The organism is Variovorax sp. OK605 (assembly GCF_900115445.1).
In the GTDB taxonomy this organism is placed as follows: Bacteria; Pseudomonadota; Gammaproteobacteria; order Burkholderiales; family Burkholderiaceae_C; genus Variovorax.
The window spans coordinates 1-108,934 of sequence record NZ_FOWL01000016.1; the positions used below are offsets into that span (position 1 = coordinate 1).

At 68.8% G+C, this 108,934-nt stretch carries 113 protein-coding genes and 2 pseudogenes (1 of these 115 cut by a window edge); 62 read left to right on the forward strand and 53 right to left on the reverse strand.

The features are described 5' to 3' along the window. From BM013_RS41980 to BM013_RS30960, 6 genes and pseudogenes are all read left to right on the forward strand, one after another. Positions 1-127, forward strand: a pseudogene (locus BM013_RS41980) (3-oxoadipate CoA-transferase); the annotation flags it as partial. A 30-nt stretch (positions 128-157) separates the two neighbouring features. Further along, on the forward strand, positions 158-1,363 hold the full coding sequence (pcaF, locus tag BM013_RS30940) for a 3-oxoadipyl-CoA thiolase (RefSeq protein WP_093132281.1): 1,206 nt from the start codon (positions 158-160) through the stop codon (positions 1,361-1,363). Between the two features lie 10 nt (positions 1,364-1,373). Beyond that, positions 1,374-2,423: a Bug family tripartite tricarboxylate transporter substrate binding protein gene (locus BM013_RS30945; RefSeq protein WP_093132282.1), complete on the forward strand. Its 1,050-nt coding sequence runs from the start codon at positions 1,374-1,376 to the stop codon at positions 2,421-2,423. A 114-nt stretch (positions 2,424-2,537) separates the two neighbouring features. Further along, the gene (locus tag BM013_RS30950) at positions 2,538-3,539 is read left to right on the forward strand and encodes a Bug family tripartite tricarboxylate transporter substrate binding protein (RefSeq protein ID WP_093132284.1); all 1,002 of its coding nucleotides are present in this window, start codon (positions 2,538-2,540) and stop codon (positions 3,537-3,539) included. Positions 3,540-3,585: 46 nt separating this feature from the next. Beyond that, positions 3,586-4,317: a hypothetical protein gene (locus BM013_RS30955; RefSeq protein ID WP_093132285.1), complete on the forward strand. Its 732-nt coding sequence runs from the start codon at positions 3,586-3,588 to the stop codon at positions 4,315-4,317. A gap of 78 nt (positions 4,318-4,395) precedes the next feature. Beyond that, on the forward strand, positions 4,396-4,758 hold the full coding sequence (locus BM013_RS30960) for an immunity protein Imm33 domain-containing protein (protein WP_093132287.1): 363 nt from the start codon (positions 4,396-4,398) through the stop codon (positions 4,756-4,758). 5 nt (positions 4,759-4,763) lie between these two features. Here BM013_RS30960 and BM013_RS30965 read toward each other — a convergent pair whose 3' ends face one another. The 3 genes from BM013_RS30965 to BM013_RS30975 form a co-directional block, all read right to left on the reverse strand. Beyond that, positions 4,764-5,189, reverse strand: coding sequence for a ribbon-helix-helix domain-containing protein (locus BM013_RS30965; protein ID WP_093132289.1), 426 nt, complete (start codon positions 5,187-5,189; stop codon positions 4,764-4,766). Between the two features lie 73 nt (positions 5,190-5,262). Further along, a complete protein-coding gene (locus BM013_RS30970; RefSeq protein WP_093132291.1) occupies positions 5,263-5,841 on the reverse strand; it encodes a DJ-1/PfpI family protein in 579 nt (192 codons plus the stop codon). A gap of 116 nt (positions 5,842-5,957) precedes the next feature. Next, positions 5,958-6,416 (reverse strand): hypothetical protein, encoded by a 459-nt coding sequence (locus BM013_RS30975; RefSeq protein ID WP_143098420.1) that lies wholly within the window; start codon positions 6,414-6,416, stop codon positions 5,958-5,960. Between the two features lie 258 nt (positions 6,417-6,674). On the opposite strand from BM013_RS30975, the gene BM013_RS30980 reads away from it, so the two are divergent. After that, entirely contained in the window at positions 6,675-7,091 is a 417-nt protein-coding gene (locus BM013_RS30980) for a hypothetical protein (RefSeq protein WP_093132295.1), read from the forward strand. A 72-nt stretch (positions 7,092-7,163) separates the two neighbouring features. Here the strand turns inward: BM013_RS30980 and BM013_RS30985 are convergent, their stop codons facing one another. Further along, entirely contained in the window at positions 7,164-7,691 is a 528-nt protein-coding gene (locus BM013_RS30985) for a DinB family protein (RefSeq protein ID WP_093132297.1), read from the reverse strand. A gap of 124 nt (positions 7,692-7,815) precedes the next feature. Between BM013_RS30985 and BM013_RS30990 the strand changes: the two genes are divergently transcribed. Next, complete coding sequence (locus BM013_RS30990; RefSeq protein ID WP_093132298.1) at positions 7,816-8,430, forward strand: TetR/AcrR family transcriptional regulator; 615 nt, start codon at positions 7,816-7,818, stop codon at positions 8,428-8,430. Positions 8,431-8,437: 7 nt separating this feature from the next. Beyond that, positions 8,438-8,883: pseudogene (locus BM013_RS30995) on the forward strand (hypothetical protein). Between the two features lie 57 nt (positions 8,884-8,940). Here BM013_RS30995 and BM013_RS31000 read toward each other — a convergent pair. The 11 genes from BM013_RS31000 to rtcR form a co-directional block, all read right to left on the reverse strand. Beyond that, positions 8,941-9,171, reverse strand: a complete 231-nt coding sequence (locus BM013_RS31000; protein ID WP_093132300.1) for a hypothetical protein — start codon at positions 9,169-9,171, stop codon at positions 8,941-8,943. A gap of 147 nt (positions 9,172-9,318) precedes the next feature. Beyond that, entirely contained in the window at positions 9,319-9,588 is a 270-nt protein-coding gene (locus tag BM013_RS31005) for a hypothetical protein (RefSeq protein WP_093132302.1), read from the reverse strand. Positions 9,589-9,815: 227 nt separating this feature from the next. Continuing rightward, positions 9,816-10,034, reverse strand: a complete 219-nt coding sequence (locus tag BM013_RS31010) for a hypothetical protein (RefSeq protein WP_093132304.1) — start codon at positions 10,032-10,034, stop codon at positions 9,816-9,818. A 155-nt stretch (positions 10,035-10,189) separates the two neighbouring features. Continuing rightward, on the reverse strand, positions 10,190-11,122 hold the full coding sequence (locus BM013_RS31015; protein ID WP_093132306.1) for a bifunctional Delta(1)-pyrroline-2-carboxylate/Delta(1)-piperideine-2-carboxylate reductase: 933 nt from the start codon (positions 11,120-11,122) through the stop codon (positions 10,190-10,192). Between the two features lie 23 nt (positions 11,123-11,145). Beyond that, entirely contained in the window at positions 11,146-12,015 is an 870-nt protein-coding gene (locus BM013_RS31020; protein WP_093132308.1) for an alpha/beta hydrolase, read from the reverse strand. After that, positions 12,012-12,614 (reverse strand): 3'-5' exonuclease family protein, encoded by a 603-nt coding sequence (locus BM013_RS31025; RefSeq protein ID WP_093132592.1) that lies wholly within the window; start codon positions 12,612-12,614, stop codon positions 12,012-12,014. The genes BM013_RS31020 and BM013_RS31025 overlap by 4 nt, the downstream gene beginning before the upstream one ends. 77 nt (positions 12,615-12,691) lie before the next feature. Continuing rightward, positions 12,692-13,996, reverse strand: coding sequence for an SMI1/KNR4 family protein (locus BM013_RS31030; protein WP_093132310.1), 1,305 nt, complete (start codon positions 13,994-13,996; stop codon positions 12,692-12,694). A 24-nt stretch (positions 13,997-14,020) separates the two neighbouring features. Next, entirely contained in the window at positions 14,021-14,350 is a 330-nt protein-coding gene (locus tag BM013_RS31035) for a low molecular weight protein tyrosine phosphatase family protein (protein WP_093132313.1), read from the reverse strand. 3 nt (positions 14,351-14,353) lie between these two features. After that, the gene (locus tag BM013_RS31040) at positions 14,354-14,893 is read right to left on the reverse strand and encodes a 2'-5' RNA ligase family protein (RefSeq protein ID WP_093132315.1); all 540 of its coding nucleotides are present in this window, start codon (positions 14,891-14,893) and stop codon (positions 14,354-14,356) included. A 33-nt stretch (positions 14,894-14,926) separates the two neighbouring features. Beyond that, positions 14,927-15,556, reverse strand: a complete 630-nt coding sequence (locus BM013_RS31045; RefSeq protein WP_143098421.1) for a hypothetical protein — start codon at positions 15,554-15,556, stop codon at positions 14,927-14,929. Positions 15,557-15,606: 50 nt separating this feature from the next. Then, positions 15,607-17,214, reverse strand: coding sequence for an RNA repair transcriptional activator RtcR (rtcR, locus tag BM013_RS31050; RefSeq protein WP_093132319.1), 1,608 nt, complete (start codon positions 17,212-17,214; stop codon positions 15,607-15,609). Positions 17,215-17,428: 214 nt separating this feature from the next. On the opposite strand from rtcR, the gene BM013_RS31055 reads away from it, so the two are divergent. The 8 genes from BM013_RS31055 (at position 17,429) to rtcA (ending at position 27,162) form a co-directional block, all read left to right on the forward strand. Next, positions 17,429-18,982 carry a vWA domain-containing protein gene (locus tag BM013_RS31055; RefSeq protein ID WP_093132321.1) on the forward strand — a complete coding sequence of 518 codons (1,554 nt, stop codon included), beginning with the start codon at positions 17,429-17,431 and terminating at the stop codon, positions 18,980-18,982. 590 nt (positions 18,983-19,572) lie between these two features. Next, positions 19,573-20,796, forward strand: a complete 1,224-nt coding sequence (locus BM013_RS31060; protein WP_093132323.1) for an RtcB family protein — start codon at positions 19,573-19,575, stop codon at positions 20,794-20,796. 5 nt (positions 20,797-20,801) lie between these two features. After that, positions 20,802-21,281 carry a hypothetical protein gene (locus BM013_RS31065; protein WP_093132325.1) on the forward strand — a complete coding sequence of 160 codons (480 nt, stop codon included), beginning with the start codon at positions 20,802-20,804 and terminating at the stop codon, positions 21,279-21,281. Between the two features lie 48 nt (positions 21,282-21,329). Then, a complete protein-coding gene (locus tag BM013_RS31070) occupies positions 21,330-21,980 on the forward strand; it encodes a zinc-ribbon domain containing protein (protein ID WP_093132327.1) in 651 nt (216 codons plus the stop codon). 2 nt (positions 21,981-21,982) lie between these two features. After that, positions 21,983-22,942, forward strand: a complete 960-nt coding sequence (locus BM013_RS31075; protein ID WP_256221792.1) for a ribonuclease Z — start codon at positions 21,983-21,985, stop codon at positions 22,940-22,942. Between the two features lie 62 nt (positions 22,943-23,004). After that, positions 23,005-23,853: a nucleotidyltransferase domain-containing protein gene (locus BM013_RS31080; RefSeq protein WP_093132331.1), complete on the forward strand. Its 849-nt coding sequence runs from the start codon at positions 23,005-23,007 to the stop codon at positions 23,851-23,853. A gap of 118 nt (positions 23,854-23,971) precedes the next feature. Continuing rightward, positions 23,972-26,071, forward strand: a complete 2,100-nt coding sequence (locus BM013_RS31085) for a TerD family protein (protein WP_218153705.1) — start codon at positions 23,972-23,974, stop codon at positions 26,069-26,071. A 29-nt stretch (positions 26,072-26,100) separates the two neighbouring features. Then, positions 26,101-27,162 (forward strand): RNA 3'-terminal phosphate cyclase, encoded by a 1,062-nt coding sequence (gene rtcA / locus BM013_RS31090; RefSeq protein ID WP_093132335.1) that lies wholly within the window; start codon positions 26,101-26,103, stop codon positions 27,160-27,162. A 40-nt stretch (positions 27,163-27,202) separates the two neighbouring features. Here rtcA and BM013_RS31095 read toward each other — a convergent pair whose 3' ends face one another. Continuing rightward, positions 27,203-27,652: a MarR family winged helix-turn-helix transcriptional regulator gene (locus BM013_RS31095; protein WP_093132337.1), complete on the reverse strand. Its 450-nt coding sequence runs from the start codon at positions 27,650-27,652 to the stop codon at positions 27,203-27,205. Between the two features lie 74 nt (positions 27,653-27,726). On the opposite strand from BM013_RS31095, the gene BM013_RS31100 reads away from it, so the two are divergent. From BM013_RS31100 to BM013_RS31125, 6 genes are all read left to right on the forward strand, one after another. Further along, positions 27,727-28,722, forward strand: coding sequence for a Bug family tripartite tricarboxylate transporter substrate binding protein (locus BM013_RS31100; protein ID WP_093132339.1), 996 nt, complete (start codon positions 27,727-27,729; stop codon positions 28,720-28,722). An 8-nt stretch (positions 28,723-28,730) separates the two neighbouring features. Further along, complete coding sequence (locus tag BM013_RS31105) at positions 28,731-29,702, forward strand: amidohydrolase family protein (RefSeq protein ID WP_093132594.1); 972 nt, start codon at positions 28,731-28,733, stop codon at positions 29,700-29,702. A 1-nt stretch (position 29,703) separates the two neighbouring features. Next, positions 29,704-30,915: a 3-hydroxybenzoate 6-monooxygenase gene (locus tag BM013_RS31110; RefSeq protein ID WP_093132341.1), complete on the forward strand. Its 1,212-nt coding sequence runs from the start codon at positions 29,704-29,706 to the stop codon at positions 30,913-30,915. A 2-nt stretch (positions 30,916-30,917) separates the two neighbouring features. Continuing rightward, the gene (locus BM013_RS31115; RefSeq protein WP_093132595.1) at positions 30,918-32,330 is read left to right on the forward strand and encodes an MFS transporter; all 1,413 of its coding nucleotides are present in this window, start codon (positions 30,918-30,920) and stop codon (positions 32,328-32,330) included. Then, positions 32,327-32,746 carry a DoxX family protein gene (locus BM013_RS31120; RefSeq protein WP_256221793.1) on the forward strand — a complete coding sequence of 140 codons (420 nt, stop codon included), beginning with the start codon at positions 32,327-32,329 and terminating at the stop codon, positions 32,744-32,746. Before BM013_RS31115 ends, BM013_RS31120 begins: the two co-directional genes overlap by 4 nt. A gap of 128 nt (positions 32,747-32,874) precedes the next feature. Continuing rightward, positions 32,875-33,936, forward strand: a complete 1,062-nt coding sequence (locus tag BM013_RS31125) for a maleylacetate reductase (RefSeq protein WP_093132343.1) — start codon at positions 32,875-32,877, stop codon at positions 33,934-33,936. A 52-nt stretch (positions 33,937-33,988) separates the two neighbouring features. Here BM013_RS31125 and BM013_RS31130 read toward each other — a convergent pair whose 3' ends face one another. The 3 genes from BM013_RS31130 to BM013_RS31140 all read right to left on the reverse strand — a co-directional run bounded on the left by BM013_RS31130 (position 33,989) and on the right by BM013_RS31140 (position 36,796). Next, positions 33,989-34,351, reverse strand: coding sequence for an alpha/beta hydrolase (locus BM013_RS31130; RefSeq protein ID WP_093132345.1), 363 nt, complete (start codon positions 34,349-34,351; stop codon positions 33,989-33,991). A 247-nt stretch (positions 34,352-34,598) separates the two neighbouring features. After that, positions 34,599-34,985, reverse strand: a complete 387-nt coding sequence (locus tag BM013_RS31135; RefSeq protein WP_093132347.1) for a helicase SNF2 — start codon at positions 34,983-34,985, stop codon at positions 34,599-34,601. Between the two features lie 113 nt (positions 34,986-35,098). After that, positions 35,099-36,796 (reverse strand): adenylate/guanylate cyclase domain-containing protein, encoded by a 1,698-nt coding sequence (locus BM013_RS31140; protein ID WP_093132349.1) that lies wholly within the window; start codon positions 36,794-36,796, stop codon positions 35,099-35,101. Positions 36,797-36,884: 88 nt separating this feature from the next. Between BM013_RS31140 and BM013_RS31145 the strand changes: the two genes are divergently transcribed. Beyond that, entirely contained in the window at positions 36,885-37,613 is a 729-nt protein-coding gene (locus BM013_RS31145; RefSeq protein ID WP_093132351.1) for a Crp/Fnr family transcriptional regulator, read from the forward strand. A 40-nt stretch (positions 37,614-37,653) separates the two neighbouring features. Here the strand turns inward: BM013_RS31145 and BM013_RS31150 are convergent, their stop codons facing one another. The 4 genes from BM013_RS31150 to BM013_RS31165 all read right to left on the reverse strand — a co-directional run bounded on the left by BM013_RS31150 (position 37,654) and on the right by BM013_RS31165 (position 44,518). Beyond that, positions 37,654-38,835, reverse strand: coding sequence for a hypothetical protein (locus BM013_RS31150; protein ID WP_143098422.1), 1,182 nt, complete (start codon positions 38,833-38,835; stop codon positions 37,654-37,656). Positions 38,836-38,900: 65 nt separating this feature from the next. Continuing rightward, positions 38,901-42,617: a metallophosphoesterase gene (locus tag BM013_RS31155; RefSeq protein ID WP_093132355.1), complete on the reverse strand. Its 3,717-nt coding sequence runs from the start codon at positions 42,615-42,617 to the stop codon at positions 38,901-38,903. Between the two features lie 371 nt (positions 42,618-42,988). Next, positions 42,989-43,462, reverse strand: coding sequence for a DoxX family protein (locus BM013_RS31160; protein WP_093132357.1), 474 nt, complete (start codon positions 43,460-43,462; stop codon positions 42,989-42,991). Positions 43,463-43,588: 126 nt separating this feature from the next. Continuing rightward, the gene (locus tag BM013_RS31165; protein WP_093132359.1) at positions 43,589-44,518 is read right to left on the reverse strand and encodes a LysR family transcriptional regulator; all 930 of its coding nucleotides are present in this window, start codon (positions 44,516-44,518) and stop codon (positions 43,589-43,591) included. A gap of 182 nt (positions 44,519-44,700) precedes the next feature. Here BM013_RS31165 and BM013_RS31170 point away from each other — a divergent pair, with 182 nt between their 5' ends. The 3 genes from BM013_RS31170 (at position 44,701) to BM013_RS31180 (ending at position 47,070) form a co-directional block, all read left to right on the forward strand. After that, positions 44,701-45,552 carry an intradiol ring-cleavage dioxygenase gene (locus BM013_RS31170; protein ID WP_093132361.1) on the forward strand — a complete coding sequence of 284 codons (852 nt, stop codon included), beginning with the start codon at positions 44,701-44,703 and terminating at the stop codon, positions 45,550-45,552. A 33-nt stretch (positions 45,553-45,585) separates the two neighbouring features. Then, positions 45,586-46,191 (forward strand): nuclear transport factor 2 family protein, encoded by a 606-nt coding sequence (locus BM013_RS31175; RefSeq protein ID WP_093132363.1) that lies wholly within the window; start codon positions 45,586-45,588, stop codon positions 46,189-46,191. A gap of 120 nt (positions 46,192-46,311) precedes the next feature. Next, the gene (locus BM013_RS31180; protein WP_093132365.1) at positions 46,312-47,070 is read left to right on the forward strand and encodes a sulfite exporter TauE/SafE family protein; all 759 of its coding nucleotides are present in this window, start codon (positions 46,312-46,314) and stop codon (positions 47,068-47,070) included. Between the two features lie 15 nt (positions 47,071-47,085). On the opposite strand, the gene BM013_RS31185 is transcribed toward BM013_RS31180, so the two are convergent. The 5 genes from BM013_RS31185 to BM013_RS31205 all read right to left on the reverse strand — a co-directional run bounded on the left by BM013_RS31185 (position 47,086) and on the right by BM013_RS31205 (position 50,509). Next, on the reverse strand, positions 47,086-47,445 hold the full coding sequence (locus tag BM013_RS31185) for a DUF1428 domain-containing protein (protein ID WP_093132367.1): 360 nt from the start codon (positions 47,443-47,445) through the stop codon (positions 47,086-47,088). Positions 47,446-47,512: 67 nt separating this feature from the next. After that, positions 47,513-49,009 carry a DHA2 family efflux MFS transporter permease subunit gene (locus tag BM013_RS31190; RefSeq protein WP_256221794.1) on the reverse strand — a complete coding sequence of 499 codons (1,497 nt, stop codon included), beginning with the start codon at positions 49,007-49,009 and terminating at the stop codon, positions 47,513-47,515. A 38-nt stretch (positions 49,010-49,047) separates the two neighbouring features. After that, entirely contained in the window at positions 49,048-49,467 is a 420-nt protein-coding gene (locus BM013_RS31195; RefSeq protein WP_093132369.1) for a VOC family protein, read from the reverse strand. A 17-nt stretch (positions 49,468-49,484) separates the two neighbouring features. After that, on the reverse strand, positions 49,485-50,012 hold the full coding sequence (locus BM013_RS31200) for an SRPBCC family protein (RefSeq protein ID WP_093132371.1): 528 nt from the start codon (positions 50,010-50,012) through the stop codon (positions 49,485-49,487). A 59-nt stretch (positions 50,013-50,071) separates the two neighbouring features. Next, a complete protein-coding gene (locus BM013_RS31205; protein WP_093132373.1) occupies positions 50,072-50,509 on the reverse strand; it encodes a VOC family protein in 438 nt (145 codons plus the stop codon). Between the two features lie 131 nt (positions 50,510-50,640). On the opposite strand from BM013_RS31205, the gene BM013_RS31210 reads away from it, so the two are divergent. Beyond that, positions 50,641-51,297: a TetR/AcrR family transcriptional regulator gene (locus tag BM013_RS31210; RefSeq protein WP_093132375.1), complete on the forward strand. Its 657-nt coding sequence runs from the start codon at positions 50,641-50,643 to the stop codon at positions 51,295-51,297. Positions 51,298-51,318: 21 nt separating this feature from the next. Here BM013_RS31210 and BM013_RS31215 read toward each other — a convergent pair whose 3' ends face one another. The 10 genes from BM013_RS31215 to BM013_RS31260 are packed head-to-tail and all read right to left on the reverse strand — an operon-like array spanning position 51,319 to position 63,606. Then, complete coding sequence (locus BM013_RS31215; RefSeq protein WP_093132377.1) at positions 51,319-51,786, reverse strand: MarR family winged helix-turn-helix transcriptional regulator; 468 nt, start codon at positions 51,784-51,786, stop codon at positions 51,319-51,321. 36 nt (positions 51,787-51,822) lie between these two features. Then, the gene (locus BM013_RS31220) at positions 51,823-53,568 is read right to left on the reverse strand and encodes an acyl-CoA dehydrogenase family protein (RefSeq protein ID WP_093132379.1); all 1,746 of its coding nucleotides are present in this window, start codon (positions 53,566-53,568) and stop codon (positions 51,823-51,825) included. Between the two features lie 24 nt (positions 53,569-53,592). Further along, entirely contained in the window at positions 53,593-55,326 is a 1,734-nt protein-coding gene (locus BM013_RS31225) for a tannase/feruloyl esterase family alpha/beta hydrolase (protein WP_093132381.1), read from the reverse strand. A 38-nt stretch (positions 55,327-55,364) separates the two neighbouring features. Then, positions 55,365-56,099 carry an ABC transporter ATP-binding protein gene (locus BM013_RS31230; RefSeq protein ID WP_093132383.1) on the reverse strand — a complete coding sequence of 245 codons (735 nt, stop codon included), beginning with the start codon at positions 56,097-56,099 and terminating at the stop codon, positions 55,365-55,367. A gap of 1 nt (position 56,100) precedes the next feature. Next, complete coding sequence (locus BM013_RS31235; protein ID WP_093132385.1) at positions 56,101-57,909, reverse strand: branched-chain amino acid ABC transporter ATP-binding protein/permease; 1,809 nt, start codon at positions 57,907-57,909, stop codon at positions 56,101-56,103. A gap of 1 nt (position 57,910) precedes the next feature. Then, on the reverse strand, positions 57,911-58,951 hold the full coding sequence (locus BM013_RS31240; protein ID WP_093132387.1) for a branched-chain amino acid ABC transporter permease: 1,041 nt from the start codon (positions 58,949-58,951) through the stop codon (positions 57,911-57,913). A 31-nt stretch (positions 58,952-58,982) separates the two neighbouring features. Further along, positions 58,983-60,119 carry an ABC transporter substrate-binding protein gene (locus BM013_RS31245; RefSeq protein ID WP_093132389.1) on the reverse strand — a complete coding sequence of 379 codons (1,137 nt, stop codon included), beginning with the start codon at positions 60,117-60,119 and terminating at the stop codon, positions 58,983-58,985. A 55-nt stretch (positions 60,120-60,174) separates the two neighbouring features. After that, positions 60,175-60,939: an SDR family NAD(P)-dependent oxidoreductase gene (locus BM013_RS31250; protein WP_093132391.1), complete on the reverse strand. Its 765-nt coding sequence runs from the start codon at positions 60,937-60,939 to the stop codon at positions 60,175-60,177. A gap of 25 nt (positions 60,940-60,964) precedes the next feature. Then, complete coding sequence (locus BM013_RS31255) at positions 60,965-62,836, reverse strand: feruloyl-CoA synthase (RefSeq protein ID WP_093132393.1); 1,872 nt, start codon at positions 62,834-62,836, stop codon at positions 60,965-60,967. Beyond that, complete coding sequence (locus BM013_RS31260) at positions 62,833-63,606, reverse strand: crotonase/enoyl-CoA hydratase family protein (protein ID WP_093132395.1); 774 nt, start codon at positions 63,604-63,606, stop codon at positions 62,833-62,835. Before BM013_RS31260 ends, BM013_RS31255 begins: the two co-directional genes overlap by 4 nt. Positions 63,607-63,711: 105 nt before the next feature. Here BM013_RS31260 and BM013_RS31265 point away from each other — a divergent pair, with 105 nt between their 5' ends. Beyond that, positions 63,712-64,608: an amidohydrolase family protein gene (locus BM013_RS31265; protein ID WP_093132397.1), complete on the forward strand. Its 897-nt coding sequence runs from the start codon at positions 63,712-63,714 to the stop codon at positions 64,606-64,608. Positions 64,609-64,617: 9 nt separating this feature from the next. On the opposite strand, the gene BM013_RS31270 is transcribed toward BM013_RS31265, so the two are convergent. Beyond that, the gene (locus tag BM013_RS31270; RefSeq protein ID WP_093132599.1) at positions 64,618-65,514 is read right to left on the reverse strand and encodes a MurR/RpiR family transcriptional regulator; all 897 of its coding nucleotides are present in this window, start codon (positions 65,512-65,514) and stop codon (positions 64,618-64,620) included. 124 nt (positions 65,515-65,638) lie between these two features. Here BM013_RS31270 and BM013_RS31275 point away from each other — a divergent pair, with 124 nt between their 5' ends. Next, on the forward strand, positions 65,639-66,634 hold the full coding sequence (locus tag BM013_RS31275; protein ID WP_093132399.1) for a Bug family tripartite tricarboxylate transporter substrate binding protein: 996 nt from the start codon (positions 65,639-65,641) through the stop codon (positions 66,632-66,634). Positions 66,635-66,638: 4 nt separating this feature from the next. After that, positions 66,639-67,598 (forward strand): M14 family metallopeptidase, encoded by a 960-nt coding sequence (locus tag BM013_RS31280; RefSeq protein ID WP_093132401.1) that lies wholly within the window; start codon positions 66,639-66,641, stop codon positions 67,596-67,598. A gap of 81 nt (positions 67,599-67,679) precedes the next feature. Here BM013_RS31280 and kefC read toward each other — a convergent pair whose 3' ends face one another. Continuing rightward, the gene (gene kefC, locus BM013_RS31285) at positions 67,680-69,530 is read right to left on the reverse strand and encodes a glutathione-regulated potassium-efflux system protein KefC (protein ID WP_093132403.1); all 1,851 of its coding nucleotides are present in this window, start codon (positions 69,528-69,530) and stop codon (positions 67,680-67,682) included. A gap of 2 nt (positions 69,531-69,532) precedes the next feature. Then, on the reverse strand, positions 69,533-70,267 hold the full coding sequence (locus BM013_RS31290; protein WP_093132405.1) for a glutathione-regulated potassium-efflux system oxidoreductase KefF: 735 nt from the start codon (positions 70,265-70,267) through the stop codon (positions 69,533-69,535). Positions 70,268-70,358: 91 nt separating this feature from the next. Between BM013_RS31290 and BM013_RS31295 the strand changes: the two genes are divergently transcribed. Both BM013_RS31295 and BM013_RS31300 read left to right on the forward strand, forming a co-directional pair. Further along, a complete protein-coding gene (locus BM013_RS31295; protein ID WP_093132407.1) occupies positions 70,359-70,979 on the forward strand; it encodes a ParA family protein in 621 nt (206 codons plus the stop codon). 102 nt (positions 70,980-71,081) lie between these two features. Next, positions 71,082-71,552, forward strand: a complete 471-nt coding sequence (locus BM013_RS31300) for a MaoC family dehydratase (protein WP_093132409.1) — start codon at positions 71,082-71,084, stop codon at positions 71,550-71,552. A 30-nt stretch (positions 71,553-71,582) separates the two neighbouring features. Here BM013_RS31300 and BM013_RS31305 read toward each other — a convergent pair whose 3' ends face one another. The 3 genes from BM013_RS31305 to BM013_RS31315 all read right to left on the reverse strand — a co-directional run bounded on the left by BM013_RS31305 (position 71,583) and on the right by BM013_RS31315 (position 73,274). After that, positions 71,583-71,876, reverse strand: a complete 294-nt coding sequence (locus tag BM013_RS31305) for a DUF4148 domain-containing protein (protein WP_093132411.1) — start codon at positions 71,874-71,876, stop codon at positions 71,583-71,585. 139 nt (positions 71,877-72,015) lie between these two features. Then, positions 72,016-72,477 carry a tRNA (uridine(34)/cytosine(34)/5-carboxymethylaminomethyluridine(34)-2'-O)-methyltransferase TrmL gene (gene trmL / locus BM013_RS31310; protein ID WP_093132413.1) on the reverse strand — a complete coding sequence of 154 codons (462 nt, stop codon included), beginning with the start codon at positions 72,475-72,477 and terminating at the stop codon, positions 72,016-72,018. A gap of 62 nt (positions 72,478-72,539) precedes the next feature. Beyond that, complete coding sequence (locus BM013_RS31315; protein WP_093132415.1) at positions 72,540-73,274, reverse strand: ComF family protein; 735 nt, start codon at positions 73,272-73,274, stop codon at positions 72,540-72,542. A 22-nt stretch (positions 73,275-73,296) separates the two neighbouring features. On the opposite strand from BM013_RS31315, the gene BM013_RS31320 reads away from it, so the two are divergent. The 8 genes from BM013_RS31320 (at position 73,297) to BM013_RS31350 (ending at position 79,822) form a co-directional block, all read left to right on the forward strand. Beyond that, positions 73,297-74,238 carry a class I SAM-dependent methyltransferase gene (locus tag BM013_RS31320; RefSeq protein ID WP_093132417.1) on the forward strand — a complete coding sequence of 314 codons (942 nt, stop codon included), beginning with the start codon at positions 73,297-73,299 and terminating at the stop codon, positions 74,236-74,238. A 225-nt stretch (positions 74,239-74,463) separates the two neighbouring features. Further along, a complete protein-coding gene (locus BM013_RS31325; RefSeq protein ID WP_093132600.1) occupies positions 74,464-74,940 on the forward strand; it encodes a DUF2244 domain-containing protein in 477 nt (158 codons plus the stop codon). 60 nt (positions 74,941-75,000) lie between these two features. Beyond that, positions 75,001-76,179 (forward strand): cytochrome c oxidase subunit II, encoded by a 1,179-nt coding sequence (coxB, locus tag BM013_RS31330; protein WP_093132602.1) that lies wholly within the window; start codon positions 75,001-75,003, stop codon positions 76,177-76,179. Positions 76,180-76,222: 43 nt separating this feature from the next. Then, entirely contained in the window at positions 76,223-77,863 is a 1,641-nt protein-coding gene (gene ctaD, locus BM013_RS31335) for a cytochrome c oxidase subunit I (RefSeq protein ID WP_093132419.1), read from the forward strand. Between the two features lie 28 nt (positions 77,864-77,891). Further along, positions 77,892-78,005, forward strand: coding sequence for a cytochrome oxidase small assembly protein (locus BM013_RS41665; RefSeq protein ID WP_019656111.1), 114 nt, complete (start codon positions 77,892-77,894; stop codon positions 78,003-78,005). Between the two features lie 33 nt (positions 78,006-78,038). Beyond that, on the forward strand, positions 78,039-78,665 hold the full coding sequence (locus tag BM013_RS31340; protein WP_093132421.1) for a cytochrome c oxidase assembly protein: 627 nt from the start codon (positions 78,039-78,041) through the stop codon (positions 78,663-78,665). Further along, positions 78,662-78,874: a DUF2970 domain-containing protein gene (locus tag BM013_RS31345; RefSeq protein ID WP_093132423.1), complete on the forward strand. Its 213-nt coding sequence runs from the start codon at positions 78,662-78,664 to the stop codon at positions 78,872-78,874. Before BM013_RS31340 ends, BM013_RS31345 begins: the two co-directional genes overlap by 4 nt. A gap of 66 nt (positions 78,875-78,940) precedes the next feature. Beyond that, positions 78,941-79,822 carry a cytochrome c oxidase subunit 3 gene (locus tag BM013_RS31350; RefSeq protein ID WP_093132425.1) on the forward strand — a complete coding sequence of 294 codons (882 nt, stop codon included), beginning with the start codon at positions 78,941-78,943 and terminating at the stop codon, positions 79,820-79,822. A gap of 74 nt (positions 79,823-79,896) precedes the next feature. On the opposite strand, the gene BM013_RS31355 is transcribed toward BM013_RS31350, so the two are convergent. Next, positions 79,897-80,127: a twin transmembrane helix small protein gene (locus BM013_RS31355; protein ID WP_093057631.1), complete on the reverse strand. Its 231-nt coding sequence runs from the start codon at positions 80,125-80,127 to the stop codon at positions 79,897-79,899. A gap of 27 nt (positions 80,128-80,154) precedes the next feature. On the opposite strand from BM013_RS31355, the gene BM013_RS31360 reads away from it, so the two are divergent. The 6 genes from BM013_RS31360 to BM013_RS31385 are packed head-to-tail and all read left to right on the forward strand — an operon-like array spanning position 80,155 to position 85,314. Next, positions 80,155-81,036, forward strand: a complete 882-nt coding sequence (locus BM013_RS31360; RefSeq protein WP_093132427.1) for an SURF1 family protein — start codon at positions 80,155-80,157, stop codon at positions 81,034-81,036. Next, on the forward strand, positions 81,023-81,703 hold the full coding sequence (locus tag BM013_RS31365) for an SCO family protein (RefSeq protein WP_093132429.1): 681 nt from the start codon (positions 81,023-81,025) through the stop codon (positions 81,701-81,703). Before BM013_RS31360 ends, BM013_RS31365 begins: the two co-directional genes overlap by 14 nt. Before the next feature lie 10 nt (positions 81,704-81,713). Further along, positions 81,714-82,931, forward strand: coding sequence for a COX15/CtaA family protein (locus tag BM013_RS31370; RefSeq protein ID WP_093132431.1), 1,218 nt, complete (start codon positions 81,714-81,716; stop codon positions 82,929-82,931). Beyond that, complete coding sequence (gene cyoE / locus BM013_RS31375; protein WP_093132433.1) at positions 82,928-83,833, forward strand: heme o synthase; 906 nt, start codon at positions 82,928-82,930, stop codon at positions 83,831-83,833. The genes BM013_RS31370 and cyoE overlap by 4 nt, the downstream gene beginning before the upstream one ends. 10 nt (positions 83,834-83,843) lie before the next feature. Further along, positions 83,844-84,464, forward strand: a complete 621-nt coding sequence (locus tag BM013_RS31380; RefSeq protein ID WP_093132434.1) for an SCO family protein — start codon at positions 83,844-83,846, stop codon at positions 84,462-84,464. Between the two features lie 13 nt (positions 84,465-84,477). After that, on the forward strand, positions 84,478-85,314 hold the full coding sequence (locus BM013_RS31385; RefSeq protein WP_093132436.1) for a DNA alkylation repair protein: 837 nt from the start codon (positions 84,478-84,480) through the stop codon (positions 85,312-85,314). A 45-nt stretch (positions 85,315-85,359) separates the two neighbouring features. Here the strand turns inward: BM013_RS31385 and rpoH are convergent, their stop codons facing one another. Both rpoH and BM013_RS31395 read right to left on the reverse strand, forming a co-directional pair. Continuing rightward, the gene (gene rpoH, locus BM013_RS31390) at positions 85,360-86,301 is read right to left on the reverse strand and encodes an RNA polymerase sigma factor RpoH (RefSeq protein WP_093132438.1); all 942 of its coding nucleotides are present in this window, start codon (positions 86,299-86,301) and stop codon (positions 85,360-85,362) included. Between the two features lie 98 nt (positions 86,302-86,399). Next, complete coding sequence (locus tag BM013_RS31395) at positions 86,400-86,864, reverse strand: Mpo1 family 2-hydroxy fatty acid dioxygenase (RefSeq protein WP_093132440.1); 465 nt, start codon at positions 86,862-86,864, stop codon at positions 86,400-86,402. Positions 86,865-87,061: 197 nt separating this feature from the next. Between BM013_RS31395 and BM013_RS31400 the strand changes: the two genes are divergently transcribed. From BM013_RS31400 to BM013_RS31410, 3 genes are all read left to right on the forward strand, one after another. Beyond that, the gene (locus tag BM013_RS31400) at positions 87,062-87,778 is read left to right on the forward strand and encodes a LuxR C-terminal-related transcriptional regulator (RefSeq protein WP_093132442.1); all 717 of its coding nucleotides are present in this window, start codon (positions 87,062-87,064) and stop codon (positions 87,776-87,778) included. Positions 87,779-87,785: 7 nt separating this feature from the next. Then, positions 87,786-89,579 carry an ATP-binding response regulator gene (locus BM013_RS31405; protein WP_093132444.1) on the forward strand — a complete coding sequence of 598 codons (1,794 nt, stop codon included), beginning with the start codon at positions 87,786-87,788 and terminating at the stop codon, positions 89,577-89,579. A 200-nt stretch (positions 89,580-89,779) separates the two neighbouring features. After that, a complete protein-coding gene (locus tag BM013_RS31410) occupies positions 89,780-90,781 on the forward strand; it encodes a hypothetical protein (RefSeq protein WP_093132446.1) in 1,002 nt (333 codons plus the stop codon). Positions 90,782-90,936: 155 nt separating this feature from the next. Here the strand turns inward: BM013_RS31410 and ftsY are convergent, their stop codons facing one another. After that, positions 90,937-92,289, reverse strand: a complete 1,353-nt coding sequence (gene ftsY, locus BM013_RS31415) for a signal recognition particle-docking protein FtsY (RefSeq protein WP_177225624.1) — start codon at positions 92,287-92,289, stop codon at positions 90,937-90,939. Between the two features lie 29 nt (positions 92,290-92,318). On the opposite strand from ftsY, the gene BM013_RS31420 reads away from it, so the two are divergent. Both BM013_RS31420 and BM013_RS31425 read left to right on the forward strand, forming a co-directional pair. Then, entirely contained in the window at positions 92,319-93,767 is a 1,449-nt protein-coding gene (locus tag BM013_RS31420; protein WP_093132448.1) for a M16 family metallopeptidase, read from the forward strand. Positions 93,768-93,781: 14 nt separating this feature from the next. Continuing rightward, positions 93,782-95,173, forward strand: coding sequence for a M16 family metallopeptidase (locus tag BM013_RS31425; RefSeq protein WP_093132450.1), 1,392 nt, complete (start codon positions 93,782-93,784; stop codon positions 95,171-95,173). 10 nt (positions 95,174-95,183) lie between these two features. Here BM013_RS31425 and BM013_RS31430 read toward each other — a convergent pair whose 3' ends face one another. After that, a complete protein-coding gene (locus BM013_RS31430) occupies positions 95,184-96,095 on the reverse strand; it encodes a LysR family transcriptional regulator ArgP (protein ID WP_093132452.1) in 912 nt (303 codons plus the stop codon). 75 nt (positions 96,096-96,170) lie between these two features. Here BM013_RS31430 and BM013_RS31435 point away from each other — a divergent pair, with 75 nt between their 5' ends. Genes BM013_RS31435 through pcp form a run of 7 tightly spaced genes read left to right on the forward strand, consistent with a single transcriptional unit; the run spans position 96,171 to position 101,275 of the window. Beyond that, positions 96,171-96,833 (forward strand): LysE/ArgO family amino acid transporter, encoded by a 663-nt coding sequence (locus tag BM013_RS31435; protein ID WP_371271160.1) that lies wholly within the window; start codon positions 96,171-96,173, stop codon positions 96,831-96,833. Between the two features lie 34 nt (positions 96,834-96,867). Further along, entirely contained in the window at positions 96,868-97,554 is a 687-nt protein-coding gene (locus BM013_RS31440; RefSeq protein ID WP_093132454.1) for an RsmD family RNA methyltransferase, read from the forward strand. A gap of 43 nt (positions 97,555-97,597) precedes the next feature. Further along, positions 97,598-98,101: a pantetheine-phosphate adenylyltransferase gene (gene coaD, locus BM013_RS31445; protein WP_093132456.1), complete on the forward strand. Its 504-nt coding sequence runs from the start codon at positions 97,598-97,600 to the stop codon at positions 98,099-98,101. A 6-nt stretch (positions 98,102-98,107) separates the two neighbouring features. After that, a complete protein-coding gene (gene pxpB / locus BM013_RS31450; protein WP_093132457.1) occupies positions 98,108-98,770 on the forward strand; it encodes a 5-oxoprolinase subunit PxpB in 663 nt (220 codons plus the stop codon). Further along, positions 98,767-99,765 (forward strand): 5-oxoprolinase subunit C family protein, encoded by a 999-nt coding sequence (locus BM013_RS31455; RefSeq protein WP_093132459.1) that lies wholly within the window; start codon positions 98,767-98,769, stop codon positions 99,763-99,765. The genes pxpB and BM013_RS31455 overlap by 4 nt, the downstream gene beginning before the upstream one ends. A gap of 36 nt (positions 99,766-99,801) precedes the next feature. Then, on the forward strand, positions 99,802-100,542 hold the full coding sequence (gene pxpA, locus BM013_RS31460) for a 5-oxoprolinase subunit PxpA (RefSeq protein WP_093132461.1): 741 nt from the start codon (positions 99,802-99,804) through the stop codon (positions 100,540-100,542). A gap of 16 nt (positions 100,543-100,558) precedes the next feature. Further along, positions 100,559-101,275: a pyroglutamyl-peptidase I gene (gene pcp / locus BM013_RS31465; protein ID WP_093132463.1), complete on the forward strand. Its 717-nt coding sequence runs from the start codon at positions 100,559-100,561 to the stop codon at positions 101,273-101,275. A 49-nt stretch (positions 101,276-101,324) separates the two neighbouring features. Here the strand turns inward: pcp and BM013_RS31470 are convergent, their stop codons facing one another. Beyond that, the gene (locus BM013_RS31470) at positions 101,325-103,025 is read right to left on the reverse strand and encodes a methyl-accepting chemotaxis protein (RefSeq protein WP_093132465.1); all 1,701 of its coding nucleotides are present in this window, start codon (positions 103,023-103,025) and stop codon (positions 101,325-101,327) included. A gap of 318 nt (positions 103,026-103,343) precedes the next feature. Between BM013_RS31470 and BM013_RS31475 the strand changes: the two genes are divergently transcribed. Next, a complete protein-coding gene (locus BM013_RS31475) occupies positions 103,344-104,246 on the forward strand; it encodes a LysR family transcriptional regulator (RefSeq protein ID WP_143072588.1) in 903 nt (300 codons plus the stop codon). A 50-nt stretch (positions 104,247-104,296) separates the two neighbouring features. Here BM013_RS31475 and BM013_RS31480 read toward each other — a convergent pair whose 3' ends face one another. Then, positions 104,297-105,007 (reverse strand): alpha/beta fold hydrolase, encoded by a 711-nt coding sequence (locus tag BM013_RS31480; protein WP_093132469.1) that lies wholly within the window; start codon positions 105,005-105,007, stop codon positions 104,297-104,299. A gap of 160 nt (positions 105,008-105,167) precedes the next feature. Here BM013_RS31480 and BM013_RS31485 point away from each other — a divergent pair, with 160 nt between their 5' ends. Beyond that, the gene (locus tag BM013_RS31485) at positions 105,168-105,809 is read left to right on the forward strand and encodes a Yip1 family protein (RefSeq protein WP_093132471.1); all 642 of its coding nucleotides are present in this window, start codon (positions 105,168-105,170) and stop codon (positions 105,807-105,809) included. Between the two features lie 31 nt (positions 105,810-105,840). Next, on the forward strand, positions 105,841-106,539 hold the full coding sequence (locus BM013_RS31490) for a histidine phosphatase family protein (protein ID WP_093132473.1): 699 nt from the start codon (positions 105,841-105,843) through the stop codon (positions 106,537-106,539). A 31-nt stretch (positions 106,540-106,570) separates the two neighbouring features. On the opposite strand, the gene BM013_RS31495 is transcribed toward BM013_RS31490, so the two are convergent. Further along, on the reverse strand, positions 106,571-108,166 hold the full coding sequence (locus BM013_RS31495) for an N-acyl-D-amino-acid deacylase family protein (RefSeq protein WP_093132475.1): 1,596 nt from the start codon (positions 108,164-108,166) through the stop codon (positions 106,571-106,573). Between the two features lie 148 nt (positions 108,167-108,314). Next, positions 108,315-108,934, reverse strand: partial view of a tetratricopeptide repeat protein gene (locus BM013_RS31500; protein WP_093132477.1) — the 3' portion only. The gene runs 769 nt beyond the window's last position; the window shows 620 of its 1,389 coding nt (coding positions 770-1,389); its start codon lies off the right edge, out of view; the stop codon is at positions 108,315-108,317.

Below are 108,934 nucleotides of genomic sequence, written 5' to 3' on the forward strand. Positions count from 1 at the left end.
GCGCGTGTACTCCGACCTGGCCACGCTCGAGTGCACGCCGCAGGGCCTGAAGCTCGTCGATCTGGTCGACGGCCTGAGCCGCGAAGAGCTCGAGACGCTGGTCGGTCTTCCGATCGCCGCCGCCTGATTCCGTTCAAGACTCCAAGAGACACACACCATGACCAACCAAGCCTTCATCTGCGACGCCGTTCGCACCCCCTTCGGCCGCTACGGCGGCTCGCTCAGCAGCGTGCGCACCGACGACCTGGGCGCCGTGCCCCTGCGCGCGCTGATGGAACGCAACAAGAACGTCGACTGGCAGGCCGTGAGCGACGTGCTCTACGGCTGCGCCAACCAGGCCGGCGAAGACAACCGCAACGTGGCGCGCATGTCGGCGCTGCTGGCCGGCCTGCCGCTCGAACTGGGCGGCGGCACCATCAACCGCCTGTGCGGCTCGGGCCTGGACGCCGTGGGCACCGCGGCGCGCGCCATTCGCGCCGGTGAAGCCGGCCTCATGATCGCCGGCGGCGTGGAAAGCATGAGCCGCGCGCCCTTCGTCATGCCCAAGGCCGAGAGCGCCTTCAGCCGCAACAACGCGGTGTACGACACCACCATCGGCTGGCGCTTCGTCAACAAGCTCATGAAGGCGCAGTACGGCGTCGACTCCATGCCCGAGACGGCAGAAAACGTGGCCACCGACTACAAGATCGAGCGCGAGGCGCAGGACCTGATGGCGCTGAACTCGCAGCTGCGCGCCGTGGCCTCGCAGAAGTCGGGCTTCTTCGACGCCGAGATCGTTCCCGTGAGCGTGCCGCAGAAGAAGGGCGACGCCATCATCGTCAACAAGGACGAGCATCCGCGCGAGACCAGCATGGAGTCGCTGGCCAAGCTCAAGGGCGTGGTGCGCCCCGACGGCACCGTCACCGCCGGCAATGCCAGCGGCGTGAACGACGGCGCGTGCGCGCTGCTGCTGGCCGACGAAGCCAGCGCCGCCAAGTACGGCCTCACGCCGCGCGCCCGCGTGGTCGGCATGGCCACCGCCGGCGTCGCGCCGCGCGTGATGGGCATCGGCCCCGCACCGGCCACGCAGAAGGTGCTGGCGCTCACCGGCCTCACCATCGACCAGATGGACGTCATCGAGCTCAACGAAGCCTTCGCCGCGCAAGGCCTCGCCGTGCTGCGCCTGCTGGGCCTGAAGGACGACGACGCGCGCGTGAACATCAACGGCGGCGCCATTGCGCTGGGCCACCCGCTGGGCGCCAGCGGTGCGCGCCTGGCCACCACCGCCGTGAACCAGCTGCACAAGGGCGGCGGGCGCTATGCGCTGTGCACCATGTGCATCGGCGTGGGCCAGGGCATTGCCGTGATCCTGGAACGCGTCTGACACACAGCGCATGACGTTCCCCTCGCGCCGAGTCGTTGCTCCTTCAACCACCCGGCGCGAGATGCTGCTGGGCCTGCTGTCCGCAGCAGCTGCCCTGCCAGCCCTTGCCCAGGGTCAACAGGGTCAGCAGCAGCCATCCATGGCGTCGCCTCACGACGCCACCAAACCCATCCGCATCGTCGTTCCCTTCGCCCCCGGCGGCGGCAACGACGTCTTCGCGCGCCAGATGGCCAAGGGCCTGGGCGAGTTGCGCAAGCAGGGCGTGATCGTCGACAACAAGCCCGGTGCCGGCGGCAACCTGGGCACCGGCGAAGTGGTGCGCAGCCCCGCCGACGGCAGCACCTTGCTGCTGGGCCACACCGGCACCGTGTCGATCAACCCCGCGCTCTACAAGGGCCTGAAGTTCGACCCCCGCAAGGACCTGGCGCCCGTCGCCATGTTCGCCTCGTCGGCCCTGGTGCTGGTGGTGCCCGCCAACTCGAAGATCCGCACCATCGCCGACCTCGTGAACGAGGCCAAGGCGCGCCCCGGCGCCATCGACTACGCATCGAGCGGCAGCGGCACCGGCGGCCACCTGAGCGGCGAGTTCTTCGCCGAGCGCACCGGCACCAGGCTCACCCATATCCCCTACAAGGGCACCAACCCCGCGTTGACCGACCTCGCGGGCGGGCAGGTGCACATGATGTTCAGCGTGATCCCGCCCGCACTCGCCCTGGTGAAGGGCGGCCGGCTGCGCGCCATTGCCGTCACCAGCGCCAGGCGCCTGCCGTCGCTGCCCGACGTGCCCACCGTGATGGAGTCGGGCTTGCCCGCGCTCGCGGATTTCGAGAGCACGCTGACCTACGGCATCCTCGCGCCGCGCGGCACACCCGCCGCGTTCGTGAACGAACTCGCGGCGCAGATGCTGAAGGTGGCGGGGGAGAAGGAATTCCAGTCGCGGCTGGATGTGGAAGGCGCCGTGCCGTTGCTGGGCGGGCCGGCCGAATACGCCGCGCTCATGTCGCGGGAGAGCGCGAAATGGGCGGCGATCGTGAAGAGTTCTGGCGCGGTGGTGGAGTAGCCGCGACAGCCGCCAAAAAAATAGCCACGGAGGTGGCAAAGAGGTGCCAAAGCGCACATCGGGCGGACCCAGAGAGTTTTAAAACCAAGAGAACCGAAAGAAGAGGATCAGAGGATGAACAAGACAAACGCAACCCGCCGCGGCGTCGGCCTGGCCGCGCTCGCGCTCACTGCTGCCGCGCTGGTGCCCGCCACCGCATCGGCACAGCAACAAGCATTCCCCACCAAGCCCGTGCGCATCATCACGCCGTTCCCGGTGGGCGGCGGCCCCGACGGCGTGGCGCGCCTGGTGGCCGACAAGCTCTCGCGTGCATGGGGCCAGCCGGTGGTGGTCGAGAACCGCCCGGGCGGCAACGGTTTCATCGCCATCGACGCGTTCAAGCGCGGCGCCAAGGACGGCCACGACATCATCGTGCTCGACAACGTGCACCTGGCCGCTTACCCCGCGCTCTTCAAGAAGCTGCCCTACGACAGCGCCAAGGACTTCGACACCCTGCTGCCGCTGTTCAAGACCTACTTCTTCTTCACCGTCGCCACCAACAGCAAGTACAAGACCGTGGGCGACCTCGTCGCCGATGCCAAGGCCAACCCCGGCAAGCTCGACTACGGCTCGTGGTCGGTCGGCAACCCGGTGCACCTGGGCTCCGAACTCTTCGAGTCGGCCACCGGCACGCAGATGGAACACATCATCTACAAGGAAACCACGCAGCTCTACACCTCGGTGGCGACCGGCGAACTGGCCTTTGCCCTGGGCAGCAGCGCCACCGCCGGCCCGCTGCAGCGCGCGAACAAGCTGCGCTTCCTGGCCGTGGCCGCGCCGCAGCGCAACGCCGCGTTCCCCGACGTGCCGACCGTCGCCGAATCGGGCGGTCCCAAGGGCTTCGAGGTGATCGGCTGGAACGCCATTGCCGTGCCCAAGGGCCTGCCTGCTTCGGTCACCGAGAAGATCAAGCGCGACATCGAGAAGGGCCTGGCCGAGCCCGACGTGCTGGAGAAGTTCAAGAGCTTCGGCTATGAGCCCTTCCCCACCACGCGCCCGCAGTTCGACCAGTTCGTGGCGAGCGAGACGACGCGGTTCACGGACGTGATCCGCAAGGCGAACGTGTCGCTGGATTGATGGCTTTGCACCCCGGCCCGTACCTGCGCCGCCGGGTGTTCTTCGAATGAACCTGAACGCACTGGCCCGCAAGGCCGCGAAGGGCCCGGCACCTTCTGCCTACGGCGGCTCGATGGAGGTCGAGGACATGGTCCGCTTCACGCGGGTCCATGGCGCCGCGGGCGCCGATGAAATCGAGCGTCTCTGCGCGCAGCACGGCTGGCTGAGCAACGGCTTGCTGGCGGACGGCACGCGCGTCGTGCCGTTCGCGCGGTGGGCGCAGGCCTGCGTTGCCTTCGGGCGCGGCGGTGTCGCCGGGCTGCGCCCCCTGTTGGCCGACCCCGAGCTGGCGAGCTTTGCCATCGCCGTCCTGGACGATGTGAAGACGTTCGAGAGCGTCCAGGCGCTGCTCGGTTTCTGCGCTGCTGCCAACTGGCAATCGAGCGACGCGACGCATGCCGAATGGCAGGCGCTGTCGGCGTTGAACCTGATGCTGAGTCTCGACGACGGGGTGAAGGTCGACCAGGCCGTGATGGACGAGTTGCTGCGTGTCGTCGTCAAGGCGTACGAGGCGGCGCCTCGGCCTTTCCTGAAGAGTCTCTGCCTCTGGACCGTCCGCGGCGCCCCTACGGTGCAGGCGCTTGCATGGCTGCAGCAGCTCGAAGTGGCCGAGGCCGATGTCGAAGGCGCGCGAGCGACTGCAGCCAAGTCCGTCAAGCGCCGGCTGTCGCCGAACTACAAGGCGCCGGACGCCAAGGCCAGGCGGCAGATCCAGCGCGCGCGGGCGGCGGACGTCTAGCGCGGCTTGCCAATCGCGCACGCACAAGGCAGATTCGGCACCCGGGAGGGTGCCCTTTTTCCTGGGCACGCGTGCGCCATGTGGCCATTCACCAAGAAGAACATCCAAGAGAACAAGGCGCCGTGGGAGGACAAGTTCGCCGCGCTCGCTCCGCTGGTGCTCGCCTCTGACCAGGTCATGGGCCCGCAGCGCCTGCCGGTGTGCTTCGCCTACCGCGTGAAGCCGAACAACCCGTACGACTCGGGCTGGATCTTCTCCAGCGGCAAGGAGAGCCAGCAGCATCTCGACGACAACCCGCCGAAGATCTGCCCGCTGAACTCGTACCTGAAGATGGACCCGACGCTGGGCGAGATCACCGAGCGTGCCGTCGGGTCGGCGTGGGAGCGCGACGGCGCCGGCGCACCCTGGACGGAAGTGCGCGGCTTCAAGCCGCCCCGCTGAAGCACTCAGGCGTGCCGGCGTGCAGCCACGTGCAGCGTGCGCACGTGGGCCGGCAGTGTGGCGGGCTGCTGCGCAGAGGCTGCGCCCCAGCCCTGCGGCAGCTCATGCAGCACGGCCTTCGCATCGAGCGAGCGGATCGCCACCGAGGTGTCGGCCGGAATGCGCCCCTGCGCCACCATCGCCTCGTAGCGCAAGGCGCACACGCGCAGGAACGATGCGAAGTTGCCGACCTCGCCGCGCGCGGCCACCAGCTCGTCGTAGAGCCGCTCGATCAGCTGCACCACGACCATGCCGTCGCGCTGCGCGATTTCCTCGAGCACCTGCCAGAACAGGTTCTCGAGCCGGATGCTGGTGACGACGCCGTGCAGCCGCACCGAGCGCGTGCGCGCGTCGTAGCTCTGCGGGTCGGCACTGATGAAGACTTCGCACATGGGCCGTCTCCTTTCGGGCGGGGGTGGGGTTGGGGTGATGGGCGACGCACGCACTGTAGCGCCGCCCGTGGCGTCAGTGTTCGATGCGCGTGCCCAGCACCGCCAGGAACTGCGCGAGCCACGCCGGGTGCGCGGGCCACGCGGGCGCGGTGACGAGGTTGCGGTCGGTCACGGCCTGGTCCACCGGAATGCCCATGTACTCGGCGCCCGCGAGTTCCACCTCGACCTGGCAGGCCGGGTACGCCGACACCTTGCGGCCCTTCAGCAGCCCCGTGGCCGCGAGCAGCTGCGCGCCATGGCAGACCGACGCCACCGGCTTGTCGGTGGCCAGGAAGTGCTTCGCGATCTCGACCACGCGGGCGTGCATGCGCAGGTACTCGGGCGCGCGTCCGCCGGGAATGACGAGCGCGTCGTAGGCCTCGGGGCGCACGTCGGCGAAGCTGGCGTTCAGCGTGAAGCGGTGGCCGGGCTTCTCGCTGTACGTTTGCGCGCCCTCGAAGTCGTGGATGGCCGTGTTCACCCAGTCGCCGGCTTTCTTGTCCGGCGCCACCGCGTGCACCGTGTGGCCCACGGCCAGCAGCGTCTGGAAGGGCACCATGGTTTCGTAGTCTTCGGCGTAGTCGCCGCAGAGCATGAGGATCTTGCGAGCCATTTCTTGTCTCCTTCGAATGAGGTTGGAATGCGGTGCACGCAGGTGCGTGCGGCCGTCGCCGGATTATTCGAAGGAGCAGGGCGCAGCGGGTAGCAGCCGGCTGCTACCCGCGGGCGTCAGACGAGCGTGGCGCTCACGCCGCGCGCAACCAGCGGTGCGATGCCGGCATGGAAGAACGCGAGGCTGTCCTCCGGCCCGTTCACCGCCCGCCCGCGCACCTTCGCCATCACGCACACGCCGACCTGGGCGTCGCCCTGGCCGATGACGAGGACGAAGGGGTTGTCTTCATCGCCGCGCAGGTAGCGCCCGCCGAACTCGCGGCGCGCCACTTCGAAGACATAGGCCGACGCGAGGAAATGAAGATCGTCCGGCAAGGGCGCCTGCTGCCTGAAGAAGTCGTCGAGCACATCGTCGACCAGGGGCAGCGATGCTTCGGTGTAGTCCAGCTTGTGGCCGTCGATGGGCGCGCCGGGCTGCGAGAACGCGTGGACGAAGTCGTTGGCCTGCGAGGCCATGCCGTCTTCGAGCGTGGCCGGCATGGCGGGTTTCTTCTTCAAGAAATCGAACATTCCCATGGTCTTCATTTCCTTCCTGGTCGGGTCGAGTGACAGCCGTGAGCAACGTGTGCAACGCGAGCAGACGGCACGTTCGGCAAAAGGTTAGCGCACAAGGCAACGGCCGCTAGCAGAAATCCGCCCGTGCTGCAGTGCGGGCGCGAGAGCCGTTGCGCATCTCGGGGCCGTCACGGATCTGCCTTTTGCGAGCACTAGCCTTGGTCAGGGTTTTCCCGTATCCCCGGGCCGCCCCATTCAAACAACTCGCAAAGAAACATCATGAAGACCACCCAACTCGCCCTCGCTGCCGCATTCGCCGTGCTCGCCATGGCCTCCGCCAACGCCCAGCAACGCACGCGCGAAGCTGTCGAAGCCGAAGCCATCGCCGCCGCCCACGCGCCGAACCAGAACGTCACGCGCGGCTCGCGCGGTGCCGATCCGTTCACGTCGACGGCCGACGCCGAAGCCATGTACAAGCAGGCCGTCGATACGGCCCACGCACCGAACCAGAACGTGACCCGCGGCTCGCGCGGCGCCGATCCGTTCACGTCGCAACGCGACCCCGCACAGGTCTACCAGGAAGCCATGGCCACGGCCGCCGCGCCCGACCAGAACGTGACCGGCGGCTCGCGCGTGAACAGCAAGGTCATCTCGACCATGCAGAACCCGGTGCTGCAATCCGCACAAGGCAAGTAAGCCTTCAAAGCCGTACAAGGCAAGCAAGCCTGCGAATCCACATAAGGCAAGCAAGCCTGCAGGCTGCCGCGGTCACCGGACCTTGAGGGGGCCGGTGCGCTGGCGGCGCAGGGGCTCGGCCTGGTGCAGGTAGCCGGTGAAAGTGTCCGGCGGCGACGCGCCCGTGAGGCGCGTCAGGATGCGGCCGACTTCGCCGCGGTGATAGCCCGCATGGGTCACCACGTGTCCCAGCATCTCCTCGCGCGACATGCGCCCGGCGGCCCCGTCGGTGAAGCTGAACTCCAGCGTCTGCGCGAGCTCGGCCGGCTCGAGGCCCGTGACGTAGTCCAGATACCAGCCGTCCGTTTGCCTGACCGCCCGCGCCAGTTCTTCCAGCGGCGGTGGCTCCATAGTGCCCGTGGCGGTGCAGCCGTGCGGCACCTGCTGGAGGTTCGCAACGAAGATGCGATCGACGATGCAGGCGTGGTCGAAGACGAGCGCCGCGGTGCGGTATTCGGCCGGAGAACCTGCTTCGCGCAGGGCGGCAAGACCGGCCAGCAGGCCTTCGTCGGCCCAGGCCTTGTAGCGGTACAGCGAAGCCAGAAGCGCCTGTGCACTCATCACAATCTCCTCTTGAACGTTGGAATGCACACTGCGCGTTTCATCGGAAGGCCGCGAGCGTGCGGTCTCATTCTTGAGTGGAGCCTCGAACTTGGGTACTCGCATTCCCCCACAGCGGCGCAGCATGCGCAAGGCGCCGCGCCAGGAGCGTTCGCGCGCCACGGTGGACGTGATCGTCGAGGCCGCAACTCGCGTTCTGGCGCGCCGCGGATGGGCGCGGTTCACCACCAACGAGATCGCCGCGGTCGCCGGGGTCAGCGTCGGCTCGCTGTACCAGTACTTTCCGGACAAGCTGGCCATCGCGGAGGCGATCCGGCAGCGGCACCTCGACGAAGTGCTCGCGGCGTTGTCCGCCGCCGATGACGAGAGCGGAGCCCTGCCGCTCGGCGAACGGGTCGGGCGTTTCGTCGATGGCGTGATTGCCGCGCATTCGATCGACCAGGCGCTGCACCGCGTGCTGGTCGACGAGGTGCCGCTCGCGGCGCGCTCGGCCTGTCCGGAGTTCGAGGCGGAGTATCAGCGGCGCTACCGTGTGCTGGTGGCCACGAGTACAGGCGGGAGCGCAGCGAGCAACGGCGCCGACAGCGCCGACACCGCGGCCCGCGTGCTCTCTGCCGCGGTCGAGGGCGCAGTCCATGCCGCCGCACGTCGCGGCGACCTGGCCACGCCGGCCCTGAGAACCGAACTCGTCAGGCTGGTGCTCGCCTACTTGCGCGACCGGCAGCAGGCGCGCGAATAATCTCCGCATGGCCCAGAACATCTACGACACGCCCGCGTTCTTCGCGGGCTACCAGCAGCTGCCGCGTTCCGTGCACGGCCTGGACGGCGCGCCCGAATGGCCCGCGCTGCAAGCGCTGGTGCCGCCGCTGCAAGCGCTGCGCGTGGTCGACCTGGGCTGGTTCTGCCGTTGGGCGCGCGGTCGGTGCTCGAGCTGGTAGACGCGCAAGGGCGCAAGTCCTGGCCGCTCGACAGTTACCAGAGGGAAGGCCCGCGCGTCACGAACTGGCTGGCCGAAGCTGTCGTCAAGCAGCACCGCACCATGGGAACCTTGTTGAACACGCTGCCGAACGCGGGCTTTCGCATCGCGCACGTTCAGGAGTGGGGGCCGAGCGACGAGCAGGTCGCCGCGATGGCGTCGCTGGCCGAGGAGCGCGAACGGCCGATGATGTTGCTGGTGGCCGCCAGCCGCTGACTCGACCGCGACCGAAGGCTGGCGCGGTTGCCGGCCTTTGACAGCCGGCGCCAGCGCTCAGGCGTAGGCCTTGGACGCGCGCAGTTGCAGCATGGCCAGCATGCGCGCCTCTTCCGCGTCGCGCAGGCTCTTGGCGGCGCGGCTGGCGGAGTACGACACGTACAGCGTGTCGATCGCCTTGCCCCAGCATTGGGCCGTCTGGTAGATGCTGTCGGCACTGCCCGGCTGCGCCGGCACGGTGTACCCCGCCTTGCGCAGGATGTTGGCTTTGTGTTCGGTGTTGAGCATTTGGCTGGCCTCCGTCGATGGTGCGGCTCCACGATAGCTGTGGCGCGCAAGGCACGCTATTGGCCACAAGACGTATCTCCTTGTAGGCCAATCGCTTTCAGTCTTGCTGCCGAACCTCGGTGAGAGCTCTTGGGAGCCGCGGCAGGTTCAGGCGCAGGCGTGCGCCGAAAGGCGCTGCAGCATGGCGGTCTGGCGCACCGCCTCGGCGTCGCGCAGGCTCTTGGCGGCGCGGGCGGCCACGTAGGCGACGTACAGGGTCTCGATGGCCTTGGCCCAGTCGTGGGCCTTCTGCGAGATGCCCTCGGGCTTCACGGGCAGGCCCGCCACCGCGTGGGTCGACAGGTCGTCGTCCGGACGGGGCGGCACGTCGAAGCCCACCTTGCTGAGGATGTTGGCTTTCTGAAGGATGGTGAGCATGGGGCTGTCCTCTCTGTATCTCTGTGTTTGTCGCTGCGGTCGTCGCACCGGCAGCTTAGATTGCACCGGTGCACGGCGCCATTCGCCGGATGACGTACGCGCCTATTCAAGTTCCGTGCCGCGGAACGCCCGCGGCTCAACCTGTAGATCGGGTTTCAAGCCGTTTCCGGCATTGGGGCTTACCCTGCATCGGCGCCGAATGGCCGACAGGGCGAAGAGCGGGGGCATCAGGCGCAGGCGCTCAGGCCGGGGTGCTGCCGCACCGTCGAGGCCTGCTGTGCCTCGTCGGCTTCCCGCAGGCTCCGGGCGGCGCGCGCGGCCACGTAGTCGCCGTAGAGGGCGTCGATCACCTCGCCCATGTCCTGCGCGCCCAGGCTTGCAAGGCCCGTGGGCACGTCGTACCCGGCCTTGCGAAGGATGTCGGCTTTGTGGACGGTGCTGAGCATGCGGTGTGCCTCCGGTTGGACGAAAAGCACGATAGCGGCGGCCCGCGGGCCGTGCCATCCGTTGCATGACGTATCAGTGTGTAGGCGAAAACCGATGCTGGCGACGATCAAGGACGACCAGGGACGGCCAGCCACCGCGAGATAGTTCTTAAGTGCTAGATCGTGCTTTGCCAGACGAGGGTCGCCGCCGTCAGGTCTTCGAGCGCGCTGCCCACGGCCTTGAAGACGGTGCGCTCGTGCTCGTTCGCCCGGCCTTCGCTCTTGCCGCGGCACAGCGTCGCCAGCGTGCCCTGCACCTCGTCGGCGCGCAAGGTGCCGGCCGCCATGGCGTCGAGCAGGTCGCCCGATTTCTGCAGCGCCTCGTCGGTGTCGACGAAGGTGCGCGCGCCCGCGAAGCACCGCACGTCGGCCTCGCGCATGGCCGGCGTGAAGCTGCCGATCAGGTCGAGGTGCGAGCCCGGCGCCAGCCATTCGCCGCGCACCAGCGGCGCGGTGGCCAGCGTGGCGCAGCTCACGATGTCGGCCTGCCGCACGGCGGCTTCCAGGTCGGTGGCGGCGTGCGCGTTCCAGCCCTCGGCGCGCCACTGCGCGGCCAGTGCCTCGGCGCCTTCGAGCCGGTGGTTCCACACCCGGACTTCGTCGATGGCCCGCACGCTTGCATGTGCGGCCGGCAGCATGCGCGCGATGCGGCCGGTGCCCAGCACCAGCAGGCGGCGCGCGTCGGTGCGCGCCAGGAACGACGCGCCCAGCGCCGACGCCGCGGCCGTGCGGCGCGCGGTGATCTCGTTGCCGTCCATCATCGCGAGCGGCACGCCGGTGCGGGCGTCGTACAGCACGTAGGTCGCGTGCAGGCCGCGCAGGCCGCGCGCGCTGTTGCCGGGGAAGATGTTGATGGTCTTGATGCCCAGGAAGCCCGCGTCGCTCCAGGCCGGCATGATGAGCACGGTGCCCTTGTCGATGCCCTGGTCGATACCGTGCACATGCCGCGGCGGCACCTGCGCCCCGGCCGCGAAGGCCGCGCGCAATGCGGGCACCAGCCGGTCGAAGGCGAGCGGTGCGCGGGTGGCGGCTTCGTCGAAATGCTTCATGGTTGTCGTCGGCGTCGCGGTGGTCATTGCTGCAGCGGATGCTGCGCGGCCTCGAAGAATTCGGTCAGCGCCTTGCGGTAGGCGGTGCCGAAGCGCAGCGCCGTCATCGGCTCGAGGTGGCCGGCGCCCGGCACCTCGACCAGCCGCTTGGGCTCGCGCGCGTCGGCCAGCAGGCGCCGCGAATGCGCGAACGGAATCACCTGGTCGGCCGTGCCGTGAATGAACAGCAGCGGAATCGGCGACACGGCGGCCACGTACTTCGACGCCGCGTACTCGTCGCTCACCAGCAGGCCGGCGCCCCTGAGCTTGTCGTTGGCGATCGACGAGTACGAGTAGAAGGTCGACTCGATGGCCGCGGCCTTCACGCCCGCCCGGTTGCCCGCGCCCACCACCGCGATCGCGTTGGTGCCGCCCAGGCTCTGGCCGAAGACGAACAGCCGCTCGGGGTCGATGTCGCTGCGCGCGCGCACGTAGTTCAGCGCGGCGTTGGAGTCCTCGAACACGCCCTTGGGCTCCGGCTTGCCTTCCGACTGGCCGTAGCCGCGGTAGTCGAACACCAGCACGTTGTAGCCCTGCTTGGGCAGCCAGGCCACGAAGCGCCAGTGCGCGCTCATGTTCTGCGCGTTGCCGTGGAAGTGCACCACCGTGCCCTTGGCCTCTTTCGGGCTGCTGCGGTTTTCCGCGGGCAGGAACCAGCCGGACAGGCGCGTGCCGTCGGCGCTGGCGAACTGCACGCTCTCGTAGCGCAGGCCCAGCACGTCGGGCGTTTCGTAGCGCACGCTGTCGGGGTAATAGAACATCGACTGCACGCACCCCGCCAGCAGCAGCGGCAGCGTGCACAGCGCGAGCCTGGCGAGCTTTGCGGCCCAGCGGCCGACGGGGTGGGGGGTCATCGGGGCGTGCCGGGTGGGGTGGTGCGGGCTGGCGTTGTACCGGGTGCGCCTGCGCGGTTCTCGGCGAGCATGTTGCAGAAGAGTGCGCCTTGCTCGATGGCGTCGTCCAGCGCCACGTGCGTGTGCGGCAGCTTGTCGAACCAGCGGCGCGGCATTGCGCGCTTGGTGCTGTCGCGGTAGTCGAGCCTGAGCATCGCCATGGCGAAGGACTTCACGTCGAGCGCCGAGTGGCTGAACGGGCTCTCGCCCGCGAAGCGCATCAGGTACCAGTAGACGAACAGGAAGTCGAAGCCCGCCGGGTAGGCCACGAACACCGGCCGCGCGGGCAGGCCTTTGAGCCAGCCCACGTAGTTCTTCATGGCGTGCGCCGGGTCCTGCAGGTCGGTGCGGCAGGCGACCCAGGCTTCGGGCTGGGTCTTCCACCATGCGGCCGTCCTGGGGTCGGGCTCGGCGCCGGGCAGGGTGTGCAGGTTGGCGCTGAAGGTCGAGAGGAGTTGCTTGTCGGCCGTGTAGGCGGCCGAGCCGAAGCTGAGCATCGAATGCGGGCCGGGGATGGGGCCGTCGGATTCGACGTCGGTGCTGATGTAGATTTCTGACATGGGTGGATGGATCTCCTTGCTGGCCGCAGCCGTGCCGCATGCCGCCTTGTTTTGTGTGTCTTGTTTGTCTTGTTTGTTCAGCCAGGGGCTGTCGAGGCCCAGCGCTTCCACCACGGCTGCTTCGCCGGTGCGCTTGCCGCTGGCGCGCCGGTATCGGGCGGACGTCGCGGCAGGAATGCCTTGCAGGCCTTGGCGCGGTCCCTCAGGCGTTCGATGGTGGCCGCGGCCGCCCATTGCGACGGCTCGCTTTCGAGTTGGTCGAGCGCCCATTGCAGCTCGGCCTCCGCGGCACTCGGCAGGGGCTCGGCCGCCAACGCACCCTGCACGGCGCACAGCAGTTGCTGCGGGCTGCCCTTGTCGAACCAGAACGCGCAGGCCGCGATGTACGAAAAAAGCGCGGCCTTCATGCCGGCATCGTCAGGCGCGGGTTTCTGTTGTGTCGATGACAGGTGCCTGGCCAGCTCGTGCTTGATGTCAAGCATGCCGTCCACCATTTCGTGGCATTCAACCGGCAACTCGAAGTGCTGTTCCAGCAGTTGGGCCCACAGCGTTTCATCGAGCCGGTCCTGCAGCGCGAACTGCTTGCCGAAGCCGATGGCCGCCGCGTAGGCCTCGAGGTTGGGGTACAGGGCCTGCGCGCAGAAGATGGCGAAGGCCGCGGCCTTCGGGTTCGAGAGCCTCGACAGCCTGGGCGAGAAAACCTCGGACAACCGGCTGCGTGCCTGCGACTCTTCGACCTGCTGCGTGCACTGCCCGACCCATTGCAGGTACCAGTCGTTGAAGCCCATGCGGGTTCCGTCTTCGTTCAGGAACGGCAGGATGCCTTTGCTGTCCGCCCGCAGATCGCGCCAGACGGTGCCTGCCAGCGGGCCGGTCACGACCAGCCAATTGCGCAGGGCACAGCCTTCATGGCTGATGGGGATGGCGCCGTCGGTGATGCAGGTGGCGTAGTAGTGGGCCTCGAGCTTCTTGTCCCACTCCTCGTTCATTCGATCTTCTTCTTCGACGGGCGTTGCTTCCGTGGGGTTCGGTTGCTGGGCCCAGAAGTCGTCGGGGAGGTTCCATGCGTCGCGCAAGGGGAACGGTTTCGACAGGTCTCCGACGAGCGAATAACCGTCTTCCCACGGGCCGACATCGCGCATGTGGTCCTGCATGCCGAGCGGAAACACGCCATACGCCGGCCCGGCGCCTCCGTTGCCGAGTTCGGTGATGAAGCTGCGGTAGTCGTCAGGAAACCTGCACCCGTGTTTCGCCTCCATCCGCGCGACCTCTTCCTCCGGAACGGGCGGGTTCAGGTCGTACCCATGCGACCTGGCGGCGAAGCAGGCGCAGTCCAGGTCGAGCCGCTTGAGCGTTCGAAGGCGGGACAGCATGTCGGTCATGGCGGATTCGTTTCTTTCTGCAAATCACTCGATGCCGAGAATCGACGGAACCGAGCGCTGCAGCTCCTCGACCAGTTGCGCGTCCATGTATTTGTACTCATCCGGAATGTCGAGCACATGGATCGGCTTGTGCGCCAGCATGCGCGTGAACTCCGCCACCAGCCGCGACTTGTGCTTCTCTTCCATCACGAGGATCACGTCGGCCCATTCGATGTCGTCGATGGAGACCTTGTGCCGCGCGTTCGGGCTGGTGCCGGCGGAGCGCGCCGAGACCATGGGGTGACGGCGCCAGAGCTGCTCCGCGGTGGGGCTGCGCCATTGGTTGCGGCTGCAGATGAAGAGAACGTTGCGCATGGATCAGGGGGTTGCAGGAGCAGGAGCAGGAGGCAGGCGGAAGACGTGCATGTCTTGCCAGCGGCCGGACGAGTTTTCGAGCAAGGTGACTTCGGTGCAGCGCGCGTGCACGGGGCCTGATGCGGCCAGGCGCGCCTGCAATTCGGCGGCCGCTTCCTCCGCATGCCGCGCATCGCCGTGCGCCACGCTGAGGTGCGGAATGACGCCCTCGTGTTCGCCGCCGTAGGGCAAGAAGCCGGGGAAGGCCCCCACCAGCGCCAGCGTCATCGCGATGAACGGCGCGGCCGGTTCCGGCGCAAGGTACGCGGTCTCGGGAAAGCGGCCGACCCGGGCCAGCGAGAACGCAAACGAAGGTGTTCTTGCGAGCGCTTGCTGTGCGCGCGCCAGCACGTCGGGCGTGACCCGTGCGGGGTCCATGAAAGGCACCAGCACCGTGATGTGCGCCGGCACGCCCAGTGCCACCGTGGCGTCGTAGCGGCGGCGCAGGTCTGCGGCCAGCGGCTCGGCGGCGGGCACTTTCACGACGAATGCGCAGATGGCCATCGGGGCGGAGGATAGCGCGGCAAGCCGTGGTGGCTACGGCGCGCGGATCGCCTTCACGTCTTTCGCGGCGATCCAGCCGCGCACCGCGCGGCCTTTCCCGTTCACGAAGTCGACTTCGAGCAGGTCTGCGCTTTCCGACACGACGCCCAGCACATCGCCGCGAACGACGTAGGCGCGCCCCGCGTCGGCGGGCGACTTGCGCAGCAGCGTCTTGTCGGCGGCCACGTGGACCAGGCGGCTCCATGTGCCCTTCTGCGTGAGGTCGAGGTCCAGGCCCTTGTCGATCAAGGGCGGCAGCACGTTGCCGCAGCCCGGCAATTGCTGTCCGCCCGGCAGGATGAGGCTCACGCTGGTGCTGCCGGGACCGGCGGACAACCGCCCCTCGATGGCGGGCGCCGAACCGTCGCCGACCGTGCGGACCACGGCCACGCTCCGGGAGCTGAGCCGCCCCGTGATCTGGAAGGTGCAACTGCCTTGCTGCGCGAAGCTGCCGTTCACGGCGCCGCCGCCGTCGAGCGCCAGCATCAGGCCTTCGTACAGGCCCGGTCGCAGCTCGCCTGCCTTCGTCGTACTTGCCGGTGCACCTGCCTGCGCGCCTGTGGCGAACACCAGCGCCGCGCCTGCAAACCACAAGGCGCCTGTCATTCCACGCATGTTCTTCATCGGTTCACTCCTCCCTGCCATCTCTTTGTGTTGTCCGGTCGCCGAATCTATCAGCGGCCGATGTCGTTCCATTCGAGTCCGTGCTTGCCCAGGTACTTGCGCAGCCGGTCCGCATCGTTCACCACGCTGCGCTGCGCGCGCGAGGCCTGGAACAGCTGGCGGCCCGCGTCCGAGAGGCTGCGCGATGGCCGGCACACGCGCACCACCGCCTCGAGCTGCAGCCGGTCGAACAGGTCGAGCGCCGCGGCGCGCTCCTCGCCGAGCAGTGCGTCCAGGTCGATGTCACCAGCCGCAGCGGCGGGCACCGCCCCCGCATGCTTCCACAGCCAGCGCAGCCGCGCAATCTCCGCCTCCACCAGCGCCACCGGAATGCGCCCGCCGTCGGCCAAGGTGGCCAGCCGCGTCACGCTGGCCGACAGGTCGCGGAAGTTGCCGCTCCACGGCGCCTCCACGCTCTGCGCGAACCGCAGGTAGGCCGCGCGCGCCTCGGCGTTGAAGCGCACCACGCGGTGGTTCTCCGCCGCGTGGATGGCCAGCAGGTGGTCGACGTTGGGCTCGATGTCCTCGGGCCGCTGCGCGAGGCCGGGCAGGTCGTAGGTCCAGAGGTTGATGCGCGCGAACAGGTCTTCGCGAAAGCGCCCCTGCGCCACGTCGCTGCGCAGGTCGCGGTTGGTGCCGGCAATCAGCTGGAAGTCGCTCTCCACCTCCTTGTCGGCGCCCACGGGGAAGAAGCGTTTCTCCTCGATCGCCTTCAGCAGCATCGCCTGCTCGTCGAGCCCGAGCTCGCCGATCTCGTCGAGGAAGAGGGCGCCCTGGTGCGCCGTGCGCAGCAGGCCCGCGCGGTCGGCCGCGGCGCCGGTGAAGGCGCCCTTCCTGTGGCCGAAGAGCGTGGAGGCGGCGCCGTCGCCGCGCAGCGTGGCGCAGTTCACCTCCACGAACGGCCCCGTCATCTGGTGGCGCGCCTGCTTCAGCTCGAACATGCGCCGCGCCAGGAACGACTTGCCCGCGCCCGTCGGCCCCACCAGCAGGATGGGCGCGCGCGAGCGCACGGCCACGCGCTCGATCTCGTCGATGAGCGCATTGAAGCGCGCGTTGCGCGTGGCGATGCCGCTCTTCAGGAACGCGACCGCGTCGCGCTGCTCCGCGTCGAAGCGCCGCGCGATCACGTCGTAGCGCGACAGGTCGAGGTCGATCAGCGTGTACTTGCCGGCCTCGCCCTCGCGCTGTTTCTTGGGCGGCGAGGTCTGCGCCAGCACGCCGGGCACCACGCGCGATTCCGACAGCAGGAACATGCAGATCTGCGCCACGTGCGTGCCGGTGGTGATGTGCGTCCAGTACTGCTCGCGCTCGGTGTCGAAGGTGTAGGCACGGGCCCAGTCGTACAGCCGCGTGTAGACCTCGCCGAAGTCCCACGGGTCGGCGAGGTCGAGCGGCACGAGGTTGACCGTGGTCTCGGGCGACACCGCGGTGATGTCGGCCTTCACTACCTCGGCCAGCGCCTTGTGGCGCAGCGTGTAGAGCAGCTCCATGCGCGAGACGACCATGTCTTCGTGCTGCGCGAGCGAGACCGTGGGGCGCCACTTGTTCCAGCGGCCCGCGCCCTGGCCGGCGTCGAGCTGCGTGCCGAGGAAGCCGATGACGACGATGGATTTCTTCATTGATTGGATAAAAGACTATCCAAAATTATAAGAAATGAAGATAAATTTTCCAAGTGACAGCGGCGCGTCGTATCGTTATTCAAGAAAACATCAATCAAATCAATGGCTTGAGAGATATTCGCCTAGACCTGGCCCGCGCTGGCACACCCGTTGCAATAAGGATCACAACTCAAGAAAACAATCGAACAAAAAGAACCGAACAAGGAGAAGTCACATGGCCAACCTTCAACTCTTCCAGACGCTGCGCGGTGCCCTGCAACCCGTGGCCGACATGCGCAACGAAGCCGGCGGTGCCGCCTATGCGCTGTCGCCCAAGCACCAGCTGGCGCAGCTCGCGGCCACCGGTTGCCTGAACAACACCTTCTACGCACAGGCCAAGGACCAGCTCGACGCCGTGCTGGCCCTGGCCCGCGAAGTCGATCCGCTGTTCGTGGCCAAGACGGCCGTGTACGCCCGCCGCGCCGGCCACATGAAGGACATGCCGGCGCTGCTGGCGGCCACGCTGGCGGTGCGCGACGTGTCGCTGCTCGCCAAGGTGTTCCCCCGCGTGGTGGACAACGGCAAGATGCTGCGCAACTTCGTGCAGATGCTGCGTTCCGGCGCGGTGGGCCGCAAGTCGCTCGGTACGCGTCCGAAGAAGCTGGTGCAGCAATGGCTGCTCGAAGCGACCGAGGCGCAGCTGCTGAACGCCGCCGTGGGCAACACGCCGTCGCTGGCCGACCTGGTGAAGATGGTTCACCCCAAGCCCGCCGAAGCCTGGCGCGCCGCGTGGTTCGCATGGCTGATCGATCGTCCGTATGCGCTGGAGGCACTGCCTCCGGTGACGCAGGCCTTCGAGCGCTTCAAGCGCGACCGCACGCAGGAGGTGCCCGACGTGCCGTTCCAGATGCTGACCGCGCTGGAACTCGATACCCAGGCCTGGGCGCGGATCGCGCAGCGCGGTTCGTGGCAGATGGTGCGTCAGAACCTGAACACCTTTGCGCGTCACGGCGTGTTCGCACTGCCGGGCCTCGCCGAAGCGGTGGCCGCCAAGCTGCGCGATCCGCAGGCGGTGGCCAAGGCGCGTGTGCTGCCGTACCAGCTGATGGCGGCCTTCACCGCAACCGGCACCGACGTGCCGCACGTGGTGAAGGACGCGCTGCAGGACGCGATGGAACTCGCGCTGGCCAACGTGCCGCAGTTCGAGGGCCGCGTGGTGGTGTGCCCCGACGTGTCGGGCTCGATGAGCTCGCCCGTCACCGGCCACCGCGGCTCGGCGACCACCGCGGTGCGCTGCATCGACGTGGCCGCGCTGGTGGCTGCCGCCGTGCTGCGCCGCAACGCGGATGCGCGTGTGCTGCCCTTCGAGACGAAGGTGGTGCCGCTGCAACTGAATCCGCGTGATTCGGTGATGACCAACGCGGCCAAGCTGGCGGCGGTGGGCGGTGGCGGTACTTCGTGCAGCGCGCCGCTGGCGCTCCTGAACAAGGAGAAGGCGCAGGCCGAGCTGGTGGTGCTGGTGTCGGACAACGAGTCGTGGGCCGACCGTGCCCGTGGCCGCGGTACCGCGACCATGCAGGAATGGGCGGCGTTCAAGAAGCGCAACCCGACGGCACGGCTGGTGTGCATCGACATCCAGCCGTATGCGACCACCCAGGCGCAGGAGCAGGGCGATGTGCTGAACATCGGCGGCTTCAGCGACGAAGTGTTCAAGCTGCTGGCGGTGTATGCCGCGGGTGGCCTGGGCGCCGACCACTGGGTGGGTGTGATCGAAGAGACTGCCATTTGAAAGAGAAGCGAGAGGGCGCCGTGGACTTTGGCCCGCGGTGCCCGATCCGAAAGATTTGAACGTCGTCGTTCGGCGAATGCAGATGTGACTACATCACCCATCCGAAGTCACATCGACCGTTTGTCGCCGAACGGGGATGAAGGTTGAATGTGCGAATGCAGGCAGGACTACATGGATGACCGGGGGTTCGAGTCCCCAGCCTCTGCGGCGCGGTCGATGTCTTGCCACTTTTGTCGCACTGTTTTTTGTGCAGCGAATGCTGACGGAACTACAGACTCTTAATCTCGTGGTCGCGGGTTCGAATCCCGCCGGTCTAAAGACCGTAGCTCAGTGGTAGAGCACGACGTTTCGTCGATTTTTGTCGCTGCTTTTTTGTTTCGAGGTGAATGCAGGCAGGTCTACAGGTTAGAGCGTCATGGTCTTGGCCATGAAGGTCCCGGGTCCGAACCCCGGTCTGTTTCGGCAGATAGCTCAGTCAACGACCTGTCGTTACTCGTCATCTCATTTTTGTTTGGGGCACGCATCATGGTCGCCGTACCGGTGCGGGTTCGTCGTGAAGAATAGTCAGACACACGGAGAGAGAAAAGAAAATGGAACAGAACTACAAACTGCACGAAGTAGCCAACGGCGTCCCCGTGAAGATGTGGACCAACGGCGTGCCCGTGGAAGACGAAGCGCAGAAGCAGCTGGAAAACGCCGCGCGCCTGCCCATCGTGTTCAAGCACATCGCGGCCATGCCCGACGTGCACTACGGCATCGGTGCGACCGTGGGCTCGGTGATTCCGACCTTCAAGGCCATCATCCCCGCCGCCGTCGGCGTGGACATCGGCTGCGGAATGATGGCCTGCAAGACCACGCTGAACGCGCGCGACCTGCCCGACAACCTGGGCCCGCTGCGCTCGGCGATCGAGAAGGCCGTGCCGCACGGAAGCAATCCCAAGCGCATGGGCCGCGACAAGGGCTCGTGGGAAACGCCGCCCGACGAAACCGATGCGGCCTGGGCCACGCTGGTGGATGAGTTCGACCTGATCTGCGAGGACTACCCGCGCATCAAGAACACGAACAACCACAAGCACCTGGGAACGCTGGGTACCGGCAACCACTTCATCGAGGTGTGCCTGGACGAAGCGGGCGCCGTGTGGTTCATGCTGCACTCGGGTTCGCGCGGCGTGGGCAACGCCATCGGCACGCACTTCATCGAACTCGCGAAGAAGGACGCCGAGCTGCACCAGCGCAACCTGCCCGACCAGGACCTGGCGTACTTCGAGGAAGGCGCCAAGTACTTCGGTGACTACGTGCGTGCGGTGGGCTGGGCCCAGAAGTTCGCGCGTGCGAACCGCGAAGTGATGATGCAGCGCGTGGTCGCGGCCGTGCGCAAGGTGATCACCAAGCCTTTCGAGGCGCACGTGGAAGCGGTGAACTGCCACCACAACTACGTGAGCCGCGAGACGCACTTCGGCGAAGACGTGTTCGTGACGCGCAAGGGCGCGGTGAGCGCGAAGGCCGGCGAGCTGGGGATCATTCCCGGCAGCATGGGCGCGAAGAGCTTCATCGTGCGCGGAAAGGGCAACCCCGAGAGCTTCATGAGCTGCAGCCACGGCGCCGGTCGAAAGATGAGCCGTACCAAGGCGAAGAAGCTCTTCACCGTGGCCGACCAGATCGCCGCGACCGAGGGCGTGGAATGCCGAAAGGACGCCGACGTGATCGACGAGATTCCGATGGCCTACAAGGACATCGACGCGGTGATGGAGGCGCAGAAGGACCTGGTGGAGGTGGTTTACACGCTCAAGCAGGTTGTTTGCGTGAAGGGATAGGCGTCATGGATCGGGAACTGCTTCTGGCGGACCTCAACGGCTACTTGCGTGCCTATGCGGAGTGGAACATGCCGGCGTCGGATCTGACGCACACGTTCTCCCTCTGCAAGCGGGAAGACATCGACGCGCTGGATGAAAAATCGATCCGGCGCTTCTATGCCGACATCGCCGAAGTCCCTGCCATTGCCGTGAATCCTGATTGGAAGACGGTGGTGGTCGAGACGGCGCGGCGTTGGATGACGGAGGGCTGGACCTCGGCGCAGCTTGCCGGAAAGTGTGTCGGAACCGGTGACGGGCGGCACGCGTTCGAAGAGACGTTGGTGAAAGCCATCCAATCCATCGTTGCGCCCGCCGAGGTCGTCACTGCTGCCTACGGATGCCAAGCGGACAAGAAATACGCCTGGTATGCCGCGGCCTGGGACGACCTTTGGTTGGGCAATGCGCGTGGTGAGAAATATCTTCTTCATTTCAGCGTGACCGATTGAGCCGACTGCTCGGCGATTTCGAAGTCGCGCGAGTCATAGGTACTGATCATGAAAAGCAACAAGCAACGACGTGCCGAGATCAAGGCGCATCGCCTCGAACGCGCTGCGGCGCTGGAGGTCCGACTGCGCACGCGCGATGTGCGAAGGGAGATCGTCTGGGAGTCCGTGCCGGGCCTGGAGCTGGTCGACAAGGCCAGGCTCGAACACTGCAACACCCTGTATGGCGAGGTGCCCCATTTCTATATCGACCGTCTCTTCACCTGCAATTGCGGCGCTGAGGAAGTGTGGACGGCCAAGCAGCAGAAGTGGTGGTGCGAGGTCGCTCAAGGCTCGATCTACAGTCGGGCTGTTCGATGCTATGCGTGCCGGAAGGCGCAGCGCGAATCGCGCGCGGCGGCTTCGATGTACCCGGGCGCCAACCTGCTGCGCGAAGAGGTGACGCGGCTGCGCGCCCTCGCTACGGCCAAGCCCAATGCGGCGGCCCAGGCCGAAGTGGAAGCTGCCTTGCAGAGCAAGTGGCGAAGCCTGCGCGTGGTGGCTATCGAGGTGATGGGATGCTGGGGTGGTCCTGAACAAATTGCGCAACTGGAGGCCTTTGTGGCGGCCCGGCCACGCGGGCAGAACTACAGGGTCTGGGAGCGAGAGGCGGCGGATGCCGCAGCCAAGGCGCTGCGCCATCTGGCGGAGGCGAAACAATGATGATGAAACTGACTTTCTTGGGCACCTCGTCCGGTACCCCCACGCGCCACCGCAACGTCTCCGGACTGGCGGTGCAAACGGTGCTGGGTCCCGACTGGTTCCTGTTCGACTGCGGCGAAGGCACGCAGCACCGTGTGCTGCAAACGCCGCTGTCGCTGAACGACCTGGCCGCCGTCTGCATCACGCATGTGCATGGCGACCATTGCTACGGCCTGCCGGGCCTGCTCGCGAGCGCGGGCATGGGCAAGCGCACGAAGCCGCTGAAGCTCATCGCGCCGTTGCCCGTGTGGGAGTGGTTCGAGGCCACGCGCCGCTTGACCGACCTGCACCTGCCCTACGAGGTCACGCATGTGGATGTGGATGTGGACGACCGGGCGCTGGTGTACGAAGCGCCCGGCGTTCGCATCGAGCGCCATGTGCTGCGGCACCGCGTGCCGAGCCACGCCTACCGTGTGCAGGTCGAAACGCAGCGCACGCGGCTGAAGGCCGGTGCGCTCAAGGCCATCGGCCTGCCGCCCGGTCCCGCATGGGGTGCGCTGCAGAGCGGCGAGGACGTGACCTTCAACGGCACGGTGCTGCGCAGTGCCGACTTTGCGGAAACGCAGGTCGACACCGCAGCAGCCGTGCTGGGCGGCGACAACGCCGAACCCGCGCTGCTGCGCGACGCCTGCCAGGGCGCACAGCTGCTGGTGCACGAGGCGACGTACACGCAAGCCGTGCTCGACAAGGTCGGCCCCGGCCCGATGCACAGCTCTGCGCGCCTGCTGGCCGAGTTCGCGCAAGCCGTCGAGGTACCGAACCTGGTGCTCACGCATTTCAGCGCGCGCCACCAGAACGAGGAAGGCATGGCGGAGTTGATGGCCGAGACGCAGGCGCACTACCGCGGCCATGCGTTCCTGGCCGACGACCTGGATGTCTATGAACTCGGCAGCGACGGCAAGGTGACCGTCACCCGAGCCTGAACCAGAGCCTGAGCGAAGAAGACGAGAAAAGAAGACGAGAAAAGAAGACGAGAGAAGAACCGATGAGCACCGAAGAATTCCTGCGCTCCGCCCACCCGATCGAGCCCGCCATGCGCGCGCAGATCATGGACGGCCTGCGCGACATCGAAGCGAAGCACGACGTCACCGTGCTGTTCGCCTGCGAATCCGGCAGCCGCGGCTGGGGCTTTGCCTCGCCCGACAGCGACTACGACGTGCGCTTCATCTACGTGAACCGCCTGCCGTGGTACCTCACGGTGCAGCCGCGCCGCGACGTGATCGAGCTGCCGATCAGCGGCGACCTCGACATCAACGGCTGGGACCTGCGCAAGGCGCTGGGCCTGATGCGCGAGTCGAACCCGACGCTGCTCGAGTGGCTGCGCTCGCCCATCGTGTACCGCAACGACGCGGTGGCAATGCCGCGCTTTCGCGCGCTGTCGGAGGCGGTGTTCTCCAACGCGCGCGCCTGGCATCACTACACCTCGATGGCGAAGAAGAACTTTCGCGAGCACCTGCAGGCCGACGAGGTGCGCTACAAGAAATACCTCTACGTGCTGCGCCCGCTGCTGGCCGCGCGCTGGATCCGTGCGCAGCCCGGCGTGCCGCCGATGCGCTTTGCCGAACTGGCGCAGCGCACGCTCGATGCCGTGCGCGACGCTGCGCTCATCGAGGAAATCAACGCGCTGCTCGAAGTGAAGATGCGCGCCGGCGAAGCCGCGACCAGCCCGCGCTGGCCCGGCATCCACGCGTTCATCGAGTCCGAGCTGGCGGCCAACGCGGCCGAGCCGGTGACGCCGCTGCCCTCGTCCGACGGCGCGGGGCTCGATGCTTTCCTGTGCGAGACGGTGCTGCGCTTCGACCACGGCGCGCGCGCCGCGACGGAGGCCGTATGATGTTCGTGAGCGGCTATGTGGGTCCTTCCTTCTCTCATATCTGGAAACTAGGGTCTGCGCTTTCCGCTCTTTTTTTCATGCGCCGTGCGTTCGCACCGGCGCATTCGCAGGGCACGCAATGAACGGCCACGCAATGAACAGCCAGATCTACCTGCGCCGACGTTCGCGTGTGCTGGCCCAGCCCGGCCACGCTGTGCTGCCGCCCGCCTACCTGGCCACGCTCTACAAGGAACTGGAGCCGCTCGGCTTCACGCTGTCGCCGGCGCTCGACGCCTGCCTGGCCACCTGGGACGCGAAGCCTTTCGAGGTGTTCTACAAGGCGCTGCTGAAGGACGTGCGCGAGATGAAGGGCGTGCACCCCGCGTGGCGCCCGCTCTACCCTGACTTTCCCGAGCAGGTGGTGCAGACGAGCGCGGCCGAGCTGTTCCTCAACGCGGTGCGCCATTGCGCGAGCTTTGGAACCTGGCGGCCCGACGAAGCGGCCTCGCGCCGCGCCGACCTGGGCGACGCCGCGCGCCGCGCGCACCTGCGCACGATCGACGTGGGCACGCAGGAAGACTTCGAGCAGATCTTCACGCAGCTGGCGGGTGCGCGCAGTTCGCTGTCGCAGCAGGACAAGGACGACCTCGACTGGTTTGTGCGCCAGTACGGCAGCAAGGTGTACGACTGGATGCCGGCGCAGATCGTGTCGAAGGAAAACCTTGCGACGCTCGGCGGTGCACTGCTGCGGGCGGAAGAGCCGGGCGTGTTGCCTTTTCTCGAAGCGCGTCTTCAGACTGCCACCGATGTGCTGCGGCTGGCCGTGGCGTGGAGCAAGGGCGACGTGTCGCTCGCGGAGCCGACGAAGTTCGCGCGCATGAAGCGCCCGCTGCGCCGCTGGCTCATCGCGTTGATGGACCGCAGCGCCAGCGTGGCCGAAGACATGGCGCGTCGGCCCGAGGTGTTCAAGCGCCTGGGCGAAGTGCTGCACCCCGGCGAGCACGCCAAGCGCTTTCCGGCCGCGGCGGCCGCGTTCGACGGCGTGCGCAACGGCGTGCGGCCGCAGGGCTTCAACCACCACATCGAGCGGCAGCTGGAAACGCGTGCCATCGACGAGGCACTTGCGTTGCTGCCCACGCGGCCCGGCGACTTCGCGCGCCGCCTCGATCATGTGCTGCGCATCGCGTCCCAGCCGGGCGCCGTGCTCGCGCGCTTCGGCGAGGTGGCGCACCAGGCTTCGACGGCGGTGCTGCTGCAGGCGATGGTGCACTTCCGCCGCCGTGGCGCGCATGCGCTGCGCAGCTTCTTCCCCAAGGGAGAAACCGCCAGCGTCTTCGCCATCGAGGACACGCGCGAGCCGCTGCCCGAAGGCGTGGCGGAGCGGGCGGCGGCGCTGTGCGAGGCGGCGTTGCTGCAGCGCTTCGCGGCGCTGCCGCCGCTGGGCCGTTGCCATGTCGATGCGGCGCTGCGCAACTACCTCGTGCCGTTCTCGCAGCGCTCGGCCTCGAAGGCGCTGCGCACGCTGGTGCGGGGCAGCCGCCTGCCGATGCCGGACGCGAACATCGTGCGCCTCTTTCTCTGGTGGAAGAACGGCCGCGCCCGCACCGACATCGACCTGTCGGCCGCGCTCTTCACCGCGCGGTACAAGTACATCGACGTGCTGGCGTACTACAACCTGAAGAGCTACGGCGGCGTGCACAGCGGCGACATCGTCGATGCGCCGCGGGGCGCGGCCGAGTTCATCGACCTCGACGTGGCGCTGTTGCGCGAGAAGGGCGTGCGCTACGTGGTGAGCTCGATCAACAGCTTCACCTCGCAGGCCTTCTGCGACCTGCCGGAGTGCTTTGCGGGGTGGATGTCGCGCACGGCCGCGGGCTCGGGCGAGATCTTCGAGCCCTCGACGGTTGTCGACCGCGTCGACGTGGCCGCTGACACCACCATCTGCCTGCCGGCGATCTTCGACCTGGAGGCGCGCGAGGTGATCTGGGCCGACATTGCTTTGAAGAAGTCGCCGCTGTGGAACAACGTGCAGAGCAACCTCGCGGGCGTGTCGCTGATGCTGCGTTCGCTGGTGGAGCTGGCCAAGCCGGACCTGCACACGCTGTTCACGCTGCATGCGCGGGCGCGGGGCACGTTGGTGGAGGAAGCTGGGGGGCCCGGGGAGGGCGACACGGTGTTCGGCGTGCACCAGGGAATCACGCCTTTCGATATGGACCGGATACGCGCCGACTTCATGTAGCCGGCGCATGGGATGAAGAAAAGAAAAAGATGACGACGAAGACAGAACAAAAAACGATCGAGCTCGACGGCTCGCAAGGCGAGGGCGGTGGGCAGATCCTGCGCACCAGCCTGGCGCTGTCGGTGGTCACGGGCCAGCCGATGGCCATCGAGAAGATCCGCGCGGGCCGCGCCAAGCCGGGCCTGATGCGCCAGCACCTGGCGTGCGTGAACGCCGCCGCGCAAATCAGCGGCGCGCAGGTCGACGGCGCCGAGCTCGGCTCGCAGTCGCTGCATTTCGCGCCCGGCCCGGTGCGCGCGGGGGACTACCGTTTCGCGATTGCCAGCGCGGGCAGCTGCATGCTGGTGTTGCAGACCGTGCTGCCGCCGTTGCTGCTGGCCGGCGGCACGAGCCAGGTGCACCTGAGCGGCGGCACGCACAACCCGATGGCGCCGCCTTTCCATTTCCTGGAGCGCGCCTTTGCGCCGCTCGTGCGCCGCCTGGGCGCGGACCTGCAGCTCACGCTGCGCCGCTGCGGTTTCTACCCGGCCGGCGGTGGCGAGGTCGAGGCGACCATCGTGCCCGCGGCCGGCGCGCTGCAGCCCTTCGACCTGATGGCGCGCGGCGGGCAGCAGCCGGGCTTTGCCGAATGCCTGGCGCCCGGCCTGCCGCGCCATGTGTCGACGCGCGAGCTCGACACGCTAGGCGGTGCGATGGGCTGGTCCGGCGAGCAGTTGCGCCACGGTGGCGCGCGCCAGAACGAGGGCCCCGGCAACGCGCTGCTGGCCACGCTGGCTTACGAGCATGTCACCGAGGTGTTCACCGCGTTCGGCGAGAAGTCGCTGAGCGCCGAGCAGGTGGCGCATGGCCTGGTGAAGGAACTGCGCGCGTTCCAGAAGAGCGAGGCAGCGGTCGGTCCGCACCTGGCCGACCAGCTGGCGCTGCTGCTCGCGCTGGCCGCATGGCAGGGCCAGAAGGCCTGTGCCTTCACCTGCAGCGAGGTGACGGAACACACGCGCACCAACTGCGCAGTGATCGAGCGCTTCCTGCCGGTGCGCTTTGCCATCACCGAGAGCCGCCAGGCCTGCACGGTGCAGGTGTCGCCGGCCTGAGGGCCAACCCAGAAGGTCGGGCCGATGAGGTGCCGCTCACTCAGGCGAGCGGCGTCGCGTTGGCGTACAGGCGCAGCAGCATCGCGCGCAGCGTCTTCACTTCCGCCGCGCTGAAGTCCGAGGTCGCCACGGCCTCGTAGTGCTGCGCGAGCGGAATCAGCTCGCAGGTCAGCGTCAGTCCGCGTTCCGTGAGCGCAATGCGCACCGCGCGCTTGTCGGTGTCGCACTTCTCGCGCGCCACCAGTTCATGCACCACCAGCCGGTCGACGATGCGCGACAGCGCCGACAGGTCGGTGGACGCGTGCGTGGCCAGTTCCGACAGCGTCTGGCGCGGTGTGTGCTGCAGCGACGCGCACACGCGCCATTCGCTCAGCGCGAGTCCGTAGGGTTTCAACGCCTTCGCAAAGGCGTTGCCCATGCGCGCGCCGGCGCGCGCCAGAAGGAAGGGAATGGCCTTCTCGAGGTCGTGATCTTGGGGCAGGGTTTTCATCTAGACATGCTTGAACAATCAAGTATATAGTCCGCCGAAATTACTTGAATAATCAAGCAAATACGGAGACAGACATGAGCCCGAAGCCTTCTCGCAGAGCCGCCGTCGCATGCATCCTCGCGTTGCCTCTACTGGGTGCGGTGCCGCCGGCGCAGGCCCAGGGCAGCGCAGCCAATTGGCCCCGACAGGCGGTGCGTTTCGTGGTGCCGTTCCCCGCGGGCTCGGCGCCCGACGTGCTGATTCGCCATGTGGGCGCCAAGCTCGGCGAGAAATGGGGGCAGGGCGTGATCGTCGACAACAAGCCCGGCGGCAGCGGCGTGATCGGCATGAACGCGATCCTGGCGGCACAGGCCGACGGCTACACCTTCGGCTTCGTGCAAGGCTCGGCGATCTCGGTGGCGCCCAGCACCATCAAGGGCGTGACCTACGACTTCAACCGCGACTTCGTGCCGGTCACGCTCGCGGCCGTCGCGCCTTTCATGCTCGCGGTGCCGGCCAGCTCGCCCTACAAGACGCTGGGCGACTTCATCGCCGCCGCGCGTGCGAAGCCGCAAGGCATCGAGGTGGCCGACAACGGCCGCGGCACCGCGCCGCACCTGGCCTCGGCGCTGCTGGGCCTGCAGTCGGGCGCGCAGTTCCTCGAGGTGCACTACCCCGGCGGCGCGCAGGCCATGCAGGCCACGCTGGGCGGCCAGACGCAGATGATGGTCGAGACCTACAACGTGGTGGCCGGCAACGTGCAGGGCGGGCGCATGCGCGTGCTCGCGAGCATGGGCGACCGCGTGGAGGCCGGGCTCGAGAACTTCCCGCTCGCCAGCAAGACCGTGCCAGGCGCCGTGGCGCACGGCTGGTTCGCGGTCATTGCGAAGAAGGGCGTCGACCCGCTGGTGCTCGCCAGGCTCAACAAGGACATGAACGAGGCGCTGCTGCTGCCCGACGTGGTGGCCAAGTCGCGCGAGCTCGGCACCTACCCGCGGCCGGGCAGCCCCGAACAGCTGGCGCGCTACATCGCCGACGACCGCAAGACCTGGCAGGACGTGCTGGACAAGCTCAACATCAAACCGGAGTGATTTTTCCCATGAAGAACAAGATTGCGCTCGAAGAGCACTTTGCGATCGACCTCACGATCGCCGACTCGCAGGTCTATGCCCGCCCCGAGGTGTGGCAGGGCCTGAAGAACAACCTGCTCGACTTCGAGCAGCAGCGCCTCGAACAGATGGACGCGTGGGGCACGGAGTTCTCGATCCTCTCGCTGAACTCGCCGGCGGTGCAGGGCATTCCCGACGCGAAGCGCGCCGTCGAGGTGGCGCGGCGCGCCAACGACGTGCTGGCCGAGCAGGTCAGGCGCCACCCCACGCGCTTCGGCGGCTTCGCGGCATTGCCCATGCAAGACCCCGAGGCGGCCGCGCGCGAGCTGGAGCGCTGCGTGAACCAGCTGGGCTTCCATGGCTTCCTGGTGAACGGCTTTTCGCAGGTGGGCGACGAGAACACGGTCGTGTATTGCGACGACGCGCGCTTCAATGATTTCTGGACCGCCGCGGCCGCGCTGGGGAAGCCGTTCTACATGCACCCGCGCGACCCGCTGCTGGGCCGCGAACCGATCTACGACGGCGCGCACTGGCTCACAGGCCCGACCTGGGCCTTCGCGATGGAGACGGCCATCCACGCACTGCGCCTGATGTCCAGCGGCATGTTCGACCGCCACCCCGCGCTGCAGATGATCCTCGGCCATTTCGGCGAAGGCATTCCGTTCAACATCTGGCGCGTCGACCACATCCTGCGCAAGGGCCGCCGCGGCATGCCGTGCGACAGGGAAATCGGCGACTACCTGCGCAGCAACGTGCACATCACCACCAGCGGCAACTTCCGCACGCCCACGCTGCTGTCGACCATGCTCGAGGTGGGCGAGGACCGCATCATGTACTCGGTCGACTACCCGTTCGAGAAGCACGAGGACGCGGCGCGCTGGTTCGACAGCTGCGAGATCAGCGAGAACGACCGCCAGAAGATCGGCCGCGACAACGCGCGCAAGCTGTTCGGGCTGAAGTGACATGAGCGCAGCAAGAGACACCCGCCCCGTGCTCGTGGCCGGCGGCGGCATCGGCGGGCTCGCCGCGGCGCTGGCCCTGGTGCGTGAGGGCTATCGCGTGAAGGTGATCGAGCAGGCCGGGCAGATCGGCGAGATCGGCGCGGGCATTCAGTTGAGCCCCAACGCCTTCGCGGCCTGCGACGCGCTGGGCGTGGGCGAGCATCTGCGGGCCAAGGCGGTCTACACCGAAGAGATGGTGATGTTCGACGCCATCGACGCCAAGCGCGTGGCGAGCATCTCGCTGTCCGAGCAGTTTCGCGAGCGCTTCGGCAACCCGTATGCGGTGATCCACCGCGCCGACATCCACGGTGCGCTGCTCGAGGGCGTGAAGCAGACCACCGAGGGCATCGAGTTCCTGACCTCGACCAGGGTCGTGCACATCGAGCAGGACACCGACGGCGTGACGCTGATCGACGCGCAGGGCGGCCGCCACCAGGGCCAGGCCGTGATCGGCTGCGACGGCGTGCGCTCGGCGGTGCGCCAGCAGTACGTGGGCGACGGCATCCGCGTGTCGGGCCACGTGGTGTTCCGCGCGGTGATCGACACGGCCGACTTCCCCGAGGCATTGCGCTTCACCGCGCCCTGCATCTGGGTCGGCCCCAACTGCCACCTGGTGCACTACCCGCTGAAGGGCGGCGACAAGTTCAACCTGGCCGTCACCTTCCACAGCGACCAGCCCGAGGAGTGGGGATCGATGGACGGCGACCCGGCCGAGGTGCAGCGCTACTTTCGCGCGACCTGCGAGCAGGTGCAGCAGCTGCTGCGCATTCCGAAGGCGTGGAAGCGCTACTCGACGGCCGACCGCAACCCCATCGAGCAATGGACCTTCGGCCGTGCCACGCTGCTGGGCGACGCGGCGCACCCGATGGTGCAGTACCTCGCGCAGGGCGCCTGCACGGCCTGCGAAGACGCGGTGACGCTGGGCCTTGCGCTGCGGCGCGAAGGCGGCGACTGGCCGCGCGCGCTGGCGCTGTACGAGCGCTCCCGCGTGGCGCGCACCGCGCGCGTGGTGTTGTCGGCGCGCGAGATGGGGCGCATCTACCACGCGAAGGGGGTGGAGCGGCTGGTGCGCAACAGCATGTGGACCGGCAGGCCGCAGGCGCGCTTCTACGACGCACTCGAATGGCTCTACGGGTGGACGGCGGCCAACTGCCTCGACGAGGCCGCCGCGTGAAGATGCTGCCGCAATCCCTAGAGACGGGCGGCGGTGCCGGCTCCTCCTCTGCATCTGCTTCTGCCTCTGCCGCCATCGACATTCCCGCGCTGATCGACAGCCACCCGGTCAGCACGTTCCAGAAATGGATCCTGCTGCTGGTCGGCTGCGCCGTGGTGATGGACGGTTTCGACGTGCAGGCCATGGGCTTCGTCGCGCCCGCCATCGTGCACGCCTGGGGCATCGAGAAGGCCGCGCTGGGGCCGGTGTTCGGCGCGGGCCTGTTCGGCATGCTGGTCGGCTCGCTGGTGCTGAGCATCTGCGCCGACCGCATCGGCCGCCGGCCGGTGCTGCTGGGCGCCACGGTGTTCTTCGCGCTGTGCATGCTGGCCACGGCCTTCACGCACACGCTCGACCAGCTGCTGGCGATGCGCTTCATCACCGGCATCGGCCTGGGCGGCATCATGGCCAACGCCAGCGCGCTGGCCAGCGAGTACAGCCCGCAGCGCCGGCGCGTCACGCTGATGATGTGGGTGTCGTGCGGCTTCACGGGCGGCGCGGTGCTGGGCGGGCTGATCTCGGCCGTGCTCATTCCGTGGGGCGGCTGGCAGTCGGTGTTCATCTTCGGCGGCGTGGTGCCGCTGGTGATCGCCGCGCTCATGGCGCGCTACATGCCCGAGTCGATGCAGTTCCTGGTGCTGCGCGGGCGCAGGCTCGACCGCGTGCATCAGTGGCTGGGCCGCATCGCGCCCGGCGTGCGCGTCGGCCCCGGCACGCGCTACGTGGTGCACGAGGCGAAGCAGGACGGCGCGCCCGTGGTCGAGCTGTTCCGCGCGGGGCGCGGGCCGGCCACGCTGCTGCTGTGGGGCATCAACTTCATGAACCTGCTCAACCTGTTCTTCCTGGCCAACTGGCTGCCGACCATCGCGGCCGACGCGGGCTACAGCGCGCGCACCGCGGTGCTGGTGGGCACGCTGCTGCAGGTGGGCGGGGTGGTGGGCACGGTGGCGATGGGGCCGCTGATCGACCGCATCGGCTTCTACCGCGTGCTGGTGCCCGTCTTCGCGGTGGCGGTGGTGGCCATTGCGGTGATCGGGCAACCGGCGCTGCCGCTGGCCCTGCTGCTCGCGGTGGTCATGGTGAGCGGCTTCTGCGTGGTGGGCGCGCAGCCCGCACTCATTGCGCTGGCGTCGGGCGTGTACCCGACCACGGTGCGTGCCACCGGCATGGGCTGGAGCCTGGGCATCGGCCGCGCGGGCTCCATCGTGGGGCCGGTGCTGGCGGGCTGGCTCATCGGGCTGCACTGGACGACCAGTGCGCTCTTCATCGCGGCGGCCGTGCCGGCGCTGCTGTCTTGCGCCATGGTGCTGTGCATGGGGCGCCTCAAATTCACGGGCGCCGCGACGGTGCCCGCACATGTTGGAGAAATGAAATGACGACGAACGAATCCCATCGCGGCGCGGGTCGCTGGACCATGGCGGCACGCGTGTTGATGGCCGTGATCTTCCTGGTGGCCGGTGTGCGCAAGCTCATGACCTACGGCGCCACGCTCGGCTACTTCGCCAAGCTCGGCATTCCGATGGCCGACGTGGTGCTGCCGCTGACCATCGCGCTCGAGGTGGGCGGCGGGCTGCTGCTGGTGGCCGGCTGGCGGGTGCAGTGGGTGGCGGCTGCGCTGGCACTTTTCACGCTGGCCACGGCCTTCACCGCGCACGCGTTCTGGGCCGCCGACGCGGCGCAGTTCGCGGGGCAGCTCAACAACTTCCTGAAGAACGTGGCGATGGTCGGCGGCTTCCTGCTGCTCATCGCCCATGCGGACGGCGGCGCCCGGCAGGCCCGCGCGGGTGGCTGAGCGGAAAACTCCTTTCCGTTCCCGTGGTTGAACGGCCCGCGGGCCCGTTCGACACTCGCGGGGCGAGCCACCGGCGTATCGTGGAAGCCGGCGACCGGCCGCTTCACCATTCGAGAGACAGGAAAGCCATGACCACCCCTTCGTTCGTCTACAACAGCGTGCCCCAGCGGGTGGTGTTCGGCGCCGGGTCGCTGCAGCACCTGGCGCGCGAGATCGACGCGCTCGGCGCGCGCCGCGCGCTGGTGCTGTCCACCCCCGAGCAGCGCCCGCAGGCCGAGCGCGTGGCCGACATGCTGGGCGCGCACGCGGCCGGCGTGTTCGACCGCGCCGTGATGCACGTGCCCATCGAGACCGCGCGCGAGGCACGCGAGGTGGCCCATCGCCTGGGGGCCGACTGCGCCGTGGCCATCGGAGGCGGCTCGACCACCGGGCTGGGCAAGGCGATCGCGCTCGACTCGGGCCTGCCGATCCTCGCCATTCCCACCACCTACGCGGGCTCCGAGATGACGCCGATCTACGGCATCACCGAAGCCGGCATGAAGAAGACGGGCAAGGACTTCAAGGTGCTGCCCCGCACCGTGATCTACGACCCCGAGCTGTCGCTGAGCCTGCCCGTGGCCATGAGCGTGACGAGCGGCATCAACGCCATCGCGCACGCGGCCGAAGGGCTCTACGCGGTCGATTCGAACCCGGTCATGGACCTGATGGCGCAGGAAGGCATTGCGGCGCTGGGCCGCGCGCTGCCGGCCCTTCGCGCTGCGCCCAAGGACCTGGCTGCGCGCAGCGACGCGCTCTACGGCGCGTGGCTGTGCGGCACCGTGCTGGGCAACGTCGGCATGGCGCTGCACCACAAGCTGTGCCACACGCTGGGCGGCAGCTTCAACTTGCCGCATGCGGAAACGCACACCATCGTGCTGCCGCATGCGCTGGCCTACAACGCCGAGGCGGCGCCGCAGGCCATGGCGCGCATCGCGAAGGCGCTGGGAGGCGCCAGCGCCGCGCAGGCGGTGTACGACCTGGCGCGCGACAACGGCGCGCCGGTGGCGCTGCGAGACATCGGCATGAAGGCGTCGGACCTCGACCTGGCGTGCGCGCATGCGCTCACGAACCAGTACCCCAATCCGCGCCCGCTGGTGCGGGACGCGATCCGCGCGCTGTTGCAGAACGCGTGGGAAGGCGTGCGGCCCTGAACCTGCGAAGCCGCACAGCGACGCAGCAGGGCCGCGCCGCTGCTTGCGTTGCTTACAGGCCGGCCTGGCGCGTGAACGACACGGCCGGCTTCTTGTAGGCGGCGGGCACTTCGTCGCGGTAGAACGCGCGGCGGTCCAGGCTCTGCAGCGGGTTGTTCGCGGCGGCCACGGCCTGCGCACGCACGGTGGCGCGGTCGAGCGTGGAGTTGACGGCCACGGTGCCTTCGGCGGCGCTGTCCGAATAGACATTGCCTTCGCGCGCGGCGGCCACGGCTTCGGTCTTGACGTCGGCGCGGCTGGCCGACGAAGTGATGGCATGCACGCCGTCATAGCTTTCCGCGTGCGCGCTGGCGGCGCCCAGCAGGGCGAAGGCGGTGGCGAAGACGGAAGCGGCGATGCGTTGCTTGGAGTTCATGTGAGAGTCCCTTTGATTCACGGTGTGTGGGCGGCGGACATTCGTCGTTGCCACCAATGAAGTGTGAAACCGCGGCGCGATCGGCGCTGTGTGTTTGCGCACCGTTTCGAGCCATCGGAGAGGGCACTGTCACCGTCGCACGGGTTCGATCGCGCCCCTGCCGAACGTACAAAGGCCGGCCTCTGCTTTCGCAAGGGCCGGCCTTGGGGTGCGTGCTCGCCGAAGCGAGACCCGGGCTGCGTGTCGGTTACAGCGGCAGTGCGTCGCCGCGCGCAGCCGCGCGGGCTGCGGCACGCACCGTGGCACGGTCGAGCGTGCTGGCCACCACCGGGGCCGTGCCCGACGAAGCGCCTTCGGCGTAGGGGTTGTCGCTGTGCGCGGCCGCAACGGCTTCGGCGCGGACCGCGGCGCGGCTGGTCGACGAGGCGATCACCGAAGCAGGGCCGGCGTTGGCGCCGTCGGCATAGGGGTTGTCGTTGTGCGCGGCCGCCACGGCGTCGGCGCGCACGTCGGCGCGGCTGGCATACGAGGTGATCGAATGCACGCCTTCGTAGGTTTCCGCGTGTACGGCGCCGGCGGTGCCCAGCATGGCGAATGCGAGGGCGGAAAGAGCGATGCGTTGCCTGGAGTTCATGGTGCGAGTCCCTTCGAGTGTCTGTGTGGGCGGCGGACATTCGTCGTTGCCACGCAGGCAGTGTGAAACTTCACCGCGCTCGGCGCTGTGCGTTTGCGCACCGCTTCAGCCAACTACGCGGGGGCTGAAGCGTGCGGCGCGGCATGGGCCGCCGGATGCGTGGCGTAGAGCACGGCGAGGGGTTCGGAGCGGCCGCGCACCGCGAGCGTTTCGGGCGTGCCCATGGTGTCGGCCACGCCGGCCTGCTCGGCCGCGAACAGCGACACGACAAGGCGCGACGCAGCCGTCTTCGAATGGTCCTGCAGGCGGCTCGCGGTGTTCACCACTTCGCCGATGGCGGTGAAGGTGGTGGTCTCCAGGTAGCCCACCTCGCCCACGGCCGCGCGGCCTGCATGCAGGCCCATGCCGAACTCCAGCCGCTGGCCGAATTGCGCTTCGAAACCTTCGCTCCATGCGTCCATGCGCTGGCCGATCAGCGCGGTCGCGTGCAGGGCTTGCCTGCAGGCGGTGGACAAGTCGCAGTCGAGCCCGAAGATGGCCATCACGCTGTCGCCGATGAACTGGTTGGGCACGCCGCCGCTCTCGCGCACGGCCGCGCCCACGGTGGCGAAATAGCGGTCGAGCACATAGGCCAGGTCGAAGGGCCACTGCCGCTCCGACAGGCCGGACCAGCGCCGCAGGTCGACGAAGAGAATCGCCACGTCGCGCTCGCGCCCGAAGCTGCCGACCGGCGCGGGCCGGCCCTCGTTGGGCAGCGGCGCGAACAGCGGCGTCACCTCGATGTCGCCGCGCGGGCGCAGCTGGCAGGCCAGGCGCACGTCGGACGGCGCGCGCACGCGCTCGAGCGTGCGCTGCTCGTCGCGGCCCGGCTCGCCGATGTGCTCGGCCGGGCCCGCCACGCGCACGCGGCAGGTCGAGCAGCGCGCGCGTCCGCCGCAGACCGACACGTGGTCGATGCCGTGCGAGCGGCTGGCTTCCAGCACGCTCCAGCCGCGCGGCACCTGCACCGTGCGGCCCGGGTAGCGCAGCGTGACCGACGGCTGGCGCGACCAGCGCGCGAAGCCGTTGCGGCCCCAGCGCGCCGCCAGCAGCGCGGCCAGCGCCAGGCCGTAGGCCCACTTGATGCCGTTCTCGGCCGCGCCGAGCGCCTTGCCCTGCTCGGGCGTGGGCAACGCGGCCGGCGGCACGCCGTTCCACTGGAACTCGCGCCCCATCGACACGAAGCCCATCGCCGCGGCCAGCGGCAACACCACCGCAACGGCCAGCAACAGGTGCGAAAAGCGCCGGTACGCCGGCTGGGCGCGCAACGCGAAGTGCAGGCCGAGGCAGCCGTGGGCCCACGCCGCGAGCATCATCAGCAGCTGCGCGGCCGCGCCCTGCCAGTCCCACAGGCCCCAGACCACGCGCACGTAAGAGCCCTCGATGCCGTAGGCCAGGTAGGCGCCGCGCATGGCCGTGAGGTGGGTGGCCAGCAGCAGCGGCAGCGCGAAGCCCAGCAGCACGCGCAGGCCTTCCAGTGGCGGCATGCGCAGGGTGCGGCGCTCCCACAGCGCGACCACGGCCAACGCCAGGTGCGTGGCGGCCGCGCCGTACAGCAGCACGGTGCCCGGCAGGCTGTGCCAGAACTTCTGCACGCCGCGCAGCACCGTTTCGGCGGCGGCGAACGAATAGATGCCCAGCGCGTGGTTCAGCAGGTGGAAGGTGATGTAGGCCATCAGCACCAGCCCGCTCGCCCAGCGCAGATTGCGCCGTGTCGGCGTTCTCAGCGGAAAAAGGGAGCCCGAAGGGGTGCGAGGGGAACGTCTGTCCATGAACGGGTTCGAAGCGGCACCCGAGCATAATCCGCGCGCCTGTTGCAACAGCCCCATTGACCATCGACCTCGACCATCGATCCCCCGCATGGCCAACCCTGACCCCGCTTCCCGTTCCAGCCTCGCGCTGCGCCAGATCGCGCTACTCGAGGGCCTCTCCGACCAGCGCCTGGCGCTGCTGGCGCAGCAATGCCTGTGGCACAGCGTGGAGGCCGGCAAGCCCTTGCTGCTGCGCGCCGAGCAGCAGGGCGAGGTGTTCCTGCTGGTGTCCGGCCGGGTGCGGGTGACGACCTATTCGGCCAACGGCCGGCAGGTGACCTTCCGCGATTCGGAGGCCGGCGAGCATTTCGGCGACATCGCGGCCATCGATGGCGGCCCGCGTTCGGCCGACGTGGTCACGCTGGCGCCCAGCGTGGTGGCCAGCCTGGACCGGGCGGCCTTCATGGCGCTGCTGCGCGACGAGCCGCTCGTGGCCGAGCGGGTGATGCAGCGGCTGGCGTCTTTGGTGCGCCAGCTGTCGGAACGCGTGATCGACCTGAGCACCCTGGGCGTGCAGAACCGACTGCATGCCGAGCTGCTGCGCCTGGCCCGCAGCGCCGGCGCGCACGACGGCGACGACAACCAGTCCCGGCTGGACCCCGCGCCCAAGCATGCGGCGCTGGCCAGCCAGATCAGCACCAACCGCGAGCAGGTGACCCGCGAACTCAATGTGCTGGTGCGCAGCGGCGTGCTGCGCAAGGACGAGAAGGCCCTGCTGGTGACCGACCTGGCCCGGCTGGCGTCGATGGTCTCGCAGGTGCGGGGCGACGCGGGCTGAGCCTGCTGTAGCGGGCTGTAGCGGGCTGGGGCCTCGGGCCTCAATCGGCCTTGATGTTGGAGCCTTCGAGCTTGGCCTGGCCCTTGGCCAGGCGCTGGAGCTTGCTTTCCTTGGCTTGCGTGTTCGTGAAGTCCACCGAACGGGCGATGGTGTTGCCGGTCAGTTCGAGCTTGGCGATTCGGCTGTTGGACAGGTCGAGGTGGTCGAAGGTGTTGCGCTCGAGGCGAACTTCGGCGCTGTTGAGGTAGCTTGCGTCCACCCGGCCCATTCGGCTGTTCACGATGGTGAAGCTTCGATTGAGCTTGGGTGCAACCTTCCTGGCGTCCGAGCCCAAGGCGCCGAAGCCGAAATTGATGGGTTTCGTTCCCCCGGAGATCTGCACCGAGTCGATCAGCGCATGCTGCGTATCGGCGGAGACCAATTCGAACGCGAACTCGAAGCCCGGGGACGGCGTGAACTGGCTGGCACGAAGGGTCACGCGGGGAGCGCCCCGTATCCAGCCGTTGACCGATCCGCCTCTGACGCGCTCCATCAACACATCGCCCTTGATCGTCGCGTTGGTCAATTCGAGGTTGTCCAGCACGGTGTCACGGATCGTCAGGGATTGGAGGTCTGCGGCCGCCAGGTTGAACGTGCCGCGCAGCTTGCTGCGCTCGATCAATACCGCGGAGCTCAAGGAGTCATCGCCGCTGTTTGCGGCACTGTCTGTATGTACGGACACGTCGTCGCACTCGCATTCGACGATCGTCAACCCCGCGTCGCCGGCCCAGTTGATCCACTTGGCCTTGCAGTTGATGAAACTGACCTCGCCCGACGAGCCCACCGTACCCTGTTGATTGCGGTCCGGACTCGTGCCTTCGAATGCACATGATTCGAACCGCGTGTTCTTGCTTTCTTTTTCCGCGAACATCACGGGCGCGCCTGTCCAGCGGCACCGAAGAAACTGCACGTTGTTCGTGACGCCATAGCTCAGGATGCCAGCGAAACTGCAGTCCTGAAAGACGACGTTCTCCATGGCGCGTGGGCCGATGTCGTAGGCGCCGATGAAGCTGCAGTTCCTGAACACGACATTGCGCCATGTCATGCCATCGAAGCGCTCGCCACTGAACTCGGCGTCGTCTACTGCAAGGAGGACATCGCCAACCTCCTGCTTGCGAAAATCAGGGTCCTTCAGGTAGGTGAAGGTCTTCCCCAGGCTTCGGATGTGCTTTCTGGTTCTCACGTTGCATCCCATCGATAAAGTGACGCAGCTACAGCCCAATGCAATAGCCATGAAGTGGCGGCGATCTATTTGGATGCGTCTCTCCTGATGGCCCGATCCTTCGGGATGTATCCCTTGCTTTGGTAGTGCGTCGCAAGGAAGTCCCAATCCGGCACTTGCCCATGCTCGCCGTCCCTGCGCTGCATGAAGTCATGGGTGCCGGCGCCGGTCTGCGAGCTGCCGATGTCCAGCGGGAACACCCATGGATCGTTCTCCCACTTCATGTCGGCACTCCAGTCGGGAACGTCCTTGCCCTTCTCCGGTCCCTCGGTGTATCTGCCTGTCGTGGGCTTCTTCAGGACGATTTCGCAGAAGGCCTGTGCCACGCGCCGCGTGACGACCGGCGCAGTCCCCCGCGCCGGGTTGGCAGCAGCACCGACGGCGGGACGCTTCGCAGCCGTCACCATCGCGCTCTCCAGTGTGGCCAGCTCGGCCGCCGAGAAGACCAGCACGCTGCCGTCCTTGCCCCGGATCAGGGTGGGCGCCAGGCGGTGCCATGCGGGTTCCGCTTGTCCCGTGCCGCCAGCCTTGCTCTTCTTCAGTTCGCAGACCCACACCTTCACCGCAGCGATGCAATCGAGCTTCTGCACCTGCTCGCTCAAGCGCATCCTGACCGTGGCTGGCCGCCGTCTGGCACCCGCGCCCGCGCGGCTTTCCCACTCGAAGACCACGGGCGACTTGCCGCGCTGGAGGATGTACAGGTAGTCCAGCGCCACGCACAGCCGAGGCTTCTCGTTGTACGGGGTGCCGCTGGCGCGTCCGGTGCGCAGCGTCTTGACCTGTTCGATGCTGCGGCCAGCGCAGTCGAGGCGGCTGCCTGCGGGTGGGCGCAAGGTGTGGCCGTTGAGTTCGCCGGCCAGGTTCTGCACGCCGATGGGGCCGCCGCAGGAACTCACCACGAACTGCGTGCCGCTGTCGGCCGCGGCAACGCTTTTTCCCTGGTACATGCCGGGGTCGCGCCGGCCGGTGACCGTGACCGTGGGCGCACCGGCGGCGTTGCGCCCGTGCCTGACGGTGTACAGGGCGCTGCGGTGGCTGTGCCCGCTCAGGTGCCAGTCCACGCGCGCCGGCTTCCCCGGCACGCCCGCGCAGTTCTCGAAGTACCACCGGAGGTTGCGTTCGCAGGTGCCGAAGTTCGCGTCGTTGAAGCCGGCCGAACCCGACACGGCGGCCGGGGAGAAACCGTCCGCGCTCAGTGTGCCGCGGGGCGCGTTGTCGGGCACGAAGCTCAACTCTTCCTGCAGCGCCGCCTTGCTGTAGTTGACCATGGTGAAGTGGCTCGCCACCACGAGCGGCGCCTGGCTCTGCCCCTTGAGCGCCAGGGCCTGCCGCAACACGGCCTGCTGTGCCGCGTCGATGCTGGCGCTGGCGCGCGGCAGGATCATGTAGCTGTGGCGGTCGGTGCCCGCGGGCACCGCGCCTTCGAGGTTCATGAAGTTTTCCGTTTCGCCCCACGCCAGGCCGACCAGCACCTGCCGCGGCGGCGAGACCACGTCGCCCTGGCTGGGCAGCGCAATGCAGAAGTCCGCCAGCGGCGTGAACAGGACCCCGAACCAGTCGAAGTTGGCCGTCGTGAAATTCAGGCTGGTCCAGGTTTCGCCGTAGGTCGGGCCGTAGGCGAGCGTGGCTTCCAGCACGGTCAAGTTGTGGTCGGCCGGAATGCCCGGGTTGGCCTGGGCGCCCCAGAACTTGCTGGCGGCGTCCACGTCCTGCCTGTGGATGGCGAGCCGCTTGTCCAGTCCGGCCAGGAGTGCGCCGTTGGCCTGCAGCGCGGCGCGAGCGTCCGTGCGCGCTGTCTTGACCGCCAGATGCGCCGAAGCGGCCTGCGCCCGCACCGCGGATTGCGCACCGACCACACCGGCGCGCACACCCAGGTCGGCTGCCAGGGTGCCGAGGTCGTCCGCGGCGCCCGCCAGCTTCAAGCCGACGCTGGCAACCGCCCGGTCGACGCCGATGGTGCCGTGGCCCACGGCACCGACGATGCCGGTGTAGGCGTCCCAGAGTTCACCGACGGCGGCATTGGTGGCGTCGGCCACGGTCTGCCGGGCGCTGCCAAGCGCGCGCTGGTAGAGCCGCCAGGCGTGCGTGGCAAGGCCCGTGCCGGAAGGAATTTGCACAGCCTGCGCCGTGACCCTGGGCTGCCCCGCCTTGACCTGCCGCAGGTATTCGTCGAGTGCCGAGTGGGCCTTGTCCGCCGCGGCGTTGCTGTCGGCTTGCAGGCGGGCCAGTGCGGCCTGCGTCTGCTGGCGGGACGTTTCCAGCGCCTTGGCTGCAGCGCCGCCTGCACCGTGGGCGGCCGCCATGGCGGCGTCGCCGATCTCTTCGATCCTGGCGTCGAGCGCGTCCGACGCCTTGATGAAGTCGAGCCAGCAGGTCTCGGTCCTGCGCATCGTGGCCCGCAGGATTTCCATCGCCCCGAGCGCCGCGCCCCACAGACCCACGCGCGGGTAGACGCCATAGGCCACGTCGTACGCCTCGTGGTTGCCGGTGGTCATGAAGACGGGCAGCTTGAGCTCGTTGTAGGCGTAGCGCACCAGGCTGAAGGCGAGCATGTCGTCCTGCCCGCGCGGGTACAGGTCGGGTTCCCTGGGGTTGTTGAGCTTGTTCAGGACGTTGAAGCGCTTCCATTGCTCGCCGATGTGGGCGTCGGGCACCTTGCGCGGATCGACATTGCGATTGAAGTCGATCAGGTCGCCGGTGAGCAGCAAGGCGGTGTCGGGCTTCCTGCCGGCGCCGATCTCGTCGAACAGGGCCTTGAGCGCGTTGAAGGCGTCGCACACCAGCGTGCCCACTGCCGGCCGGGCATCGCCGGTGAACTGCGGGTCTTCGATCACGTGGGCGGGCGACTTGGCGAGCGCCCGGTGGCGCACGCTGATGTGCACGTCGCTCAGGTGCCCGAGCTTCAGCGGCGCATGGCTCGGCAGGCGAATGACGGGGTGCCATGCCGCAAGGCGCGCGCCGGTCTCGATGTAGAGCGATTCGGCGGACTTGCCCGTCCGGCCCACGTCGTACTCGAGCAGCGCCGCCTCCTTGCCGCGACGCGAAACGGCGGGCGCGTTGGTTGCCTGGTGGCGGTGGCTGTCGGTCTGGACCTGTTGCGCCAGGAAGGCTTCGACCAGCAGGTCCTGTGCGTGGACTGTTGCCGTCTGGCAAAGCGATGGAAAGTCCTGCTTCTGTGCCTTGGTGGGCCTCACCATCCAGGCGAAGCTCTTGAAAACGCCGGTGTCGGGCTTGACCGCGAGCCTGGCGATGTCGAGTTCCACTTCGTACACATGGCCGCCCGCGAAACCAGCGGCGGCGTAGGCCCTGACGGCCTGCGGAGCGAGGGTGGCGAACACTTCGCCCTTCTGGTTGTAGACGAGGGCGCCCGCCTCGAACCGGGCGACCTGCCAGACCTTGATGGCGGTCCTGGCGATGCCGCAGTCCTTGCCGTCGCCGGTGAGTTCGCCCAGGTCGATGTCGGCGTCGGGCTTGGGGCCTTTCATGCCCACGAGCCGAAGGTGGCGCGCCACGACGGCCGACGCGTCCTTGTCCAGGGGGACGACGCTGGAGCGCCCGTCTGCGGTCTTGCGGGCCGCCTGGCCGTTGGCCGCGCCGAGGGACGCGGCGGCGATGAAGACGCTGCACCGGGTCTGGTCGGGGCCCAGCAGCAGCGGGGTGCCCAGGCTGGGGTAGAGGATCAGCGCCAGCTTCGGCGCCGGCTCGCTGCAGTCGCACACACCGGCCGTGGGAGCGTCAGCCATGGCGGGCGTCCTGTGCCGCCGGTGGCGGCTCGGCCGATTTCAATGCCGGCGCTGCTGCTGCCGGGCGCGTCCCCTGCGTGTCCATGGTGTGTTCCTCCCGATCGACCGAGTGCTGCCACCTCTTCGGGTTCGCAGCCGCTGTCGCCGTGGGTCGATGACGACCCGCACCCGTGACAAGGCTCGGGCGACGGGGGATTGTGGGGTGGCGTGTCCGGGCCGGCGCGGGCAGTTCTTCACGAAGGCGCGAGGATTCGCAGGCGCGCCGAACGAAACGACGAAAACGACAAAAAGGACAAAAAAATGCCCGCACGGGGCGGGCATTCAGGGCAGGAGCACAGGAGCCGGGCGTGCCTGGCGCCCGAAGGGCCGCGTCAGTTGAACTTGCCCCGCACGCCACCCACGCTGAAGCGCCCCGCGCCCAGCAGCACCACCGTCAGCGCGCCGAACAGGTACAGGCCCTGCAGTTCCAGCGCCCAGCCGCCCTGCTTGGTGAGCGCGAACATGTCGGCCATGTGCACCAGGCCGAAGGCCACCAGCATGTTGATGACCACCACGGCCGCCGCGGCGCGGGTGAAGACGCCCGCGATCATCAGCAGCGGCGCGACGATCTCGCCCACGTACACCAGGTAGGCCAGCCCGCCCGGCAGGCCGGCCTTGGCCAGCATGCCGCCGATGAAGCCCACGCCGGCCGACAGCTTGAAGATGCCGTGCAGCAGCACCAGCAGGCCGATCGTCACGCGGATCAGCAGCTTGCCGGCGTCGTCCGTGTTGGCGGGGGAAAGGGCGGACAGCGACGGTGCGATCGGCGCACGCGTGGTGTTGGCGGCTACGGCCTGGGTGTTCATGGCAGATCCTTGGAAATGGGAGGGCCCGCCGCGGAATGCGGCGGTTGCGGTTCCAGTGTGCGCAGCCGGCCGGGGCCGGGATGTGCGTTTACGCACATGTTTTGGCGGAAAGGCCCGCCGTGCGGGTCAGTGGGGGCCGAAGCGCCCGGTCCACTTGCGCTCGTAGTCCATCTTCTGGAAGTGCGCCGCCATGAAGTCGATGAAGCTGCGCACCTTGGCCGACAGGTGCTTGCGGCTCGGGTACGCCAGGTTGATGGCCAGGTGCGGCAGGTCCCAGTCGTCCAGCGTCGGCACCAGCCGGCCGGCCACGATGTCCTCGTAGACGATGTAGGTCGGCTGCACCAGGATGCCCATGCCGTCGAGCGCGGCGGCGCGCAGCACCTGGCCGTCGTTCGACTCGAGCAGGCCCGTGACCGACACCGTGCGCGTCTCCGCGCCCCGGCTGAAGCGCAGCTCGTTCGGGTTGTTTGCGTGCGTGTAGATCAGCAGCTTGTGCTGCTGGAGTTCGTCGAGCGTCTTCGGAAAGCCGTGCTGCGCGAAGTAGCGCGGCGAGGCCGCCAGGATGCGCCGCGTCTCGCCGAGCCGGCGGATCGTCACGTTCGAATCGGGCTCGTACTCGCGTGTGCGGATCGCCACGTCGATGTTGTTGTCGATCAGGTCGAAGTAGCGGTTGGCCGCCTCCACGTGCACCGTCACGCCCGGGTAGCGCTGCGTGTACTCGCGCAAGAGCGGCGCGATGTGGTGGATCGAGAACGACAGCGAGGCCGTCACGCGCAGCGTGCCGGTCGGGTTGAGCGCGGTGGCGTTCACGGTCGATTCGGCGTCCGACAGGTCGGCCAGGATGGTGCGGGCGCGGCCGCAGAACTCGCGGCCGGTGTCGGTGAGGTACAGCCGGCGCGTGTTGCGCTCGACCAGCCGCGCGCCCAGGCGGGCTTCCAGCGCGCTCAGGTGGCGGCTGGCCGCGGCATTCGACAGGCCCAGCGCCTCGGCCGCGCGGCTCAGGCTGCCGGCATCGGCGATCTGCACCAGCAGGGCGATTTCGGTCCAGCGGTCCATGGGGCGTTGTCTCCGGGGCGTGTCTTGGGCTTGTCTTTTGTCGGGCCGGGCGATTTTGGCGCAGCAAGGGGCGCGACCGTTCCGCTTGGCGGAAAAATCATTTGCGCCCCGGGTGCTTTCATGGGAACCGCGCGCGGCCTACAGTGCGCCGTACCCACCAGAGACAACACGGAGACGCCACGATGCGCAACCTCAACCAGGACAACATCACGCAGGCCGTGCTCGCACGCTTCGCCGACACCCCGAGCCCGCGGCTGCGCGAGATCATGACCAGCCTCGTGCAGCACCTGCACGCCTTCGCCCGCGAGGTGAAGCTCACCGAGGAAGAGTGGTTCCAGGGCATCCAGTACCTCACGGCCACCGGCCAGAAGTGCGACGACAAGCGCCAGGAGTTCATCCTGCTGTCGGACGTGCTGGGCCTGTCGATGCTCACCATCGCGATGAACAACGACAAGCCCGCCGGCTGCACCGAGGCCACCGTGTTCGGCCCCTTCTACTTCGACGGCGCGCCCGAGTACGCGCACGGCGACGACGTGGCCAACGGCGCCGAGGGCGAGCCTTGCGACGTGTACGCCACGGTGCGCGGCCTCGACGGCGAGCCGGTGGCCCATGCGGTCGTCGACGTGTGGCAGGCCGATGCCGGCGGCCACTACGACGTGCAGCACGCCGGGCTCGACCATGCCGAGAACCGCGGCACGCTGCGCACGGCGGCCGACGGCTCGCTGCACTTTCGCAGCGTGGTGGCGGTGGCCTATCCGATTCCGGTCGACGGCCCCGTGGGCGACCTGCTGCGCGCCACCAAGCGCCACCCGTGGCGGCCCGCGCACCTGCATTTCAAGATCGAGGCGCCGGGCTACGAGCGGCTCATCACCCACGTGTTCCGCGACGGCGACGAGTGGCTCGACTCCGACGCGGTGTTCGCGGTGCGCCAGTCGCTGGTGGCGCCGTGGACGAAGCAGGCCGACGGCCGCTGGCGGCTGGACTTCGACTTCGTGCTGAACCCGCTGAAGGAACCGGCCGCACAGCCCGCCTGAGCCTCGGAAAACCAAGGAAAAGAGACAACGCAAATGAACGACACCTTGCAGCAGGAGCTGCTGATCCGCCAGATGATCGAACGCTGGGCCGTGTGGCGCGACGCCGGCGACTGGGAACGCTTTGCCACCGTGTGGCATCCCGACGGCGTGATGATGGCGACCTGGTTCCAGGGCCCGTACGCCGAGTTCATCCGCGTCACGCAGGAAGGCTGGGCCAAGGGCGTGAGCATTCTTCACTTCCTGGGCGGCTCGGCCATCGAGGTGGCGGGCGAGCGTGCCATCGCGCAGACCAAGATGACCATCTCGCAGCGCGGCATGGTCGAGGGCGTGCTGTGCGACGTGGTGTGCACCGGCCGCTTCTACGACTTCGTGGAAAAGCACGGCGGCGAGTGGAAGCTGCTGCACCGCCAGCCCATCTACGAGAAGGACCGCATCGACCCGGTCGACCCTGCCGCCACCGTCGCGCTCGACGCGGCCGTGCTGGCCGGCCTGCCCGAGGGCTACCGCCACCTCACCTACATCCAGCAGCGCATCGGCTACACGGTGAAGCTCGACATGCCGATGCTCAAGGGCCCGGCGGTGGAGGCCCTCTACAGGCGCGGCGCCGACTGGCTGGCCGGAGGGGCGCTCGAACGCTGAGGGCGGCTGGGCGTCTGGGCAGATGGGCAGTTGGGCAGATGGGCAGCGCGCCCCGCGTCATCCTGCTACGCTCGCAAAGCCTGCCGCCACGGCGGGCTTTTTTTCGCGCTCCTCATTCCCATGGCCTTTCCCCTGATCACCGACCCGCATTTCTACGCGGTCGCCATTCCCGCCGTGCTGCTGCTCGGCATCAGCAAGAGCGGCTTCGGCGCCGGCTTCGGTTCGCTCGCGGTGCCGATGATGGCGCTGGCCGTTACGGTGCCGCAGGCCGCCGCCATCCTCATGCCGCTGTTGCTGCTGATGGACCTGCTGGGCCTGGCCGCGTTCCGGCGCGACTTCGACCGCTCGCTGCTCAAGTTCCTGGTTCCGTTCGGGCTGCTGGGCACGGTGGTCGGCACGCTGCTGTTTCGCGCGCTGCCGGCGCACACGGTGGCGGGCATCGTGGGGGTGTTCACGCTGCTGTTTTTGGCGCAGCGCGTGCTGTTCCCGCCCAAGCCGAACGACCCGCTGCCCTCGCGCGGCGTGGGCGCGGTGCTGACGACCGTCTCGGGCTTCACCAGCTTCATCGCGCATGCGGGCGGCCCGCCGATCAACGCCTACGTGATCCCGCTGCGGCTCAAGCCGGTGATCTTCACGGCCACCATGGCCTACTTCTTCTTCGTGGTGAACCTGAGCAAGTGGATCCCGTACGCATGGCTCGGCCTGCTCGACTTCCGCACGCTGGCCACCTCGCTCGTGCTGATGCCGATCGCGCCGTTGGGCGTGTGGGTCGGCATTCGCATTGCGCGGCGCATCGACGCGACCTGGTTCTATCGCTTCGTGTACCTGGGCATGCTGCTCACGGGCCTGAAGCTCGTCTACGACGGCTTCCTGGCCTGAGCATCCCGCGCGAGCTCAGAACTCGACGATGCTCTTGAAGCCGCCGAAGATCATCCGCTTCGCATCGAAGGGCATGGTCTTCGGGTCCATCGCCGTGATGCGCGGGTCGGCCATCACCTTCGCGTTGACCGTGTCGCGGTGCTTGCGCGACTTGTAGGTGATCCACGAGAAAGCCACCGTCTCGTCGGCCTTCTGCTTCACGCTCTGCGGAAACGAGGTGAGCTTGCCGGGCTTCACGTCGTCGGCGATGCACTCCACGTATTCGAGCGCGCCGTATTCCATCCAGACCTTGCCGGCCTTGCGCGCCAGCTTGCGGTAGGCCTCCACGTTCGCGGTGGGAACGGCAACGATGAAACCATCTACATAGCGAGCCATGGGTGTTCTCCTGAACAGGGAGTGGAAATGCTGGAGGAAGAAGAGGGGCGGTTGCATGGCCTGAGGTTCACGGTGCGGCTGTTCCGCGGGGGGCCATCTTGTCGCCGGCCTTGCCGTTGTCGTTGCCCTTGCCGTTGCTGTGGTTCTGCATCTGCCCCGGCATGGCGGAGCGCAGCAGCAAGGCGCCAATCAGGCCCGCCGCCGCCGCGAACACGGCACCGACGAGAAACGCCAGGTTGTAGCCGCCGGTGAGCGCCAGCGGCATCTGCGCGCCGGCCGCTTCCATCGACGCGGTGCGCGCGGCCGCGGCGCTGGCCAGCACGGCCAGGCCCAGCGCGCCGCCCATCATGAAGGCGGTGTTGACCACGCCCGAGGCCAGGCCCGAGTCGGCCGGGCTCACCTCGCTCATGGCGGCCAGCAGCAGCGGGTTGAAAGCCATGCCCGCGCCCAGGCCGAGCAGCATCATGCCGGGCAGCACGTCGAGTACGAAGCTGCCGCTGACCGGTGCGCGCGCGAACAGCGCCAGCCCGATGGCCGCGAGCCAGAGGCCTGCCGCCAGCGGCTTGCGGATGCCGAAGCGCATCACGATCTTGGCGGACAGCCCGAGCGAGAACACCGCCATGATGATGTTGGACGGCAGGAAGGCCAGGCCGATCTGCATGGGCGTGTACTGCAGCACCAGCTGCATGTAGAGCGCCGAGATGAAGAACCACGCGAACATGGCCGCGGCCCACAGCACGCCCACCACGTTGGCCACCGACACGCTGCGCAGGCGGAACAGGCCCAGCGGCATCAGCGGATGCTGCACCCGCGACTCGATGGCGATGAACACCGCCAGCAGCGCCACCGCCGCGCCCAGCAGGCCCAGCGTCTGCGCGGAGGCCCAGCCGGCCTCGTTGCCGTTGACCACGCCGTACACCGCGAGCATGAGCGACAGCGTGACCGTGACGGCACCGGCCACGTCGAGCTTCTCGCCGTGCGCATGGCCGCGCGCGCTCGGCAGCAGCGCCACGCACAGCGCGTACACCGCCACGCCGATCGGCAGGTTCACCAGGAAGATCCAGTGCCAGCTCAGCGTGCTCGTGAGCAGTCCGCCCAGCAGCACGCCGATGCTGCCGCCGCCCGCGCACACGAAGCCGTACACGCCCATCGCCTTGGCGCGGTCGGCCGGCTCGGTGAACAGGTTCATGATCAGCGAGAGCGACACGGCCGACACCACCGCGCCGCCCAGGCCCTGCACCGCGCGCGCGGCCACCAGCAGGCCCTGCGAGGTCGAGACCCCGCAGGCCAGCGAGGCCAGCGTGAACAGCACCAGGCCCGCGAGGAACACGCGGCGGTGGCCGTACAGGTCGCCGAGCCGCCCGCCCAGCAGCAGGAAGCCGCCGAAGGTCAGCATGTAGGCGTTGACCACCCAGACCAGCGAGGTCTCGGTGAAGCCCAGGTCGGTTCGGATCGAGGGCAGCGCCACGTTCACGATGGTCGTGTCGAGCACGATCATGAGAACGCCGAGGCACAGCACCATCAAGGCGAGCCAGCGCTTGCGGTTGTCGAGTGTGTCGGTCATGGGAGGTCGTTCCTGTTGCGGGCGCCGGGAGCGGCGGGCTACACCAGCGGCTTGCCGCCGTTGATGAGCCAGGGGGTGCCGAAGCGGTCGGTCACCATGCCGAAGCCTTCGACCCAGAATGTCTTCTCGAAGGGCATGGAGACGGTGCCGCCCGCGGCGAAGGCATCGAACACGCGGCGCGCTTCGGCCACGGTCTCCAGCGTGAGCGCCACGCCGAAGCCCTTCATGCCTTCGTAGGCCTGGCCGGGCATGGTGTCGGAGGCCATGAGCATGCCCTCGCCGTAGGCCAGCGAGGCATGCATGATGCGGTTCTTCGCCTCGGGCGGCAGCTGCGCGGTGTCGGGCGCTTCGCCGATGGTCATCATCATCTGCATCTTGCCGCCGAGCGTCTTCTCGTAGAAGCGCATGGCTTCGGCTGCGTTGCCGTCGAACGTGAGGTAGGCGTGGATGGGGGACATGAGCTTTCCTTGGTGGGTTACTTTTCGGTGGCTGTCTTCAGGTTGGCCAGGCCTGCTTCGAAGTCCTTGCCGATCATCTGATCCATGTTGAAGAAGATGCCCATGAGCCTGACGACGTAGGGGCTCGGGCCGTGCATGGCCCAGGTCACCTGCGTGGCGCCGCCCTGGGGCTGCAGCGTGAACTCGGCCATGTTGTGGCCTTCGAAGGGCTGGATGAAGTCGAGCTTGATCGCGACCTTCGACGAAGGCGCCGACTCGACGATCTCCATGTGTCCCGCGCCCGCCTGGCTGTTGCCCTCCCACGCATAGGTGGCCCCCTTGCCGCTGGGCGCGCCGCCGAAGCTGCGCTTCATGGCGGGGTCGAGCTTCTCGTAGGGCGACCAGGCGCCCCAGCGGTGGAAGTCGTCGATCAGCGCAAAGATCTTCTCGGCCGGCGCGTTGATGCGCGCGGTGCGTTCCACGCGGAAGGTGTCGGGCCGGGTGGCCGCGAAGATCAGCAGCGCGGCAATGGCGAGGACGAGAACGAGGGCAATTTTCTTGAGCATGGCGGGACTTGGTGAGGCGATGCGGGGCAATGTCGTGGCGATGACGGGGCGGCGCGAACTCAGCTGGCCTGCTGCACCACCAGCAGCCAGCTCACGCCGAAGCGGTCGTTCAGCATGCCGAAGCTGGAGGTGAAGAAGGTCTTCATCAGCGGTTGCATCACCTGGCCGCCGTCGGCCAGCGCGTCGAACCACTGGCGGGCTTCTGCGTCGGTGTTGGCGGTGAGCGCCAGCATCACGCCCTTGAACTCGGCCTGCCCCGAGCAGCGGCCGTCGGAGGCCATGAGCTCGGTTTCGCCGATGCGCACCACCGCGTGCATCACCTTGTCGGGCGACGGCATCGCGCCGCCGCAGCCGTCGTCGGCGTTGCCCGAAGGGGCTTGCGCGGGCGCTTCGCTGTAGCGCATGAGCTGGACGACCTCGGCGCCGAGCGCCTTCTTGTAGAAGCCGAGCGCTTCGTCGCAGCGGCCTTCGAACGAGAGGTAAGACTGGACTTTCATGGCAATTCCTTTGGATGGAGGAGGTGGGTCGCAAGCCCCCGGTGTCATGGGCCGCAAACAATCGGATTACTTTGTGTACACCGTCCACAAAGAATAGCAGGGATAATGGACAGTGTCCACATGGAATTGCAATGAAGCTCAACAACGTTCCCGAAAGCCTGCCGCCCGCCCGCAGCACCTACCGCCACGGTGACCTGCGCCGGGCCTTGCTGGACGCGGGCATCGAGCTGGCGCGCGACGGCGGCCCCGGCGCCGTGGTGCTGCGCGAGGCCACGCGGCGCGCGGGCGTGGTGCCGAACGCGGCCTACCGGCATTTCGCCAGCCGACAGGAACTGTTGCTGGCCGTGCGCGAGGCGGCGCTGGCCGCGGCGGCGGGCGCGATGGAAAAGGAACTGGCCGTGCTGCCCTGCGACCAGCCGCCCGCCGACTTCGCGCGCGCACAGGTGCGCGCCATCGGCACCGCCTACCTGCGGTTCGCGCAGGCCGAGCCGGGCCTGTTCCGCACGGCGTTCGTGATTTCAGACGAAGGCCGCGGCGAGCTCGGCCCGGGCAAGGGCGGCGCCGACAGCGGGCTCGACCCGTTCGAGTTGCTGGGCAAGGCGATCGACCGGTTGGTGGACGCGGGCGTGCTCGCTGCGCAGCGGCGCCCGAATGCCGAATACCTCGCGTGGTCGGCGGTGCACGGGCTGGCGCTGCTCATCATCGACGGGCCGCTGCGCGAAATGCCGGCCGACGCCGTGCACGGGCTCGGCCAGCAGCTGATCGACATGGTCGAACGGGGCCTCTGAAGCCCTTGCAATCGCCGAAGGCTACAGATAGATCTTCTGCAGCAGCTTGATCAGCGTCTCGCGCTCGCGGGCGCTGAGCCTGGCGCTCGCATCGGCCTCGAGCTGCACCACGGCCTGCTCGGCCTCGCGCACCAGCGTCTCGCCGGCCGGCGTGAGGTGCAGGCCCACGGCGCGGCCGTCGTGCGGATGCGGCCGGCGCTCGATGAGCCCGCGGCTGTCGAGCGTGACCACCAGGCTCACCAGGTTCGGCGGGAGGATGTCCAGCGTGTTGCACAGCTGCCGTGAGGTGGCGCCCGGGTTGTGCGCCAGCAGCGAGAGCACCGAGAAGTCGATCTGCTTCAAGCCGTAGGGCGCCATGCGCTCCGCGAAGAAGTCGCTGACGATCAGCCACGCGCGGCGCGCGTTGTAGCCCACCAGGCCTTCGAGCATGCGCGCGTCGAGCGGGTCGGGCTGGCCTTTGGCGGGAGCAGATTTCGCGGAGGAGGGCATGGTGCGAGCGTAACGCGCGGCAGGCGGCGCCAGTGGCTACTTCGCCACACCCGCGGGCGCCGCCGCGTGCGTCAGCGCCACGGTCTCGCAGGCCTTCTTGACGATGCCCAGGCGCATCTCGAACTCGGGCAGCACCCAGCGCCGGAAGGCGGTGGCCGCGCGTGCCTTGGCTGCGTCCTGCGGCGCCACCGCCTCGATGCGCGCCCAGGCCCAGGCCATCAGCGTGAGCATGGTCACGCGCAGGTAGTCGTCGGCCACCTCGTAGGGCAGCACCGGGTTGGCATGCGCCGCCATGGCCACCGTGGTGCCCAGGTAGCGCAACTGCGCCAGTCGGCGCTGCACGTCGGCGTCGGCCTCGCGCGAGGCGTCCAGCGTGTCGCGCAGCTCCAGCAGCACCGCCGACATGCCGGCGCCGCCGTCGGGCAGCACCTTGCGCACCAGCAGGTCGATGGCCTGGATCTCGTTGGTGCCCTCGTAGATCATGGTCACGCGCGCGTCGCGCACCACCTGCTCGATGCCCCACTCGCGCACATAGCCGTGGCCGCCGAACACCTGCAGGCATTCGCTCGCGCCATGAAAGGCCTGCTGCGTGCACGCGGCCTTGAGCACCGGCGTGACGAAGGCGCACCAGCGCTGCGCGCGCTCGCGCGCCTTCGGGTCGGCGTCGTGCACGGCCACGTCGAGCATCAGCGCGCTGCGGTAGGCGAGGGTGCGCGTGCCGTCGATCCACGCGCGCTGCGTGTCGAGGATGCGGCGCACCGCGGGGTGCTCGGCAATCAGATCGGCGCTCTCGCCGCCGCGGCTCGCGGGCACGGGGCCGGGCGCGCGCATCTGGCGGCGCTCGGCCGCGTAGGCGTCGGCCTTCTGCCAGGCGGCGTCGAGCAGGCCGATGCCCTGCAGCGCCACGTGCAGGCGCGCCGAATTCATCATCACGAACATCGCGGCCAGGCCACGGCCGGGCTCGCCGACCAGCCAGCCCGTGGCGTCGTCGAAGCGCATGGTGCAGGTGGGGCTGCCGTGCAGGCCCATCTTCTCTTCGATGCGTTCGCAGTGCACCGCGTTGCGCGCGCCGTCGGGCAGCAGCTTGGGCACCAGCGCCAGCGACAGCCCCTTGGGGCCCGCCGGTGCATCGTCCAGGCGGCACAGCACCAGGTGCACGATGTTCGGCGTCAGGTCGTGCTCGCCGCCGGAGATGAAGATCTTGCCGCCGTTCACCCGCAGGCTGCCGTCGGCCTGCGGCACGGCGCGCGTGCGCACCTGGCCCAGGTCGCTGCCCGCATGCGCCTCGGTGAGGCACATGGTGGCGAGCCACTCGCCGGTGGCGATCTTCGACAGATAGCGCTGCTTCAGTTCGTCGCTGCCGTGGTGCTTGAGGCAGGCATAGGCGCCGTGCAGCAGGCCCGGCGCCATCGTGAGGCCGTGGTTGGCGGCGGCCAGCCATTCGTAGAGCACCGCTTCGAGCACCGCGGGCAGGCCCTGTCCGCCGTCTTCCGTCGCGGCCGACAGCGCAGGCCAGCCGCCGTCGACGAAGGCCTGGTAGGCCTCTCTGAAGCCCGGCGGCGACACGACGTTGCCATCGGCAAAGCGGCAACCGACTTCGTCGCCGCCGCGGTTGATGGGGGCCACCACTTCGCCGACGAAGCGGCCGGCTTCTTCAAGCACCTGCGACTGCAGTGCTTCGTCGACTTCGGCAAAGGGCGCGAGCGCGGCCAGGCGCGCGGGCGCGTCGAGCACGGCGTTGAGCAGGAAGCGGGCGTCGTCGGGGCGGGGCTGGTAATCCATGGAGGCTCTTCTGCTTTCGCTGATTCAGGGGGTAGGCAGCTTGCAGGCGAAGCTGCTCGCGCGCTCGGTGTCGCCACCGGTGTAGGTCGCAACTTGCGGGTAGGGGCACAGCGGTCGTGTGCGTTGGGCCGACCAGTTCGCCGGCACCTCGGCATTCGGCGCCGGCGTGCCCGCGCCGCGCGCGCTCGCCGTGACCGACGCGGGCGCCTTGCCTTGCTCGACCCAGTCGACCAGTGCGCTCAGCATGTCGAACTGGTCGGTGGCCGGGCCGCCCGCGCAGTGGTTCATGCCGGGCACGGGAAAGTAGCGCGCGAAGGCCGACGCATCGCCGCCGTTCGCGGCCTGCACGCGCTCGTACCAGGCGGCCGTGTCGTCCGACGAGAACACCGGGTCGCTGGTGCCGTGGTAGACGATCATGCGGCCGCCCTTGTCGCGCAGCGCGGCCAGGTTGGCGGCGTCCGGCGGCGTCATGAACGACAGCGCCGATTCGCGGAACAGGCCGTCCGTCGCCGCGATGCGCGGTGCGTCGCGGTCCATGTCGAAGCCCAGCGCGAAGGGCAGGCCCTGTGGCCGGTCGGCCAGCGGCGGCGTGCTGAAGATGAAGGCCACGGCGCCGGCGTCGCGCGTTCCCGGGCTGGCGAACTTCCATTCGCGCCAGTTGCTGCCGCTCACGCCCGCGTCGAACGGAAAGCCGCTGTAGATGGGCTGGCCCGCGCTGTTGCGCGCGCCCTTGAACACGTTGGCGAGCGCGTTCTTCTGCGGCGCGCTCAGGCACATGCCGTCGCGCGTGCCTGCGGCGCACGTCGGCACGGCGGTCTGGATGTCGAACTTCGTCCTGCAGGCCTGCACGTTCGACACGATGCCGTCGGCCAGGCCGTCGAGCGCGTCGCAGCGCTGCAGCACCTTGTCGGCCACCAGCTTCATCTCGGCGGGCGTGAAGGCGCTCTGCAGGTCGGGCTGGCCGGTGGATGTCTTGGCGCTGGCAACGGCGGCGTACTGCTGCGCGCCATAGAGTTGCGCCACCGCCGCCTTCGGCAGGTTGAAGCCGGGGTCGCCCGCGAGGATGCCGTCGTAAGAGTCGGCCGAGCGCACCGCGGCCACCATCGCATGGCGTCCGCCGTTGGAGCAGCCGCCGAAGTACGAACGATCGGGTCCGCGGCCGTAGGCCTTGGCGATGAGGTTCCTGGCCATCGGCGTGAGCTGCGCGACGGCGTTGTAGCCGTAGTCGAGCCGCGCCTGCGGGTCGAGCCCGAAGCGCGGGCCCATCGCGCCCGCATGGCCGGCGTCGGCGCTGATGACGGCAAAGCCCATCTGCAGCGCACTGCTGCGCGGGCCGCCACCGCCGACGCCGCCCAGCGCGGGCAGCACCACGCCGTCGAGCCCGCCGTTGGCCTGGTAGAAGAAGCGGCCGTTCCATGCCACGGGCAGGCGCATCTCGAAGCCGATGGCGTAGCGCTGGTTGTCGACGGGGCTCGTGCGCTCGTTCATGCGGCCCTGCACCAGGCAGTGCGCAGGGGCGTTCATCGCCACGCCGCCGACCGTGACGGTGCCGGCGGGTACTTCGGTGGCGGATGTGTAGACGGTGCCCGGCAACGCGGCGCGGGCCGCGAGGTCGGTGCACGCTTGGAGCGTGCCGGCGCGCGCCGCGGCCAGCGGCGCATGGGGTGCCGTCGCACGCGTTGCGCACGCCGCGAGCAACACGGCCACGCCGAGTGCGCTAGCGCACAGGCCGAAATGAAGGTGGCGCTGTCGGGTCATGGGGTCTCCTTGCCGCGAGGGCCGCGGCCGTGTCGTCGTCAGGCGGCCTTGCGCGCCGCGCCCAGGTAGGTGTCGATCACGCGCGAGTCGACCGCCAGTTGCTTCGCTTCGCCTTCCAGGCTCACGCTGCCCATCTCGAGCACATAGCCGTGGTCGGCCACTTCGAGCGCGGCGCGCGCGTTCTGCTCCACCAGCAGGATGGTGACGCCCGTGGCGCGCAGCGCTTCCACCGTGCGGAAGATCTCCTGCACCACCAGCGGCGCCAGTCCCAGGCTGGGCTCGTCGAGCATCAGCAGCGTGGGGCGCGACATCAGCGCGCGGCCCACCGCCAGCATCTGCCGCTCGCCGCCCGAGAGCGTGCCGGCCAGCTGCGCGCGGCGTTCCTTCAGCCGCGGGAACAGCGTGTAGACCTCGTCGATGCGGTCGCGCCATTGCTTGTTGCGCAGGCGCACCTGGCGGAACGCGCCGAGCACCAGGTTGTCTTCCACCGGCATGGTGCCGAACAGCTCGCGCTTCTCGGGCACCAGCGCAATGCCGAGCATCACGCGCTCTTCGAGCGACAGCGCCGCAATCGGCTGGCCCTTGAATTCGATGATGCCCTTGGAGGGAAGCACGCCCATCAGCGCGTTGAGCAATGTCGACTTGCCGGCCCCGTTCGGGCCGATCACCGTGACGACGCTGCCCTGGCCGGCCTTCAGGTCGATGCCGTGCAGCACTTCGGCGCGGCCGTAGCCGGCGTGCAGGCCGCGGATCTGGAGCAGGGGTGTGCTCATGTCAATGCTCCGTTCCGAGGTAGGCCGCGCGCACCTTGTCGCTGGTCTGCACTTCGGCGGGCGTGCCCTCCATCAGGTGCGTGCCGAATTCCATCACCACGATGTGGTCGCAGATGTCCATCACCAGTCCCATGTCGTGCTCGACCAGCAGGATGCTCATCCCTTCGCCGCGCAGCTGCCGCAGTACCTTGCCCAGCGCTTCCTTTTCCTTGTGGCGCAGGCCGGCCGCGGGCTCGTCGAGCAGCAGCAGGGCCGGGTCGGCGCACAGCGCGCGCGCAATCTCCAGCAGGCGCTGCTGGCCCATCGCGAGGTTGCCCGCGGTCTCGTGCAGGTAGTCGCCCATGCCCACGCGCTGCAGCTGGCGCTCGGCCTCGCGGAACAGCGCGCGCTCTTCGTTGCGGTCGATGCGCAGCATGGCCGCGACGGCGCCCTTGCGCCCGCGCAGGTGCGCGCCCAGCGCCACGTTCTCCAGCACCGTCATGTCGGCCACCATCTTCACGTGTTGGAAGGTGCGCGACACGCCGCGCTGCGCGATCTGCCGCGCGCCGAGCCCGCCGATGGCCTCGCCGCGAAAGCGCACCGCGCCGCCCGACAACCCGAGCACGCCGGTCACCAGGTTGAAGGTGGTCGACTTGCCCGCGCCGTTCGGCCCGATGAGCCCGACGATCTGGCCGGCGCGCGTCTGGAAGCTGATGTCGTTCACCGCCACCAGCCCGCCGAAGGTCTTGCGGATGGACTGCACGTCGAGCACCACCTCGCCGGCAGCCGGCTTGGCGCGCGCGGGCAGGTCCTGGGCGCCCTGCCAGTCGACCGCGCGGCGCGGACGCGGCAGGCGCCGGTCGACGAAGGCCCACAGCCCGTTGGGCAGGTACTTGAGCACCAGCACGATCATGATGCCGAACACGATCAGCTCGTAGCTGCCGGCCGTGCCGATGAGCTTGGGCAGCAGCACCTGCAGCTGGTCCTCGAGCAGCTTGACCACGCCCGCGCCGGCAATGGCGCCCCACACGTGGGCCGCGCCGCCCAGCACCACCATGAAGAGGTACTCGATGCCCATCTTCAGCCCGAAGGGCGAGGGGTTCACCGTGCGCTGGAAGTGCGCGAACAGCCAGCCCGAGATGGACGCGAGCAGCGCCGCCAGCACGAAGATGCCGATCTTGAAGCGCAGCGTGTTCACGCCCATGGCCTCGGCCATCTGCGAGCCGCCGGCCAGCGAGCGGATGGCGCGGCCGCTGCGCGAGTCGAGCAGCCGGATCACCGCGAACGCCGCAAGGATCGCAAAGGCCCACACCACGCCGTAGAAAAGGCGCTGCTGGCCGAACTCGAAGCCGAACAGCGACAGCCCCTTCACGCCCAGGATGCCGTCGTACTTGCCCAGCGCCTCGAGGTTGCCCATGAGGTAGTACAGCGACAGTGCCCACGCGATGGTGGCCAGCGGCAGGTAGTGGCCCGACATGCGCAGCGTGATCGCGCCGATGAGCGCGGCGCTCAGGCCCGTGAACACCAGCCCGATGAACAGCGTGACCCACGGCGAAAGTCCCGTGTTCACCGTGAGGTAGGCCGTGGTGTACGCGCCGATGCCCACGAAGGCCGCCTGCCCGAAGGAGGTGAGGCCGCCCACGCCGGTGAGCAGCACCAGCCCGAGCACGGGCAGCGTGTAGATGCCGATGTAGTTGAGCTGGATGATCCAGAAGTCGGGCAGCGGCAGGAAGGGCAAGGCCACCAGCACCAGGATCAGCGCGAGCGGGCCCCAGGTGCGCAGCGGGCTCTTGTCGGGTGCGGAGGCGGCGGGGTTCAGGAGCGCTTCCATGTCAGTGCTCCTCGTCCGAATGGCCGCTCTTGAGCGAACGCCACAGCAGCACCGGCAGGATGATGGTGAACACGATCACTTCCTTGAACGAGCTGGCCCAGAACGAGCCGAAGGCCTCGATGACGCCCACGGCCAGCGCGCCCAGCAGCGCGCCCGGGTAGCTGGCGAGGCCGCCGATCACGCCGGCCACGAAGCCCTTCAGGCCGATGAGAAAACCCGAGTCGTAGAACACGGTGGTGGTCGGCCCGATCAGCAGGCCCGACAGCGCGCCGATGAGCGCGGCCATCGCGAAGGTGAGCTGCCCGGCGGCCTGCGTCGAGATGCCCATGAGCCGCGCGCCGAGCCGGTTCACGGCCGTCGCGCGCAGCGCCTTGCCGTACAGGCTGCGTTCGAAGAACAGGTACAGCAGCACGATCAGCGCCGCCGACATGGCGAAGATGATCAGCGCCTGCCCGCTCACGTTCAGCGGCCCGAGCGCCATGCGCTCGTCCCAGAACGGCGGGTTGCGAAAGCCTTCCGCGCCGAAGAACAGCAAGCCGAGACCGGTCATCGCGAAGTGCACGCCGACCGAGACGATCAGCAGCACCAGCGAACTGGCGCCGGCCAGCGACTGGTAGGCCACGCGGTACACCAGCGGCCCGAAGGCCGTGACGATGAACACGGTGAGCAGCGCCTGCACGCCGATCGGCAGGTTGCGCGGGCCGGCCCAGGCCGACACCGCGCAGATGACGGCCGGCAGCGCGAAGGTGCGCAGCGCCGCCTTCACGCCGCCCGTGGCGCTGCCGCTGTGGCGCCAGGTGGTGACCAGGTCCATCAGCGCGGCAACGCCGGCCAGTATGAGCAGCAGCCACACCGTGCCCGGCGTCTTGCCGGTCTGGAAGATCGCCAGCGTCAGCGCGCCGTACGCCACGAATTCGCCCTGCGGAATGAAGATGACGCGGGTCACCGTGAAGACCAGCACGATGCCCATGCCCAGCAGGGCATAGATCGCGCCGTTGGTGAGGCCGTCCAGCGTCAGGATGCTGGCGATTGAGAAATCCATGGCGTGAGGTGAAGGCTGCTGCGGCGGGGGATTACTGCTCGACCTTGAACGCGCCGTTCACCACCTTGAGCATCACGCCGGTCTCGGTCGTGTAGCCCCAGTGGTCCTGCGCCGTCCAGTTCAGCACGCCGTGCGCGAGCACCGTGCGGCCCATGCCTTCGAGCGCGTCGCGCAGCGCGGCGCGGAATTCCGGCGTGCCGGGCTTGGCCTTCTTGAGCGCGACCGGAATGGCCTTCTCGAGCACCGTGAGCGCGTCGGCCGCGTGGCCGGCGAACTGGTTGCGCGAGCCGGGGCCGTAGGCCTTCTCGTAACCCTGCACGAAGGCCACGGCGGCGGCCTTCGACGGATGGCTGTCGGGCAACTGCTCGGCCACCGTGGCGGGGCCCGACACCACGAAGGTGCCCTCGGCGTCCTTGCCGGCGGTGCGCATCAGGTCCTGCGTGGCGGCGGCGTGCGTCTGGTAGACCTTGCCCTTGAAGCCGCGCTCCATCACCGCCTTCTGCGGCATGCCGGCACCGCTGCCCGAAGCCACGATGAGGATCGCGTCGGGGTTGGCCGACGTGAGCTTGAGCACCTGGCCGGTCACGCTGGTGTCGGCGCGCGCGAAGCGCTCGGTGGCGACGATCTTGATGCCGTTCTTCGCAGCCTCGGCGGTCAGCGCCTTGAGCCACAGCTCGCCGTAGGCATCGGTGTAGCCCAGGAAGCCGACCGTCTTCACGTTCTGCTTCTTCATGTGCGCGACCACCGCGAAGGCCATCACGTCGTTCGACTGCGGCAGGCGGAAGAACCACTTGTCCTTGCCCGGCGGCAGGCCGGCCGGCGCGGTAGAGAGCTGCGGCGTGCCGGCTTCGGCCGTCACGTCGGCCATCGGAATGGCCACCGGCGTGGCGCTGGAGCCGACGATGATGTCGGCCTTGTCCTCGGTGACCAGGCGCTGCGCGTCCTTCACGCCCGTGGTGGGGTCGGTGGCGTCGTCGAGCACCACCACCTTGAGCGTTTCGCCGGCGATGGTCTTGGGCCAGATGGCGATGCCGTTCTTCACCGGAATGCCCAGGCCCGAGGCCGGGCCGGTGAGGGGCTGCACCACGCCGATGGTGATGTCGGCATGGGCGAAGCCCATGCTCATGAGCGCCAGCACGGCGGCGAGGGTGGTCTTCTTGAAGGTCATCGATGTCTCCTGATAGGTCTTGACGGGTCTGCAGCGGGAACGAATGAACGATGGCTCAGCGCGGCGCCATGCGCAGCGCGCCGTCCAGGCGAATGACTTCGCCGTTGAGGTGGCCGTTGGTGACGACGTGGCAGGCCAGCTCGGCAAACTCCGAAGGCTTGCCCAGGCGCGGCGGGAACGGAATGGACGCGGCCAGCGACTGCTGCACCGGCTCGGGCAGCTCCAGCAGCAGCGGCGTGGCAAAGAGGCCCGGCGCCACGGTGCACACGCGAATGGCGTGCTGCGCCAGGTCGCGCGCCATCGGCAAGGTCATGCCGACCAGGCCGCCCTTGGAGGCGCTGTAGGCCTGCTGGCCCACCTGGCCGTCGAAGGCCGCCACGGAGGCGGTGAAGAGCATCACGCCCTTTTCGCCGTTGTCGAGCGCGGCCAGCCTGGCGCAGCGCGCGGCGAACAGGCGCGCCATGTTGTAGCCGCCGATCAGGTTGATGTTGACCACGCGCACGAAGTCTTCGAGCGGCGCGGGGTTGCCGTCCTTGCCGACGATGCGCTTGGCGCTGCCGATGCCGGCCACGTTCATCAGGATGCGCGCGGTGCCGTGTGCGGCCTCGGCCTTGTCCAGCGCGGCGTTCACGCTGTCGGTGTCGGTGATGTCGCAGGGGCAGGCAATGCCGCCGATTTCCGCAGCCACCTTTTCAGCGAGCGCGGCATTGCGGTCGAGCACGGCGACCTTGGCGCCCAGGCGCGCGAGTTCGCGCGCGGTGGCTTCGCCCAGGCCCGATGCCCCGCCGGTGACGAGTGCGGCTTGTCCTTCGATCTTCATGTGTCTGGTCTCCTGGAGTGCTTGCTTAACGAGGCGTGAGGGTGAAGGGCAGCGTGCCGCCGTGCATCGCATCGGCCAGCGCGGCGCGGTGCTTGAGCACGGCGCGCTGGTTGATGGAGCCCTTGTCGGTCACCTCGCCCTTGTCGATGGAAGGCGGCTCGGCCATCAGGTGCAGCCGCGCGATGCGGTTGGCGCTGCCGGTGCCCGTGGCGAACAGCTCGTTGGCCACCTGCTGGAAGTGCGCCTGCACCGGGGCGCTTTCGAGCACCTGCTGCAGGGTGGCGCCGGCATCGAGCCCGGCGAGCTGGCGCACCTTCTGCGTGGTGAAGATCAGCGCGCCGACTTCCTTCAGATTGATGCCGGTGAGCACCGCGTCCTGCACGTAGGGCGAGCCGGCCGCGATGATCTTCGCGCGCAGCGGACCCACGCTCACGAAGGTGCCGGTGGCGAGCTTGAAGTCTTCGGCAATGCGGCCGTCGAAGCGCAGGCCGCGGTGGATGTTGCCGTCGTCGATCCACTGCACCGCGTCGCCGGTGGAGAAGAAGCCTTCGTCGTCGAAGGCCTCGGCGGTGGCGTCGGGCGCGCGCCAGTAGCCGGGCGTGATGTTGGGGCCGCGGTAGCGCACCTCGGTCTTGCCGTCGACGTCGATCAGCTTGAGCTCGATGCCGGGCGCGGGCAGGCCCACGTCGCCCGACTTCACGTCGGGGCCGGTCACGTAGAGCGCGAACGGGCCCGACTCGGTCATGCCCAGGCCGGTGCCCATGACGATGCGCTCGCCCACTTCCGACTCCTGCGTCCTGTGCAGGCTGTCCCACACGGGCTGCGACAGCGCGGCGCCCGAGTAGAAGAACATCTTCACGCGCGACAGCAGGTTGCGCCGCAGCACCGCGTCGGTTTCCATGGCGTGCGCGATGGCCTCGAAGCCGGTGGGCACGTTGAAGTAGATGGTGGGCGCGATCTCGCGCAGGTTGCGCAGCGTCTCGGCCATGCCGGCGGGCGTGGGCTTGCCGTCGTCCACGTACAGCGTGCCGCCGTTGTCCAGCACGATGCCCACGTTGTGGTTGCCGCCGAAGGTGTGGTTCCAGGGCAGCCAGTCGACCAGCACGGGCGGCTCGTCGCCCAGCGCGGGAATCGACTGGCGCAGCTGCTGCTGGTTGGCGCACCACATGCGGTGCGTGTTGATCACCGCCTTGGGCATCTTGGTGGAGCCCGAGGTGAAGAGGAACTTGGTGATGGTGTCGGGGCCGGTCGCGCGCATCGCTTCGTCGATGGCGGGCGTGGCGGGGGTCGAGGCCAGCGTGTCGAACCTGGTGAAGGCACGGCCTTCGAGCATGCCCTCGGCAATGACGACCTCGGTGCCGGTGGGCACGACGGCGGCAATGGCGCGGCCGTAGCGCGCGGCGTCGGTGGCGAACACCAGGCCCGGCGTGAGCGTGTCCAGCACATGGCGCAGCTTCTCGAAGTCCTGGCTCACCAGCGAGTAGGGCGGCGACACGGGGCAGTAGGGCACGCCGGCGTAGAGGCAGCCGAGCGCGAGCAGCGCGTGCTCGATGCCGTTCTCGCTGAGGATGGCCACGGGGCGCTCCGCGCTCAGGCCGCGCTCGAGCAGCGCCTGTCCGATGCCGCGCGCTTCCTGCAGTGCCTGCGCATAGGACACGCGCAGCCAGTCGCCGGTGCCGCCGTCGGCCAGCCGTTCGCGGCGGGCGATGAAGGTGCGATCGGGCGCGTGTTCGGCCCAGTAGGCGAGGCGGTCGGTCATGCGCTCGCGGTAGGCCGCGAGTTGCGTCTCGGCCTTGAGGTACTGCGTGCCGGGTGCGCCGTCGCGCAGCGTGGCGCGCGTGACGCCGAAGGCCAGCGGCCGATAGCGAACGGCGGGAACCACGGGAGCGGCGGTCATCCCTTGCTCACCTTCGCGCCGCGGCCTTCGAGGAAGTCGCGCACGCGCTGCTTGGCCTCGGGCGCGGCCTGCACGATGCCCGACATCAGCGCTTCGGTGAAGAAGCCGTGGTCGGCCGACTGCTCGGCGATGCGCGGCAGCGCGTGCATCAGCGCGTAGTTGGTCAGCGGCGCGTTGGTGGCCACGCGCTTGGCGATCTCCAGCGCCTTGTCGAAGGCGGTGCCCTCGTCGACCAGGTACTGCGCGAAGTTGGCGCGCTCGCCGTCCTCGGCGTTGTAGACGCGCCCGGTCATCATCATGTCGGTCATGCGCGCCACGCCGATCAGCTTGGGAATGCGCACCGAGCCGCCGCCGCCCACGAAGATGCCGCGCGAGCCTTCGGGCAGCGCGTAGAAGGTGCTCCTGTCGGCCACGCGGATGTGGCAGGCGCTGGCCAGCTCGAGCCCGCCGCCGACCACCGCGCCGTGCAGCGCCGCGATCACCGGCACCGGGCCGTGCTGGATCAGGTCGAGCGCCGCGTGCCAGGTGCGCGAGTGCTGCAGGCCCTGGCCGGCGTCGCGCTCCTTCAGTTCGCTCAGGTCGAGGCCGGCGCAGAAGTGCGGGCCTTCGCCGTCGAGCACCGCGGCGCGCACGGTGGAGGGCAGCTTCTCGAACGCGTCGCGCAGCGCGAAGATCAGGCCGTCGGACAACGCATTGCGCTTGGCGCCGCGCGTCAGGCGGACGATGGCGACTTCGTCGCGGATGTCGATGTGAAGGTCTGGATTGGTCATGATGGTGTTCGGGGTTGCGTTGGATTATGGTTATGAGAAATAATCAATTCAAGGCACTTGAGGCCCCCCGACCCTAGGGACTTACCCGTACCGGAGACAACAGACATGGACCACCAGAACCTGATTGCGATCGACATCCACACCCACGCCGAGGTGAGTTGCTGGAACCCGTTCGACAACTACGGCGAGGAGTACGACCGCGCCGCCGACAAGTACTTCGGCTCCAGCGGACGGCCCACCATTGCGGAGAGCGTGGCGTACTACCGTGAAAGAAAGATCGGGCTGGTGATGTTCATGGTCGACGCGGAGTCGAACATGGGCCGCCGGCGCATCCCGAACGAGGAGATCGCCGAGGCCGCGCAGAAGAACAGCGACATCATGATTGCCTTCGGCAGCATCGATCCGCACAAGGGAAAGATGGGCGCACGCGAGGCGCGCCGCCTCATCGAGGAGCACGGCGTGAAGGGCTTCAAGTTCCACCCGACGGTGCAGGGCTACCACCCGTACGACAAGATGGCCTGGCCCATCTACGAGGTGATTGCCGAGTACGGCCTGCCGGCCATCTTCCACACCGGCCACAGCGGCATCGGCTCGGGCATGCGTTGTGGCGGCGGGCTGCGGTTGGAGTACAGCAACCCGATGCACCTGGACGACGTGGCCATCGACTTCCCCGACATGCAGATCGTCATGGCGCACCCCAGCTTCCCGTGGCAGGACGAGGCGCTGAGCGTGGCCACGCACAAGCCCAACGTGTGGATCGACCTGTCGGGCTGGAGCCCGAAGTACTTTCCGAAGCAGCTGGTGCAGTACGCCAACACGCTGCTGAAGGACCGCATCCTGTTCGGCAGCGACTACCCGCTGATCACGCCCGACCGCTGGATGCGCGACTTCGAGGCGGCCGGTTTCAAGCCCGAGGTGATGCCCGGCATCCTGAAGGGCAACGCGGTGCGGCTGCTGCGGCTGGACACGCCCGCCGCAGCGCCTGCCTCGGCACCTGCCTGAGCCGCTGTTTCAGCCGGCCGAAGAGGCCTTGCGTGAACGACCGGCCCGCGCGGCCGTGTCGTTCCAGTGCTGCTCCCACAGCGCGTCGCCGCGTTCGAGCGCTTCGCCCAGCTCCTTCTTGCGCCGCTGCACCACGGCGGTGACCAGCGCATTGCACAGCGAGAACGCCGCTGTGTACGAGTCGAACGGCGACGCGCTCGACGTGCGCACCAGCATCACGTGGTCGGCCGAGGCGGCCGCCGGCACGGAGGGCCCGTCGGTGATGACGATGACCTTCGCGCCCTTTTCCTTGAAGTACCTGGCCGCGCGCGCGGTGGCCAGCGCATGGCGCCTGAAGGTGACGGCCAGCAGCACGTCCTGTTCGCCGATCCACAGCAACTGGTCTTCCATGAGCAGCGGGCCGGTGGCGGTCATGGGGCGCACGTCGGGCAGGCACATGTTCAGGTGCAGCGCCAGGTGGCCGGCCAGCGCCGCGGCGTGCCGCTGCCCGGTCACATGCACGCGCGCCTTGCGCTGCGTGAGCATGCGCACCGCGCCCTCGAAGGCCGCGATGTCGAGCGCCGCGAAGGTCGAGGCCAGGTTGTGCTGGTCGTGCAGCAGCGCATTGGCCAGGCAGGTGCGCACCGAGGCGTCGTCGAGGATGACGGCGTCCGCGCGCGTGGCCGGCGAGGACAGCCGCGCGGTGACCTCGGAGCGCGCCTCCATCTGCGCCTCGGCATAGCTGGCGTAGCCCAGCTTGGCGAGCAGGCGCACCACGGTGGAGGCGCTGGTGCCCACCTTCTTTGCAAGGCTCGTTGCAGATTCGAGCAGGCCCTGGGGGTAGCGCGTCTGCAGTTCCTCGATCAGGAGTTGCTCGCTCTTGGTGAGCTTCTTGCCGTAACCCGAGATGCGTTGGTTCAGATTCATGGTCGCGGGCATTCTGCATGCGGAGTCGTGTCAGCCCCAATTTTGCAATGGTCATTGCAAAATTTAGATCGTCTTGCAACAATGCGCCCACTTTTTGACAGACCCCACCGCATCAGGACGCCCCATGAACCCCACCTCCACCGTTCCCGCCCTGCGCCGTCGCACGATGCTCGGCGCCGGCCTTGCCGCCATGCTGCCGCTGGCCGCGCGGGCCGAGGCCTGGCCCTCGCGGCCGGTCACGCTGGTGGTGCCGTTCCCGGCGGGCGGCTCGGTCGACCTGATCGCGCGGCTGTACGCCGAGCCGCTGTCCAAGGCGCTGGGCACGCCGGTGGTCATCGACAACCGCGCCGGCGCCGGCGGCTCGATCGCCAGCGCGCAGGTGGCGCGCGCCAGGCCCGACGGCTACACGCTGGTGGTGTCGTCGCAGAGCTCGCACCTGGCCAACCCGCTCACGCAGGCCAACCCGGGCTACGACCCGATCAAGGACTTTGCCTCCATCACCCAGCTGGCGCGCTCGATCAACGTGCTGCTGGTGAACCCCGCCGTGCCCGCGAAGACCTTCAAGGAGTTCGTCGCGCTGGTGAAGTCGCGCCCCGGCCAGCTCAACTTCTGCAGCGCGGGGCCGGGCAGCATGGGCCAGCTCAACGTGGAGCTGATGAAGTCGCAGCTGCAGCTCGACGCCACGCACGTGCCGTACCGCGGCGGCGGTCCGCTGGTGACGGCGCTGATCTCGAATGAAGTGCAGTTCGGCCTGGACAACCTCGCGCCCTTCCTGCCGCACATCCAGGCCGGCAAGCTGCGCGCGCTGGCGGTGGCCGCGCCGGCGCGCGTGGCGACGCTGCCCGACGTGCCGACCTTCGCCGAGCTGGGCTACCCGGTGCTGAACACCACCTCGTGGATCGGCCTGGCCGCGCCCGCGAAGACGCCGCCCGAGGTGATCGCCGCGCTGCACAAGGCGGTGCGCTCGGTGGCCGACCAGCCGGCCATGGCGGAGGCGCTGTTGTCGCGCGGCTCGCTCACGCCCGAGGCGCAATCGCCCGCGCAGTTCACGGCCATGATGTCGGAGCGGCTCGTGACCTACGGCGAGATGGTGAAGCGCGCCGGCATCCGTGGCGAATAAGGCCATGACCGACGCCTCGTTCGCCCCCGACACCGCACCGCTGGAGGTGCTGCCGCGCGACATTTCCGCCTACCGCCAGGGCAACACCGGCATCGACTACGTGCACCGCTTCGAATCGGGCCGGCCCGGGCCGCACGTGCTGGTCAACGCGCTGACCCACGGCAACGAGATCTGCGGCATGGTCGCCGCCACGCACCTGCTGGACACCGGCGTGCGCCCGAAGATCGGCACGCTCACGGTGAGCTTCGCGCACGTGGAGGCCTACAACGCCTTCGACATCGAGCGGCCCTACGAGAACCGCCAGCTGGTGCACAACCTCAACCGCATCTGGTCGAAGGCGATGCTCGACGGCAGCGAGCACAGCCCCGAGCTGAAGCGCGCGCGCGAGCTGCGCCCGGTTCTGGACGCGGCCGACTTCGTGCTGGACATCCATTCGACGCGCGCGCCGGTGCAGCCTTTCTGGGTCTATCCGGAGTTCGAGCGCAATGCCGGGCTGGCGCTGGCCGTGGGCAATCCGCTGGTGCACCTGGTGATGCCGGTGGGCGGCGCACCCGGCACGGGGGTGACGGGCTACGGCCGCCACGGCGAGCCGGATGTGCCGGACGTGCAGGGCGGCGCGGTGGTGGTGGAATGCGGCCAGCATTTCAGCCAGGCGGCGGCCGACCTGGCCACCGACGTGACGCTGCGCTTCCTGGCGCACCTGGGGCTGACCGGCCCCGTGGCCGCCGCGCCGGAGAAGGCGCCCGCGCGCCGGTTCCGCCTGCTCGAAGTGCACATGGTGAAGACCGAGGGTTTTGCCTTCGCGCGGCCCGTGCTCGGCTTCGAGACCTTCCAGAAGGGCGAGCTGATCGCCGTCGATGCAGGCCAGGAGATTCGCTCGCCCTGCGACGACTGCACGATCTTCATGCCCACGCGCGCGCCGCTGGTGGGCCGCGAGGGCGTCTACCTGACCGTGCCGGTCTGAGCGGGCAGGGCGCGGGCGCCTCGGCGGGCCCGCGTCAGGTTTCAGTGTTTCAGGGTTTCAGGGCTTCACGGCTTCAGGGCGTCACGGCGCCTGTTCTTCTCCTTCTTCCAGCCGGTCCCAGTCGCGCCCCGAGCGGCGCTGGCGCTCCTCGCGCTCGCGCGCCATCTGCTCCTCGAACTGCTGGCGGCCCGCCTTGTTGGCCGCGATCAGCTTGGCGCGGTCCTTGTAGTGCGGGTAGATCTCGTCGCTGAGCTTGATGTTCCGGCGGCGAAAGCGCATGGCCGATTCGCGGGCCTCGTGCGCCGGCCAGCCCAGCGCCTCGAGCGTGGCGCGCGCGCTGCGCAGCGACGACTCGAACACCTCGCGCTCGACCTCGGTCACGCCGCGGTCGCGCAGCTGGAACAGGTGCGTGACGTTGCGCGCCCGCGCGATGATGCGGGCCTGCGGAAAGTTCTCCTTCACGAGGTCGACGATTTCCAGCGACTGCTCGATGTCGTCCACCGCCACCACGATGGCCTTGGCCGAGCCGGCGCCCGCGGTGCGCAGCAGGTCGAGCCGCGTGGCGTCGCCGTAGAACACCCGAAAACCGAACTGGCGCAAGCCTTCGACGGTGTCGGCGTCATGGTCGAGCACGGTCACGTGCAGGCCCTGCGACATCAGCATGCGCCCGACGATCTGGCCGTAGCGGCCGAAGCCGCAGATGAGGACCTTGGCGTCTTGCTGCTCGGAGATTTCCTCGAGCTGCGGGCCCTGGTTGCGGCTGTAGCGCGGCAGCACGAACTTGTCGAGCAGCACCAGCAGCAGCGGCGACACCAGCATCGACAGCGCCACCGCGCCGATCAGCAGCGAGGTGATTTCGGGCGGCAGCACGTCGGGGCCGGCGGCCTGGAACACCACGAACGCGAATTCGCCGCCCTGCGCGAGCAGCAAGGTGAACACGGGCCGCTCCTGGTAGGCGATGCCCATGGCCTTGGCCAGCGCGTAGATCACCGCCAGCTTGAGGGCCATGAAGCCGACCACCAGCATCGCCATGATCCACGGGCTCGCGATGAGCACGCCGAAGTTGATCGACATGCCCACGGCAATGAAGAACAGGCCCAGCAGCAGCCCCTTGAAGGGCTCGATGTCGGTCTCGAGCTCGCGCCGGTATTCGCTTTCGGCCAGCAGCACGCCGGCAAGGAAGGCGCCAAGGGCCATCGACAGGCCCACCAGCTGCATCAGCGCGGCAATGGCCACCACCAGCAGCAAGGCGGCGGCGGTGAAGATCTCGGGCGTGTCGCTGCGCGCGATCCAGCGGAATATCGGCCGCAGCAACAGCCGGCCGCCGAGGATGATGCCGCCGATCACGCCGATGATCTTCGCGGCCTCCAGCGCGCGCTCCAGGCCGGTGACGGCCTGCTCGGCGGCGGTGGCGCCCGCCAGCAGCGGCAGCAGCGCCAGGATGGGAATGGCCGCCACGTCCTGGAACAGCAGGATCGAGAACCCGGCCTGGCCGCTGGGCGTCTTCATGAGGTTGCGTTCGCCGAACACCTGCAGCGCGATGGCGGTGGACGACAGCGCCAGCCCCAGCGCGGCCACCAGCGACACGCGCCATTCGGCGCCCACGGCGCAGCCGACGGCGAACAGCACCGCGGCGCAGCTCATGACCTGCGCGGCGCCCCAGCCGAAGATGGGGCGGCGCAGGTTCCACAGGCGCTTGGGCTCGAGTTCGAGGCCCACCAGGAACAGCATCAGCACCACGCCGAACTCGGCGAAATGCAGCACGTCTTCGACGCTGGACACGAGGCCCAGGCCCCAGGGCCCGATGGCGATGCCGGCCACGAGGTAGCCGATGATCGAGCCGAGGCCCAGGGCCTTGGACAACGGCACCACCAGCACGGCGGCGCCCAGGTAGATCAGGCTGTTGGTCAGCCAGGCGGGTGCGTGCTCCATGCTCAAGCCGCCTTGCCGTTGGCGGACGACGAAGCGACCGACAGGCCGTGCGTCATGGCGGCCTGGAAAGCGGTGGAGGCCAGCTTGGCCATGTCGTCGGGCTCGGCCGGCCGGTCGCTCTCGGGCACCGGGCAGGCCACGCAGGCGTCGATCTCGTCCATCTCTGGCCAGTCGGGGTAACTGCCCAGGCGCTGGGTGAAGGTCTCGATGTGCGCTTCGACCTCGGCCTCCGGGGCGCTGCGCGCGCCGTGGAAGATCAGCGGCGGCAGGAAGCGCATGCCGCACAGCGCGGCGGTCTGCTCGTAGGGCGGCAGGAAGGCGTCGAAGAAGTAGCGGTGGTAGCTCTGCGGGTGGTAGCTGGACTCGGGGCTGCCGGTGGTGGCGGCCAGCCAGAGGTCCTTGCCCTGCAGGGCGGTGCCGCCGGGGCCGTAGGCCCAGCCGTAGGCGAGCACGTCGTCGAGCCAGAGCTTTTGCAGCGCGGGCATCGAATACCACTGGATCGGGTGCAGCAGCACCACCAGGCTGGCCCTGGCGAGCCGGGCCTGCTCGGCCTCCACGTCGATCGCGTAGTCGGGGTAGCTGCCGTACAGGTCGTTCACGTCGATGCCGGGCACGGCGCGGGCGGCGGCCAGCATGCGGCGGTTCACGCGGGAGTCGCGCCAGTGCGGGTGCGCGGCGATCACGTAGACGCCGCGGCCTTCGGTGGCGGGAGATCCCGGGAATGTTGTTGTAGTCATGCCTTGAACATATCGCAGTCGCGGCGGCTTTGCCCGGCAAAAGAAGGCAGCCACTACCATGGAGCCCGTTCCAGTTCTGGAGGAGACGCTCATGCCGGTGGTTCTGGTGGCCAACCCCAAGGGTGGCGTAGGCAAGTCGACGATCGCGACCAACGTCGCGGGCTACTTCGCAAGCCGCGGCCACGCCGTGATGCTGGGCGACGTGGATCGCCAGCAATCCTCGCGCCTCTGGCTGGGCCTGCGCCCGCCGCAGGTGCGGCCCATCGCCACCTGGGAGGCGACCGGCGAGAGCACGGTGGTGCGGCCGCCCCGCGGCACCACGCACGCGCTGCTCGACACCCCCGCCGGCCTGCACGGCTGGCGCTTCAAGGAGGTGCTGGCGCTGGCCGACCGGGTGATCGTGCCGCTGCAGCCCAGCATCTTCGACATCTACGCGACGCGCGACTTCCTCGACCGGCTGCTGGAGAGCCGGCGCGCCGAGAAGACGAAGATCGGCCTGGTCGGCATGCGCGTGAACGCGCGCACGCTGGCGGCCGACCGGCTGCACGAGTTCATCGCAGGGCTGGGCGTGCCGGTGATCGGCGAGCTGCGCGACACCCAGAACTACGTGCAGCTGGCCGCGCGCGGGCTCACGCTGTTCGACATTGCGCCGGGCCGCGTGCAGCGCGATCTGGACCAGTGGCAGCCGATCTGCGACTGGCTCGACGCCTGACGCCTGACGCCTGACGCCTGACGCGCTCGCACCCGTCTCCCGGTTTTCCCTGAGCCCGGTTGTCGCGAGCCCGACAGCCGGCCCGACACCCCAGACGCCAGAATGCCCCGCATGACAAAAAAGACATTCCAGACCCTTCAGGATCTCTCTGCCTGCGTCGGCCAGGAAGTCGCCGTGAGCGACTGGATCACCATCACCCAGGAGCAGGTGAACCTGTTCGCCGAGGCGACGGGCGACCACCAGTGGATCCACGTCGACGTGGAGCGTGCCAAGGCCGGCCCCTTCGGCGCGCCGATTGCGCACGGCTTCCTCACGCTGTCGCTGCTGCCGCGCTTCTTCGAGGAGACGATCGACGTGGTCGAGTCGCGCATGGGCGTGAACTACGGCATGAACCGGGTGCGCTTCATGTCGCCGGTGCCCGTGGGCCAGCGGCTGCGCGCGCGCATGAAGCTGCTGAGCTCGGAGCCGATTGCCAACGACGGCTTCCAGATGACCTGGGAAGTCACCATCGAGCTCGAAGGCGCCCCCAAGCCGGCCTGCGTGGCCGAGTCGGTGGCGCGCCGCTACCGCTGAGGCGGCGGCTTTCCCTCTTTCTGTTTCCGCTTACATCCGGCGGTCGGTCACTTCGCCGTAGGTGGCCGCACCCTGGCGGGTGATGCCGAGCGCGCTGGCGCGCACGGTGTTGCGGTCGACGTTGCCGGCGGTCGGGCGCGCCACGCCCGTGCCGCCGTTGCTGATGCGGTAGGGCTGGGCTGCCTGGGCCTGCACGTCCGCGCGCGACATGGTCGACTGGAAGGGCGCGGGCGGCAGCGGGTTCTGTTCGCCCTGGAACGCGTGTGCGCCGCCGGCGAAGGCGAGCGTGGCGAAGGCTGCGAGGGCAATCGACTGGGTGTTCATGGCGAGACTCCTTGGACAAAGGCGGTGAATGGACCGGATGCCGGGTCGCTTCGCGGCCGGCATGTCTTTCCATACGGCCGGCACTCCTGTTCGGATGCAGCCATGCCTGCGCGGGTGCCCGCGACTTTGTGTCGAGGTGTCAGCCGAAGCCGTTTTGCCGCCAGGCCTCGAAGACGGTGACCGCCACCGCGTTCGAGAGGTTCAGGCTGCGCTGGCCTTCGCGCATCGGCAGCCGCAGGCGCTGCGCCTCGGCGAAACCGTCGCGGATGGGCGGCGGCAGGCCGCTGGTCTCGGAGCCGAACACCAGCCAGTCGCCGGGCTGGAAGCGCACGTCGTGCACGGCCCGCGTGCCGCGCGTGGTGAGGGCGAACATGCGATCGGCCGCGGGCTGTTCGGCGGCGAGCAGGGCCTGCCAGTCGGCATGGCGCTTCACTTCGGCGTACTCGTGGTAGTCGAGCCCGGCGCGGCGCAGCAGGCGGTCGTCCATCGAAAAGCCCAGCGGCTCGACCAGGTGCAGCGTGCAGCCGGTGTTGGCCGCAAGGCGGATCACGTTGCCGGTGTTCGGCGGAATCTCGGGGTGGACCAGGACGATATGGAACATGGCGACATTGTCGGTGGCCCGGCCGGCAGTCCGGCGAGGCAGTTCTCGTTCTGTGCGGCGGTTCAGCGCGGCGGGTCGGTGCGCGCCAGCACCACGGCCGTGAGGTGCGCCGCGCCCGCCAGCCGCAGCACCCCGGCCGCGGCGAAGAGCGAGGCCCCGCTGGTCATCACGTCGTCGACCAGCACCACGCGCCGGCCGCGCACCGCGTCCGCGCGCAGCGGCTCCACGGCAAAGGCACCGCGCAGGTTGCGCAGGCGGTCGGCACGCGGCAGGCCGCTCTGGGCGGGCGTGTCGCGGGTGCGCAGCAGCAGCGTTGCGTCGGTCTTGGCCGGCGACAGCCGCCGCGCGAGCTCGTGGGCCTGGTTGAAGCCGCGCTCGCGCAGCCGGGCGGGCGACAGCGGCATCGGCAGAACGACGTCGCACTGCTCCAGCGCCGGCTCGACCCAGGGCGCGCTGCGCAGCAGCGTGGCGAACGGCCCGGCCCAGCCAGCGTCGCCGCGGAACTTGAAGCCGGCGATGGCGTCCGGCCACGGCCAGGCGTAGCTGCAGGCGGCCAGGCAGGCGTCCAGCGGCGGCGGGTGTTTCACGCACTCGCCGCAGCGCGCCACGCCCTGCGGCAGGGGCAGCGCGCAGCCACCGCACCGCGCGGTGGGCGGGGCGAAGCGGGCCACGCAGGCGTCGCAGACCCGGCGCGACGGCCAGGCACGGCAGACCGCGCACTGGCTGGGCAGCCGGGCGAGCAAGGACGTGAAGGGCCGCAAGGGCGATAAAGGCCACAGGCCCCGATGGCTGAGCATGTCTCAATATACTCACGGCCCCATGGCCACCGACCCCACAAGACGACCGCCGACCATCGATGCCACGGCGGCCGCCCGCTGGCGCCGGCTCGCGCCTGCCGACGGTTCCCCCTGGCTGCACGAGGAAATCGGCCGCCGCATGGAAGACCGCCTCCAATGGATCAAGGCCCAGCCCCGTACCTGGGCCGACTGGGCGCCGCTGCGCGGCGGCCTCGAGGCGCACGAACTGGTCGCCCGCCGCTACAAGGACGCCGCCTCGTTCGTGATCGAGCCCGAGTCCACGCTGGGCGCCGCCACCGGCCAGGCGCTGAGCGCGCCGTGGTGGAGCGCGCGCCGCTGGCAAGGCGGCAAGGCACGCTTCGACGCCACGCCCGAAGACGGCGTCGACCTGCTCTGGGCCAACATGTCGTTGCACATGGCGGCCGACCCCGAGGCGCTCATCTCGCACTGGCACAAGCTGGTGGCGACCGACGGCTTCCTGATGTTCTCCTGCCTCGGGCCCGACACCGTGCGCGAACTGCGCGCGCTGCATGCCCGGCTGGGCTGGCCCGCGGCTGGCCACGAGTTCACCGACATGCACGACTGGGGCGACATGCTGGTGCACGCCGGCTTCGCCGAGCCGGTGATGGACATGGAGCGCATCGTGCTGACCTGGGCCACGCCCGAGGCGGCGCTGGCCGAGCTGCGCACGCTGGGCCGCAACCTGCACCCGGCGCGTTTCGGCGCGCTGCGCGGCAAGGCGTGGCACCAGGCGCTGAAGAAGGCGCTGCCGGAGCTCGCGCCGGCCGAAGATGGCGGCAAGGGCGGTGAGGGCGACAAGGGCAGCGGGCGCATCGCGCTGACCTTCGAAGTCATCTACGGGCATGCCTTCAAGCCCGCGCCGCGCGTGTCGCTGGCGGCCGAAAGCGCGGTCTCGCTGCGCGAGATGCGCTCGATGCTGCAACGGGGTCGTCCGGGCGCCTGATCGCCCGCGAATTTCGCGCCGAAAAACGCCTGACGCAGAGCGCGTTTTCTGCCTACTAGGGCTGACCCGTAGGGGTCCCGCAGGGCACTCGGGCGCCGGTATCTACCCGCTACAATCCGCCGTTGCGTGAAACTCGCGGGCATTTTCCCGCGATCGAGGGGTGTCCAATCCTGTTTGTACGAGGGGTTTGGCGACCGTCGACGCACCGATTTGCTGAACTCGCCCGTGTCGAATTCCGTGTTTCGATTTGCCACCGTTTCAGGCCAGAACATCCACTGGTTCCTGAAGCGGAACTGCTCGGTGACGCCGAGCCAGCTGGGCTGGCTCTACGCCTCGCTGTGCGTGGTATCGCTCGGCACCGGCACCCTGTTCTGGCTTCACGGTGCGCCGCTGGTTCTGCCTTTCGCCTGGCTCGAACTGGCCGCTGTCGGGTTTGCGTTCATGGTTTATGCACGGCACGCGACCGATGGCGAAAAGATCGCGCTGCAGGAGGGACGCCTCGTCGTCGAGCTCGAGAACGGCGGGCACTACGAGCGCACTGAATTTCTTCCGCACCAGGTGCGGATCGAACCCCAGGCCGGCGATCGCTCGCTGATCGAGGTCTCGGGGCAGGGTCGATCGGTCAGGGTGGGGCGCTATGTACGCCCGGAGTTGCGTGCGGCTTTGGCCCGCGAGATTCGCATGGCGTTGCGCGGCGCCTGAGGGGGGTCGCGCAGTGCTGCACGGTTGGGTTTGTCGAAAAATTGAAGAAACGTGAACACGATGAAGAGCATTTGGCGCAACAAGTACAGGCCGGCGAATCTGTTGCTGGCGGCCGGCGCGGCTTTCAGCAGCGCGGCGCACGCAGTCAACGATCTGCCCGGCGGCCCTTCGGTGCGCCAGCTGAATCTTCCCGTCGGTGTGACGAAGATCGCGCAGGAGCAGCATCTGCTCCACACGATCATGATGATCCTGTGCACGGTCATCTTCGTCGCCGTGTTCGCGGTCATGTTCTATTCGATCTGGAAGCACCGCAAGTCGGTCGGCCACAAGGCGGCCAACTTCCATGAATCGGTGGTGGTCGAGGTCATCTGGACCATCGTGCCCTTCCTCATCGTGATCGTGATGGCGCTGCCCGCCACCAAGGTGCTGGTGGCCCAGAAGGACACCACCAACGCCGACCTCACGATCAAGACCACGGGCTACCAGTGGAAATGGGGCTACGACTACCTGAACGGCGAAGGCGAGGGCTTGGCCTTCATCTCCACGCTGGACAGCTCGCAGCGCGCGATGTCCGATGCCGGCGCCAAGGGCGTGATGCCCGACGACTACCTGCTCAAGGTCGACAACCCGCTGGTCGTGCCGGTCAACAAGAAGGTCCGCATCATCACCACGGCCAACGACGTGATCCACGCCTTCGCCGTGCCGCAGCTGGGCCTCAAGCAGGACGCGATTCCCGGCTTCGTGCGCGACACCTGGTTCCGCGCCGAGACCGTGGGCGACTACTACGGCCAGTGCCAGGAACTGTGCGGCAAGGAACACGCCTACATGCCGATCCACGTGAAGGTGGTCTCGGCCGCCGACTACACGAGCTGGGTGGCCACCAAGCGCAAGGAAGCCGCCGCCAAGCTCGACGACCCGACCAAGGTCTGGACGCTGCCCGACATGCTGGTGCGCGGCGAGAAGGTCTACGCCGCCAACTGCGCCGCCTGCCACCAAGCCAACGGCAAGGGCGCGGGCCCGATCAAGGCGCTCGACGGCGACCCGAAGGTGCTCGACGCCGACCACTCGGTGCAACTGCACGTGCTGCTCAACGGCCAGAACAACGGCGCCATGCCGTCGTGGAAGCAGCTGAGCGATACCGACCTCGCGGCCGTGGCCACGTACACCAAGAACAGCTGGTCGAACAAGACTGGCCAGCTGGTGCAGCCGGCCGAAGTGCTCGCCCTGCGCGGCAAGTGATGCGACAGCGCCCCGCGACGAAGAAATTGCAAGGAACAACGAAATGAGCGCAGTCCTCGACCCCCACGGTCACGCAGCCCCTGGCGACCACGCACACGACGAGCATCACGACCACCACGCGCCCACCGGCTGGCGCCGCTGGGTGTTCGCGACCAACCACAAGGACATCGGCACGCTCTACCTGCTGTTCAGCTTCACGATGCTGATGGTGGGCGGCGTGCTCGCGCTGCTGATCCGCGCCGAGCTGTTCCAGCCGGGCCTGCAGCTGGTGAACCCCGAGCTCTTCAACCAGTTCACCACCATGCACGGCCTGATCATGGTGTTCGGCGCCATCATGCCGGCCTTCGTGGGCTTCGCGAACTGGATGATCCCGCTGCAGGTGGGCGCCTCCGACATGGCGTTCGCGCGCATGAACAACTTCAGCTTCTGGCTGCTGATCCCGGCGGCGCTGATGCTGGTGGGTTCGTTCTTCATGCCCGGCGGCGCACCCGCCGCGGGCTGGACGCTGTACGCGCCGCTCACGCTGCAGATGGGCCCTTCGATGGACGCCGGCATCTTCGCGATGCACATCATGGGCGCCTCGTCGATCATGGGCTCGATCAACATCATCGTCACCATCCTGAACATGCGCGCGCCCGGCATGACGCTGATGAAGATGCCGATGTTCTGCTGGACCTGGCTCATCACCGCCTACCTGCTGATCGCCGTGATGCCCGTGCTCGCCGGCGCCATCACCATGACGCTGACCGACCGCCACTTCGGCACCAGCTTCTTCAACCCCGCCGGCGGCGGCGACCCGGTGATGTACCAGCACATCTTCTGGTTCTTCGGCCACCCCGAGGTCTACATCATGATCTTGCCGGCCTTCGGCATCATCAGCCAGGTGGTGCCGGCCTTCGCCCGCAAGCGCCTGTTCGGCTACGCCTCGATGGTGTACGCCACCTCGTCGATCGCCATCCTGTCGTTCATCGTGTGGGCGCACCACATGTTCACGACCGGCATGCCGCTCACCGGCCAGCTGTTCTTCATGTACGCGACCATGCTGATCGCGGTGCCCACGGCCGTGAAGATCTTCAACTGGATCGCCACCATGTGGCAGGGCTCGATGACCTTCGAGACGCCCATGCTGTTCGCGGTCGGCTTCATCTTCGTGTTCACGATGGGCGGCTTCACCGGGCTGATCCTGGCCGTCGCGCCCATCGACACGCAGCTGCAGGACACCTACTACGTGGTGGCCCACTTCCACTACGTGCTGGTGGCCGGCTCGCTGTTCGCCATGTTCTCGGGCTTCTACTACTGGGTGCCCAAGTGGACCGGCGTGATGTACAACGAGACGCGCGGCAAGGTGCACTTCTGGTGGTCGCTGATCTCGTTCAACGTGACCTTCTTCCCGATGCACTTCCTGGGCCTGGCCGGCATGCCGCGACGCTACGCCGACTACCCGATGCAGTTCGCCGACTTCAACGCCGTGGCGTCGGTCGGTGCGTTCTTCTTCGGCTTCGCGCAGGTCTACTTCTTCCTGTTCGTGGTGCTGCCCACCATGCGCGGCAAGGGCGAGAAGGCCGCGCAGCAGCCGTGGGAAGGTGCCGAGGGCCTCGAATGGGAAGTGCCGTCGCCGGCCCCGTTCCACACCTTCGAGAACCCGCCCAAGCTCGACGCGACCGCCACCAAGGTGATCGGTTGATCGCTTCGCGCACCGCACGACGACCACGATGACACCCGAACAGAAAAGGAACAATCGCCGCATGGGGCTCACGCTGGCCTCCATCGCGGTGGTGTTCTTCATCGGCTTCATCGTGCGCATGGTCTGGTTCAGCGGACGCTGAACCGCCACCCTCGCAACGAACGGGAGCAGCAGCATGAGCCTCGGCCAACGCATCCGGCGCGCCAATGTCCGCATGGTCGGCAAGCTGGCCGTGGTCGCCTGCGGCATGTTCGCCTTCGGCTACGCGCTGGTGCCGATGTACCGCGCGATCTGCGAGATGACCGGCATCAACATCCTCGCGCTCTCCGAGCTCGAGGTGCCCGGCGGCGCCAGCGGCGGCAAGAACGTGCGCGTGCCCGACAACACGCAGGTCGACCTGAGCCGCACCATCACGGTGGAGTTCGACTCCAACGTGCGCGGCGGCCTCTGGGACTTCAAGCCCGCGGAGCGGACCATCCAGGTGCACCCGGGCCAGCTCAACACGGTGATGTACGAGTTCCAGAACGTGCAGAACCGCCGCATGGCCGCGCAGGCCATCCCGAGCTACGCGCCGCAGCAGGCCGCGCCGTACTTCAACAAGCTCGAGTGCTTCTGCTTCAACCAGTACACGCTCGATCCGGGCGAGAAGAAGCAGTGGCCGGTCGCGTTCGTGATCGACCCCAAGATTTCCAAGGACGTGAAGACCATCACGCTGTCGTACACCTTCTTCGAGGTGGGCGGCAAGACGCCAGCGGCCCCGGTGGCCGCCGTTGTGAACACCAGCGATGAGCCGCGCTCGTGACCGATCCCTCCTTCCGGCCGAAGGCTTCGCTGTGGGACACGGTGAAGGCGGTGGGGTGGTCGTTCTTCGGCGTTCGCAAGAACAGCGCCTACCAGGAAGACCTGGGCAAGCTGAACCCGCTGCACATCATTGCGGTGGCGTTCGCGGCCGTGATCGTCTTCGTGGTCGCGCTGGTGCTGCTGGTGCGCCATGTGGTGGCGGCGGCCTGAAGAAGCAGCAACCCGCGACAAGCAGAATCCATTGAATCGAGAGAAGAAAGAAAGCCAGGAGCTGATATGAGTTCAACCACCCACGGCACCACGCCCTACTACTTCGTGCCAGGACCGTCGGCCTATCCGGTCTCGGCCGCGATCGGCCTGTTCTTCGTGATCCTGGGCGCCGCGCAATGGATCAACGGCCACGAGTGGGGCGCCTGGTCTCTGCTGGTGGGCATGGTGATCTGGCTCGGCACGCTGTTCGTCTGGTTTCGCACCGCCATCGGCGAAAGCGAGAGCGGCCAGTACGGCCACAAGATCGACCTCTCGTTCCGCTGGAGCATGAGCTGGTTCATCTTCTCGGAAGTGATGTTCTTCGGCGCGTTCTTCACCGCGCTGTGGTGGGCCCGCACCCACTCGCTGCCCGCGCTCGGCAGCCTGGACAACGCGCTGCTGTGGCCCGACTTCAAGGCCGTGTGGCCCAGCATCGCGGCCGGCGCCACCGGTTCGCCGGCCGGCATCGTCGAGCCGTTCCAGACGGTCGGCCCGTTCTGGCTGCCCACGATCAACACCGCGCTGCTGCTGAGCTCGGGCGTGACGCTCACCATCGCCCATCACGCGCTGCGTGCCGGTCACCGCGCACAGACCATCCGCTTCATGTGGCTCACCGTGCTGCTCGGCGTGATCTTCCTGGGCGTGCAAGGGTACGAATACCACCACCTGTACACCGAACTGAACCTCAAGCTCAGCTCGGGCACCTACGGTTCGACCTTCTTCATGCTGACCGGCTTCCACGGCCTGCACGTGTTCATCGGCATGCTGATGCTGCTGTTCATCACGCTGCGCCTGCGCAAGGGCCACTTCACGCCGGAGCGCCATTTCGGCTTCGAGGGCGCGGCCTGGTACTGGCACTTCGTCGACGTGGTCTGGCTCGGCCTCTACATGCTGGTCTACTGGCTTTGAGCGAACCCAACGGCATTCCACAAAAAAGGCGCCGGAAGGCGCCTTTTTCATGGTTCTCGTGGAACGAGCACCATCTACTTGCCGAGCGGGAGTCCGGTGGGCTGGATGTAGCCGAGTTTCCAGGCGAGCAACATGCAGAGGAACAAAAACACCGAGAGGCCGATCCGAAAGGTGAGGGCGCGCGCCATGCCGCCGCTCTTGGCGCGCCCGTTGCGCCCGTCCTTCAGCATGAAGTACAGGGCAAACGCGAGGCTCGCGAAGATGCCCAGGAAGACCAGGGCGACAAAGTATTTCATGACCCGCATTATCGGCCGCAGGCCTCGCCCACTCCAGTGACTCCCCAACCCCTGTACCCCGAAGAACGGCGCCGCCCGGGCCGCTTCTGGGTGATCACCCTCGCCGCCGTGCTGACGGTGGCCGCCACCGTGTCGCTCGGCCGCTGGCAGCTGTCGCGCGCCGCGCAGAAAGAAGCGCTGCAGGCCAGCATCGACGCCGAGAAGCTCAAGCCGCCGCTGACCCAGGCCGAGTTCCTCGCGCTCGGCAAGGCCTCCGACGCCATGCACCGCCCGGTGCGCCTGCGCGGCCTCTGGCTCACGCCGCAGACCGTGTACCTCGACAACCGCCAGATGCACGGCACGCCCGGCTTCTACGTGCTGACGCCGTTCGCGCTCGAGGGCACCGAGCAGGCGGTGATGGTGCAGCGCGGCTGGATCCAGCGCAATTTCGTCGACCGCACGCAACTCGGCGCGGTCGAGACGCCGGCCGGCATCGTGGAGGTCACGGCACTGATCGAGCCGCCGCCGAGCCATCTGCTGGAACTGGGCAGCGCCGCAGCCGCGCCGGCCCCGGCGGCATCCGCACCAGCGGCACCAGCGCCCGCAGCCTCGGCTCCGGGAGCCAGCCCGGCGGCGCCGGCCGCCCCGACACCGGCCGTCGAAGGGTATTCGCCCATCCGGCAAAATCTCGACCTGGAGGCCTTCCGCGCCGAGACCAAGCTGCCGCTGCGCACCGACGTGTCGCTGCAGCAGAGCGGCGCGGCCTCCGAGGGCCTGCAGCGCGACTGGCCGGCCCCGGCGCTGGGGCTGGAGAGGCACTACGGTTACGCATTCCAGTGGTTCGGCCTGTCGGCCCTCGTCGTCATCCTCTATGTCTGGTTCCAACTCATCACACCCCTCCGCCGCTCAAGGCGCCGCGCACGCGATGGCCGCTTCTGACGAGCCGCTGGGCCTGACGGTGCATTCGATGCCGTCGCCCAGCCAGGCGCTCGACGAAGGGGAGGGCCGGCGCACGGTCGCCGGGCGCTGGAAGATGATCGCCGTGATGCTGATGTGCGCGGCGCCGGTCATTGCCTCGTACTTCACCTACTACGTGATCCGGCCCGAGGGCCGCAGCGTGTACGGCGAGCTCATCGATCCGCAGCACGAACTGCCGAAGCTGACCGCCACCGACCGCAACGGCGCGCCGGTCGACGTCGCCACGCTGAAGGGCCAGTGGCTGCTGGTCGCGGTGGCCGATGCCGCCTGCAATGCGCTGTGCGAGCAGCAGCTCTACCTGCAGCGCCAGCTGCGCGAGAGCCTGGGCCGCGAAAAGGACCGCATGGACCGCGTCTGGCTCGTGAGCGATGCCGCTCCCGTGCCCGAGCGGCTGGACAACGGCCTGCACGGCGCCACCGTGCTGCGCGTGCCGGCCGACCAGCTCGCCAGGTGGCTCGCGCCCGTGCAGGGCCACACCCTCGCCGAACACCTCTACGTGGTCGACCCGATGGGCAACTGGATGATGCGTTTCCCCGCGCGCATGGACGCCGCCGGCGCCGGCCGCGCCAAGCGCGACCTCGACCGCCTGCTGCGCGCCTCGGCGTCGTGGGACGAACCGGGCCGCTGAGACCGACCGCATGGACACGAGCTCGCTCTACGATCTGACGCCCATCGCCTGGCTCATGGCCGCCGGCGTGCTGATCGCGCTCGGCCCGCTCGTGTGGGTGTGGCGCCGCAACGCGGGCGCCGGTCCGGCGCGGCGGCTGCATGCGCTGACCGTGCTCACGCTGTTCCTCACCTTCGACCTGACCCTGTTCGGCGCCTTCACGCGCCTCACCGATTCGGGCCTCGGCTGCCCCGACTGGCCCGGCTGCTACGGCAACGCCAGCCCGGCCGGCGCGCGCCACGAGATCGCGATGGCGCAATCGGCCCAGCCGACCGGGCCGGTGACGCACGGCAAGGCATGGGTCGAGATGGTTCATCGCTATCTTGCGACCGGCGTGGGCGTGTTGATCTTCGTCCTGGCGGTAGCAACCTGGGTGGTTCGGCTGCGCCGTGCGTGGACGGGCGCTCCGCCGGTGGATGGCCGCGATCACGCAACGCTCAATGCCTGGTGGCCCACGTTCACGCTGTTCTGGGTCAGCCTGCAGGGCGCATTCGGCGCGATGACCGTCACCTGGAAGCTGTTTCCTGCGATCGTCACGCTGCATCTGCTCGGTGCCATCGTTCTGCTCGCGCTGCTGTGCTTCCAGGCGGTCCGCTACCGGCAGGCTGCCTCGGACCGCCTGCCGACGCCGGTGTCGCCGGCGCTGCGCAACGGCCTCGTCGCGACCACGGTGCTGCTGGTGCTGCAGATCGCGATGGGCGGCTGGGTCAGCACCAACTACGCGGTGCTGGCGTGCACGCAGTTCCCGACCTGCCAGGACAGCTGGTGGCCCGCGATGAACTTCGCGCAGGGCTTCGAGATCTGGCGCCACCTGGGCGTGACCGGCGACGGCCAGCCGCTCGATTTCTCCGCGCTCACCGCCATCCACTACGCGCACCGGCTGATGGCCTATGCGGTGTTCGTGGCGCTCGGCGTGCTGGCGTGGCGCCTGCGCCGCATCGACGCGCTGCGCCCGCAGGCGCACTGGCTCGCGGGCCTGGCGCTGCTGCAGCTGGCCACCGGCCTGGGCAACGTGCTGCTCGGCTGGCCACTGGCGGCCGCCGTGCTGCATACCGGCGGCGCCGCGGCGCTGGCCGTGGTGCTCACCTGGGCACTTTGCGAGAGCCGCCGCGATGCCGCGGCCCTGAGGTCGCGCGCCAGTGACAATGCAACCGGTCACAACAACAACCCAAGGAAGGCCACCGCGTGAGCACCCCGATTCCCGTTCAGCAAACCAGCACAGCGAATGTGCTGCGCCAGTTCTACGCGCTGACCAAGCCGCGCGTGGTGCAGCTGATCGTGTTCTGCGCGCTGATCGGCATGGTGCTGGCCGTGCCCGGCCTGCCGTCGTGGGCCGAGGTGCAGCGCGCCGTGCTGGCCTGCATCGGCATCTGGCTGGTGGCGGGTGCGGCGGCGGCGTTCAATTGCCTGGTCGAGAAGGGCATCGACGCCAAGATGAAGCGCACCGCCTGGCGCCCCACGGCGCGCGGCGAACTCAGCGACATGCAGGCGCTGGCCTTCTCGGGGCTGCTGTGCGCCGCGGGCTCGGTGCTGCTGTGGTTCACGGTCAACCCGCTCACCATGTGGCTCACCTTCGCCACCTTCGTGGGCTATGCGGTGGTCTACACGGTCATCCTGAAGCCGGCCACGCCGCAGAACATCGTGATCGGCGGGGCATCGGGTGCCATGCCGCCGGTGCTGGGCTGGGCCGCCATGACGGGCGACGTGGGCCCCGAGGCGCTGATTCTTTTCCTCATCATCTTCCTGTGGACACCGCCGCACTTCTGGGCGCTGGCGCTGTACCGCGTGGAGGACTACCGCAAGGCCGGCCTGCCGATGCTGCCGGTCACGCACGGCAACGAGTTCACGCGGCTGCAGGTGCTGCTGTACACCTTCATCCTGTTCGCGGCCTGCCTCATGCCCTTCATCTACGGCATGAGCGGCTGGCTGTACCTGGCGGTGGCCGTGGCGGTGAGCGTGGGCTTCACCGGCTACGCGTTCGCGCTGTGGCGCAACTACTCGGACACGCTGGCGCGCAAGACCTTCCGCTTTTCGCTGATCCACCTGAGCGTGCTGTTCCTGGCGCTGCTCGTCGATCACTACCTTCACTGACCACGTCTTCATGAACAAGCGCAACGCACTTCGATGGATGGCCGCGGGTGCCGGCTGGGTGGGCATGGGCGCCGCCCTGGGCCTGGGCCTCGCGGGCTGCGGCAACGAGACCAGGCAGAACTTCAATGCCGTCGACATCACAGGCGCGGACTACGCCAAGGACTTCTCGCTGAAGGACGCCGACGGCAAGGTCCGCACCATGGCCGACTTCAAGGGCAAGGTGGTGGTGCTGTTCTTCGGCTATGCGCAGTGCCCCGACGTCTGCCCGACCACCATGACCGAGATGGCGCAGGTCAAGCAGCAGCTCGGCAAGGACGGCGACAAGCTGCAGGTGCTGTTCCTCACGGTCGACCCCGCGCGCGACACGCCCGAGGTGCTGAAGGCCTACATGGGTGCGTTCGACCCCGGCTTCGTCGCGCTGATCCCGACGCCCGACGAGCTGGCCGCTGTCGCCAAGGACTACAAGGTCTACTACAAGAAGGTCGACGGCAAGACGCCCACGAGCTATTCGATGGACCACTCGGCCGCCAGCTACGTCTACGACACGCAGGGCCGGCTGCGGCTCTACGCGCGCTATGGCGCGGGCGTGGCGCCGATGGTGGCGGACCTGAAGACGCTGCTCGCGTCCTGAGGCGCACCGGCCCATGGACGCGGCGGTGGCTGTCGCCGGCTCGGTCGAGCATCTGAAGGGGCGCAAGGGCGCCTTTCGCATCGCGCTGATTCCGCCCGAGGTGCTGCAGGCCCTCAACGACGGGCTGCTCGAGAGCGTCAACCTCAACGAATTCATGGCGCTGGAGCTGCCGCGGCTCGCGCGCAGCGTGGCGGGGCACATCGGCCTCGATGCGCAGAGCGAGCGGCTGGTCGACACGCTGGCCATGCTGAGCGCCTTCAAGCCGATGCAGCGGCACGGCCATATCGCGCGTGCGCTCTACGACCTGGCGGCGCTGCACGGCGAGCGCGATGCGGTCGCCCACAGTCTGGCCACGCACGCGAGCGATGTGGCGCGCTGCTGGGCGGCGCAGTGGGTCACGCTGTCGGGCCTGCCGCTGCCGGCGCAGCTGGAGGCGGTGCGGCGCTTTGCCGCCGATCCGCATTTCGGCGTGCGCGAGATCGCATGGATGGCGGTGCGCGACGCGGTGATCGCGTCGCTCGACGAGGCGCTCGCGCTGCTGCAGCCGTGGGTGGCCGACGCCGACCCGAACATCCGCCGCTTTGCGAGCGAACTCACGCGCCCGCGCGGCGTGTGGTGCGCGCAGATCGAGGCGCTCAAGAAGGAGCCGTGGCGTGCCTTGCCGCTGCTCGAACCGCTGCGCGCCGACGCCAGCCGCTACGTGCAGAACTCGGTGGCGAACTGGCTCAACGACGCGAGCAAGAGCCAGGGTGAGTGGGTGGACCGACTCTGCGCGCGGTGGCTGGCGGAATCGGACGCTCCCGAAACCCGCTACATCGCGAAGCGGGCGATGCGAACGCTCTCCAAATGAAAAAGCCCGGCAGTGCCGGGCTTTTTGCTGGAGGAAGACGACGGCTTACGCGTAGTCGGCGAGCGCCTTCTTCATCTTCTTCATCGCGGCCACTTCGATCTGGCGAATGCGCTCGGCGCTCACGCCGTACACCGCGGCCAGGTCGTGCAGCGTCATGCCGCCCGAACCGTCGTCGTTCACCTTGAGCCAGCGTTCTTCGACGATGCGGCGGCTGCGGTCGTCCAGCGCTTCGAGCGCCGTGGCGATGCCGTCGCTGGACAGGCGGTCGCGCTGCTGCGATTCGAGCAGGGCGGTCGGTTCCTGCGTGGCGTCGGCCAGGTAGGCGATGGGGCCGAAGGCTTCATCTCCGTCGTCGGTCGGGCCCGGGTCGAGCATGACGTCACCGCCCGACAGGCGGGTTTCCATCTCGAGCACTTCCTCTGGCTTGACGTTGAGCCGGGTCGCCATCTGCGACACCTCGTCGGGGCTCAGCGTTTCGCGGTGCGTGCCGTTGTCGGCCGCGGCCGAGTCGGCCTTGAAGCTCTGCTTCATCGAGCGCAGGTTGAAGAACAGCTTGCGCTGGGCCTTGGTCGTCGCGACCTTGACCATGCGCCAGTTCTTCAGGATGTACTCGTGAATCTCGGCCTTGATCCAGTGCATGGCGTAGCTCACGAGCCGCACGCCCTGGTCGGGGTCGAAACGCTTCACGGCCTTCATGAGACCGACGTTGCCTTCCTGGATCAGGTCGCCGTGCGGCAGCCCGTAGCCCAGGTACTGGCGGGAAATGGAAACCACGAGGCGCAGGTGCGACAGCACGAGCGCGCCGGCGGATTCGAGGTCGTTCTGGTCGCGCAGCTTGCGTGCGAAGCCCTGCTCTTCTTCGAGCGTGAGCATCGGCAGGCGGTTGGCGGCCGAAATGTAGGCATCCAGGTTGCCCAGCGGGGGGACCATCGACCATGGATTGGCGACGGCCAGCTGGTTGGCAGAGACTCCAGACAGCGTTGTCATCAGGGGAAACTCCTTTGTGTTGGCCATATTAGCACTCGGTTAGAGGGAGTGCTAAGCCCAGGGTTCCCTTGGATTCCTATCGTCCGGATAGCTGAAAGCTACCAGCGGATGCCGAGCTTTAGGAACAGCTTGGAGAGCACGAACAGCGGGCCGACCCAGAGATATTGAATGTCTTCGAAGAACGACGGCTTCTTGCCTTCGACCTTGTGGCCCACGAACTGGAAGATCCAGGCCACTACAAAGATAGCGGCTGAAACCGGCAATACAAGCCCGCCCATCGCATGCACGAGGCCCAGGGCCACGGCGGTCAGGAGCGCCATGGTCAGCAGGAAGACCGGCGCGCGCAGCAGCGCGTAATAGACCAGGCTGGCCGCCACGAAGCCGTAGGCCACCCACGGATGGATCGCGAACAGCAGCCCGACGATGCTCAGCATGATCGCGGGGATGGCCGCGAAGTGGATCAGCTCGTTGGTCGGGTGGCGGTGGCTCTGCTCGTAGTGGGCGAGCAGGCGGTCGACCTTGCGGTCGCTGGTGCCGAGCGGGGCGGCGGCGGTGTGGGCCATTCGAAGTCTCCAGGAGCGCCGTCCGGTGGCGCCGTTCGGGGGGCGAGGCTTTCATGGTGCCCCCAGAAAAGCCCGATGGCAAGCGTGCATGCCATGTGAAATTGCTATCAATAAAGTAGCATTAAGCACTACAGCCATCTGTGATCCCATGACTTTCAGCACTGTCGCCAAAATGTGGCCCCGCTAAGATCGCGCACGTGGTACCCATCGACTCTGCCCCCGCACCGCTGTCACCGGCCGCGGAGACCGGCACACCTCCCCGCGCGCCCACGGCCATCCTGGTGGTTGACGACCACGACCTGCTGCGCCTGGGCGTCTGCGCGCTGGTGCAGGCGCAGGCCGCCTCGTCCGGCGCCCACATCGAGGTCTTCGAGGCCGGCAACGTCGCCGACGCGCTTGCTTTGTACGAAACCCACCAGGCCGCCATCGGCCTCGTGCTGCTCGACCTGGCGCTGCCCGACACCCACGGCCTGAGCGGCCTGGCCGAATTCCGCCTGCGGTTCCCCGGCGCGCGCATCGTGGTGCTTTCGGGCACGGGCAACACCACCCTGGCGCAGGGCGTGCTCGCATTGGGCGCCGCGGCCTTCCTGCCGAAATCGGCCGACCTGAAGGAAGTGGTGAGCTTCATCCGCGCCTGCGGCCTGCTCGATCCCCTGGCTGGCGCGGCCGAACTGCCGCCGCCGGCCACGCCAAGGGCGCTCACCGGCTACGCCGAATTCGCCCATGCCGGCGCCTGGCAGGAGCTCACGCCGCGCCAGATGCAGGTGCTGCAGTGGGTGCTCGAGGGCAAGGCCAACAAGGAAATCGCGCAGCTCGCGAACCTGAGCGAAGGCACGGTGAAGAACCATGTATCGACCATCCTGCTGCTGTTCGGGATGCGTTCGCGCGCCCAGCTGATCAGCACGCTGCACTGACCCGAGCGTGCCAGCCGCGGCGCAGAACGACCCCTCGGCCGACATCGCGCTCGCTCAGCGGGTGCTGCGCGAGAACATCGCGTCGGTCTACAGCACCTACATCGCCTCCACGCTGACCCACATGGTCTTCGTGATCGTGTTCGGCGCGATCATCTATTCGCAGCTGAAGGACCCGAGCCTGCTGTTCTGGCTGGCCGCGCTGCTGGTCGCCGACATCTACGTGCTCTTCACCCCGCGCTGGACGCCCGGGCGGCCGGCGCACGAAAGCGCGTACTGGGCCCGCAAGATCTCGCGCATGGTCACGCTGGTGAGCATGGTCACGGCGGTGGTGCCCTGGCTCATCGTGCCGCACAACAACCTGCCGATGACCTCGCTGCTGATGACCGTGATCGTCGGCAGCTGCGCGCGGGCCGCGCAGTCGCTGTGGCCGCTGAAGCCGGCGCTGTTCGGCTACACCATGCCGATGTCGCTGGGCATGATCACCGCGCTGGCCTGGCAGGGCGACGGCTTGCACCTGTTCCTGGCGGCTGCCGGCGCGGCCTACCTGTTGCTTACGCTGCACGCGGGAACGGGCCAGCACAAGCTGCTGACCGAATCGCTCATGCTGCGTTTCGAGAACGAGGCGCTGGCCGTGCGGCTGGGCGAGCAGATCGCCGCCACCGAGCGCGCCAGCGAGGAGAAGACGCGCTTCCTCGGCACCGCCAGCCACGACCTGCGCCAGCCGCTGCATGCCATTGCGCTGTTCGGCGCGGCGCTGGAAAACGAGTTGCGCGGCCGCCCCGAAGGCCGCAACGCCGAGCGCCTGATGCGCGCGGTGAACGCGCTGGGCGCGTCGCTGGACACCATGCTCGATGTCTCGCGCCTCGACGCCGGCGTGATCACGCCCGCGCCGCAGCCGGTGCAGCTCGACGCGCTGTTCCTGCCGCTCAACCACACCTTCGCGGCGCGCGCCGAGCAGAAAGAACTGCAGCTTCGCGTGCGCGCCAGCGGCCTGTGGGTGCACAGCGACCCGCAGCTGCTGCACCGCATGCTGTCCAACCTGATGGACAACGCGCTGAAGTACACGGCGCGCGGCGGCGTGACCGTCACGGCGCGCGACCGCGGCGACACGGTGTGGATCGAGGTGCGCGACAGCGGCATCGGCATTGCGCGGGAGCAGTCGAGCCGGATCTTCGAGGAGTTCTACCAGGTCAACAATCCGGGCCGCGACCGTTCGCGCGGCCTGGGCATCGGGCTGTCGATCGTGCAGCGGCTGTCGCGGCTGCTCGGGCATCCGGTGCAGATGCATTCGCGGCCGGGCCGCGGCACCTTCTTCCGGGTGGTGGTGCCTGCCATCGGGGCGCCGGCCGGCACGCCGATGGCCGCGCCGTGCGTTGCCGACGCCCCCGCGGGCTTTCGCAACCCGGCCCTTGCGCTGCCCGGCCGCGTGCTGCTGCTGGACGACGAGTTGGAGATCCGCGAGGCCATGACCGGCTTGCTGCGTTCCCACGCGGTCGACGCGCACGCCGTGGACAGCGAGGCCGCCGCCGCGGCCGCGCTGCGCCAGGCGGCGGCCGAGGGCCGGCCCTTCGACCTGCTGCTGTGCGACTACCGCCTGGCCGACGGCGCCGACGGACTCGACGCGGGCCTTCGCCTCAGCCAGGGCGACGACGACGGCGCGGCCACGCCGCTGCTGCTCATCACGGGCGAGACCTCGCCCGACCGTCTGCAGCGCGTGCGCGAGTCGCGCGTGCCGGTGCTGTTCAAGCCGGTGGCGGCGGAATCGCTGTTGCGGGCGATGACGGAGCTCGGTGCCAGGTAGATTTCGTCTTGGAAAGTGGTTGAATCAATTTGTACTAATTTGCATGCTGATGCATGCCATAGACGTCAGATGATGTGACTTTCGGCACTGGTGAAGGCAATGGCCTGCCTTTACCTTCGATAGGCGCTGGCACTTCGGAGCAATTCCGGGCGCTGCCGGTGCGCTCAGAACTATCGAATCGATCCCGGAGGTTTTTTCCAATGAATTTCAAGTTCGCGGCCGTGGCCGCTGCAGTGGCTGCAACCCTCGCCTTGGCGGCGTGCGGTGGCGGCGGCAACGACGGCAACGGTTTCGCACCCATCGGCGGCATTCCGTCGGTTCCCGCTCCGGCACCCGCGCCCGAACCGGTGCCCGAACCGGAACCCGCGCCCGAGCCGGCACCCGCGGTCAGCACCTTCATGTACGAGCAAGTGCCGTACCCCGTCGATACCGCCGGTTTCCTGAATGACCTCAATACCGAGGGCGCCAAGGGGTTCATGTTCCTGAGCGCGTTGACGGCGCCCGCATCCGGCACCGGCGCCAATGTCTACGTGAAGACCGGCGACACCACCTACGTGTACGAGACGAAGGGCGAGCCGGCGGACACTGCTGCGTTCCTGCTCCAGGCCAACGAAGCGGGCGGCCGCGGCTACCACTGGGTCGGCGCGGACAGCGTGAACGGCGTGTCGGTCATGCTGTACCGCAAGGACAGCAACACCAGCGCCACCTACAGCTACCGCACGGATGCCGCGGCCACGAACAAGACCGACTTCATTGCCGGCAGCAACGCCCAGGGCGCCGACGGCTACTTCAATGTCTCGCCGTTCTTCCTCTTCGGCGGGGCCAACGTCGCGATCTTCGAGAAGAGCTCGGATGCCGGCTCCACCTTCTCCTATGAAGTGAAGGACGACGCGGCCGACACGAACGGCGCCTTGGGCCAGTTCGAGGAAGCGGGCGCACGCGGCTTCCGCTTCCGCGGTCCGGCCATGTTCGGCAACATCTTCGTGAAGGACCTGTCGCAATCCACCACCTTCACGTTCCAGGCCGTGCCGGGGCAGAGCACCCTGGAGGCCGACATCGAGAAGTCCAACGCCATGGGTGCGGAGGGCTTCGCCTTCGTCGGCCCGCTGGTCGTCGGGGGGGAGAACCGCACGTACTACTACAAGGCAAGCAACTGCACGGGCCGCGTGCTGTGCATGCCCACGGGGCCGTTCGGCCTCTGACCCAGGAAAAGAGAAGAGCGGACGACCATCCGTCCGCCATCAGCCCGAGAAGGGCGGGGGGCAGGGAGCAGGGAGCAGGGAGCAGGGATAGAAGAAGAAAAGAAAAACGGCCCCGGCGCAAGCGGGGGCCGTTTTTACATTGGAGGGTGCCGGCGTCAGCCCAGCAGGGCTTGCGCGAACTCGCGTGCGCTGAAGGTCTCGAGGTCTTCCAGCTTCTCGCCCACGCCGATGAAGTACACCGGAATCGGCCGTTCGCGCGCAATGGCGCACAGCACGCCGCCCTTGGCCGTGCCGTCGAGCTTGGTCACGATCAGGCCGGTGAGGCCCAGCGTCTCGTCGAAGGCCTTGACCTGCGCCAGCGCGTTCTGGCCGGTGTTGCCGTCGATCACCAGCAGCACCTCGTGCGGCGCGGTGGCGTCGGCCTTGGTGACCACGCGCTTGATCTTCTTGAGCTCGTCCATCAGGTGCAGCTGCGTGGGCAGGCGCCCGGCCGTGTCGACCAGCACCACGTCCTTGCCGCGCGCCTTGCCGGCGTTCACTGCGTCGAAGCTCACGGCCGACGGGTCGCCGCCCTCGTTGCTCACGATCTCGACCGTGTTGCGGTCGGCCCAGACCAGCAGCTGCTCGCGCGCCGCCGCCCGGAAGGTGTCGGCCGCGGCCAGCAGCACCGAGGCGCCTTCGTTGGCCAGGTGCTTGGTGAGCTTGCCGATGGAGGTGGTCTTGCCCGCGCCGTTGACGCCGGCCACCATGATCACGGTGGGCGTGTACTGGCCGATGACCAGCGGCTTTTCCAGCGGCTTGAGCAGGTCGGCCACGGCCTCGGCCAGCAGCGCCTTGACCTGGGTGGCGTTGGTGGCCATGTGGCGCTTGACGCGGCCGCGCAGGTCTTCCAGCAGGAACTCGGTCGCCTTCACGCCGGTGTCGGCCATCAGCAGGGCCGATTCGAGCTCTTCATAGAGCGCGTCGTCGATCTGCGCGTTGACGAACACCGCCTGGATGCCGGTGCCGGTCTTGCGCAGGCCGGTCTTGAGCTTGTCGAACCAGCTCTTGCGCTCGGTGGCGACGGCAATTTCCGCGACCGGGGCGGGGGCGGCGACCGGTGCGGGCACAGGGGCCGGCGCTGGAGCGGGCGGCGGTGGCGCAACGAACACCGGTGCGGGGGCGGGTGCAGGCACCGGTGCCGGTATGGGGGCTGGCGTGGGTGCGGCGGGCGCCACGACCGGCGGGGCAACCAACGGAGCCGGCGGGGGCGGCGCGACAACAGGAGGAGCCGCCAGAGGCGGTGCGGCAGGCGGCGGCGCAACGGGCGGCGGTGCTGCGGGCGGCGGGGCAGCAGGCGGTGGCGCCACAGGCGTTTCTTCCACCGCCGGCTTCGAGCCGAACCAGCTCGAAGGCGAGAACACCGAGCGCGTGGGCGCGGGCTCCGGGGCGGCAGGCGCGTCCGACGACGGGGGCGCCGGCGTGTCGGGGGTCTCGGCAGGCGGTTTTTTCTTGAAGAAACTGAACATCAGGAGCTTTTTACAATCCGACCCATTCTATGAAACACCTCCCGCCACGCCGTGCTGCGTCTGGTGCGGTGCTGGCGATGGCGCTCTTCGCGTCGTGGGCCATGCCTGCGCTGGCCCAGCCCACACCGGCTTCCTCCGCGCCTTCCGCCGCCGCAGCCGCGGCGCCCGGCCCCCAGCAATTCACCCTGGCCAACGGCATGACGCTGATCGTGCAGCCCGACCGGCGCTCGCCGACGGCGGTGCAGATGGTCTGGGTTCGCGTCGGTTCCATGGACGAGGTCGACGGCACCTCCGGTGTGGCACATGCGCTCGAACACATGATGTTCAAGGGCACCAAGGACATCAAGCCCGGCGAGTTCTCGCGCCGCGTGGCGGCCCTGGGCGGCCAGGAAAACGCCTTCACCACGCGCGACTACACCGGCTATTACCAGCAGATTCCGGTCGGCAGCCTCGAGCAGGTGATGAAGCTCGAGTCCGACCGCTTCGCCAACAACCAGTGGCCCGACGACGAGTTCAAGCGCGAGATCGAGGTGGTCAAGGAAGAGCGCCGCCTGCGCACCGAAGACCAGCCGCGCGCGTTGCTCGGCGAGCAGCAGAACGCCGCCGTCTTCACCGCCTCGCCGTACCACCGCCCCGTGGTCGGCTGGATGAGCGACCTCGACGCCATGACGCCCGAGGACGTGCGCGACTTCCACAAGCGCTGGTACGTGCCCGCCAACGCCGTGCTGGTGGTGGCCGGCGATGTCGACGTGGCGCAGGTGCGCGCCATGGCCGAGAAGTACTACGGCCGCATCCCCTCGCGTGCCGTGCCGGCGCGCAAGCCGCGCGTCGAGCCCGCGCAGCGCGGCGTGCGCCGCCTCGAATTCAAGGCGCCGGCCGAGCAGGCCTACGTGTCGCTCGCCTACCGCGTGCCGCAGCTCGCCGGCATCGACGACACCAACAGCGACGCCTGGGCGCTGGTGGTGCTGTCGGCCGTGCTCGACGGCTACGCCGGTGCGCGGCTCGACCGCGCGCTCACGCAAGGCCCCGACCGCGTCGCCGATTCGGCCGGCGCCTATTCGGGCTTCGTCGGCCGCGGCCCGCAGCTCTTCGTGCTCGACGGCGTTCCGGCCGCCAGCAAGAGCGCCGAGGCGGTCGAGGCCGCGCTGCGCGCCCAGATGGCGCGCATCGCCAAGGACGGCGTGGGCGAAGCCGAACTGGCCCGCGTCAAGACCCAGTGGGTGGCCAGCGAAACCTACAAGCGCGACTCGGTGATGGCGCAGGCGCGCGAACTCGGCAGCAACTGGATCCAGGGCCTGCCGCTGGACGCCAGCGAGCGCATCGTCGCGCGGCTGCAGTCCGTCACGGCCGCCCAGGTGCAGGCCGTGGCCGCCAGGTACTTCGGCGACGACCAGCTCACGGTGGCCACCCTGCGCCCGCTGCCGCCCGAACCCAAGCGCGGCCGCGGCTTCGCGGCGCCCGCAGGCGAACTGCGCTGAAAGGTACGGATTCCATGTTTACTCTTAAAAAGATAGCGCAGTACGCAGTACTGACGGGCGCAACCGCTCTTTTCGGCATGACCAGCGCGCAGGCCGCGCTGCCCATCCAGCACTGGACGCTGGCCAACGGCGCCAGGATCTACCTGGTGGCGACCAATGCGCTGCCGATCGTCGACGTGCAGGTCGACTTCGACGCCGGCAGCCGCCGCGACCCGGCCGCGCAGGCCGGCCTGGCGAGCACCACCTCGGCCATGGTCGAGAAGGGCGTGCGCGCCGGCAGGAACGGCGAGCCCGCGCTCGACCAGAACGCCCTCGGCGAAGCCTGGGCCGACCTGGGCGCCAGCTTCGACGTGAGCGCCGGCACCGACCGCACCAGCTACTCGCTGCGCTCGCTGTCCGATCCGGCGCTGCTGAACAAGGCCGTGACGCTGGCCTCGCGCGAGATCGGCGAGCCGGCCTTCCCCGACGACGTGTGGCAGCGCGAGCGCGAACGCATCAACGCCGCCATCAAGGAGGCCAACACCAAGCCCGCGACCGTCGCGGGCCGCGCCTTCGCGCAGGCGGTGTACGGCGTGCATCCCTACGGCCAGGAGGTGACGGAAGAAACGCTCGCGCGCATCGACACCGCCGGCATGCGCCAGCGCTACGAGCAGCTCATCGTGCCGTGCCGCGCCAAGCTCAGCATCGTGGGCGCCGTCACGCGCGCCGAGGCCGAGACGCTGGCGACCGCGCTGCTGTCGCGCCTGCCGGCGACACAAGCCGGGCAGGGCTGCGCGCCGCTGCCGGCCATCGCGCCGGTGGCCGCGCTCACCGCGGCCAACGACGAGCGCATTCCGTTCGACTCGGCCCAGGCCCACGTCTTCATCGGCCAGCCCGGCTACCCGCGCAAGGACCCGGACCACTTCGCGCTCACGCTGGGCAACTACGTGCTCGGCGGCGGCGGCTTCGTCTCGCGCCTGACGAACGAGGTGCGCGAGAAGCGCGGGCTGACCTACAGCATCTACAGCGGCTTTGCGCCGGGGCTCGAGGCGGGCGCGTTCCGCATCGGCTTCCAGACCCGGCCCGACCAGGCCGAGGACGCCGTGAAGATGTCGCGCGAGGTGCTCGCCAGGTTCGTGGCCGAAGGCCCGACCGCCAGCGAGCTGAAGGCCGCCAAGGACAACGTGATCGGCGGCTTCCCGCTGCTGCTGGACAGCAACCGCAAGCTGATCGGCAATGTGGCCAACATCGCCTGGCACGACCTGCCGCTGGACTACCTCGACACCTGGACCGCGCGCATGAACGCGGTCACGGCGGCCGACATCAAGGCGGCGTTCCAGCGCAAGCTGCAGCCCGAGCGCATGGTGACGGTGGTGGTGGGCGGCAAGGACGCCAAGGCCGCAAAGGCCGCGGCCAAGGCGCCCTGATCTCCTGGGCTCAAGCCAGGGCGTGCGCGCCCTGGCCGGCCGCCGCGCGCACCGCGGCACCCAGTTTCTCGAGCAGGCGCGGCGACGCGCGCGCCTGCTGCCAGTAGAGCGGCACCGGCAGCGTCGAGCCGGGCACCAGCGCCACCAGCTTCCCCTCGCGAATCGCATCGGCCACCATGCTGGCCGGATGCATGCCCCAGCCCATGCCGCTGCACGCCGCCTCGACGAAGGCGTTGGGCGACGGAATCCAGTGGCGCGGCGTCTCCACGTTGCGGTGGCAGATGCGGCGCACCCAGCGCGCCTGCAGGCGGTCCTTGCGGTCGAACACCAGGCTCGGCGCGCTCGCCAGCGTGCGCGCGCCCACGCCCTTGGCGAAATGCGCGCGCACGAACGCGGGGCTGGCCGCCGCCACGTAATGCATCGTGCCCAGCGCCTCGCTGTTGCACCCCGCCACCGGTTGCGCCAGCGCGGTCACGGCCGCCAGCACCGCGCCGCTGCGCAGCCGCTCGGCGGTGTGGTCCTGGTCGTCCACGGTCAGGTCGAGCAGCGCGACCGGCTCCTGCGCAGCGAAGGCCGCCGCGGCCGAGACGAACCACGTCGCCAGGCTGTCGGCGTTCACCGCCACCCGCACGGTGACGCGCTCGTCGGCCTCGCCGCTGCCCATGCCCAGCGCGGGCAGGGCGTCGCGCAGCTCGTGCTCCAGCATGCCCACGCGCTCCACGTGCCGGCACAGCTGCAGCCCCGCCTCGGTGGCCACGCAGGGCTGCCCGCGCACCAGCAGCGCGCCGCCGGTGCGCTCCTCGAGCTGCTTGATGCGCTGGGACACGGCCGAGGGCGTGACGTGCAGTGCGCGCGCGGCGCGTTCGAAGCTGCCTTCGCGCACCACGGCGGCGAGGGCGTTCAGGGCGGCGTAGTCGAGCATGGCAATGAAGTAAAACTGAATCGGATTAAGAAAGTTTAGTTTGAATTAAGAGGTTGCAGGCGGCATCCTCGACGCATGCAAGCCGAAAACCTCGCCCACCTCGCGCACCTCGCCCATGTCTCCACCGCCTTCGCCAATGGGCTCTTCATGAGCCTGGTGCTGATCGTCGCCATCGGCGCGCAAAACGCCTATGTGCTGCGCCAGGGCTTGCGCCGCGAGCACGTGGGCGCGGTGGTGCTGTTCTGCGCGGCCAGCGACGCGGTGCTGATCGGCGCCGGCGTGGCCGGCATGGCGCAGGCGCTGAACGGACGGCCGATGCTGGCCACCGCGCTCGCGGGGCTCGGCGCGGCCTTTCTCGGCGCCTACGGGCTGAAGGCGCTGTGGCGCGCGCGCCAGCCCGCCGCGCTGCAGGCCGCGGCGCAGGGCGCGTCGCTGTCGCGCGTGGCGGTGGTGGCGCAGGCCGCCGGCTTCACGTTGCTGAACCCGCACGTCTACCTGGACACCGTGCTGCTCGTGGGCAGCGCGGGCGCGCAGCAAGCGGGCCTGCTCAAGCTGTGGTTCGTGGCGGGCGCCACCACGGCCAGCGTGCTGTGGTTCACCTCGCTGGGCTTCGGTGCGCGCCTGCTCGCGCCGGTGTTCGCACGGCCGCGCGCCTGGCAGATGCTGGACGCGCTCATCGGCGGCACCATGCTCGTGCTGGCCGCGCTGCTCGCGCAGCGCGCCCTGGCCGGGCTCTGAAATCCCTCGCGCGCGGCGGCGTTAAGCTCGCCGCATGCCCCAGAAAGCCGCCCCCGCCTCCCGTTCTCCCGCCGCCAAAGCAGGCAAGCCGGCCAAGTCGGCCAAACCGCTCAGTCCGCAAGGCCCGAAGAAGCCCAGCGAGGTGCGCATCATCGGCGGCGAATGGAAGCGCACCCGCCTTTCAGTGGCCGACAAGCCCGGCCTGCGCCCCACGCCCGACCGCGTGCGCGAAACCCTCTTCAACTGGCTCGCGAGCCTGGCCGGTGCCGGCGGCGGCGAGCTGCCCGGCTGGCACTGCGTCGACGCCTTCGCGGGCACCGGTGCGCTGGGCCTCGAAGCCGCCTCGCGCGGCGCCGCGCAGGTGCTGCTGTGCGAGCAGGACGCCGCGCTGGTCGCGCAACTGCAGGCCGCCAAGGCCAAGCTCAAGGCCGAGGCCGTGCGCGTGGAGCGCGGCAACGGCGTCACCGCGCTCGAGCGCGTGGCCGCGGGCAGCCTGGACGCCGTGTTCCTCGATCCGCCCTTCGAAAGCACCGCGCTCTACGAGCCCGCCCTGCGCGCGGCCACCCGTGCGCTGCGCGCCGGGGGCTCGGTGTACCTGGAGGCGCCGCGCCGCTGGAGCGACGAGGAACTCGCCCCCTTCGGCCTCGCCGGCTTTCGCTACCTGAAGGCCGGCGCCGTCCACGCCCATCTGCTGCGTCGCGCGGCGGATGGGACTGCATAATCCGCCGGACAAGCCGCACCGGCAGCATGAGGAAGTAGCAACCATGGCCAGCAACGTGATCGCGGTTTACCCCGGCACCTTCGACCCCATCACCCTCGGTCACGAGGACGTGGTGCGGCGCGCAACCCAGCTCTTCTCCAAGGTGATCGTCGCCGTCGCGGCGGGCCACCACAAGAAGGCGCTCTTCACGCTCTCCGAACGCATGGACATGGCCCGCGAGGCCGTGAAGCCCTACAGCGACCAGGTCACCGTGGAAAGCTTCTCGGGCCTGCTGCGCGACTTCGTCGTCGCGCGCGGCGGCAAGGCCATGGTGCGCGGCCTGCGCGCCGTGACCGACTTCGACTACGAGTTCCAGCTCGCGGGCATGAACCGCTCGCTGATGCCCGACGTCGAGACCGTGTTCCTCACGCCCAGCGACAAGTACCAGTTCATCTCGAGCACCTTCGTGCGCGAGATCGCCATGCTCGGCGGCGAGGTCCACAAGTTCGTCTCTCCCAACGTGGAGCAGAAGCTGGCGGCCAAGGTCCGCAGCCTCGGTCGTGAATAAGCCGCGATGAGCGGCACCCCTCCACCCCGGCTGCATCTGCTGGGCGACGCGGCATTGCTGTGCGAGCTGCCCGCGCCCGCCACGCTGGCGCAGCAGCAGCGCATCTGGGCCCTGGCCGACCACGCGCGTCAATGGCCCGGCGTCGGCGAGACGCTGCCGGGCATGAACAACCTCACGCTCACCTTCGACCCGACCGCGATCGACCTCGACACGCTCACCGCGAACGTGCTCGAAGCCTGGCCGAAGCTGGCCGCCGGCGCGGTCTCGGGCCGGCTGGTCGAGATCCCGGTGGCCTACGGCGGCGAGCACGGGCCCGACCTGGCCGACGTGGCGGCCCACACCGGGCTCACGCCGGCCGAGGTGGTGCGGCGCCACAGCGGCGGTGACTACATCGTCTACCTGCTCGGCTTCCTGCCGGGCTTCGCCTTCATGGGCGGCCTGCCGCCCGAGCTGGCCACGCCGCGCCGCGCCGAGCCGCGCACCGCGGTGCCGGCGCGCTCTGTCGGCATCGGCGGCGAGCAGACCGGCATCTACCCGCTGGTGTCGCCGGGCGGCTGGCAACTGATCGGGCGGACCTCGCTCGAGCTGTTCGACCCCGCGGCCGAACCGCCGACCCTGCTGCGCCCCGGCGACCGTGTGCGCTTCGTCGCCGAAAGCGTGCAGACATGATCGCCATCCGCAAACCCGGCGTGCTGGCCTCGGTGCAAGACCTGGGCCGCCACGGCCATCGCCAGCTGGGCATCTGCCCCGGCGGCGCGCTCGACGTGCTCTCGCTCACGCTGGCCAACCGGCTCGCCGGCAATGCCGACGGCGCCGCGGGCCTGGAGCTCACCATGGGCGGCTGCGAACTGCAGTTCGAGACCGACACCCGCATCGCGCTCACGGGCGACGACTTTTCCGCCAGCCTCGACGGCGTGCCGCTGTGGCCCTGCTGGAGCGTGCCGGTCGCGGCCGGCCAGACCCTGAAGCTCTCGGGCGCCAACGCGCCGGGCGTGAAGAAGACTGGCCTGCGCAGCTGGCTCGCGGTGGCGGGCGGCATCGACGTGCCGCAGGTGCTCGGCTCGCGCAGCACCGACCTCAAGGCCGGCTTCGGCGGTCTCGAAGGCCGCGCGCTGCGCAAGGGCGACCGGCTGGCGCTGGGCGCCTCGCGCCTCGGTGCCGCGCAACGCGCTCGCCGTGCCTTCGGCCTGCGCGGCCCCGACTGGGGCACGCCGCAGGACGACGGCGCCATCGCGCTGCGCGTGCTGCCCGGGCCCGAGTTCGAACTGTTCACGCTGGCCGCGCGCGACCAGCTGTGGGGCGAGCGCTGGCGCATCACGCCGCAAAGCAACCGCATGGGCAGCCGCCTCGCGGGCGCCGAGCTCAAGCGCAAGCGCGCGGGCGACATGCTGTCCTCGGGCGTGATCCCGGGCACGATCCAGGTGCCGCCGTCGGGGCAGCCGATCATCCTGATGGGCGACGCGCAGACCACCGGCGGCTACCCGCGCATCGGCGTGGTGATTCGCGCCGACCTGTGGAAGCTGGCACAGGCGCCGCTCAACGGCAAGCTGCGGCTGGTGCAGGTCGACCCGCCGCAGGCGCTCGACGCCTGGGCCGACCAGCAGCGCTACCTGGCGCAGGTGGCGCAAGGCCTGGCCGCTGCAGGCTGGCCGGGTGCGGCATAGACTTTGCAAAACGGACCCCCCAGAAGGACATTCCCCATGCAAATCGACCTCAATGCCGACCTCGGCGAAGGCGCCGGCAGCGACGAAGCGCTGCTCGCGCTGGTGAGCTCCGCCAACATCGCTTGCGGCTGGCACGCCGGCGACGCCAAGACCATGCAGCAGTGCGTGCGCTGGGCCCTGAAGAACGGCGTGGCCATCGGCGCGCACCCGAGCTTTCCGGACCGCGAGAACTTCGGGCGCAGCACCATGCACCTGCCACCCGAGGAGATCGTGGCCAACGTGCTCTACCAGGTGGGCGCGCTCGCGGCCATCGTGAAGGCCGAGGGCGGCAAGCTGTCGCACGTGAAGGCACACGGCCAGCTCTACAACCAGGCCGTGAAGGAACCCGAGCTGGCCGAGGCGCTGTGTGAAGCCGTGCGCCGCTTCGACCCCTCGCTCAAGTTCTTCGGCCTCGCGGGCAGCCACATGATCGACGCGGCCCGCCGCGCCGGACTCGTGCCGGTGGAAGAAGTGTTCGCCGACCGCGGCTACATGCCCGACGGCAGCCTGGTGCCGCGCAGCCAGCCGGGCGCGCTGATCGAGACCGAAGAGCAATCGATCGCGCAGACCCTCTCGCTGGTGCGCGATCACCGCGTGACCGCCATCGACGGCAGCACCGTGCCCGTCAACGCGCAGAGCGTGTGCCTGCACGGCGACGGCGCGCATGCGCTGGCCTTCGCGCGGCGCATCCGCGAGCGGCTGCAGCAGGAAGGCATTGCCGTCCGGGCAATGGCTTGAACGCGCGGGCGGTGCCATGGCCACCAAACGGGTCGATCGGGTCCATCGGGTCAAGCCGGTCAACGTGCTGCTGACGGGCTTCGAGCCCTTCGAGCAGGAAGCCCTCAACCCCTCGTGGGAAGCGGTGCGCACGCTCGACGGCTGGAAGGCCGGCCGCGCGACGGTGCATGCGCGGCTGGTGCCCTGCGTGTTCGGCGATGCCATCGACGCGCTGAACCGCGCGATGGACGAATTGCAGCCGCAACTGGTGCTGTGCATCGGCCAGGCCGGCGGCCGCGCGGAGTTCACGCCGGAGCGCATCGCCATCAACGTCGACGACGCGCGCGTGCCCGACAACAACGACCGCCAGCCCATCGACGTGCCCGTGGTGTCCGGCGCGCCCGCCGCCTATTTCTCGAGCCTGCCGATCAAGGCCATCGTGCGCGAGCTGCGCGCGGCCGGCGTGCCGGCCTCGGTGTCGAACAGCGCGGGCACCTTCGTGTGCAACCACATCTTCTACGGGCTGATGCACCGCATCGCGACGCAGCCCGCGAACGACAAGAAGGGCATGACCAGCGTGAACGGCGTGCGCGGCGGCTTCATCCACATTCCCTACCTGCCCGCGCAGGCGGCGCGCTTTCCGGGCGCGCCGAGCATGTCGCTCGACATGCTGGTCAACGCCTTGCGCATCACCGTGGCCACCGCGCTCGCGGTGACGCGCGACGTGGCCGAGACCGGCGGGCAACTGCACTGAGGCACTGAGGCACTGAGGCACTGAGCCTGCGCGGGCCCGCGGGCCTCCCTCAGAACTGTTCCCAGTCGCCCTGCGCCACGGCCAGCGCGGGCGATGCAGCGGCGCTCTTCACACGCGCGCGGGCAGGGGGCGTTGCCTTGGGCGCGGTCCCGAGAGCGGCCTTGGCCTTTGGCGTCGCTGCCGCCTTGGCCACCGCGGCGCCGCCTTGCCGCGCGTCGTCCAGCGTGAACACGCTGACCGCCTCGAGCAGTCCGCCCGCCTGGTCCTGCAGCGAGGCGGCGGCCGCGGCCGCTTCTTCCACCAGCGCCGCGTTCTGCTGCGTCACCTGGTCCATCTGCGAGATGGCCTGGTTGATCTGCTCGATGCCGGCGGTCTGCTCCTGGCTCGCCGCGGTGATCTCGCCCATGATGTCCGTCACGCGGCGCACGCTGCCCACGATGTCGTCCATCGTGCGGCCCGCCTCGCCTACCAGCGCCGTGCCGGCGTCCACCTTGCTCACCGAGTCGCCGATCAGGCCCTTGATTTCCTTGGCCGCCGCCGCCGAGCGCTGCGCCAGCGTGCGCACCTCCGAGGCCACGACCGCGAAGCCGCGCCCCTGTTCGCCCGCGCGCGCGGCTTCCACCGCGGCGTTCAGCGCCAGGATGTTGGTCTGGAAGGCAATGCCGTCGATGACGCCGATGATCTCCACGATCTTGCGCGAGGACGCATCGATCGACGCCATGGTCGACACCACCTTGCCCACCACGTCGCCGCCCTTCACGGCCACCTCGGAGGCGGACACCGCCAGCTGGTTGGCCTGGCGTGCGTTGTCGGCGTTCTGCTTGACCGTGGAGGTCAGCTCTTCCATGGACGCGGCGGTCTGCTCCAGCGAGCTGGCCTGCTCCTCGGTGCGCGAGGACAGGTCCTCGTTGCCTTGCGAGATCTGCGCGCTGGCCGTGGCCACGCCCTCCGCATTGCCGCGCACCAGGCCCACGGTGCGCGCCAGGCTTTCCTGCATGCGCTGCAGGGCGGTGAGCATCTGGCCGGTCTCGTCCGCCGAATGCGCCACGATCGCGTCGCTCAGGTCACCGCGCGCGACGCGGTCGGCCGCCTCCACGGCGTGGGTGAGCGGCCGTGTGATCGAGCGCGTGATCAGCCACGCCGACACCACGCCGATCAGGCCGGCCAGCAGCGCCGCGGCGATCATGAGGCCGATGGCGTTCTGAGCCGACTCGTGGGCCGTGAGCGCGGCCTGTTCCATCTGCTTGCCCAGGAACTCGACCATCTCCCGCAGCGAGGCCAGGTAGGCGGCCTGGGTCTTCAGGCGTTCGCCGAAGAGCAGCTGCGTGGCTTCCTGCGTGCGGCCGGCCATGGCCGGTTCGATCACCGAGTTGGTGAAGGCCCGGTAGTCGACGAGCGTGGCCTTCACCGCGGCCAGCAGGATGCGCCCGCGGTCGGTGTCCACCAGCTGCTCGAGCGCGGTCACCTGCTTGTCGGTGTCGACCCTGGCCTTGTCCAGTGCCGCGCGGTGGGCGGCTTGCTCCGCGCCGGTGGTGAGCAGGAGGTTGCGCGTGAGCCGGGCAACGTCCATGGCCACATAGGACATCTCGCGCGCCGCCTCGATCTTGGGCGAGATGTTCGAGGTGATGCGGGTGGTGGTGGCGTCCAGCGAACGCAACCGGTTGATGCCCACGAAGGCAATGACGGCCAGCAGGAGCAAGAGCAGCCCGAACACCAGACCCAGACGCGCACTGATTTTTAGATTTTTCACGGTAGATGATGAAGTTGACGATGGAAAGCCTTGCCGACGCGTTGAGGGCCTGGGCCGCGGCGGGCGCCCGCCCCAGGTGCAATCCCTGTAAAACGCATTACTTACTTCTATCGGCCGCCGTGAAGGGGGAAATTAGGGCGATCGGTGCACGAGAGACTTCCAAAAAGACGGTGAATGAAGTGAGGCGACCTGCGCCGACGGTGCGGCACGTTGTCCGCTGGCAGGCGGCTGGGGCGTTATGGAGAGGATGTATCTCCCTTCGTCGGTCTTTCCGGAACACTGAAATTGAGCTTGCTGAGCTTTGGCAGACGGTCTTTCGTGGACCTCAACGAGTTGGCTCTTTTCCTGCAGGTGGCCCGCCTCGGCAGCTTTGCCCGGGCCGGCGAGGCGCTCGGCATGCCCGCCAGCACCGTGAGCCGCCAGGTCCAGAACATCGAAGCCCAGTTGGGAGTGCGGCTCATGCAGCGCTCCACGCGGCGCCTGGTGCTGACCGAGGCCGGCAAGCTGCTGGTGGCGCGGTGCGAAGCCCATTTCAGCGCCATCGCCGACGTGACGCAGGAGGTGCTGGACGGCGTGTCGGTGGTCGGCGGCACGCTGCGCATCGCGGCCCCGTCGGACTTCTTCGACTGGTTTCCGCTGCGCTGGATCAAGGAGTTCCGCGCCATGCACCCCGGGGTGCGGCTGGAAATCTTTGCGCAGGACGCGCTGGTCGACGTGATCGGTGACGGCATCGACATCGCATTTCGCGCCGGCAAGCTCGAGGATTCGCGCCTGATCGCGACCGTGCTGGCGAGCACGGCCGTCGTGCTGGCCGCCAGCGACGAGTACCTGTTGGAGCGTGGCGAGCCGCGCAGCCTGGAAGACCTGGCCTCGCACGACTGCCTCACGCTGCGCAGCGCCCCGAACCAGAGCCAGCGCGACTGGCTGCTCACGGGGCCTGGCGGCGAGACCCGCCTGGAGGTGCGCAGCCGCTTCTGTGCGAACGCCATGGGCCTGTTGCGCGACGCCGCCGTCGAAGGGCTCGGCATTGCGCTGTTGCCCGAGGTGGTGATCCGGGGCGACCTGGACGCCGGGCGCTTGCGGCGCGTGCTGCCCGCGTACGGCCAGCCGTCGGTCAGCCTGTCACTGCTCTACCCGAGCCGGCAGCAGATGCAGAAGTCGGTGCTGGCGTTCGTGGCGTTCGCTGTCGCGAGGTTCGCCGACCGGGGCACGCGGCCGTGACGCTGCGGTGACCCGGCGGTGGTGCGGCCGTGACGTGGCCGCGGCGCCGCTCAGGGCGCCGGAAACTCCCGGCCCAGCCATGCATTGAGCGCGGCATTGACCTGGTCGGGCTTCTCCATCGTCAGCATGTGGCCGCATTCGGCCACCCACACCGTTTCGGAGCGCGGCAGCAGGGCCGCCATCTCGCGCGTGCACTCGGGTGCCGCCAGCCGGTCGCTGTCGCCACACATCAGCAGCACCGGCGCGCGCAGCAGGGGCAGGTGCTGGCGCGCGTCGGGCCGGCGCATCACCGCGCGGTTCTGCCGGATGAGCTGCTCGGCGCCCGCGCCGAGCACGATGTCGAGGTAGCGCTCGATCATCACCGGGTCGGCCGCCTGCGTGGGGTGGAAGGCGAAGTAGACGTTTGGCTCGATCACGTCGCGCACTTCGCCGCGTTCGAAGTACGCGATGGCGCCTTCGCGCAGCGTGAACATGTCGGGCGTCTCGGGCCGCGCGCTCGTGCCGAGCAGCGCGAGCCCGGCGATGCGCTCGGGCGCCTGGCGGGCCGCTTCCATGGCGACCATGCCACCCATCGAGGCGCCGCACAGCACCAGCGGGCCGTCGTTGTCGCGCAGCACGGCGGCGGCCATGCCCTCGATGGAGTCGTTGTGCAGCTGGGCGTCGCTCACGCGCGCACTGAAGGCCGGGGGAAGGGCGGGGAGCTGGGCTTGCCAGATGCGCTCGTCGCAGGCGAGGCCGGGCAGCAGGACTAGATTGGGCATGGGATCGATTTTGCGCGAATGTGGTAACCGGCGTAACGGCATGGCAACGGCATAGGCTTCCTGGCCAGCAGCCATGCGCCAATCTCCTCGACATACTCTGCGGCGCTGCGCGACGCACGGTGCGCCGCGTCTTCACGCCCCTCATCACCGAAGGACACCCATGAACCTGGTTGAACGCGTCCAGTCCATCCTGCTCAAGCCCAAGGCCACCTGGCCGGCCATCGACGCGGAGCCGGCCGACGCTGCTTCGCTCTACAAGAACTACGTGATGATCCTCGCGCTCATTCCGGCGGTGGCGAGCTTCATCGGCCTGTCGCTGATCGGCATCGGCGCGTTCGGCGTGAGTTTTCGCGTGCCGATCGTCTCGGGGCTCGCGAACATGGTGGTGGGCTACGTGCTGTCGCTGGTGATGGTGTTCGTGCTCGCTCTCATCATCGACGCGATGGCGCCGACCTTCGAGGGCACCAGGAGCCAGATCGGCGCGCTCAAGCTGTCGGCCTATGCGAGCACCGCGGCCTTCGTCGGCGGCATCTTCAGCTTGGTGCCGGCGCTGTCGGCCATCGGCGCGCTGGCGGCGCTGTACGGGGTGTACCTGCTCTACACCGGCCTGCCGGTGCTCATGAAGTGCCCGCCCGACAAGGCCATTGCGTACACCGCGGTGGTGGTGGTCTGCGCCATCGTCGGCGGCTTCATCATCGCCTGGGTGCTGTCGCTGCTCACGCCTTCGCCGGTGCGCCTGGGCGCCGCCGCGGCGGCCGACGCGGTGGTGGCGCTGCAACAGCTGCTGGCCGCAAAAGCCTGAGCGCCACGCGCACGGTGGAAAATGGGCGGCAATGCCGACGCCCAACCCCAAACCCGACGCCACCACCGATCTGATCCTCATTCGCCACGGCGAAACCGCCTGGAACCGCGAGCTGCGCTTCCAGGGGCATGCCGATGTACCGCTCAACGACATCGGCCATGAACAGGCGCGCCGCCTCGGCCTGCGGCTGGCCGGCGAGACGGTGCAGCACATTCTCAGCAGCGACCTCATGCGCGCGCAGCAGACCGCCGCGCCCGCCGCGCAGCAGCTGTCGCTGCCGGTGGTCACCTCGGTGGGGCTGCGCGAGCAGTTCTTCGGCGTGGCCGAGGGCATGCGTTCCGACGAGATTCAAAGCCTGCATCCGCGCGCCTGGGAACAGTGGCTGGAGTTCCGCGAAGACCACGCCATGCCAGAAGGCGAGACGGCGCGCGAGTTCCACACGCGCATCATCGCGGCGCTGGGCACCATCGCCACGGCGCACAAGGGCCAGCACCTGATCGTGGTCACGCACGGCGGCGTGCTCGACATGGTGTGGCGCACCGCGCAGGGCCTGAGCCTGAGCGGCCCGCGCCGCAGCGACATTCCCAATGCGGGCTTCAACCGCATCCGCATCGCCGACCCGGCGCGGCCGGACGCCATCGAGATCGTCGACTGGGCCGACACGCGCCACCTGGCCGACCTGCCGCCGCAGCCGACCTACGACCAGACGCGGCACCTGAAGAAGGACTGAGGCCTCAGCTGCCTCGGCTGCTTGCGTTGGCTCAGCCGCAGCTGCCCGCCTTCGGCGTGCGCAGCAGCGGCTGGCCCGCGCCCACGCCCGTGGGCTGGCCGCCGTCGAGCGCGAGCTGGCCGTTCACCAGCACCGTCACCACGCCTTCGGACAGCAGCGCCGGCTGCGTGTAGGTGGCCTTGGCCGCGTAGCGCGCCGGGTCGAACACCACCACGTCGGCGTAGTAGCCCGGGCGCAGGTGGCCGCGCTGCTTCAGGCCCAGCGTGTCGGCGGTGAGCGACGAGCTGCTGCGGATGAACTGCGCCATCGAGATCGTGTGCTCCTTCACCACGTACTGGTCGTACTTGCGCGCGAAGGTGCCGTAGGCGCGCGGGTGGCCCTGCGACGAGTCGGAAGAGGTCATGACCCAGGGCCGCTTCATGAAGGCGCGCACGTCGTCGTCGCTCTGGTTGAACGAGGCGATCATCAGGTCGCCGTCGCGCAGCACCGCCAGCGCGGCGTCCACCGGGTCGGCGCTCGACGCCTTGGCCACGTCGGCCAGCGTCTTGCCCACGTAGGTCGTGCTGCCGGCCGAGAACAGGATGGCCTCGGGCCCGCCGCGCAGGCGCAGGTTCTCGCGCATGTCCTTGCGCAGGCGCTCCTGCACGGCCGTGTCGTCGAAGCGCTGCAGCATCGCCGCGCGCCCGCCCTCGTTGGCCCAAGGCGGCACCAGCGCGGCCGAGAAGCGCGTGCTCGATGCGGTCCAGGGGTAGTGGTCGGCCGTGATGTCGAGGCCGCGCGCGCGTTCTTTCTCGATGCGCCGGATGATGTCGCCGCTCTGGCCCTGCACGGCGATGCCCAGCGCCTTGATGTGCGCCACGTGCACCGGCAGCCCGGCTTCATGGCCGATGCGGATCACCTCGTCGATCGAGCCCTTCAGGCCGATGTTGTACATCGACTCGTCGCGGATGTGGCTGTCGTACAGGCCGCCGTGGCGCGCGGCCACCTTCGCGAGTTCGATGACCTCCTCGGTCTTCGAGAAATTCTGCGGCGTGTAGAAGAGCCCGGTCGACAGGCCCAGCGCGCCTTCGCACATGCCCTGGCTCACGCGCCGCTTCATCGCCTCGAGCTGCTCGGCGGACGGCGCGCGGTTGGCCTCGCCCAGCTCGCTCATGCGCACCGGGCCGAAGCCCACGTACATGGCCACGTTGGTGCCCACCGGCGTGGCGCGCAGCTTCTGCGTCTGTGCCGCGATGTCGAAGCCGCCGAAGCCGTCGTTGCCGATCACCGCGGTGGTCACGCCCTGCGTGATGAACGGAATGTTCAGGCGCTTCTTCGGGTCGCTGGCGTGCAGGTCGGCATCGGCATGCGTGTGCGCGTCGATGAAGCCCGGCGCCACCACCATGCCCCTGGCGTCGATGACCCGCCTGGCGCTGAACTGCGCCGGCGCCGCCTTGCCCGCGAACACGATGCGGTCGCCCACGATGCCGACGTCGCCCACCACGGGCGTGTCCGAATCGCCCGTGTAGACGGTGCCGCCGCGCAGCAGCAGGTCGAGCGCAACGGGTGCGTCGCCGGCGGCGTGCAAGGCGGGTGTGAAGGGGGCGAGGGCCGCGAGAACGGCCAGCGAGACGAGGGACTTGTGCATGGGAAGGAAGACCCGTGAAGGCGCCGTGTCGGAAGGGAACGGCCAGTTTAGGAGCCGCTTCCGCACGGTCGTTAATTCCTTTTGCACCATGCCCCATGACCTGAAGGCATGGGCTGCAGAGGCCGATCCCGGCCAGCTTCAGTCGGCATCAGCCGCGTGCCGCAGTGCCTCCGGCGAGCTGCCCGAGGCCGAGCCGCGCATACACGGCAGCCGCCTGCCGGCGCAGGCGCAGCGACTCCGGCTGGCCGTTGAGCTGCTGCTGCAGGATGCCCTGCGCGCCGGTCAGCGATGCCTCGGTGCCGGTGCGCACGAGCGCATCGAGGTAGACCTGCTCGAACAGGTCGCGCTGCGCATGGCTGCCGCCGATCTCGATCATGCGCGGCAGCGCCACGCCCAGCCCTTCCACGGCCGCGGCGAGGTCGCCGCGCGCATGCGCCACCAGCCCGTGAGCCGCCGGCACGCACACGCGCTGCCACGCGGCGCGCGTCGACGCCGGCGCGTGGGGCGCGAAGGCCTCGATGTTGCGCAGCAGCGCGTCGGCCTCGGGCCGCCCGGCGCGCGCGAGGCCGTAGAGGTACTGCAGGTCGAGAAAGGGCAGCACGTGGTCGGCCTGGCGCTGCAGCAGGTACTGCGCCACGTCGTCCCAGCGCCGGCCCACGTCGATGCCCGCGAGCTCCAGCCGCGCGAGCAGCGAGATCGCGCCGATCTGGTCCTGCGAGTAGTCCTTCACCACGCCCCAGGCATGCTCGTCGTACACCGCGAGCGCCT

What these genes read in the sequence shown, in the direction of transcription:
- pcaF (WP_093132281.1), top strand. Translation starts at nt 158, where the DNA reads ATGACCAACCAAGCCTTCATCTGCGACGCCGTTCGCACCCCCTTCGGC.
- BM013_RS30945 (WP_093132282.1), top strand. Translation starts at nt 1,374, where the DNA reads ATGACGTTCCCCTCGCGCCGAGTCGTTGCTCCTTCAACCACCCGGCGC.
- BM013_RS30950 (WP_093132284.1), top strand. Translation starts at nt 2,538, where the DNA reads ATGAACAAGACAAACGCAACCCGCCGCGGCGTCGGCCTGGCCGCGCTC.
- BM013_RS30955 (WP_093132285.1), top strand. Translation starts at nt 3,586, where the DNA reads ATGAACCTGAACGCACTGGCCCGCAAGGCCGCGAAGGGCCCGGCACCT.
- BM013_RS30960 (WP_093132287.1), top strand. Translation starts at nt 4,396, where the DNA reads ATGTGGCCATTCACCAAGAAGAACATCCAAGAGAACAAGGCGCCGTGG.
- BM013_RS30965 (WP_093132289.1), bottom strand. Translation starts at nt 5,189, where the DNA reads ATGTGCGAAGTCTTCATCAGTGCCGACCCGCAGAGCTACGACGCGCGC.
- BM013_RS30970 (WP_093132291.1), bottom strand. Translation starts at nt 5,841, where the DNA reads ATGGCTCGCAAGATCCTCATGCTCTGCGGCGACTACGCCGAAGACTAC.
- BM013_RS30975 (WP_143098420.1), bottom strand. Translation starts at nt 6,416, where the DNA reads ATGGGAATGTTCGATTTCTTGAAGAAGAAACCCGCCATGCCGGCCACG.
- BM013_RS30980 (WP_093132295.1), top strand. Translation starts at nt 6,675, where the DNA reads ATGAAGACCACCCAACTCGCCCTCGCTGCCGCATTCGCCGTGCTCGCC.
- BM013_RS30985 (WP_093132297.1), bottom strand. Translation starts at nt 7,691, where the DNA reads ATGAGTGCACAGGCGCTTCTGGCTTCGCTGTACCGCTACAAGGCCTGG.
- BM013_RS30990 (WP_093132298.1), top strand. Translation starts at nt 7,816, where the DNA reads ATGCGCAAGGCGCCGCGCCAGGAGCGTTCGCGCGCCACGGTGGACGTG.
- BM013_RS31000 (WP_093132300.1), bottom strand. Translation starts at nt 9,171, where the DNA reads ATGCTCAACACCGAACACAAAGCCAACATCCTGCGCAAGGCGGGGTAC.
- BM013_RS31005 (WP_093132302.1), bottom strand. Translation starts at nt 9,588, where the DNA reads ATGCTCACCATCCTTCAGAAAGCCAACATCCTCAGCAAGGTGGGCTTC.
- BM013_RS31010 (WP_093132304.1), bottom strand. Translation starts at nt 10,034, where the DNA reads ATGCTCAGCACCGTCCACAAAGCCGACATCCTTCGCAAGGCCGGGTAC.
- BM013_RS31015 (WP_093132306.1), bottom strand. Translation starts at nt 11,122, where the DNA reads ATGAAGCATTTCGACGAAGCCGCCACCCGCGCACCGCTCGCCTTCGAC.
- BM013_RS31020 (WP_093132308.1), bottom strand. Translation starts at nt 12,015, where the DNA reads ATGACCCCCCACCCCGTCGGCCGCTGGGCCGCAAAGCTCGCCAGGCTC.
- BM013_RS31025 (WP_093132592.1), bottom strand. Translation starts at nt 12,614, where the DNA reads ATGTCAGAAATCTACATCAGCACCGACGTCGAATCCGACGGCCCCATC.
- BM013_RS31030 (WP_093132310.1), bottom strand. Translation starts at nt 13,996, where the DNA reads ATGACCGACATGCTGTCCCGCCTTCGAACGCTCAAGCGGCTCGACCTG.
- BM013_RS31035 (WP_093132313.1), bottom strand. Translation starts at nt 14,350, where the DNA reads ATGCGCAACGTTCTCTTCATCTGCAGCCGCAACCAATGGCGCAGCCCC.
- BM013_RS31040 (WP_093132315.1), bottom strand. Translation starts at nt 14,893, where the DNA reads ATGGCCATCTGCGCATTCGTCGTGAAAGTGCCCGCCGCCGAGCCGCTG.
- BM013_RS31045 (WP_143098421.1), bottom strand. Translation starts at nt 15,556, where the DNA reads ATGAAGAACATGCGTGGAATGACAGGCGCCTTGTGGTTTGCAGGCGCG.
- rtcR (WP_093132319.1), bottom strand. Translation starts at nt 17,214, where the DNA reads ATGAAGAAATCCATCGTCGTCATCGGCTTCCTCGGCACGCAGCTCGAC.
- BM013_RS31055 (WP_093132321.1), top strand. Translation starts at nt 17,429, where the DNA reads ATGGCCAACCTTCAACTCTTCCAGACGCTGCGCGGTGCCCTGCAACCC.
- BM013_RS31060 (WP_093132323.1), top strand. Translation starts at nt 19,573, where the DNA reads ATGGAACAGAACTACAAACTGCACGAAGTAGCCAACGGCGTCCCCGTG.
- BM013_RS31065 (WP_093132325.1), top strand. Translation starts at nt 20,802, where the DNA reads ATGGATCGGGAACTGCTTCTGGCGGACCTCAACGGCTACTTGCGTGCC.
- BM013_RS31070 (WP_093132327.1), top strand. Translation starts at nt 21,330, where the DNA reads ATGAAAAGCAACAAGCAACGACGTGCCGAGATCAAGGCGCATCGCCTC.
- BM013_RS31075 (WP_256221792.1), top strand. Translation starts at nt 21,983, where the DNA reads ATGAAACTGACTTTCTTGGGCACCTCGTCCGGTACCCCCACGCGCCAC.
- BM013_RS31080 (WP_093132331.1), top strand. Translation starts at nt 23,005, where the DNA reads ATGAGCACCGAAGAATTCCTGCGCTCCGCCCACCCGATCGAGCCCGCC.
- BM013_RS31085 (WP_218153705.1), top strand. Translation starts at nt 23,972, where the DNA reads ATGAACGGCCACGCAATGAACAGCCAGATCTACCTGCGCCGACGTTCG.
- rtcA (WP_093132335.1), top strand. Translation starts at nt 26,101, where the DNA reads ATGACGACGAAGACAGAACAAAAAACGATCGAGCTCGACGGCTCGCAA.
- BM013_RS31095 (WP_093132337.1), bottom strand. Translation starts at nt 27,652, where the DNA reads ATGAAAACCCTGCCCCAAGATCACGACCTCGAGAAGGCCATTCCCTTC.
- BM013_RS31100 (WP_093132339.1), top strand. Translation starts at nt 27,727, where the DNA reads ATGAGCCCGAAGCCTTCTCGCAGAGCCGCCGTCGCATGCATCCTCGCG.
- BM013_RS31105 (WP_093132594.1), top strand. Translation starts at nt 28,731, where the DNA reads ATGAAGAACAAGATTGCGCTCGAAGAGCACTTTGCGATCGACCTCACG.
- BM013_RS31110 (WP_093132341.1), top strand. Translation starts at nt 29,704, where the DNA reads ATGAGCGCAGCAAGAGACACCCGCCCCGTGCTCGTGGCCGGCGGCGGC.
- BM013_RS31115 (WP_093132595.1), top strand. Translation starts at nt 30,918, where the DNA reads ATGCTGCCGCAATCCCTAGAGACGGGCGGCGGTGCCGGCTCCTCCTCT.
- BM013_RS31120 (WP_256221793.1), top strand. Translation starts at nt 32,327, where the DNA reads ATGACGACGAACGAATCCCATCGCGGCGCGGGTCGCTGGACCATGGCG.
- BM013_RS31125 (WP_093132343.1), top strand. Translation starts at nt 32,875, where the DNA reads ATGACCACCCCTTCGTTCGTCTACAACAGCGTGCCCCAGCGGGTGGTG.
- BM013_RS31130 (WP_093132345.1), bottom strand. Translation starts at nt 34,351, where the DNA reads ATGAACTCCAAGCAACGCATCGCCGCTTCCGTCTTCGCCACCGCCTTC.
- BM013_RS31135 (WP_093132347.1), bottom strand. Translation starts at nt 34,985, where the DNA reads ATGAACTCCAGGCAACGCATCGCTCTTTCCGCCCTCGCATTCGCCATG.
- BM013_RS31140 (WP_093132349.1), bottom strand. Translation starts at nt 36,796, where the DNA reads ATGGACAGACGTTCCCCTCGCACCCCTTCGGGCTCCCTTTTTCCGCTG.
- BM013_RS31145 (WP_093132351.1), top strand. Translation starts at nt 36,885, where the DNA reads ATGGCCAACCCTGACCCCGCTTCCCGTTCCAGCCTCGCGCTGCGCCAG.
- BM013_RS31155 (WP_093132355.1), bottom strand. Translation starts at nt 42,617, where the DNA reads ATGGCTGACGCTCCCACGGCCGGTGTGTGCGACTGCAGCGAGCCGGCG.
- BM013_RS31160 (WP_093132357.1), bottom strand. Translation starts at nt 43,462, where the DNA reads ATGAACACCCAGGCCGTAGCCGCCAACACCACGCGTGCGCCGATCGCA.
- BM013_RS31165 (WP_093132359.1), bottom strand. Translation starts at nt 44,518, where the DNA reads ATGGACCGCTGGACCGAAATCGCCCTGCTGGTGCAGATCGCCGATGCC.
- BM013_RS31170 (WP_093132361.1), top strand. Translation starts at nt 44,701, where the DNA reads ATGCGCAACCTCAACCAGGACAACATCACGCAGGCCGTGCTCGCACGC.
- BM013_RS31175 (WP_093132363.1), top strand. Translation starts at nt 45,586, where the DNA reads ATGAACGACACCTTGCAGCAGGAGCTGCTGATCCGCCAGATGATCGAA.
- BM013_RS31180 (WP_093132365.1), top strand. Translation starts at nt 46,312, where the DNA reads ATGGCCTTTCCCCTGATCACCGACCCGCATTTCTACGCGGTCGCCATT.
- BM013_RS31185 (WP_093132367.1), bottom strand. Translation starts at nt 47,445, where the DNA reads ATGGCTCGCTATGTAGATGGTTTCATCGTTGCCGTTCCCACCGCGAAC.
- BM013_RS31190 (WP_256221794.1), bottom strand. Translation starts at nt 49,009, where the DNA reads ATGACCGACACACTCGACAACCGCAAGCGCTGGCTCGCCTTGATGGTG.
- BM013_RS31195 (WP_093132369.1), bottom strand. Translation starts at nt 49,467, where the DNA reads ATGTCCCCCATCCACGCCTACCTCACGTTCGACGGCAACGCAGCCGAA.
- BM013_RS31200 (WP_093132371.1), bottom strand. Translation starts at nt 50,012, where the DNA reads ATGCTCAAGAAAATTGCCCTCGTTCTCGTCCTCGCCATTGCCGCGCTG.
- BM013_RS31205 (WP_093132373.1), bottom strand. Translation starts at nt 50,509, where the DNA reads ATGAAAGTCCAGTCTTACCTCTCGTTCGAAGGCCGCTGCGACGAAGCG.
- BM013_RS31210 (WP_093132375.1), top strand. Translation starts at nt 50,641, where the DNA reads ATGAAGCTCAACAACGTTCCCGAAAGCCTGCCGCCCGCCCGCAGCACC.
- BM013_RS31215 (WP_093132377.1), bottom strand. Translation starts at nt 51,786, where the DNA reads ATGCCCTCCTCCGCGAAATCTGCTCCCGCCAAAGGCCAGCCCGACCCG.
- BM013_RS31220 (WP_093132379.1), bottom strand. Translation starts at nt 53,568, where the DNA reads ATGGATTACCAGCCCCGCCCCGACGACGCCCGCTTCCTGCTCAACGCC.
- BM013_RS31225 (WP_093132381.1), bottom strand. Translation starts at nt 55,326, where the DNA reads ATGACCCGACAGCGCCACCTTCATTTCGGCCTGTGCGCTAGCGCACTC.
- BM013_RS31230 (WP_093132383.1), bottom strand. Translation starts at nt 56,099, where the DNA reads ATGAGCACACCCCTGCTCCAGATCCGCGGCCTGCACGCCGGCTACGGC.
- BM013_RS31235 (WP_093132385.1), bottom strand. Translation starts at nt 57,909, where the DNA reads ATGGAAGCGCTCCTGAACCCCGCCGCCTCCGCACCCGACAAGAGCCCG.
- BM013_RS31240 (WP_093132387.1), bottom strand. Translation starts at nt 58,951, where the DNA reads ATGGATTTCTCAATCGCCAGCATCCTGACGCTGGACGGCCTCACCAAC.
- BM013_RS31245 (WP_093132389.1), bottom strand. Translation starts at nt 60,119, where the DNA reads ATGACCTTCAAGAAGACCACCCTCGCCGCCGTGCTGGCGCTCATGAGC.
- BM013_RS31250 (WP_093132391.1), bottom strand. Translation starts at nt 60,939, where the DNA reads ATGAAGATCGAAGGACAAGCCGCACTCGTCACCGGCGGGGCATCGGGC.
- BM013_RS31255 (WP_093132393.1), bottom strand. Translation starts at nt 62,836, where the DNA reads ATGACCGCCGCTCCCGTGGTTCCCGCCGTTCGCTATCGGCCGCTGGCC.
- BM013_RS31260 (WP_093132395.1), bottom strand. Translation starts at nt 63,606, where the DNA reads ATGACCAATCCAGACCTTCACATCGACATCCGCGACGAAGTCGCCATC.
- BM013_RS31265 (WP_093132397.1), top strand. Translation starts at nt 63,712, where the DNA reads ATGGACCACCAGAACCTGATTGCGATCGACATCCACACCCACGCCGAG.
- BM013_RS31270 (WP_093132599.1), bottom strand. Translation starts at nt 65,514, where the DNA reads ATGAATCTGAACCAACGCATCTCGGGTTACGGCAAGAAGCTCACCAAG.
- BM013_RS31275 (WP_093132399.1), top strand. Translation starts at nt 65,639, where the DNA reads ATGAACCCCACCTCCACCGTTCCCGCCCTGCGCCGTCGCACGATGCTC.
- BM013_RS31280 (WP_093132401.1), top strand. Translation starts at nt 66,639, where the DNA reads ATGACCGACGCCTCGTTCGCCCCCGACACCGCACCGCTGGAGGTGCTG.
- kefC (WP_093132403.1), bottom strand. Translation starts at nt 69,530, where the DNA reads ATGGAGCACGCACCCGCCTGGCTGACCAACAGCCTGATCTACCTGGGC.
- BM013_RS31290 (WP_093132405.1), bottom strand. Translation starts at nt 70,267, where the DNA reads ATGACTACAACAACATTCCCGGGATCTCCCGCCACCGAAGGCCGCGGC.
- BM013_RS31295 (WP_093132407.1), top strand. Translation starts at nt 70,359, where the DNA reads ATGCCGGTGGTTCTGGTGGCCAACCCCAAGGGTGGCGTAGGCAAGTCG.
- BM013_RS31300 (WP_093132409.1), top strand. Translation starts at nt 71,082, where the DNA reads ATGCCCCGCATGACAAAAAAGACATTCCAGACCCTTCAGGATCTCTCT.
- BM013_RS31305 (WP_093132411.1), bottom strand. Translation starts at nt 71,876, where the DNA reads ATGAACACCCAGTCGATTGCCCTCGCAGCCTTCGCCACGCTCGCCTTC.
- trmL (WP_093132413.1), bottom strand. Translation starts at nt 72,477, where the DNA reads ATGTTCCATATCGTCCTGGTCCACCCCGAGATTCCGCCGAACACCGGC.
- BM013_RS31315 (WP_093132415.1), bottom strand. Translation starts at nt 73,274, where the DNA reads ATGCTCAGCCATCGGGGCCTGTGGCCTTTATCGCCCTTGCGGCCCTTC.
- BM013_RS31320 (WP_093132417.1), top strand. Translation starts at nt 73,297, where the DNA reads ATGGCCACCGACCCCACAAGACGACCGCCGACCATCGATGCCACGGCG.
- coxB (WP_093132602.1), top strand. Translation starts at nt 75,001, where the DNA reads ATGAAGAGCATTTGGCGCAACAAGTACAGGCCGGCGAATCTGTTGCTG.
- ctaD (WP_093132419.1), top strand. Translation starts at nt 76,223, where the DNA reads ATGAGCGCAGTCCTCGACCCCCACGGTCACGCAGCCCCTGGCGACCAC.
- BM013_RS41665 (WP_019656111.1), top strand. Translation starts at nt 77,892, where the DNA reads ATGACACCCGAACAGAAAAGGAACAATCGCCGCATGGGGCTCACGCTG.
- BM013_RS31340 (WP_093132421.1), top strand. Translation starts at nt 78,039, where the DNA reads ATGAGCCTCGGCCAACGCATCCGGCGCGCCAATGTCCGCATGGTCGGC.
- BM013_RS31350 (WP_093132425.1), top strand. Translation starts at nt 78,941, where the DNA reads ATGAGTTCAACCACCCACGGCACCACGCCCTACTACTTCGTGCCAGGA.
- BM013_RS31355 (WP_093057631.1), bottom strand. Translation starts at nt 80,127, where the DNA reads ATGCGGGTCATGAAATACTTTGTCGCCCTGGTCTTCCTGGGCATCTTC.
- BM013_RS31365 (WP_093132429.1), top strand. Translation starts at nt 81,023, where the DNA reads ATGGCCGCTTCTGACGAGCCGCTGGGCCTGACGGTGCATTCGATGCCG.
- BM013_RS31370 (WP_093132431.1), top strand. Translation starts at nt 81,714, where the DNA reads ATGGACACGAGCTCGCTCTACGATCTGACGCCCATCGCCTGGCTCATG.
- BM013_RS31380 (WP_093132434.1), top strand. Translation starts at nt 83,844, where the DNA reads ATGAACAAGCGCAACGCACTTCGATGGATGGCCGCGGGTGCCGGCTGG.
- BM013_RS31385 (WP_093132436.1), top strand. Translation starts at nt 84,478, where the DNA reads ATGGACGCGGCGGTGGCTGTCGCCGGCTCGGTCGAGCATCTGAAGGGG.
- rpoH (WP_093132438.1), bottom strand. Translation starts at nt 86,301, where the DNA reads ATGACAACGCTGTCTGGAGTCTCTGCCAACCAGCTGGCCGTCGCCAAT.
- BM013_RS31395 (WP_093132440.1), bottom strand. Translation starts at nt 86,864, where the DNA reads ATGGCCCACACCGCCGCCGCCCCGCTCGGCACCAGCGACCGCAAGGTC.
- BM013_RS31410 (WP_093132446.1), top strand. Translation starts at nt 89,780, where the DNA reads ATGAATTTCAAGTTCGCGGCCGTGGCCGCTGCAGTGGCTGCAACCCTC.
- ftsY (WP_177225624.1), bottom strand. Translation starts at nt 92,289, where the DNA reads ATGTTCAGTTTCTTCAAGAAAAAACCGCCTGCCGAGACCCCCGACACG.
- BM013_RS31420 (WP_093132448.1), top strand. Translation starts at nt 92,319, where the DNA reads ATGAAACACCTCCCGCCACGCCGTGCTGCGTCTGGTGCGGTGCTGGCG.
- BM013_RS31425 (WP_093132450.1), top strand. Translation starts at nt 93,782, where the DNA reads ATGTTTACTCTTAAAAAGATAGCGCAGTACGCAGTACTGACGGGCGCA.
- BM013_RS31430 (WP_093132452.1), bottom strand. Translation starts at nt 96,095, where the DNA reads ATGCTCGACTACGCCGCCCTGAACGCCCTCGCCGCCGTGGTGCGCGAA.
- BM013_RS31435 (WP_371271160.1), top strand. Translation starts at nt 96,171, where the DNA reads ATGCAAGCCGAAAACCTCGCCCACCTCGCGCACCTCGCCCATGTCTCC.
- BM013_RS31440 (WP_093132454.1), top strand. Translation starts at nt 96,868, where the DNA reads ATGCCCCAGAAAGCCGCCCCCGCCTCCCGTTCTCCCGCCGCCAAAGCA.
- coaD (WP_093132456.1), top strand. Translation starts at nt 97,598, where the DNA reads ATGGCCAGCAACGTGATCGCGGTTTACCCCGGCACCTTCGACCCCATC.
- pxpB (WP_093132457.1), top strand. Translation starts at nt 98,108, where the DNA reads ATGAGCGGCACCCCTCCACCCCGGCTGCATCTGCTGGGCGACGCGGCA.
- BM013_RS31455 (WP_093132459.1), top strand. Translation starts at nt 98,767, where the DNA reads ATGATCGCCATCCGCAAACCCGGCGTGCTGGCCTCGGTGCAAGACCTG.
- pxpA (WP_093132461.1), top strand. Translation starts at nt 99,802, where the DNA reads ATGCAAATCGACCTCAATGCCGACCTCGGCGAAGGCGCCGGCAGCGAC.
- pcp (WP_093132463.1), top strand. Translation starts at nt 100,559, where the DNA reads ATGGCCACCAAACGGGTCGATCGGGTCCATCGGGTCAAGCCGGTCAAC.
- BM013_RS31480 (WP_093132469.1), bottom strand. Translation starts at nt 105,007, where the DNA reads ATGCCCAATCTAGTCCTGCTGCCCGGCCTCGCCTGCGACGAGCGCATC.
- BM013_RS31485 (WP_093132471.1), top strand. Translation starts at nt 105,168, where the DNA reads ATGAACCTGGTTGAACGCGTCCAGTCCATCCTGCTCAAGCCCAAGGCC.
- BM013_RS31490 (WP_093132473.1), top strand. Translation starts at nt 105,841, where the DNA reads ATGCCGACGCCCAACCCCAAACCCGACGCCACCACCGATCTGATCCTC.
- BM013_RS31495 (WP_093132475.1), bottom strand. Translation starts at nt 108,166, where the DNA reads ATGCACAAGTCCCTCGTCTCGCTGGCCGTTCTCGCGGCCCTCGCCCCC.